At 63.9% G+C, this 99,670-nt stretch carries 94 protein-coding genes and 2 pseudogenes; 53 read left to right on the top strand and 43 right to left on the bottom strand.

All coding sequences use genetic code 11. From position 1 onward, the window contains the following. The coding region (locus tag J8I34_RS19030; protein ID WP_209778496.1) for an IS4 family transposase at window positions 1-977 on the bottom strand (977 nt) is incomplete at its 3' end. Between J8I34_RS19030 and J8I34_RS19025 the strand changes: the two genes are divergently transcribed. Together J8I34_RS19025 and J8I34_RS19020 are read left to right on the top strand one after the other, a co-directional pair. Beyond that, window positions 976-1,125, top strand: coding sequence for a hypothetical protein (locus tag J8I34_RS19025; RefSeq protein ID WP_209778495.1), 150 nt, complete (start codon window positions 976-978; stop codon window positions 1,123-1,125). The two genes, J8I34_RS19030 and J8I34_RS19025, sit on opposite strands and share 2 nt — an antisense overlap. A 334-nt stretch (window positions 1,126-1,459) precedes the next feature. Beyond that, a complete protein-coding gene (locus tag J8I34_RS19020) occupies window positions 1,460-1,774 on the top strand; it encodes an H-NS histone family protein (protein WP_029049817.1) in 315 nt (104 codons plus the stop codon). Window positions 1,775-1,880: 106 nt separating this feature from the next. On the opposite strand, the gene J8I34_RS19015 is transcribed toward J8I34_RS19020, so the two are convergent. The 6 genes from J8I34_RS19015 to J8I34_RS18990 form a co-directional block, all read right to left on the bottom strand. Beyond that, window positions 1,881-2,378, bottom strand: coding sequence for a hypothetical protein (locus J8I34_RS19015; protein ID WP_051320692.1), 498 nt, complete (start codon window positions 2,376-2,378; stop codon window positions 1,881-1,883). Window positions 2,379-3,284: 906 nt separating this feature from the next. After that, window positions 3,285-4,391 (bottom strand): hypothetical protein, encoded by a 1,107-nt coding sequence (locus J8I34_RS19010; protein ID WP_232232395.1) that lies wholly within the window; start codon window positions 4,389-4,391, stop codon window positions 3,285-3,287. Between the two features lie 329 nt (window positions 4,392-4,720). After that, window positions 4,721-5,143, bottom strand: a complete 423-nt coding sequence (locus tag J8I34_RS19005) for a DoxX family protein (RefSeq protein WP_029047215.1) — start codon at window positions 5,141-5,143, stop codon at window positions 4,721-4,723. Between the two features lie 129 nt (window positions 5,144-5,272). Then, complete coding sequence (locus J8I34_RS19000) at window positions 5,273-6,751, bottom strand: DASS family sodium-coupled anion symporter (RefSeq protein WP_029047214.1); 1,479 nt, start codon at window positions 6,749-6,751, stop codon at window positions 5,273-5,275. Window positions 6,752-6,801: 50 nt separating this feature from the next. Then, window positions 6,802-7,749 (bottom strand): lactate/malate family dehydrogenase, encoded by a 948-nt coding sequence (locus tag J8I34_RS18995; protein WP_209775066.1) that lies wholly within the window; start codon window positions 7,747-7,749, stop codon window positions 6,802-6,804. A 25-nt stretch (window positions 7,750-7,774) separates the two neighbouring features. Continuing rightward, window positions 7,775-8,050, bottom strand: coding sequence for a hypothetical protein (locus J8I34_RS18990; protein ID WP_209806695.1), 276 nt, complete (start codon window positions 8,048-8,050; stop codon window positions 7,775-7,777). A 267-nt stretch (window positions 8,051-8,317) separates the two neighbouring features. On the opposite strand from J8I34_RS18990, the gene J8I34_RS18985 reads away from it, so the two are divergent. Next, window positions 8,318-8,782 carry a universal stress protein gene (locus J8I34_RS18985; protein ID WP_209806694.1) on the top strand — a complete coding sequence of 155 codons (465 nt, stop codon included), beginning with the start codon at window positions 8,318-8,320 and terminating at the stop codon, window positions 8,780-8,782. Between the two features lie 120 nt (window positions 8,783-8,902). Here the strand turns inward: J8I34_RS18985 and J8I34_RS18980 are convergent, their stop codons facing one another. After that, window positions 8,903-11,614, bottom strand: a complete 2,712-nt coding sequence (locus J8I34_RS18980; RefSeq protein WP_209806693.1) for a cation-translocating P-type ATPase — start codon at window positions 11,612-11,614, stop codon at window positions 8,903-8,905. Between the two features lie 230 nt (window positions 11,615-11,844). Between J8I34_RS18980 and J8I34_RS18975 the strand changes: the two genes are divergently transcribed. The 4 genes from J8I34_RS18975 (at window position 11,845) to J8I34_RS18960 (ending at window position 17,095) form a co-directional block, all read left to right on the top strand. Beyond that, entirely contained in the window at window positions 11,845-13,203 is a 1,359-nt protein-coding gene (locus tag J8I34_RS18975) for an MBL fold metallo-hydrolase RNA specificity domain-containing protein (RefSeq protein ID WP_209806692.1), read from the top strand. A 62-nt stretch (window positions 13,204-13,265) separates the two neighbouring features. Continuing rightward, complete coding sequence (locus tag J8I34_RS18970) at window positions 13,266-14,108, top strand: universal stress protein (RefSeq protein ID WP_209806691.1); 843 nt, start codon at window positions 13,266-13,268, stop codon at window positions 14,106-14,108. 384 nt (window positions 14,109-14,492) lie between these two features. Next, a complete protein-coding gene (locus tag J8I34_RS18965; protein WP_084402442.1) occupies window positions 14,493-16,160 on the top strand; it encodes a PAS domain-containing sensor histidine kinase in 1,668 nt (555 codons plus the stop codon). 287 nt (window positions 16,161-16,447) lie between these two features. Continuing rightward, window positions 16,448-17,095 (top strand): response regulator, encoded by a 648-nt coding sequence (locus J8I34_RS18960; protein ID WP_029047208.1) that lies wholly within the window; start codon window positions 16,448-16,450, stop codon window positions 17,093-17,095. 32 nt (window positions 17,096-17,127) lie between these two features. Here J8I34_RS18960 and J8I34_RS18955 read toward each other — a convergent pair whose 3' ends face one another. Further along, on the bottom strand, window positions 17,128-17,526 hold the full coding sequence (locus tag J8I34_RS18955) for a response regulator (protein ID WP_029047207.1): 399 nt from the start codon (window positions 17,524-17,526) through the stop codon (window positions 17,128-17,130). A gap of 309 nt (window positions 17,527-17,835) precedes the next feature. Between J8I34_RS18955 and J8I34_RS18950 the strand changes: the two genes are divergently transcribed. Together J8I34_RS18950 and J8I34_RS18945 are read left to right on the top strand one after the other, a co-directional pair. Then, a complete protein-coding gene (locus J8I34_RS18950) occupies window positions 17,836-18,399 on the top strand; it encodes a hypothetical protein (RefSeq protein WP_209806690.1) in 564 nt (187 codons plus the stop codon). After that, window positions 18,383-18,604 (top strand): DUF2188 domain-containing protein, encoded by a 222-nt coding sequence (locus tag J8I34_RS18945; RefSeq protein ID WP_209806689.1) that lies wholly within the window; start codon window positions 18,383-18,385, stop codon window positions 18,602-18,604. The genes J8I34_RS18950 and J8I34_RS18945 overlap by 17 nt, the downstream gene beginning before the upstream one ends. Here the strand turns inward: J8I34_RS18945 and J8I34_RS18940 are convergent. The 6 genes from J8I34_RS18940 to J8I34_RS18915 all read right to left on the bottom strand — a co-directional run bounded on the left by J8I34_RS18940 (window position 18,599) and on the right by J8I34_RS18915 (window position 24,582). Continuing rightward, entirely contained in the window at window positions 18,599-19,309 is a 711-nt protein-coding gene (locus J8I34_RS18940) for a carboxypeptidase-like regulatory domain-containing protein (RefSeq protein WP_051320475.1), read from the bottom strand. The genes J8I34_RS18945 and J8I34_RS18940 overlap by 6 nt on opposite strands. Window positions 19,310-19,445: 136 nt before the next feature. After that, on the bottom strand, window positions 19,446-22,145 hold the full coding sequence (locus J8I34_RS18935; RefSeq protein WP_029047205.1) for a bifunctional acetate--CoA ligase family protein/GNAT family N-acetyltransferase: 2,700 nt from the start codon (window positions 22,143-22,145) through the stop codon (window positions 19,446-19,448). A gap of 56 nt (window positions 22,146-22,201) precedes the next feature. Continuing rightward, the gene (locus J8I34_RS18930; RefSeq protein WP_209806688.1) at window positions 22,202-22,855 is read right to left on the bottom strand and encodes a BON domain-containing protein; all 654 of its coding nucleotides are present in this window, start codon (window positions 22,853-22,855) and stop codon (window positions 22,202-22,204) included. Between the two features lie 93 nt (window positions 22,856-22,948). Further along, the gene (locus J8I34_RS18925) at window positions 22,949-23,596 is read right to left on the bottom strand and encodes a BON domain-containing protein (RefSeq protein WP_029047203.1); all 648 of its coding nucleotides are present in this window, start codon (window positions 23,594-23,596) and stop codon (window positions 22,949-22,951) included. Between the two features lie 66 nt (window positions 23,597-23,662). Further along, window positions 23,663-24,133, bottom strand: coding sequence for a CBS domain-containing protein (locus J8I34_RS18920; protein WP_209775050.1), 471 nt, complete (start codon window positions 24,131-24,133; stop codon window positions 23,663-23,665). A gap of 26 nt (window positions 24,134-24,159) precedes the next feature. After that, on the bottom strand, window positions 24,160-24,582 hold the full coding sequence (locus J8I34_RS18915; RefSeq protein ID WP_029047201.1) for an Hsp20/alpha crystallin family protein: 423 nt from the start codon (window positions 24,580-24,582) through the stop codon (window positions 24,160-24,162). Window positions 24,583-24,950: 368 nt separating this feature from the next. Here J8I34_RS18915 and fnr point away from each other — a divergent pair, with 368 nt between their 5' ends. The 6 genes from fnr (at window position 24,951) to J8I34_RS18885 (ending at window position 29,808) form a co-directional block, all read left to right on the top strand. Beyond that, window positions 24,951-25,742, top strand: coding sequence for a fumarate/nitrate reduction transcriptional regulator Fnr (fnr, locus tag J8I34_RS18910; RefSeq protein ID WP_029047200.1), 792 nt, complete (start codon window positions 24,951-24,953; stop codon window positions 25,740-25,742). 378 nt (window positions 25,743-26,120) lie between these two features. Further along, window positions 26,121-26,582, top strand: a complete 462-nt coding sequence (locus J8I34_RS18905; RefSeq protein ID WP_029047199.1) for a pyridoxamine 5'-phosphate oxidase family protein — start codon at window positions 26,121-26,123, stop codon at window positions 26,580-26,582. A 182-nt stretch (window positions 26,583-26,764) separates the two neighbouring features. After that, window positions 26,765-27,667 (top strand): TPM domain-containing protein, encoded by a 903-nt coding sequence (locus J8I34_RS18900; RefSeq protein WP_051320474.1) that lies wholly within the window; start codon window positions 26,765-26,767, stop codon window positions 27,665-27,667. Window positions 27,668-27,751: 84 nt separating this feature from the next. Beyond that, window positions 27,752-28,588 carry a universal stress protein gene (locus J8I34_RS18895; RefSeq protein ID WP_029047197.1) on the top strand — a complete coding sequence of 279 codons (837 nt, stop codon included), beginning with the start codon at window positions 27,752-27,754 and terminating at the stop codon, window positions 28,586-28,588. A gap of 210 nt (window positions 28,589-28,798) precedes the next feature. Further along, entirely contained in the window at window positions 28,799-29,266 is a 468-nt protein-coding gene (locus J8I34_RS18890; protein WP_029047196.1) for a universal stress protein, read from the top strand. 62 nt (window positions 29,267-29,328) lie between these two features. After that, on the top strand, window positions 29,329-29,808 hold the full coding sequence (locus J8I34_RS18885) for a carboxypeptidase-like regulatory domain-containing protein (protein WP_029047195.1): 480 nt from the start codon (window positions 29,329-29,331) through the stop codon (window positions 29,806-29,808). Between the two features lie 129 nt (window positions 29,809-29,937). Here J8I34_RS18885 and J8I34_RS18880 read toward each other — a convergent pair whose 3' ends face one another. After that, entirely contained in the window at window positions 29,938-30,477 is a 540-nt protein-coding gene (locus tag J8I34_RS18880; RefSeq protein WP_209775042.1) for a flavodoxin family protein, read from the bottom strand. Between the two features lie 170 nt (window positions 30,478-30,647). Here J8I34_RS18880 and J8I34_RS18875 point away from each other — a divergent pair, with 170 nt between their 5' ends. The 3 genes from J8I34_RS18875 (at window position 30,648) to J8I34_RS18865 (ending at window position 32,744) form a co-directional block, all read left to right on the top strand. Next, complete coding sequence (locus tag J8I34_RS18875) at window positions 30,648-31,100, top strand: universal stress protein (RefSeq protein WP_209806687.1); 453 nt, start codon at window positions 30,648-30,650, stop codon at window positions 31,098-31,100. A 46-nt stretch (window positions 31,101-31,146) separates the two neighbouring features. Beyond that, window positions 31,147-31,425, top strand: coding sequence for a DUF1488 family protein (locus J8I34_RS18870; RefSeq protein WP_029047192.1), 279 nt, complete (start codon window positions 31,147-31,149; stop codon window positions 31,423-31,425). Window positions 31,426-31,904: 479 nt separating this feature from the next. Beyond that, on the top strand, window positions 31,905-32,744 hold the full coding sequence (locus tag J8I34_RS18865) for a universal stress protein (RefSeq protein ID WP_029047191.1): 840 nt from the start codon (window positions 31,905-31,907) through the stop codon (window positions 32,742-32,744). 459 nt (window positions 32,745-33,203) lie between these two features. Here J8I34_RS18865 and J8I34_RS18860 read toward each other — a convergent pair whose 3' ends face one another. Genes J8I34_RS18860 through J8I34_RS18850 form a run of 3 tightly spaced genes read right to left on the bottom strand, consistent with a single transcriptional unit; the run spans window position 33,204 to window position 36,119 of the window. Further along, a complete protein-coding gene (locus J8I34_RS18860) occupies window positions 33,204-34,979 on the bottom strand; it encodes a PHA/PHB synthase family protein (RefSeq protein WP_029047189.1) in 1,776 nt (591 codons plus the stop codon). Then, a complete protein-coding gene (phbB, locus tag J8I34_RS18855; RefSeq protein WP_209806686.1) occupies window positions 34,976-35,722 on the bottom strand; it encodes an acetoacetyl-CoA reductase in 747 nt (248 codons plus the stop codon). Before phbB ends, J8I34_RS18860 begins: the two co-directional genes overlap by 4 nt. A gap of 4 nt (window positions 35,723-35,726) precedes the next feature. After that, a complete protein-coding gene (locus J8I34_RS18850; protein WP_232232393.1) occupies window positions 35,727-36,119 on the bottom strand; it encodes a hypothetical protein in 393 nt (130 codons plus the stop codon). Between the two features lie 439 nt (window positions 36,120-36,558). Between J8I34_RS18850 and J8I34_RS18845 the strand changes: the two genes are divergently transcribed. The 3 genes from J8I34_RS18845 to J8I34_RS18835 are packed head-to-tail and all read left to right on the top strand — an operon-like array spanning window position 36,559 to window position 38,502. Beyond that, a complete protein-coding gene (locus J8I34_RS18845) occupies window positions 36,559-37,164 on the top strand; it encodes a nitroreductase family protein (RefSeq protein ID WP_209806685.1) in 606 nt (201 codons plus the stop codon). Between the two features lie 31 nt (window positions 37,165-37,195). Then, window positions 37,196-37,822: a phosphoribosyltransferase gene (locus tag J8I34_RS18840; RefSeq protein WP_209806684.1), complete on the top strand. Its 627-nt coding sequence runs from the start codon at window positions 37,196-37,198 to the stop codon at window positions 37,820-37,822. A 23-nt stretch (window positions 37,823-37,845) separates the two neighbouring features. After that, on the top strand, window positions 37,846-38,502 hold the full coding sequence (locus tag J8I34_RS18835; protein WP_209775032.1) for a BON domain-containing protein: 657 nt from the start codon (window positions 37,846-37,848) through the stop codon (window positions 38,500-38,502). A gap of 16 nt (window positions 38,503-38,518) precedes the next feature. Here the strand turns inward: J8I34_RS18835 and J8I34_RS18830 are convergent, their stop codons facing one another. The 4 genes from J8I34_RS18830 to ftsH form a co-directional block, all read right to left on the bottom strand. Then, a complete protein-coding gene (locus tag J8I34_RS18830) occupies window positions 38,519-39,889 on the bottom strand; it encodes a nicotinate phosphoribosyltransferase (protein WP_209806683.1) in 1,371 nt (456 codons plus the stop codon). A gap of 27 nt (window positions 39,890-39,916) precedes the next feature. Continuing rightward, window positions 39,917-41,554, bottom strand: a complete 1,638-nt coding sequence (gene groL, locus J8I34_RS18825; protein ID WP_029047182.1) for a chaperonin GroEL — start codon at window positions 41,552-41,554, stop codon at window positions 39,917-39,919. 119 nt (window positions 41,555-41,673) lie between these two features. Beyond that, window positions 41,674-42,987 carry an erythromycin esterase family protein gene (locus J8I34_RS18820; protein ID WP_051320473.1) on the bottom strand — a complete coding sequence of 438 codons (1,314 nt, stop codon included), beginning with the start codon at window positions 42,985-42,987 and terminating at the stop codon, window positions 41,674-41,676. An 18-nt stretch (window positions 42,988-43,005) separates the two neighbouring features. Beyond that, window positions 43,006-44,892: an ATP-dependent zinc metalloprotease FtsH gene (gene ftsH, locus J8I34_RS18815; RefSeq protein ID WP_051320472.1), complete on the bottom strand. Its 1,887-nt coding sequence runs from the start codon at window positions 44,890-44,892 to the stop codon at window positions 43,006-43,008. 621 nt (window positions 44,893-45,513) lie between these two features. Here ftsH and J8I34_RS18810 point away from each other — a divergent pair. The 5 genes from J8I34_RS18810 to J8I34_RS18790 all read left to right on the top strand — a co-directional run bounded on the left by J8I34_RS18810 (window position 45,514) and on the right by J8I34_RS18790 (window position 48,574). Next, the gene (locus tag J8I34_RS18810) at window positions 45,514-46,092 is read left to right on the top strand and encodes a BCAM0308 family protein (RefSeq protein WP_245176008.1); all 579 of its coding nucleotides are present in this window, start codon (window positions 45,514-45,516) and stop codon (window positions 46,090-46,092) included. Window positions 46,093-46,141: 49 nt separating this feature from the next. Continuing rightward, on the top strand, window positions 46,142-46,828 hold the full coding sequence (locus J8I34_RS18805; protein WP_209775024.1) for a dienelactone hydrolase family protein: 687 nt from the start codon (window positions 46,142-46,144) through the stop codon (window positions 46,826-46,828). A 99-nt stretch (window positions 46,829-46,927) separates the two neighbouring features. Continuing rightward, window positions 46,928-47,260 carry an ElaB/YgaM/YqjD family protein gene (locus J8I34_RS18800; RefSeq protein ID WP_209775022.1) on the top strand — a complete coding sequence of 111 codons (333 nt, stop codon included), beginning with the start codon at window positions 46,928-46,930 and terminating at the stop codon, window positions 47,258-47,260. A 43-nt stretch (window positions 47,261-47,303) separates the two neighbouring features. After that, entirely contained in the window at window positions 47,304-48,215 is a 912-nt protein-coding gene (locus J8I34_RS18795; RefSeq protein WP_209806682.1) for a ribose-phosphate pyrophosphokinase, read from the top strand. After that, the gene (locus tag J8I34_RS18790) at window positions 48,212-48,574 is read left to right on the top strand and encodes a TraR/DksA family transcriptional regulator (protein ID WP_029047178.1); all 363 of its coding nucleotides are present in this window, start codon (window positions 48,212-48,214) and stop codon (window positions 48,572-48,574) included. The genes J8I34_RS18795 and J8I34_RS18790 overlap by 4 nt, the downstream gene beginning before the upstream one ends. 60 nt (window positions 48,575-48,634) lie before the next feature. Here the strand turns inward: J8I34_RS18790 and J8I34_RS18785 are convergent, their stop codons facing one another. The 3 genes from J8I34_RS18785 to J8I34_RS18775 all read right to left on the bottom strand — a co-directional run bounded on the left by J8I34_RS18785 (window position 48,635) and on the right by J8I34_RS18775 (window position 53,558). Next, entirely contained in the window at window positions 48,635-50,188 is a 1,554-nt protein-coding gene (locus J8I34_RS18785; protein ID WP_209806681.1) for a bifunctional aminoglycoside phosphotransferase/ATP-binding protein, read from the bottom strand. A 95-nt stretch (window positions 50,189-50,283) separates the two neighbouring features. Beyond that, window positions 50,284-50,769 (bottom strand): lecithin retinol acyltransferase family protein, encoded by a 486-nt coding sequence (locus tag J8I34_RS18780; protein ID WP_029047176.1) that lies wholly within the window; start codon window positions 50,767-50,769, stop codon window positions 50,284-50,286. A 488-nt stretch (window positions 50,770-51,257) separates the two neighbouring features. Next, window positions 51,258-53,558 (bottom strand): heavy metal translocating P-type ATPase, encoded by a 2,301-nt coding sequence (locus tag J8I34_RS18775; RefSeq protein ID WP_209806697.1) that lies wholly within the window; start codon window positions 53,556-53,558, stop codon window positions 51,258-51,260. Between the two features lie 493 nt (window positions 53,559-54,051). Between J8I34_RS18775 and J8I34_RS18770 the strand changes: the two genes are divergently transcribed. Genes J8I34_RS18770 through J8I34_RS18755 form a run of 4 tightly spaced genes read left to right on the top strand, consistent with a single transcriptional unit; the run spans window position 54,052 to window position 58,808 of the window. Beyond that, window positions 54,052-54,492 (top strand): universal stress protein, encoded by a 441-nt coding sequence (locus J8I34_RS18770; protein ID WP_029047174.1) that lies wholly within the window; start codon window positions 54,052-54,054, stop codon window positions 54,490-54,492. 6 nt (window positions 54,493-54,498) lie between these two features. Next, the gene (locus J8I34_RS18765) at window positions 54,499-55,251 is read left to right on the top strand and encodes an ABC transporter ATP-binding protein (protein ID WP_245176007.1); all 753 of its coding nucleotides are present in this window, start codon (window positions 54,499-54,501) and stop codon (window positions 55,249-55,251) included. Further along, the gene (locus J8I34_RS18760) at window positions 55,245-57,611 is read left to right on the top strand and encodes an ABC transporter permease (protein ID WP_209806680.1); all 2,367 of its coding nucleotides are present in this window, start codon (window positions 55,245-55,247) and stop codon (window positions 57,609-57,611) included. The genes J8I34_RS18765 and J8I34_RS18760 overlap by 7 nt, the downstream gene beginning before the upstream one ends. A gap of 6 nt (window positions 57,612-57,617) precedes the next feature. Further along, window positions 57,618-58,808: an efflux RND transporter periplasmic adaptor subunit gene (locus J8I34_RS18755; protein WP_029047171.1), complete on the top strand. Its 1,191-nt coding sequence runs from the start codon at window positions 57,618-57,620 to the stop codon at window positions 58,806-58,808. On the opposite strand, the gene J8I34_RS34785 is transcribed toward J8I34_RS18755, so the two are convergent. Further along, entirely contained in the window at window positions 58,802-59,923 is a 1,122-nt protein-coding gene (locus J8I34_RS34785) for a M24 family metallopeptidase (RefSeq protein ID WP_245176006.1), read from the bottom strand. The two genes, J8I34_RS18755 and J8I34_RS34785, sit on opposite strands and share 7 nt — an antisense overlap. Window positions 59,924-60,139: 216 nt before the next feature. Then, window positions 60,140-60,718 carry a hypothetical protein gene (locus J8I34_RS18745; protein WP_209806679.1) on the bottom strand — a complete coding sequence of 193 codons (579 nt, stop codon included), beginning with the start codon at window positions 60,716-60,718 and terminating at the stop codon, window positions 60,140-60,142. A gap of 188 nt (window positions 60,719-60,906) precedes the next feature. On the opposite strand from J8I34_RS18745, the gene J8I34_RS34780 reads away from it, so the two are divergent. Beyond that, window positions 60,907-61,686 carry an MBL fold metallo-hydrolase gene (locus tag J8I34_RS34780; RefSeq protein ID WP_245176005.1) on the top strand — a complete coding sequence of 260 codons (780 nt, stop codon included), beginning with the start codon at window positions 60,907-60,909 and terminating at the stop codon, window positions 61,684-61,686. 189 nt (window positions 61,687-61,875) lie between these two features. Here J8I34_RS34780 and J8I34_RS18730 read toward each other — a convergent pair whose 3' ends face one another. After that, on the bottom strand, window positions 61,876-64,635 hold the full coding sequence (locus J8I34_RS18730; RefSeq protein WP_209806678.1) for a UPF0182 family membrane protein: 2,760 nt from the start codon (window positions 64,633-64,635) through the stop codon (window positions 61,876-61,878). Window positions 64,636-64,874: 239 nt separating this feature from the next. Here J8I34_RS18730 and J8I34_RS34775 point away from each other — a divergent pair. Next, window positions 64,875-65,028 (top strand): annotated as a pseudogene (locus tag J8I34_RS34775) (Tol-Pal system beta propeller repeat protein TolB); the annotation flags it as partial. Between the two features lie 135 nt (window positions 65,029-65,163). On the opposite strand, the gene J8I34_RS18725 reads toward J8I34_RS34775, so the two are convergent. Together J8I34_RS18725 and J8I34_RS18720 are read right to left on the bottom strand one after the other, a co-directional pair. Beyond that, the gene (locus J8I34_RS18725) at window positions 65,164-66,840 is read right to left on the bottom strand and encodes a bifunctional protein tyrosine phosphatase family protein/NAD(P)/FAD-dependent oxidoreductase (protein WP_209806677.1); all 1,677 of its coding nucleotides are present in this window, start codon (window positions 66,838-66,840) and stop codon (window positions 65,164-65,166) included. 29 nt (window positions 66,841-66,869) lie between these two features. Beyond that, complete coding sequence (locus J8I34_RS18720; RefSeq protein WP_245176004.1) at window positions 66,870-67,736, bottom strand: MBL fold metallo-hydrolase; 867 nt, start codon at window positions 67,734-67,736, stop codon at window positions 66,870-66,872. Between the two features lie 253 nt (window positions 67,737-67,989). Here J8I34_RS18720 and fisR point away from each other — a divergent pair, with 253 nt between their 5' ends. The 9 genes from fisR to J8I34_RS18675 all read left to right on the top strand — a co-directional run bounded on the left by fisR (window position 67,990) and on the right by J8I34_RS18675 (window position 75,487). Then, window positions 67,990-69,297 (top strand): sigma 54-dependent transcription regulator FisR, encoded by a 1,308-nt coding sequence (gene fisR / locus J8I34_RS18715; RefSeq protein ID WP_209806676.1) that lies wholly within the window; start codon window positions 67,990-67,992, stop codon window positions 69,295-69,297. 192 nt (window positions 69,298-69,489) lie between these two features. Further along, a complete protein-coding gene (gene cydP, locus J8I34_RS18710) occupies window positions 69,490-69,684 on the top strand; it encodes a cytochrome oxidase putative small subunit CydP (protein WP_209806675.1) in 195 nt (64 codons plus the stop codon). Beyond that, the gene (locus J8I34_RS18705) at window positions 69,681-71,249 is read left to right on the top strand and encodes a cytochrome ubiquinol oxidase subunit I (protein ID WP_209806674.1); all 1,569 of its coding nucleotides are present in this window, start codon (window positions 69,681-69,683) and stop codon (window positions 71,247-71,249) included. The genes cydP and J8I34_RS18705 overlap by 4 nt, the downstream gene beginning before the upstream one ends. Window positions 71,250-71,259: 10 nt before the next feature. Next, window positions 71,260-72,396, top strand: a complete 1,137-nt coding sequence (gene cydB, locus J8I34_RS18700; protein WP_209806673.1) for a cytochrome d ubiquinol oxidase subunit II — start codon at window positions 71,260-71,262, stop codon at window positions 72,394-72,396. Between the two features lie 18 nt (window positions 72,397-72,414). After that, window positions 72,415-72,531 (top strand): cytochrome bd-I oxidase subunit CydX, encoded by a 117-nt coding sequence (gene cydX, locus J8I34_RS18695; RefSeq protein WP_029047162.1) that lies wholly within the window; start codon window positions 72,415-72,417, stop codon window positions 72,529-72,531. Further along, window positions 72,528-72,806: a cyd operon YbgE family protein gene (locus J8I34_RS18690; protein WP_051320468.1), complete on the top strand. Its 279-nt coding sequence runs from the start codon at window positions 72,528-72,530 to the stop codon at window positions 72,804-72,806. Before cydX ends, J8I34_RS18690 begins: the two co-directional genes overlap by 4 nt. A 26-nt stretch (window positions 72,807-72,832) precedes the next feature. Further along, on the top strand, window positions 72,833-73,654 hold the full coding sequence (locus tag J8I34_RS18685) for a sulfite exporter TauE/SafE family protein (protein WP_029047160.1): 822 nt from the start codon (window positions 72,833-72,835) through the stop codon (window positions 73,652-73,654). A gap of 361 nt (window positions 73,655-74,015) precedes the next feature. Next, window positions 74,016-74,876, top strand: coding sequence for a sulfurtransferase (locus J8I34_RS18680; RefSeq protein ID WP_209806672.1), 861 nt, complete (start codon window positions 74,016-74,018; stop codon window positions 74,874-74,876). Window positions 74,877-74,959: 83 nt separating this feature from the next. Further along, complete coding sequence (locus J8I34_RS18675; RefSeq protein ID WP_209774986.1) at window positions 74,960-75,487, top strand: hypothetical protein; 528 nt, start codon at window positions 74,960-74,962, stop codon at window positions 75,485-75,487. A gap of 567 nt (window positions 75,488-76,054) precedes the next feature. On the opposite strand, the gene J8I34_RS18670 is transcribed toward J8I34_RS18675, so the two are convergent. From J8I34_RS18670 to J8I34_RS18650, 5 genes are all read right to left on the bottom strand, one after another. Further along, window positions 76,055-76,402, bottom strand: a complete 348-nt coding sequence (locus J8I34_RS18670) for a carboxymuconolactone decarboxylase family protein (protein ID WP_029047157.1) — start codon at window positions 76,400-76,402, stop codon at window positions 76,055-76,057. Between the two features lie 98 nt (window positions 76,403-76,500). Then, window positions 76,501-76,698 (bottom strand): YgaP family membrane protein, encoded by a 198-nt coding sequence (locus J8I34_RS18665; protein WP_209806671.1) that lies wholly within the window; start codon window positions 76,696-76,698, stop codon window positions 76,501-76,503. Between the two features lie 227 nt (window positions 76,699-76,925). Further along, entirely contained in the window at window positions 76,926-77,357 is a 432-nt protein-coding gene (locus J8I34_RS18660) for a DUF6691 family protein (protein WP_029047155.1), read from the bottom strand. Between the two features lies 1 nt (window position 77,358). Then, window positions 77,359-77,793 carry a YeeE/YedE family protein gene (locus tag J8I34_RS18655; RefSeq protein ID WP_209774981.1) on the bottom strand — a complete coding sequence of 145 codons (435 nt, stop codon included), beginning with the start codon at window positions 77,791-77,793 and terminating at the stop codon, window positions 77,359-77,361. Beyond that, the gene (locus tag J8I34_RS18650; protein ID WP_209806670.1) at window positions 77,787-78,125 is read right to left on the bottom strand and encodes an ArsR/SmtB family transcription factor; all 339 of its coding nucleotides are present in this window, start codon (window positions 78,123-78,125) and stop codon (window positions 77,787-77,789) included. Before J8I34_RS18650 ends, J8I34_RS18655 begins: the two co-directional genes overlap by 7 nt. Before the next feature lie 83 nt (window positions 78,126-78,208). Here J8I34_RS18650 and J8I34_RS18645 point away from each other — a divergent pair, with 83 nt between their 5' ends. After that, a complete protein-coding gene (locus J8I34_RS18645) occupies window positions 78,209-79,069 on the top strand; it encodes an MBL fold metallo-hydrolase (RefSeq protein ID WP_209806669.1) in 861 nt (286 codons plus the stop codon). Window positions 79,070-79,270: 201 nt separating this feature from the next. Here J8I34_RS18645 and J8I34_RS18640 read toward each other — a convergent pair whose 3' ends face one another. Further along, window positions 79,271-79,450: a DUF3606 domain-containing protein gene (locus tag J8I34_RS18640; protein ID WP_209806668.1), complete on the bottom strand. Its 180-nt coding sequence runs from the start codon at window positions 79,448-79,450 to the stop codon at window positions 79,271-79,273. 418 nt (window positions 79,451-79,868) lie between these two features. Between J8I34_RS18640 and J8I34_RS18635 the strand changes: the two genes are divergently transcribed. From J8I34_RS18635 to J8I34_RS18610, 6 genes are all read left to right on the top strand, one after another. Then, window positions 79,869-81,050, top strand: a complete 1,182-nt coding sequence (locus tag J8I34_RS18635) for a methionine adenosyltransferase (protein ID WP_209774976.1) — start codon at window positions 79,869-79,871, stop codon at window positions 81,048-81,050. Between the two features lie 342 nt (window positions 81,051-81,392). Continuing rightward, window positions 81,393-83,726 (top strand): heavy metal translocating P-type ATPase, encoded by a 2,334-nt coding sequence (locus J8I34_RS18630; RefSeq protein WP_245176003.1) that lies wholly within the window; start codon window positions 81,393-81,395, stop codon window positions 83,724-83,726. Beyond that, window positions 83,723-83,944 carry a hypothetical protein gene (locus J8I34_RS18625; RefSeq protein ID WP_029047148.1) on the top strand — a complete coding sequence of 74 codons (222 nt, stop codon included), beginning with the start codon at window positions 83,723-83,725 and terminating at the stop codon, window positions 83,942-83,944. The genes J8I34_RS18630 and J8I34_RS18625 overlap by 4 nt, the downstream gene beginning before the upstream one ends. Window positions 83,945-84,301: 357 nt before the next feature. Then, window positions 84,302-84,562, top strand: a complete 261-nt coding sequence (locus J8I34_RS18620) for a DUF2933 domain-containing protein (RefSeq protein WP_029047147.1) — start codon at window positions 84,302-84,304, stop codon at window positions 84,560-84,562. Then, the gene (locus tag J8I34_RS18615) at window positions 84,562-85,227 is read left to right on the top strand and encodes a methyltransferase family protein (RefSeq protein ID WP_029047146.1); all 666 of its coding nucleotides are present in this window, start codon (window positions 84,562-84,564) and stop codon (window positions 85,225-85,227) included. Before J8I34_RS18620 ends, J8I34_RS18615 begins: the two co-directional genes overlap by 1 nt. Window positions 85,228-85,261: 34 nt before the next feature. Continuing rightward, entirely contained in the window at window positions 85,262-85,528 is a 267-nt protein-coding gene (locus tag J8I34_RS18610; RefSeq protein WP_029047145.1) for a DUF5676 family membrane protein, read from the top strand. A 113-nt stretch (window positions 85,529-85,641) separates the two neighbouring features. Here J8I34_RS18610 and J8I34_RS18605 read toward each other — a convergent pair whose 3' ends face one another. After that, entirely contained in the window at window positions 85,642-86,091 is a 450-nt protein-coding gene (locus J8I34_RS18605; protein WP_209806666.1) for a hypothetical protein, read from the bottom strand. Window positions 86,092-86,246: 155 nt separating this feature from the next. On the opposite strand from J8I34_RS18605, the gene J8I34_RS18600 reads away from it, so the two are divergent. Both J8I34_RS18600 and J8I34_RS18595 read left to right on the top strand, forming a co-directional pair. Further along, the gene (locus tag J8I34_RS18600; protein WP_209806665.1) at window positions 86,247-87,464 is read left to right on the top strand and encodes a M48 family metalloprotease; all 1,218 of its coding nucleotides are present in this window, start codon (window positions 86,247-86,249) and stop codon (window positions 87,462-87,464) included. Next, the gene (locus J8I34_RS18595) at window positions 87,461-92,989 is read left to right on the top strand and encodes an AAA domain-containing protein (RefSeq protein WP_209806664.1); all 5,529 of its coding nucleotides are present in this window, start codon (window positions 87,461-87,463) and stop codon (window positions 92,987-92,989) included. The genes J8I34_RS18600 and J8I34_RS18595 overlap by 4 nt, the downstream gene beginning before the upstream one ends. Before the next feature lie 1,064 nt (window positions 92,990-94,053). Here J8I34_RS18595 and J8I34_RS18590 read toward each other — a convergent pair. Both J8I34_RS18590 and J8I34_RS18585 read right to left on the bottom strand, forming a co-directional pair. After that, complete coding sequence (locus tag J8I34_RS18590; RefSeq protein ID WP_209806663.1) at window positions 94,054-94,620, bottom strand: hypothetical protein; 567 nt, start codon at window positions 94,618-94,620, stop codon at window positions 94,054-94,056. Between the two features lie 266 nt (window positions 94,621-94,886). Next, window positions 94,887-95,438, bottom strand: a complete 552-nt coding sequence (locus tag J8I34_RS18585) for a LysR substrate-binding domain-containing protein (protein ID WP_245176002.1) — start codon at window positions 95,436-95,438, stop codon at window positions 94,887-94,889. Between J8I34_RS18585 and J8I34_RS18580 the strand changes: the two genes are divergently transcribed. Continuing rightward, on the top strand, window positions 95,431-96,249 hold the full coding sequence (locus J8I34_RS18580; RefSeq protein WP_209774967.1) for a TauD/TfdA family dioxygenase: 819 nt from the start codon (window positions 95,431-95,433) through the stop codon (window positions 96,247-96,249). The genes J8I34_RS18585 and J8I34_RS18580 overlap by 8 nt on opposite strands. Here J8I34_RS18580 and gstA read toward each other — a convergent pair. The 3 genes and pseudogenes from gstA to J8I34_RS18570 all read right to left on the bottom strand — a co-directional run bounded on the left by gstA (window position 96,146) and on the right by J8I34_RS18570 (window position 97,475). Further along, window positions 96,146-96,754, bottom strand: coding sequence for a glutathione transferase GstA (gene gstA / locus J8I34_RS18575; protein WP_029047139.1), 609 nt, complete (start codon window positions 96,752-96,754; stop codon window positions 96,146-96,148). The genes J8I34_RS18580 and gstA overlap by 104 nt on opposite strands. Before the next feature lie 226 nt (window positions 96,755-96,980). Continuing rightward, window positions 96,981-97,214 (bottom strand): annotated as a pseudogene (locus J8I34_RS34770) (methyltransferase); the annotation flags it as partial. Window positions 97,215-97,301: 87 nt separating this feature from the next. Continuing rightward, entirely contained in the window at window positions 97,302-97,475 is a 174-nt protein-coding gene (locus tag J8I34_RS18570) for a hypothetical protein (RefSeq protein ID WP_156914371.1), read from the bottom strand. Window positions 97,476-97,923: 448 nt separating this feature from the next. Between J8I34_RS18570 and J8I34_RS18565 the strand changes: the two genes are divergently transcribed. Together J8I34_RS18565 and J8I34_RS34765 are read left to right on the top strand one after the other, a co-directional pair. Beyond that, window positions 97,924-99,033 carry a sensor domain-containing diguanylate cyclase gene (locus tag J8I34_RS18565; protein WP_371748099.1) on the top strand — a complete coding sequence of 370 codons (1,110 nt, stop codon included), beginning with the start codon at window positions 97,924-97,926 and terminating at the stop codon, window positions 99,031-99,033. After that, complete coding sequence (locus J8I34_RS34765; protein ID WP_245176001.1) at window positions 99,024-99,305, top strand: EAL domain-containing protein; 282 nt, start codon at window positions 99,024-99,026, stop codon at window positions 99,303-99,305. The genes J8I34_RS18565 and J8I34_RS34765 overlap by 10 nt, the downstream gene beginning before the upstream one ends. Window positions 99,306-99,670 lie beyond the last annotated feature (365 nt).

Below are 99,670 nucleotides of genomic sequence, written 5' to 3'. Positions count from 1 at the left end.
CTGAGGATTTTGGCGCCGAAGTCCTGCCTAGCGGCCAACTGTGAGAGGCCGGACAGATGTTCGAGTGCCATGCGGTGCTTGAGGCGTTTGAACGCCTCCTCGAGGCGCCAGCGTTGATGGTAAAGATCGCGGAAGGTGGCCGCCGGATGGCGCTGCATGTCGAGCAGATTGGTGATGAGCACGCGCACCTTGCCGGCTGGCGAGATCTGCCGGATCAGCCGAACGGTCTGCGGGGTAGCCGCACACTCATAGTCGCGCGCGTCAATGCGGGCAGGAGCCGGGAGCCTGACGATGGCCTCATCACGGCCAGAGCGCACAAAGTGCCGTATGGCAGCAAAGCCGCTGCCGTCTGCGCGCATGCAGAAAGGAATGTTTCGTTGGTTGAGCACGGCCACCAGCCAGCGGGCTGGGTAGCCGCGGTCGAGGAGAAGCAGGTCGTCGGACTGCAGGCGGTCCAGATGCTCGAACAGGATCTGGCGTTCGTTCTCGTGCACGCTGTGCAATGAGGCGGTGAGCATGATCTCGGCCTCGGGCAGGTACAGGCCGAAGGCGAGTTGATCGCGGGTGGCGGCTCGAGGGAGATGACTGTGGCGGATGGCGAAATGCAGGTGTGAGGCGTCCGCGGCGACCAGCCGAAAGCCATGCCAGCGCGGCAAATGGTTTGACACCTGCCGAAGCAGCCAGTCATTGAGCTGAGCAAAGACATCGCCGCAGAGTTTGCTGCGAGCCTGGGCGAAGGCTTGTTCACTGACGCAACGGCGCAAGATGTTCTGGCGCGTGAGCGCGGCGAAGAATTGATCGAGTTCGGCTTGTACGCCCATGCGCAAGTTGCCGAGCATGAAGGCGATCAGTGTCGGCAGAGTGAGCTTGCGCTGACGGGTGAAAGCGGCGGGACGTTCGGGATGGCGAGCAAGATCGTGAAAGACCTTGGTGTGCAGATATTCGGTAAGCGCAGCGAACAAATCGGACAGGGGCATGAGAGCCAAGCGAAGATTGAGAAGCGATCCTCTATTGGCCGCCGCCCTGCTTGCGCTAAACAGCCAGCGCAAGCAGGGCGGCGGCCGCTCGAACCTCGTCACCTGTCAAGCGTTCACGGGGAAAATTGCGATTTTATTGGCGGCTTAACTTGGGTGGATTGAGGCTTCGCCCCCCACCCTTGGATACGCAGCAGCCTGGTCGCGGAAAGTTCACTACTTGAAGAAGAAGATTCTCGCTACATCGCGCCTGCGCAGTCCGGCGTACCCATTTCTGCGTGCCATCACTTAGCGGTAAGTGTCTGGTCCCATGGGGCGACGACGCTATCGCCATGACGACTCCCCTCGGGAACTCACGCCAGACGCTTTGCCGTCTTCCATTCCAAGACAAAAAAAACCTGGCGGGAAAGTGAGAGGATTAAAGTCTTGCCGGTCGACTTTAATCTGCGTATAAGTCAAGAGTGGCTAAATAAACTGGAGGAGCGATGGCAACGTATCAGGATCTGCTGGCCCAGAAGCAGGCGCTGGAAGCGCAAATCGAACAAGCTCGTGCCACTGAGGTCGCGGGCGTGCTCGAGCAGATTCGGGCGCTGATGCAACAGTACGGCCTGTCGCCCGAAGATATTGCGCCGCGGCGTCGCCGCGGCCGCCCCGCCGACGCAGCCACCGGGCCAGCGGAAAAGACTGCGTTGCCGCCGAAGTACCATGACCCTAAAACCGGCAAGTCCTGGTCCGGGCGTGGCCGCGCGCCGGCGTGGCTGGGCAAGCGCCCCGCGCGGTTTCTGATTCCGCAGGAATAACTGGCGCTCCGGCGCCACCCTGACTAGCGCAGCCGATCCATGTTTGGTTGTGGGCAGCGGCATGATTTCCCAGCGCCACCGCGAGTCGGCCGGGTCTGGCTTCGTGCTACCCGCGCCGCTCCGGAGAGGGCGGCGCGGTCTCTCCATCTTGGCGTGCCCCCTCTTGTAAGGAAGCGATTCGCCGACTGATGACGGCAGCCTGCTTTAGATGCCGCGCGAGTCCGTCGCGAGCCTGATTGAAGCCTGTAGTTTGTTCGCTCTCTGGAAACGCGAAAGTCATGCTGCGAGCGGCGCGCCCGACGGTGATAATTCGCTTTTTGACGGTGTGCTGGTAGGCCATGGCCATGAGGTATCGGCCTGGTGGCATCTTCATGTAAAGAAGCGGACCTTCGGTCTCGAGCCGCAAGAGTCGCTCGCTCTTCTCGTTGAGCACAACGACTTTGACGTCTGAAAGCGATGCGCCAGTCACCTCCTCCTGAAAGCGAATTCTCACGTTAAAGCTTGGCGCCAGTTCCCGCATGCGGGCGACTTCGTCCGTCCCGATTCCGCCCGAAACATAAACAATTCCGGCCGACTCCCGGATGTCCGGAAGGTCCGGAAGCATCAGTTCCTGCGAACTCAACGAACTCAGAGTCGCTACAGAGAATGTCAGTACGATCGCCCTACTGAACCAGCTAGCAGGCATGCTTGTTCCCCTTCGTTGACAATCCTTCGTTAAACCTCTCGCTGGAATGCCCCGGCGCAGCGTTTGCGGCGCGATGAAGCCGTCGTGAAAGCCTGCAGTCAGTGCAGTGCAGTGCATGCTTAGAAAAAAATGTCGAAAGTCGGTGGCAGTTGCCGCAGCCTCAGCGTTCAATCGATGTGGCTGGGCAACTGCGGCAGAACATGCTCGGCCTCTACTGCATGGGCGACCCTCGTCTCGCTGCGCACTCAGTCTGACTCTTCCCTAGTGAATCGAAGACGTTGCATAGTTGGAAGCATCGCCGGCACCGCAGGAAGATCAATCTTCCAGGCTCGCAACAGCCTGTCAAAGTTCGGTTGTACCGGCACGTGACGCGAATGAAGCGAAGAATTGCCGCTGGATTTAATCGTATTTCCTGTCACCGTGTAACGAGCCTCCGTTCTTCTCCCGCCTACGGCTGACGGGCTAAGGCAGATTAATCCCTCCTTAAGCAAACTTTTTCTTGCTCTCGCAAACTCGTCGCCACTTAGCAAGCCCATGCCCACGACTTGCGCACGACCTATTTCCCGACCGGATTGTAGGGCGATGAGTAGCGTATTCGCACATTCTATCGTCGATCTCTTAGTTCTCATGTCGCACCTTAAGTAGCTTAAGTTGATTTGCCACCCGAAAATCAAGGGGGAGGGCCGGCACGTATTTTGTCTCGCGCTAGAAAATACTAGTATCTGGATCTCAAACAGATTTGCTGCGGATCAAACGGCGCAAACATGTAAGCCCGTGCGAGTGTGATGGCCCTCTATTGCGAATCGTCGCTCAGGTAGGCGAAGTCTAGAATAATAATCCGAATAAGTACTTCAGTAGTTCTTCCAGGGGCATCATGGTCAGTGCGAGCGGGACTATCGGAATGAGTATGGCCACCGAGAGTTGCACGATGGCATCCCGAGTGATGGGCGCGAGGCGCATGCCGCGCACCACTTCATAGCTATTGCCCAGATCGGCGAGCGACTGAATGTCGCCACTTCCTACCAGGGGCTCGTCCGCAGGTGCGCCACCGCGCAGCCATTTAACGTCGAACGCGCGCACATACCGTTCGGCCAAAGTTCCATATTCGCTCAGCCCTTTGCGCTTGGCTTGGGCAAGTTGGGGCGCGAATACCAGTAACGGGCCAAACACCACCGCAAGCAGGAAGGCAGCCATCACGCCGATTTCCGCCTTGAACTCCGGCAATGCGGCGCCCAGGAAGAAGATGCGATTGGCGAGATTGGCGGCGACCATCACGCCATGCGCGGCAAGAAGCAGTGCGAAAGCATAGACCGTATTGGCCAGGAAACCGAGACCGCCGACGCGATCCGGGTGCGTCGGTATGAGGCTGAGCCTGATCCGTGACACCTGCCACAGAAACCGCATCCAGATGAATAGCCTGAAATACCAGCGGATTAACAGGAACTGGAAAAGCGGTAGGCTCACGTAGCCGTACCAGATGCCAGCCAGCGAGAGTCTTGAATGCCCGGCCGCGGGCGTCGCATACCATGTGGCCGCCTGTAGCGCGGTGTAATGCCGCCAAACGACCAGTACGCCGACGCTATATACGAAAACCACCAGCAGAGCTTCCGCAACTACGGAGTTGCGCAGCCGGTATGCGGCGCCCACGGCAGCGTCAAATTGCGCCATGGCGGCTTCCGGAATCAGATTCCTCTCCAGGAAGGCATTCACGATGCCGCGCAGGCGCTGATGCACGACCAGTTCCGCGGCGATCAGCATAGGCACCGCCACAAGAAAGCGGAGGTGGCCCTCTATGTCCATCATGAACGACACCGTCCCGCCTTTGCTCAACAAGGTCCCTTCGAACGCGGAAAGCAACAGAAGTGGCAACCACGCGAACAGAGAGATGAACACAATGCGCTGGCGCACCAGAAGCAGTGCATCGTCGGACAAGTGTGCCCGACGCAGGAGTTGATAGAGGGGCCCTCCGAGAACCAGCGAAAAATCCTGCCGATTTCGCAGAATATCGTCGCCGGAAGCCGAGGTGGGCTGACGTCGATTAAATCCGAGGCTCCGAGTGCGACTCACGTTCGTTTCACCGGTTATAGCGACTCAGCCTCAGGAAACTGCGCGGTGGTGCAGCCCCATCCTGTGCACGCTGAGGCACAAGGGTCTGGTAACTCGCCGGCACGGGCGAGCATAGCTTTCTTCTAATCAATCTAGGAGTGCATGGATGGCGTAACTTGATCAAGAGCAAATTGGTGGAATCGAGGCCATGGCGGCTACGGGGCTCCTGCTTGCATACGTGACGATTCGACGGCGAATACAATCAACATGCTGCCCAGGATTGAGACATTCTTCAGAATATGGTTAAGCTGGTTTAGGGTGTCTGCTGGATCCGCGCGCCAGAATCCGTGGAAGATGATGGTGGTGGGTATCAGGAACAGTGCAAGAAGCAGCGCGCCCAACCTCGCGTTCCAGCCCGAGATCAGGGTAAGTCCGCCACCAATTTCTATTACGATGGTCAGCACCAGCAGCACGACCGGGCTCGGTAGTTCAGCGCTGGCAATCCACGCGGAATAGGCGCTGAAGCTGCCAATCTTCAATAATCCCGAGAACAAAAAAAGAGAGCCAAGAAGGGCACGACCGACAGAATACGTTCTAGAAACGATCGTGGGCTCGAGCGGTATAGTGGTCATGGCCATGGCATTTCTCCGAGATAAAACTGCGCCCGTGGGTGTTGCTTATCTATCAGCAGTGTGACTGAACAGATCGGCAGGCAAGGACCCGGTTTCCAATGGTGGCGCCGGCTCCGTTTCCTTGCCAGGGCCGTCTCATACATGCCCAAGGAACTTCCACCAAAGCGGGCCGATGACCAGCCAGACAAACATGTAGATAAGGCTCATCAAGAAGCCAGCCTTCCACCATTGCCCCTGGGTGACGTAACCGGCGCCGAACATGACCGGACCGGAGCCGATCCCATATTGGGTCAGACAACCGTTGACATTACTCAGGACGCCGAGGGCGACCGCGGCGGTGAACGGCGGGATATCGGCAGCGACCATTAGCGCCATCGAGAGCGGGAAGAGGGCGCTGATATGTGCCGTGGCGCTGGCGAAGAAGTAGTGAACATAGCAGTAGATGGCCGCCACCAGCATGTAGACGGCCAGCCTGTGGAAGCCCTCGAGGTGTGCCCCGAACTCCTTGCCGAACCAGGAAACCATGCCGTACTCATTGAGCTTGGAGGCCAGCATGATCAGCAGGCCGATCCAGATCATGGTGTCCCAGGCGGACTTCTCGTTAAGGGCATCGTCCCAGGTCAGTACGCCGGTGATGAACAACAACGAGACCCCGAGAGCCGCCGCCAGCGTTGCACTGATGGCCAGGTCCTCACCGAAAATCCAGAGCACCAGCAAGCCAAGGAAAATGCCTCCCATGATGATCTCCTTAGCGGAAATAGGGCCCAGGGCGACGAGTTCCCTTTGGGCCAGCGCCGTCGCATCGGGTGTCTGGCGGATCTGCGGCTGGACAATCCACAACATGGCGATGGGAATGATCGCCAGGCATACCAAACCGGGGACCGAGGCGGCCACCGCCCAGTCGAGCCAGCTGATCGAGACGCCCTGGTCTGCGGCCAGCTTGACTGAAAGGGGATTACCGGCCATCGCCGTGATGAACATGCCAGCGGTGATGATATTCGCGTGGAAGGCGCAGAGGATCAGATAGCTTCCCACCTTGCCGCGGGTTTCCGGGTCGTTGGCATGGCTGCCGAGGACTTCCGCGATTGCCTTGGTAATCGGCAGCATCACCCCGCCGGCGCGGGCCGTGATGCTTGGCATGGCGGGCGAGATCATGAGTTCGGTCATGGCCAGGCCGTAGCCCAGCCCCACGGTTCGCTTGCCGAGCAGCCGCATGAACAGCAGTGCAATGCGACGCCCCAGCCCGGTCTTGATCACACCCCTGGAAATGAAGAAGGCGAGCATCACCAGCCAGACCAGGTCCGTGCCGGTAGATCTGGTGACATCGGCGAAGGACACCACGCCAACCAGCACGCCCACCGTGGCGCCGATGATGGCGACCGCCGCCATGGGCAGCGGGGCGGTCATGATGCCGGCGATGGTGGCAACGAATACCGCAAACATGTGCCACGCCTTCAACGCGAGGCCAGCTGGCGCCGGCACGAACCAGAGCACGAGGCCGATGCCCACCGGAACCAGAAACTTCCAGAGATTCCTGAGATGGCCGGCCGGTGCCGCTGGTCTTGTGGCCGGGGAGCTTGCAGGCGGGGGAGCCTTGACGGGTGCTACATCCATGATCAACCTCCTGGCGGCGATGTCCTGAGTCCGCAGCGTGCGCAATGTCCTTACCGGTCCATTAGCACGCTGTCAGTTGCCCCCTTGACGATCCGCGCGCTGCGCTGCAGGCCTTCGCGCTCGGCGGGATCGAGTTCCGGATAGGCCAGTAGCTGCGCGCCGTTGCCGTTGATCAGCATCGGCAGTGACAGGCAAACCTCGGGCACCCCTTCGACTTCGGCATGCACGATGCCGACCGTGAGGATGAGGTCGGTGTTGTGGACGATGGCCTGGCAGATCCGCCCGACCGCACTGGCGATCCCATAATGGGTAGCGCCCTTGCCTTCCTTAATGAGCTTGGCCGCCTCGTGTACGGAGCGCAGGATCAGGTCGCGGCTGGCAGGCCCGAGTTCTTTGCCGGTCCTGGCCAGGAACGTTTCGAGGGGCATGCCGGAGACTGTCGCGCTGGACCAGTCGATCAACGCGGATTCGCCATGTTCGCCGAGAACGTAGGCATGAATCCCAGGTGCCGCGACGCCCAGCCGCTCGGAGAGAAGCGACCGCAGTCGCCCGGTGTCGAGGGAAGTACCGGTGCTGATGACACGCTCCCGCGCGCAGTTCAGCCGGTCAAAGACGACACCGGCCAGTACATCACAAGGGTTGGCCGCGATGACGTAAATTGCATCCGGGGCTAATGGTGCAATGCGAGCCACGATCTCCGAGGCGATGCCAGCATTCGTTCTGGCCAAGTCCAGGCGGGTCTGCCCGGGCTTCACGCCGACGCCTGCAGTGATCACGATAATGTCCGCGTCGCGCGCGTTTTCGTAATCACCGGCGTAGAAGCGATTGTGGCCCCAGAATGCCGCAGCGTGCGCCAGGTCCAGCGCCTGGCCTTCGGCCCGTACTTGCTCAACATCGATGATGACGATCTCTGCGCTTGGGATGGTCACGGCCGCAAACAGGGCCGCGGAGCCGCCGACAAGGCCTGCGCCGACAATGACAATCTTCGGTTGCCGCATGGCAAGCCTCCTTTCGACCCTGTCTTCAGGTGCGCTTGAATGTATTGAAGCGCGCGGGGATCTCCCCCTCTTGTTCCATATCAAACAATATTTCTAGCTGTTCCGCGACGAGTCGAGAGAGCCTCTTTTCGCAGGCCTTTGCAATAAAGTGACGCACTGCGGGATGATCGATGTCGTCGTGGGCCAGTAGGTAAAGCGAATCGGAAGTACTGAGCGAGGGCCGCGGCGCCCGGCGAGTTCCGGTTTTCCGGAAGCAGGAGACGTGCGATCCTGAGCCACCGTGGCGGAAGTGGCGTGTCATTCTTTCCTGGTAAGGGGAAACATTGCCGACTTGACGAACATAATATGGAAAATGCCCACAGACAAAGTGCGAGGAGGGCCAGGTCACCCTTCTGGTTGAGACAAGAAAGCTGGCCAAAGGGGATCTGCTCGGCGCAACCCTATTAAGCCTTGCCTTCCAGATTTCAGCTTGATAGCAATCAACTACGCATTCAAACGGCCACGTAGGATTGAATGACGGCCCCGGCCAATCAGAGATCGGGGTGTAGGCGGAAGGAGGGCAGTTGCTATGACCACAGTCGTGCTTCCCAGCGACGGATCAGCCTATAGCATTGCAGCGGCTCGAGCGCTAATGTCGACGGGGGTCTTCGAACGCCCGCTGAATATACACCTTGTCCACGTTCTTCCTGAGATCACTGGCCGCCCGCGAGCCTATCTCACAAGAGAGCAGATGATGCAATGGGCAAGCGAAGCGGCTCATGATGCGTTCATCGCGATCGCCCCGCTGCTACAGGCCGATCGTTGCTACGTGACAGAGCATCATTGCATCGGAGAGCCAGCGAATGAAATCGTGAACCTGTCGCAAAGCTGCCACGCCGATGTCATTGTGATGGGAACACATGGACGGGGCGCGTTCCTGTCGGCCGTCATGGGATCCATTGCGGCGAAAGTGCTTGCTCAGGCACCGATACCGGTTGTGCTCGTACCCCTGCGCAACCTCGAAGGCGGCGGGCAGCCGTCCGGCATTGCCTGAAGTTGGCGTGGAGGATGATTCCTGGCAATTGCAAACATGACCGTCAACTCGATCCTGCCGACATTGAAGCGCTTGTCGAGCGCCAGCTGGTCCGTCTGGATAGCCTGGAATTCGCTGCAATCAGCGTAAACGCCTCCGGCTCCACCATTTGTCCAGCTCCACCGCCAACGTCAACGTCAGCGCGAGAGACAACAGGACGGCCCACGTCATAGCCGAAACAGGTGCGAGGCGAAGCGTGTCGTTTAGCCCGGGGGTGTACATGGCCGCGATATGTATGGACTGGGCGGTCAGGACGCTGACCACAAGCATCGGATTGGCGAAGACACTTTGACGGAACACGGAGTGGCGCTCGGAACGGCTGTTGAAGGTTTGCAGGTTCTCGAACAACACGAATAGCAGCAGCAATTGGTTGCGTGCCTCGTCGACGTGGAAACCGTTTTCGAGCAGCCAGAAGAAAATTGCGAATCCGCCTACGCCCATGGCAAGACTCGAGTAGCAGATGCGGCGGATCATAACGCGGTCAAAGATCGATTCCTGGGGCTTGCGCGCCGGATACGACAGTTCATCGCCTTCCGCCTGTTCGGTAGCTAGCGCCACGTCCTGGATGCCATTGGTCACGAGGTTGAGCCACAGCAACTGAACCGGCAGCAATGGCATCGGCATGCCCAGGGGAATCGCCAGCAGAAACAGGATCATTTCGGCCGCGCCTGTGGAAACCACCATGAAGATGACTTTGCGAATGTTCGCGTACGCCACTCTGCCTTCACGGATGCCGTTGACGATAGACGCAAAGTTGTCATCGGTGAGGACAATGTCTGCGCTTTCCTTCGCCACTTCAGTTCCCTTTCGGCCCATGGCCACACCGACGTGCGCGTGCTTGAGCGCAGGAGCGTCGTTGACACCATCGCCCGTGACCGCCACGAAATGGCCGGTTCTTGCCAGCGACAGAACAATGGATAGCTTCTGGTCCGGAGTGACGCGGGCATAGACGCGCGCACGCCGGGTCAGCTGGTCGAGTCCATGCGCCCCTTCGCTCTCAGCGTGGCGCACTTGCTCACCTGTCACGACCTGATCTGCGGTAAAACGCAGCCCCGCCTGTGCGGCAATGGCGCTTGCCGTCAGCGGATCGTCGCCAGTCACCATCGCCACGTCGATGCCGGCGCGGAAGCATCGCCGGATAGCCTCCGGGACCTCCGGACGAACCGGGTCCTTCATGCCGGCCATCCCTAGAAAGGTCAGGTTGACCAGATGCCCGTGTCCATAGGACTCATCCGGCTCTGCATCAATAGTGCCTTCTGCGAACGCCAGCACGCGTAGTCCTTGCGCGGCCAGCGCTTTCTGTTCCCGAAGCAGTGCCTCGCGTCGGATCGGCACGACGTGGCCGCGAACATCCGCGTGGTCGCACATGGCGATCAGCGTCTCGGGCGCGCCCTTGACGAACACCCGGATCGCCTCTCCGTGCCGGTGGAACGAAGCCGCGTACCGTCGGTCTGGCTCGTAAGGTATGCGGGCAACCAAGGGGTATCGCTGTCGAATCTCATCGGCTACCGTGCCGCCCTTGTGCGCCGCCGCCAGCAGCGCCACGTCCACGCTGTCCCCCGTGCCGGTCCACCCGTCGCGTTCCCTGGATAGCTGCGCCTCGTTCGGCAGCGCGGCGGCCCTTAGGAGGGCCGCTACCCGCGTTCTCGCTTCCTGGTCGGTGGTGCCGGCGGCGCGGATCGTGCCGTGGTCCAAGTCGTGCCCGACGTCGCAGGACAAGGCCGTGCCGTCCGGAAGCCGGATATCTGTGACGACAAGCTCGTTCATGGTCAGCGTACCGGTCTTGTCGGTGGCGATCATTGTGCAAGAGCCAAGCGACTCCACCGCTGGCATCTTGCGCACGATCACGTTGGCCTTCGCCATTCGCCGAATACTGATCGCCAGCGCCACCGAGATGGCGACAGGCAACCCTTCGGGAATCGCGCTCACCGCCAGTCCGACTGACATCATGAACAGTTCGCGCAATGCCATTCCGCGCAATACTCCCACCGCAACCAGCAGCGCCACAGCCACGCCTACAGCCACCGCGATTAGTCGAGAAAACCGCTGGAGCCGGAGCATCAACGGCGGCTGCGACATGGATTCGCGTCCGAGTTCCCGGGCAATCCTGCCGACTTGAGTGGCCGCGCCGGTTGCCACCGCGATGCCATGGCCCCTGCCGCGGATCACCACCGTGCCGGCGAACGCCAAACACCGCTGCGCACCTCCGAAAGATCCTTGTTCGGCACATGCCAACACTTTGCGTACAGGCTGCGATTCGCCGGTCAAGAGGGATTCATCGCATTGCAGGTCAATGGCGCAGACCACTTCCAGGTCGGCGGGCACTCGGGCACCTGCTTCCAGCACCACGAGGTCACCCGGAACCAGCGTGGTTGCGTCGATCTCCTGTTGCACGCCGTCCCGGATCACCGTGGCACGGGGCTGTTCCATCTTGCGCAGCGCCACTGTCGCTTTGTCGGCCGTGTGTTCCTGGGCGGTGCCAATGACACCGTTTATCAATAGGACTGCCCCGATGAAAAGTGCGTCCTTTATGTCACCCAATACGAGCGACACGACTGTCGCGGCCAGCAAGATGTAAATAAGCGGGCTAAGGAACTGGCGCAGAAATACCGCTATGACCGACCTGGGGGCCGCCCGCGGCAGCACATTACGGCCGAACTCGGACAGCCGGACAAGAGCCTGAGCAGTGGTCAGCCCGGACGGCATGTGAGCCGAGTGGGTGCCATCCCGGGAACCTTCTTCTTCGTTGGTTTGGGGATGGTCCGCGTGCAGCGCGCTGGAGCGATCTTGCATGAGGTCTCCCAAGTTGCTCGGCGCGGAACCACGCGTGCGCAAGTCTGTGGGCCGTGCACGTACGCCTGCGCGGTGGGCGGTGCCGACACTGTTCAAGCGTAGGTACTCGCGGGTCCTGCACGGTTGATCCGGATCAACCGCCACCCCGGCCCGCCTCCTAGACTGGTCGTATCGGCCAGCGGCAGCCGCGCAGGCGCCACGGCTTCGTGCAAGCGTCAAAGGACACCCGCATGCAACTGCAATTCCTCGGCGCGACCGATACGGTCACCGGCTCCAAGTACCTGCTCGATACCGGCCGTTACCAGGTCATGGTCGACTGCGGCCTGTTCCAGGGCTACAAGACCTTGCGCCTGCGCAACTGGGAGCCCCTGCCGCTCAATCCGGCCAAGCTCGACGCCGTGGTGCTGACCCATGCCCACATCGACCACAGCGGGTATTTGCCGCTGCTGGTGCGCAACGGCTTCCGCGGTAGCGTTTACTGCACTATGGGCACCGCGCAGCTGTGCGGCATCCTGTTGCCTGACAGCGCCCACTTGGCCGAAGAAGATGCCGCTTACGCCAATCGCAAGGGTTTTTCGCGCCACCACCCCGCATTGCCCCTGTACACGCCGACCGACGCTATGCGCGCACTGCGACAGTTCCAGCCTGTGCAGTTTGGCAAGCGGTTCCAGGTAGTGCCCGGCGTAGAGGCCGAGTTCGCCCGCGCTGGCCATATCATCGGGGCAGCTATCGTCACCTTGTTCGTCGAGGGCAAGCGCATCGTCTTCTCGGGCGACCTCGGGCGGCAGCAGGACGTCGTGATGCGCGCGCCGGAGATGATTAGTCAGGCGGATTACCTGCTGGTGGAGTCGACCTATGGCGACCGGCGGCATCCGGACAGCGATCCGCTCGACGTGCTCGGAGAAATCGTCAGCCGGACAATTGGCCGCGGGGGCAGCTTGATCATCCCCGCTTTCGCGGTGGGGCGCACGCAGAGCCTGCTGTACTGCCTGCACCGCCTGCTTGAACTCAAGCGAATCCCCGACGTGCCGGTGTATCTCAACAGCCCGATGGCCATCGACGCGACCACGATCTTCTCGCTGCATCCGGAAGAGCTACGCATCAGCCGCGAAGAATGCGCCGCGGCCTGCAATCTCGCCACCCCGGTCCAGAGCATGGAGCAGTCGATCTGGCTGAACCACGACCGAAGTCCCAAGATCATTCTGGCCGGCAGCGGTATGGCAACCGGCGGTCGCGTGGTCCACCATCTAGCCGCCTACGGGCCGAACCCTCGCAACACCATCCTGCTTTCCGGCTTCCAGGCGGCTGGTACGCGAGGCGCAGCCCTGGCCGCAGGCCGGCGCGACATCCGCGTCCATGGCAAGGACATCGCGGTGCATGCGTCGGTGGAGCAGGTGGAGAACCTGTCCGCACATGCCGATGCCGCGGAACTCATGACCTGGCTTGGCGGCTTTCAGCAGGCGCCGCGGCGCACGTTTGTCGTGCACGGCGAGCCCCAGGCAAGCGATGCGCTACGCCAGCACATCGAGCGCGACCTGCGCTGGGCGGTCACGATGCCGGAGTATCGGCAGTCATATCCGCTCGATTGATCCAGCGCTGGCTGCTGCTGTATGGATTCTTCGCAACTTTTGGCCAATTCCCGGAACATGTCATGGACTTCAAGACCATCCTCGTCGACCTCAGCGATGATTCTGCCCGGTCGGCACGCATTGAAACGGCTGCACGGATTGCCGAAAAGTTTGGTGGCAACGTGACGGGACTGACAGCGACCGGAACTTACCTCGAACCGTTTCGCGGGGCAGGCGAAGAAGCCGGGAAGTACGCCGCGCTTGCCGCGAGTCACTTGCATCAGCTGGTTGCCCGTCACAAGGAAGCACTCGACACGCTGACCGGGCAGGTGTCGCCGGCCATTCCAACCCGGCACATCGTTGTCGACGGTGAGTCCGGCTGGGCACTTGCCGACGAGGGACGTTTCGCCGATATCATCCTGCCCGGCCCGCCATCGGCGGATGCGGATGTGCCGGCGTTGCTGGCGGGGGTTGCCGAGTATGCGATGCTCAATGCCGGTCGGCCCATTTTGCTGGTCCCGGGCGTAGCCGGCCCGGGCTTCGGTGGCCGAGTCGCGATCGCGTGGAACGGCAGCCGGGAAGCCGCGCGGGCGGTAGCAGACGCACTGCCATGGCTTGCGCTTGCCAGCGCTGTGTCCGTCCTGATTGTCAGCACGGACAAGTATGGCGCTGCCATTGAGGGTGAGGCCTACCGTGAAAGCGCGCAGCGGTTGATAGCATGGCTGGCCAGCCATGGCATCCACGCCAATCTTCTTGTCGGGGATGGCGACCCCGACCAGGTTTTGCTGCAACTTGCGGGCAGGATGCAGGCCGACCTGTTGATCGCCGGTGGCTATGGCCGTTCCCGACTGAGGGAGCTAATGCTGGGTGGAACCACGCGTGCACTGCTGCGCCAGTCAGAGTTTCCGGTGTTCATGTCGCACTGAGGGGGACCGCTGCCGCGCGGGCAACGGTCAGTGCGCTTGTGGACGCGGCGGGAGATGCCGTTTGGCTAACATTCTGCCAGCTAGTCCAAGGGATGGGTTGCCAACATAACCCAACGGCTTCCCAAGCCAATTTCTGTGTTTTGGCTTGCGGGTCGGCGTCGTCGCTCTATATTCAATTCAGAAGTGATCAAGAAGCCCGGAATCGGGCGGGACTATGCGCGTTGCGTGACTAACCCATTCGCCCCCAAAGATAACGCTCCGTTCTCAGCGTTCGAGAGTCCGCGCTCTTATGCTATCGACATAGCGATCGGCAGTGGCGTAGTCGCCCTTTTTGTAGCGCTGGCTTTCGGCTTGCAGGCTGGCGTCGAAGGGCACCGGGAGCTTATGGCGCTTTTGGTGCCGCTATTAGGAGCAGGCATCGGACTTGTTGCCGGTCTCTATTGGATCAGGCTGAGACGGCTCAGGCGCGCCTCGGGAGGCAGTCACCAGCGATTGGAGGAAAGCGAAGCGCGTCTGGCGGGTATTATTCGCTCGTCCATGGAAGCGATCATCACTGTGGACAGCGAGCAGCGCGTCGTGCTGTTCAATCCGATGGCCGAAACCTTGTTTGGGTGGCCAGCAGCGGAGGCGATTGGCCGCCCACTGGCTGATTTCATTCCTGAGCGCTTCCGCGCCACCCACGCTGAACATGTGCGCCGCTTTGGTGTTACCGGTGTATCGGAGCGCCAGATGGGAAGTCAACGCCTGGCACTGTACGCTCTGTGTCGAGACGGCAGCGAGTTCCCGATCGAAGCATCCATCTCGCAAACCGTTCACGGCGGCGCCAAACTGTACACCGTGATGCTGCGCGACATTACCGAACGTGTCCGCGCGGAGGAAACCATGCAGCGCAGTCTCCAACGCGTGAAGGAAAGCGAGGCGCGCCTGGCAGGCATCATCCGTTCCTCCATGGAGGCGATCATCACCGTGGACACCGACCAGCGGGTCGTGCTCTTCAATCCGATGGCCGAGACTTTGTTTGGCTGGCCCGCGGAGCAGGCGATCGGCCGCCCACTGGGCGACTTCATTCCTGAGCGGTTCCGCGCCGCCCATGCGGAGCACATACGCCGCTTTGGGGTCACCGGCGTATCGGAGCGGCAGATGGGGCGTCAACGCCTGGCGCTTTACGCTTTGCGGCGGAACGGCAGCGAGTTTGCGATCGAAGCCTCGATCTCGCAAACGGTCGACGGTGGCGGCAAGCTATATACGGTGATGTTGCGCGACATTACCGACCGCGTCGGTGCCGAGGAGGCCCTGCACCGCTCGCGCGAGGAGCTGCAGCAGCTTTCCGACAGCATCCTTGCTACGCGCGAGGAGGAGAAGCGTCGCATCGCGCGTGAGCTTCATGACGACCTGGGCCAGCGCCTGAGCGCATTGAAGATGGACTTAGCCATGCTGGGCACGGATGTGGGGGAGGGGAGGCCCATCGATGGCCTGCTAGACGAAATTGCAGGGATGAACGCGGTCATCGACGATACGGTAGCCTCTGTCCGCCGTATCGCCAGCGATCTGCGGCCCGCCCTGCTCGACGAGTTGGGCATGCTGCCCGCCATCGAGTGGTTGGCGAGCGATTTTTCCAACCGCTACGGGCTCGCAATAACGGTGTACGGAGCGGACGTCGATGTCCCGGAGCACACTGCGATCGCACTGTTTCGCATCGTGCAGGAGGCACTAAGCAATGTCGTCCGCCACGCTAACGCGAGCAGCGTTCAGATCCACGTGGGGTGTGACGACGGCCGCGTTGCATTGCGAATACAGGACAATGGTGCCGGCTGGGACATGAAGCCACACGCCAACGAGCCGCGCAAGTCACTGGGACTGTTGGGCATCCGGGAACGGTCTCGGTTGCTCGGAGGCACCGTATCGGTCGAAAGCGCCCCCGGCAACGGATTTTGTTTAATGGTGGATGTCCCGCAACGGAAGGCCGGCTTGGAGGACACTGGTCATCGGCCGCCAAGGCAGCGAGGTTCAAGCGCAAGAGCTCCCACGCTGGAAATAGATCCGCCTGGATAACGTCATGGCAACACACAGTAAACTTACTTTCCAGCCTGCGACAGGGGATTCCATGATGACCTCCTCGAGGCACGGCTTGCCGAGAAATTCCCGCCGCCGGCGCAGACATTGGCTGCGCTAGTTGTAGGGCCGAGCGTTGGCACCGCTCCGAAAGAGTAATGCAGAAGGCTGCGCCTTTATGGTCGATAGGGCCGGGTGTAATCGCGTGGATCAGCTTCCAATCGATTCCAGCGTGCGTCACGTGATTGCTTCCTTCCCGCTAACAGACCCTGACAGGGAGACTATGCATGACACGCGTGATGATTGCGGACGACCACGCCGTGGTGCGGGATGGCTTAAGGCATATCCTGGAACGTGCGGGGTTGTTCGAGGTGGTGGCCGAAGCGGCTGATGGCTCGCAAGTACCAAGAATGGTGAGGGAATGCAGCCCTCAGGTCTTGCTCCTTGATCTGTCCATGCCTGGCAGGAGCGGGCTGGAACTGATTCGCCTGTTGCGCGGCGAAGCCCCGACCTTGCGAATCCTGGTGTTGACGATGCATGCGGAAGAGCAATATATCGTCCGTGCGTTTCAGGCCGGAGCGGCAGGCTATCTCACCAAGGAAAGCGCGGCCACGGAGCTGGTGTCCGCCATCGGACAGGTAGCCCGGGGCGGTACCTATGTGAGCCAGGCGATCGCAGCGAAGCTCGCAAGTGGCCTGAAGGACCAGAGCGATGACTTGCCACACCTGCGTTTGTCCGATCGCGAGCTCGAAGTGTACCGGCGGCTCGTGCTGGGCGAGCCGATCACGACGATCGCCACGGCACTGTGTGTCAGCGCCAAGACCGTTAGCACTTACAAGATGCGCCTCATGGAGAAGATGCAAATGCCCAATGAGGCGATGCTCCTGAGGTATGCCATACGCAATCATTTGTTCGACGACGACGCTGACCTGTAGCAGGCGAAGGTAGTCCCGAACTCGCCCTTCCTTTATGGCGCCCGCGCGGTCCTCAACCCGCTCAGCGCCACGCGCAGCGCGTCTAATTCCAGCGTCCTGTCAAAACAGTAGCTCGCGCCTGCCCGAATGCAAGCGCGCCGTAGCGGCAGGCTGAGGGCGTCGCCCAGCACGATCACGATTGCGTCAGGCAAGGCCGACCTGAGTATCCTGATCTCCTGGATCGCGCCTCCACTTGCGGTGCGCAAGCCGATCATGACAACCTCGGGCCGATGATGCATCAGTCTAGTCAGCTCCGTAAGGGCGCTAGCGCCAGAACCTGCGACTTCTATTCGAGGTAAGCGTGCAAGTATGCCAAGTTGTCTGCTGCGGATCGCATTTGCACGCTCGAGCAGGTACACAGTGACGATCTTGGCTTGGCTATTGTCTGGCATGTACCCAGTATGGTCACCCCCTTCACTGTGGAAAATAGGCGATGGCTGAGAGTGGCGTCAGGGCGGCAGAAAGGCCGCGTCAGCAATCCCTGACAGCTCGTCGACAAGGTCCGCTGATCCGGCAGTTTTATGCCATCTTTGGAGCGCCATTGAATCCGCAAGCAGGTGGCAGCACCATCGCCAGGCGTGGTTGCGGATGTGGCCTTGCCTTGATGCAGCCCAAGATCGCGCCGGCAAGCGCAACTACTCTGAATGACATCACCGGCGCAGCCGACATCTGTCGGCGGCCGGCATGCCAAGGAGACTCCCATGCGCGCGATTGCGCTTGCCGCCTGCCTGCTCTGCTCGGGCCTGTTCGCCGTTATTCCTGCCGGCGTTGCTTCACCTACGCCGCCGGTAATGCCGTCAACGCCCGCAGTCCACCACATGAATGGCATCGACTACGTTTCCGGCGGGATCGGCGTGGACCAGGTGGCGGCCATGCAAAGCATGGCCGGGCGCTTTAACGTTCATATGCACTTTGTGAACGAGGCGGACGGCAGTAGCTTGTCGGACGTCACGGTAACGCTGTTCGACGCCCACCGCGAAATCGTCCTGCTGGTGCTGAGCGAGGGGCCGCTGCTCTACCTGCGGCTGCCGCCAGGCGACTATCGTGTGCTGGTTCGCTCCGGCGGGGCGATCGAATCCCGCAGCCTGCGCGTGCGCCAGGACGGTCGTGGACCGTCGCTGCTGCTGCGCCTGCCAGGCGACGGCCCCGTTGCACCGGCACCGGCCGCAGTCAGCGCGCCACATAGCGGGCATGGTCGTCCCTGGGCTACAGTGGTGGGGGCCGCCACTGAGAGAAGCGGAGTCTGCAATGCCATGGAATCCTGACCGTTATCCTGCTGCGATGAAGCGGCTGGCGCCCGCGGTGCGCCTGAAGGCAATCGAAATTGCCAACGCCATGCTCGCCAGCGGCCATGACGAAGGCATGGCGATCCGTGTTGCCATTGCCGGTGCGCGGCGGTGGGCGCGATCGCATCCGGATCAGCCAGCGAGCGCGCCGCCCGCGCGGCCGGATCGCGACCAATGGCTATGAGGCAGATGCCCAGTGCAGCGTGCGGGACACGCCGCCTTTGCCCGGTACTACCAGTGTCAGCTCCCGCGCCTTGCCGTCGGCGGTGGCTACGACGCGATAGCGGCCTGGCGGCAACTGGACGAACAGGAACGGGCCATCGGACACGGCCGCGAAGCGCTGCCTGCCGCGGCTGTCAAAAATCTGCGTGTCAACGCCGGCCAGGTACTGGCCGCCGCCTCCAGTGAAGGTGAGCCGCAGGGTGTAGTCGCCGCCAGCCTTGCGCAGATAAGCCGCCTCGTCCTGGCCCACGCCACCGGTCAGGTAGCGCACGTCCCCTGCGACTCTCGGCGCAGGCATCCCTTCCGCCGTGGCGGGCGAGGCGGCACGCGGGCTGCACTCCATGCCAAAGCGATCGTCTATCTCCCTGCGCGTGTGGCCACGCTGGTCGTGGCGCAGCGTAATGCCGCGCTCGCTGGCGCGCGTCGCAATCAGATCGAAGGTGCGCTGCATGATGGTCTGGCGCTCCTGCGCGGACGCGGCGCTACGCAGCCTTGCGCAAATGTCGGCGCGCTCCGCCTCGGTAAGTAAATCGACGGCGCGGACTGTCTCGCGGGGCCGCGGTGCGGCCGGCGATGGATCGGGCTGGGCCAGCGCCGGCGCGGTGCCGGCACACAGCAGGGCCACCAGCAGCAGGGTCCGGCAGACGAAGACACGTTGTCGGTTCATGGTGGGATAGCTCCGCAGGGTTGATGAAAGAAAGCAGAGCGTCGCCGCTTGCCGCAGGAGGCGCTTGCAGGCAACGAGTAGGCTACTCGCTTCTTACCAGCGTAGGCCGACCGCTGCGCGCGCTCATTGCGATGCCTCAACCAGGCGCGCGAACGTCGGCGTTCTCTTTGTCCAGCGCAAGGTGCAGGCTGACACCGTCGACGCTGGCCGCGGCGATCCTGAAGCCATAGGCGCGCGCCAGCGCCAGCATCGGCTGGTTGTGCGGCATGGTGCAGCCCACCAACGCGCCGATGCCCTTTGCGCGCGCGTAGCGGATCATTTTCTCGAGCAGCAGCTTTCCCAGTCCTTGTCCCTTCTGGTCCGAGCGCACGGCGATGCCGAACTCGGCCTGGACATTGTCTGGATCGGCAACGGCCCTGATTTCCCCGAGGATGGAGGTGTGGCCACACGCATCGGTAGTGGCCGCGATGAACGCCATCTCACGCGCGTAGTCGATCTGCGTGAGTCTTGCCAGCTGACTGTGTACCGGCTCGCGGAACGTGCAGAAGTAGCGAGCATGGATATCTTCCGGCGTCAGCTGGCGAAAGTATGCCTGGTAGGCCACTTCGTCGGCAGGACGCACGGGCCGGAGCACGATGGTGCGGCCGTCCCGCTCGACGCGTTCCTCCAGCGCCTCGGGATAGGGCTGGATGGCCAGCCGCGGACGCGTGCCCAATGCCGGCGCCTTGACGGCGATGCGGGCATCGAGCGCGATGATGCCTGCCGCGCTCGCCAGCAGGGGATTGATGTCCAGTTCCCAAATCTCGTCAATATCGCAGACCAGGCGTGAGACCTGCACCAAGATCTGGAGCAAGCCGTCCCCGTCGACGCCCGGGTGTCCGTGCCAGCCTTCCAGCAGGCGTCCGATGCGGGTGCGCGACACCAGGTCTCGCGCGAGCAGTGCGTCGAGCGGCGGCAGCGCAACCGCATGGTCGCCGATGCGTTCGGCGTTGACGCCGCCATGGCCGAACAACAAGACGGGGCCGAACACGGGATCGGTGGAGGCGCCCACAATCAGCTCAAAGCCATCGCCGTGCCCGACCATCGGCTGGACGGTAAAGCCTTGCACCCGCGCCTCCGGGGCTTGCTGCCAGATGCGCTCGAGCATGGCGCTGCCGGCGCTGCGCACCGCGGCGGCGTCGGCGAGGTCCAGTGCCACGCCGCCCGCGGCGGACTTGTGCGTGATGTCCGCAGACAAGATCTTGAGCGCGACCGGATAGCCGATCCGTGTGGCCTGGTCGACAGCCTCATCAACGCTGGCCGCGGTTCGGGTTGCGACCACGGGGACGCCATAGGCGGCCAGCGCGGCCTTGGCCTCCGGCTCGGTCAGCCACTCTCTGCCCGCGCGCAGGGCATTGCCGATGATCGTGCGCACCTGGGCCTTGTCCGCCGGCGTGTACGCGCCGTCTGCGGGCGGCGTGCGCATCAGCAATTGCTGGTTCCTGTGGTATTCGCAGGCCTGCAGGAAGCCGCGCACTGCCCCCTCCGGGGTATCAAAGGTCGGCACGCCGGCTTGTTGGCACAAGCGGCGTGCCTGCTGCACGGCATCCGCCCCGAGCCATGCGGTCAGCAGCGGCTTGCCGCCCGACGGCGCGCTGACGAAGGCGGCCGCGATCTCCGCGGCCGGCACGATGGCCGTAGGCGCATGGATCATCAACACGGCGTCAACCTCGGGCGCCTCGCAGAGGATGGCGTGGGCCTGCAGGTAGCGCTCGATGGGCGCGTCGCCGATGATGTCGATCGGATTCGCGCGCGGCCAGCTGACGGGCAGCACGGCGTCCAGCCGTGCCAGAGTCTGGTCTGACAGGCGCGCCAGGATCCCGCCGGCATCCGCCAGCGCGTCGGTCGCCATTACGCCGGCGCCGCCGCCATTGGTCAGGATGGCGAGGCGCTCGCCACGCAGCCCCCGCATGCGGGCAAGCACCTCTACGGCGTCGAACAGGCCCTCGGTGCTGTCCACGCGCAGCATGCCGGCACGCCGGATGGCGGCGTCGTAGACGTCGTCGGCACCGGCCATGGCGCCGGTATGGGACGCGGCGGCGCGTGCCGCCTGCGCCGAGCGCCCCCCCTTGACCACCACGACCGGCTTGTTGCGGGCGGCAGCGCGCGCCGCGGACATGAACTTGGCGCCATGGCAGATCGCCTCCACGTAGAGCAGTATGGCCTGCGTCTCGGCATCGCCAGCAAGGTAGTCAAGCACGTCGGCCGCGTCCACATCGGCACTGTTGCCGAGCGAGATGAAGTGCGAAAAGCCGATCTGGCGCGAACGCGACCAGTCCAGCACAGCGGTGGCCAACGCGCCGGATTGGGTGGCGAATGCTAGCTTGCCTGGCCGGGCTGTGCCGGGTGCGAAGCTGGCATTGAGGCCGATCCCCGAAGCGATCAGCCCGACACAGTTCGGCCCGAGAATCCTGAGCAGATGAGGTCGCGCCGCGTCCAGCATGGCTTGCCGCAGCGCGCCTCCGGCGCTGTCCTCAGGCCCCTCGAAGCCAGCGCTCAGGACGATGGCCGCACGCGTACCGGCGGCGCCGAGTTGAGCGATGAGCTCCGGGATCGTGGGTGCGGGCGTGCATAATACCGCCAGATCCGGCGGTGCCGGCAACGCTCGGACGGATGCGTAACAGCGTTGGCCTGCCAGCGTTGCATACTTGGGATTGACCAGATACAGCTGGCCAGCGAAAGCGCCCGTTGAAAGATTGTCCAGCACCGTCGCCCCTAGGCTACGCGGCCGCAGCGTCGCGCCGATGAGCGCGATCGAGCGCGGACGGAACAGGGCATCAAGATTGCGGACAGTCATGGCTGGCTCTCATGGCAACTGCAGAGCCCGCAGGCCCCCCGTGCCCGGTGTGCAGGTCAGAGATTCACCTGGATGATGTTCGATACCTCGGTGACCCCCGGCGCCGCCCAGGCTGCTTCGGATGCGGCCTCGCGCTCGGCCCAGCTGCGCAGGCTTCCGCGCAGCGTCACAACACCGTCCTTGACGTCGACGGCGACATGGGTCGCATCGTCCGCCGCCTGGCGCTCGATGGCCTTCGCAATGCGCTCCTTCACATCGTTGGCAGCGATCGCGGGCTGGACCGCGATGGCGTTGGCTACACTGACCACGCCGTACAGGCCGGCCACTGCGCGCTCGGCGGCCAGGCGCTGGTAGTTCCAGTCGACCGTTCCGGTCAGCGTGGCACAGCCGTCCTCGACCATCACCTGGATGCGATCCGCGGGCAGCACCGAGGTCCACGCCAGGATGTTGCTAGCGGCGCGTGCGATGTCGGCGTCCGTGCGCTGCGCGTCATTGGGAAGACGCACGTCGATTTCGACGGCCAGCGCTTTCGCGCCGGGCACGCGCCGGACGGCTTCCTCGGCGGCGTACTTGGCGGCATGGCTGGCGAGATGGCCAGTCAGCGTCACCACGCTGTCCTTGACCTGGACGCCGACCTCGGCGGCATCGACGGCCGGATCCCAGGCCAGTTCCTCGAGCACGTGCTGCTTGAGCTGGATATCGCCTTTCATGTCGGTTGCCTCCTGTTTACCCGGTAGCCATCGTGCGATGGCCCGCGAGCCGCCTGCTCGGAGCATGCCCGGAGCCGGCGCGCGTCTTTGGCGTCATGGCCGCAGTTCCAGCTGATCGATGACCGCCGAGATGCCCGGCGCCGACCATGCGGCACCGATGGCGGCGCGACGGTCGGCCAGGGAATCCACGTGGCCCCTCAGCGTGGCAGTGCCGTTCTCGACCTCGATACTGATATGGTGGGCCTCGCGCAAGGCATGGCGGCGCAGCGCCTCTTCAATGCGTTTTTCCACGTCGGGAGGTGCTGTCTTCTCATTCATCCGGATGCTGTTGACGACACCAACCACGCCGCGCAACAGGCTTACGGTGCGTTCGGCCAGCTTCTTCTGGTAGCCCCAGTCCACGTTGCCGGATAGCGTTACCCAGCCATGCTCGACGCGAACCTTGATGACGTCCGCGGGCACATGCACGTGCCATTGCAGCGCCTCGCGCGCCGCCTCTGCAATGGCTTCGTCGAGGAAGGCTCCGGGCGGGTGCACGTCGAGCTTGACGACGACCGCGCGCACGCCGGAGACGCGTTCGGCGGCGCGTTCAGCGGCGAGCTTTTCCGCATAACTGGACAGGTGCCCGTTCAGCGTGACGATCCCTTCATGGACCTCCACGCCGATGGATGCTGCGTCGATCGCCGGGTCCCAATCGAGTTCGTCGGCGACGTCCCTCTGGATCTGATGATCTGTTTTCATGCTTTATCTCTGTTCGGACCCGGCGCCAGGGAGCGCCGGGTGTGGAGTCGATAGGCGGATGAGTGGTCAGGTGTGCAACCCGGTCGGCGCGCTGCCGGAACGCTCTCGCTCTCGCTCCTGCTCCTTGCGCACCAGCGAAAACAGCATGCCCCAGTCGGTCGCGAGGGCGGCGAACAGGTCATCGAGCGCAATCACCCCCGTCACGGCCTCGCCATCCAGTACCGCCAGGCGCCTTACGCCATGCGTCAGCATTAGTTGCAATGCATCGGCGACGACGGCATCCCGCGGGATCGCCACCAGGCCACGCGTCATCACCTCGACCACGTCGGTCTGGCAGGGGTCCGCCCCGGTGGCCGTCGCATTAATGACGATGTCCCGGTCCGTGACCATGCCCACCGCGCGCGTCCCGGCCGGTGAGTTCTCTGTCACGATCAACGCACCGACGTGGCGGTCCCGCATTTGCACCGCGGCTTCCTGCAGGGTGCAGGATAGTGGCACGTGCACGGCCTTCGCTGAACAGATATCCTTGACTTGCATCCCGGCCTCCTTTTTGACGCACTCGCTTAACGTACGGTAATACGTTGCTGGGTCGAGCTTTCCTTCTTGGGCAGCACCAGGCGCAGCACGCCGTCCTGGAAGCTGGCATCGATCTTTTCCGTGTCGATGTTGCCGTCCAGCGTAAAGGCGCGCTGCATCGAGCCGCTGTAGCGCTCCTGGCGGATCACGCGGTCGCCTTCCTTCACTTCGGAAGCCTTCTCGAGCTTGGCCGAGATCATCACGGTGCCACGGTCTACGCTGACGTTAATGTCTTCCTTCTTCACGCCCGGCAGGTCGGCGGTAATGGTGAAGCTGGTGTCGGATTCGGCCACGTCTACCTTGAACGCCAGCTCGCTGTCTGGCGCAATCCGCCAGTTGCGCAGCATGCTTTGCAGCATGTCGCCCAGCGGTTCGATCGAGAACGGGTCATAGCGCTTGAGGTTGCTCATCTTGGTCTCCTGGGATGACGGCGCGCGGTGCGCACCGGATGCTTCTTACTTTGGCAAGCCGGAGCGGCTGCGGCTTGTTTTGCATCAAAGGCTTGCACATTGCCACGGCGGCGTGCGCAGGTACCGGCAATGCTTCACATCTGCCCGCCCGGAATGCCTCGCGATTCGGCATGCCCCCTGTCAGGGAACCCTGACAAGGGACGCTGCATTTCTGACACGCAACTCAGCGCAGGCTTCTGGTTGTCCGGGCGCGGGCAGCCAATACTTCGAGCAAACAGATGGCGGCGCGCACGACGATGCGGTCGGCAAAACGAGACGGGCGAGGCGAGGGTCGGGATCAGGAAAGGGCCGGCAGGCTGGAGATAACCATGTTTGACTCGCGTACTGAATCTGATGGTGTTTATGATGTACAAAGCGTATCCGTCACGTTCGCCAGGGGGGAGGATCCGACGCCTGCGGGCCAGGTGTCGTGCGATTCCCGGGCCCGTTGCACGAGCTGCATGATGCGGAACATCTGCATGGCCGCCAGCCTGGAGGCCGGCGAAATGGCTCGCCTGGACACCGTCGTGCAGGGCTGGCGCTCGGTCAAGCAGGGCGAACGGCTGTACCGGGCCGGCGATCCGTTCCGAAGCCTCTATGCGATACGCGCCGGCTCGTTCAAGACCGTGGTGTCTCCGGAGCGGGGCAAGGAAACTATCTCCGGCTTCTACATGGCCGGAGACTCCATCGGCATGGACGGCGTCTGCCAGGAATCCCATAACTGCGATGCGATTGCCCTGGAGGATAGCGTGGTCTGCGTGATCCCGTTCCACCTGCTCGAGGCGCTTTGTCGCGAGATCAAGCCTCTGCAACGACAGTTGCACAAGATGTTCAGTGCCGAGATCGTCAGGGAATCGCGGCAGATGACGCTGTTGAGCAACATGTCCGCCGAGCAGCGTGTGGCGGCATTCCTGTTGAACGTCTCGGCACGCTACCGGGAGCGCGGCTATTCGGCCACGTCCTTTGTACTGCGGATGACGCGTGAGGACATCGGCAGCTTTCTCGGCGTGACGCTGGAAACAGTGAGCCGGACATTGTCCAAATTCCAGCAGGAAGGCCTGCTCACGGTGCAGGGCAAGTCCATCGAGCTGATCAACCTGGACGCCCTGGATGCGCGCTAGCGGCGTCATACCCGGTAAGGCATGGCGTGAACGCATGTAGATGACATGCTCCTGCCACGTATCGATCTCGAGCGGCCGGAACACCAGCGTGCCGCTTCGCGGGACGCGGCGGCGGCCATGACGTCTCCGAGCCGGCCGGGAATGCCGAGCTGATTGCCCGTGGACAGCGGTGGAGTGATCCAGGTCATGGGGACGGCAATCGGCCGGACATGGGTGACTTAGGGCTTCGTTGACTGCCGTCAACCTGAATGCCCTGGCGACCGCTACTTTGGAATGAGGCGTGTAGCCAAAGGCAAGATGGCTGGCGGTCACTCCGCGGCCATGCCGGCCGCGCCTGGTGTTTAGCTTTGTCCGTACGGACGTAACAGTGAGCCAAATATGGACGATGAGATCAGACAGAAGATCCTGAGTTTGTTGAGCCAGCACAGGATCATGACGCTTGCCACGCTGAGGCCGGATGGCTGGCCTCAGGCTACGACTGTCGGTTATGTGAACGAGGGACTCACGCTCTACTTCCTCTGTGGTCCGAGCAGCCAAAAAGCCGGGAATCTGGCATCGGACGACCGTGTCTCGCTGACAATTGACCACGATACGTCAGATCTCATGGCGATTACTGGCCTGTCCATGGCGGCGCACGCGCAACTGGTGGTCGATCCAGTTGTCGCGCACAGGATCTTGCAGTTGTTCCCATCAAAGTATCCGGAGTATCCGGAGCAAATGGCCTTGCCGGTGCCGATGCCCACCGTGGACGACGTCCGGATATTCAGGGTGACTCCGATGGTCATTTCCGTGCTTGACTATTCCAAGGGCTTTGGACATACGGATCTTGTCACCTGTTGAGCCGTGGGTCTTTTTGACGGAAAGCGAGAGTCCGTCCTGCAAACCGGGAAGCGTGTGGAAGAGCCAGTTCTGCAGCAGCGCCTGCGTCCGGGGAAGCCTATGTCAGGCTCATGCAGTTCGCTCAGACGGCTGCAAGAGGAACGAGGTGTCATGTGCGCAACATAAGGGCAGCTGTTGTCGTCATGCTCGCCATTAATCGGTGCCGCGGCTACCTGCGCCCCGGCGGGTATCAGGTAAATCTGCTCTCGATCGCGCGGGGGCTGCTTCTGGCGCTGACCGCCTTCGTGTCTCTTGGCGCCCTTGCAGAAGTCGCCATTCCGTCATTGACGGCGCGGGTGACTGACCTGACAGGTACGCTTACGCGCGAACAGCAGGCGTCCCTGGATCAGACGCTGCAGGATTTTGAGGCCAGGAAGGGAACTCAGGTTGCGATTCTCATGGTTCCCACGACCCGGCCGGAAACCATCGAACAGTATTCGCTTCGCGTGGTCGAGCAATGGAAGCTCGGGCGCAAGCGCGTCGATGACGGCGCGCTGCTCATCATCGCCAGGGATGACCGCACCCTTCGCATTGAGGTGGGCTATGGCCTCGAAGGCGTCCTGACGGACGCCACGAGCAAGCGGATCATCAGTGAAGACATTGTGCCCCGATTCAAGCAGGGCGATTTTTATGGCGGTGTCTCTGCGGGCATTGATCGCATGCTTGGGGTCATCGAAGGGGAGCCGCTGCCACCGCCGAAAGAAACGACAGGGGGAAGGGACGACCCCGTCCGGCAACTGATGCCAATCCTCCTTGTGCTCACTCTGGTTCTGGGTGGGGTACTGCGCTCCATGCTGGGGCGCCTCCCGGGTTCAGTCGCGACGGGTGGAGCCGTTGGGGTGGTCGCGTGGATACTCTCCGGAACCATCTTTGCCGGCATGGTTGCGGGTGCAATCGCGCTTTTGTTCACGTTGATGGGTGGCTCGCACATGGGCTTGCTAACTATTGGCGGCCGCTCCGGAAGAGGTCGCGGTCGCTCGGGCCCTGGCGGATTCGGCGGCGGGGGTGGCGGCTTTGGCGGTGGTGGTGCGTCCGGCAAGTGGTGATGGTAGTGCCGCTGGTGTCATGCGAGATCGGCACGCCATCCGGGTCGCCGGACGCTTTTCGAAATTCCTACGCAGGAGAGCATCATGGCCTTCAAGACCGTACTGGTCCAACTTGGGCGCGACATCGGCTGCGCAACGCGTGTTGGCGTTGCAGCGAACCTCGCCAAATGCAGCGGCGGTCATGTAGTGGGATTGACAGCAACCGGCCTGCCATTCGAGCGCATCCCGGACATCAGCAGCGATGCGCGGCGCTATCCGGATGTCGCCGGGCGTAGCGCGGCGGCACAGGCGGAGGAAGCGGGAACCGCGTTCCGGCGCATCATGGAGCAGGCAGCTCCCGGGGTTGGACACACCCATTTGTTGGTTGAGGAAGATCCGGGATGGGCGTTGGCGCAGGAAGGCCGCGTATCGGACATCGTCGTGCTTGCACCACCGCCCGACCCGTATTCGGTAGGCAGCCTTGCAGCCGAGACCGCCGAATATGTTTTGCTGAATGCCGGGCGGCCCGTGTTGCTGGTGCCGGATGCATACCAGGAGCTGGGGTTGGAACATATCGTGATCGCGTGGGATGGCTGGCGAGAGGCTGCTCGCGCGGTGGCGGACGCTATGCCGCTGTTGCTGCGCGCAGAGCGGATCACTATCGTGGCGGTATGGAACCGGGACGAGCGGCCCAGTCCGAAGTCGGAGCCGGTTGCGGGCCTGCGGCAATACCTCGAACGGCATGGCATCGCCGCGGGCGTGTACAACGAACCGACGAGCGAGGCGGTGGGTCGGGTGCTGCTCGAGGCTGCACGCAGCCTGAACGCGGACCTGCTGGTGGCCGGCGGATACGGACATTCTCGTATGCGCGAAGTGATGCTGGGAGGCACAACGCGGACGCTGATGCACCATGCCGAGATGCCGCTGCTGCTGTCGCATTGAATATCGGCGAAGTGCTCTATGCCACAAGCTCGCAGCGATTGTGCTGCACATAGACGCGTGGCTTGCGTGTTTCGTTGACCCGGTCTGGATTCGCAACCCACCGGCCTGGCGACTTAGGGTATGACTTTAGGACTCCGTTGACGGGCATCAACCCGAATGTCCTCGCGGCCGCTAATTTGGAAGGAACCCATAGCCGACGCCGAGGCCGCCATGTACCGCCGCATTCTCCTAGCCATCGATGGCAGCCGCTCTTCGCTAAATGCCCTGGAGCAGGCCGTGTCCATGGCGCTGGCCACCCACGCCGAGGTCAGTGCCATGTTCGTCGTCGACGACAGCGACCTGCTCTTCGAGATCAGGCCGGGATACCGGCCCTGGCTGATGGCCGAGATTATTGCCTATGGCAAGCAAGTGCTGGCGCGCGCTGGCGAGCGCCTGAGTGCCGCCGGCGTGCGCTGGAGCAGCAGGTTGACCGAGACCCCAGGCACACCCGCGAAAGTTGCCGAGGCGATCGTCGCGGAAGCGGACCACTGGAGCGCAGACATTATCGTCATGGGCACACACGGCCATCGCGGCGCACGGCGCATGGTGCTGGGTTCGGTCTCGGAGCACGTCGTCAACAAGACGGTTCGCCCCGTGCTGCTCGTTCGACAGCCAGGCTGCGATAGCGAGGGAGCCTGACCGTTCGGTTCCAGCCGGCAATTACCTCGCGAGATTCCGGTAGTCCTATAGGAGCGACGCAAATGAAGATTCTTAGGAGGCTTGCGCTTGGACTGTCGTCGCTGGCGATATCCGCTGCAACGATCGGTTGCGCCACTCGCGCCGCGCCCGCTGACGTGCAGATCATGGAGCAGCATGGCGTCTCCTACGTATCGGGCGGAGAAGAGGAAGCAGGCATGCGGAGGATGCTGGCCATTGCCGCGCGTTTCAATGTGCGGCTGACGATGGTGGACGCCGGGCGTGGCAACCCGTTGAGCGGCGCCACGGTGGTCGTAGCCAGCCAGGGGGGCCACGCCGTGCTGCACACTACCGCAAGCGGGCCGCTGTTTTACATGCAACTCAAGCCAGGTGCCTATCGGCTCGCGGTGGGCTACCAAGGGCGGGACCAGATGCGTGACATCGTCGTCGCAGGCGAGCCGCTCGACATGACGTTCCGGCTGCCGGTCAATACGCTCGAGGACGACTGGCTGCTCTGCGGCGCATCCCCCTGTGCGCGTCGTTGAGCCTGCCGCCCCGGAGGACCGTGCCCCCCGCGCGCACCACACCACTGCACACTTCGCTAGTTCGTGGCCGCTGATGGACAACCTCGCGGACGAGGAACGACGGAGCCGTCAGGGAAGAGGAAGAAGCGTTCAGGTCTCGTTCGGGGACAGCCAGGCGGGCCGCTCGACGTGGGCAGGTCTGGAATCCGCGATGCGCGACGCCTGGACGAAGTCATCGATCTCGGCGGTGGCATCCCCACTCAGCACATTGCGTTCGAGCAGTACGAGTGCCGGCGCGGGTGTCTTGCCCGTGAGCCTGGCTATTTCCGCCTCTGCCTGGAAGCCACCGCGAGCTGCCATCACACAGATTGTCGAAACGCGCGCGGCCAGCGGTGGCCTGGCGATGCTGGCACTGAGGAAGCTGCGCATCGGCGCCGCCAGCCTGCCCATCCATACTGGTGCCAGGATCACAACGTGCTCGCAGCGATCGAGAGCCGGGCCCTCGTACCGGTACTCCACCTGGCGGTGAAAGAGGTTATCGATCACGCAACGGAGGTCGCCAAGGGCCCCGGCGCGGCTTTTCACGTCGGCGACCTCGGCGAGTGGCCATCCCGATCGCGCGGCAACGGCCTCTGCGACCTGGCGTACGGTGCCGGTGCGTGAGTAGTAAACGATTGCGGCTTGGATCATCGCAAGCTCCAGTCAGGTTGGCAGCGTGGATGTGCTGCCTCTGCAGCGTAGGTGCTACGTCGCGCCTGCAGTTGATGCGCATCAACCAGGAAATGCTGGGCCGCCCTACGCTGAATTCACCCAGTCAAAATCTGAGCCACCCCAGGCCTCGCATCGGCGGAGAAGACCCTATGTACAAGCGCATCCTCGTCGCCATGGACGGCGGCGCCGCTTCGGAACTTGCCCTGGAGCAGGCAATGATCATCGGGCGCGCCGCTAATGCGGAAGTAGAGGTGGTCCATGTGGTCGATGACCGTAGCCCGTTCCTGGATGTTAGTAACCTGGATCCGGTGAGATTGCTTGAGGATCTCACGACGGCGGGGGAAGGCGTCCTCGCCGCTGCCGCCAGCAGGCTCGCAGCGTCGGGCATTCGCCACGTAACCCGGATGCTGGGAAAGCCGACGGCCGATGGCGACGTTGCTACTGCGATCGCGACCGAAGCCAATGGCTGGGGCGCCGATCTGGTTGTGATGGGAACGCATGGCCGACGGGGCGTACGGCGACTTGTCATGGGCAGCGTCGCCCGCAGCGTGATTACCTTGGCCGTCGCGCCCGTCCTGCTTGTGCGCGCCGAAGAGACGTAGGCAGGCGAACAGACACTTTGGAGGACGTTGTTACGCGAGGAGAGCTATGCACAAGATCGACTTTTCGGGCGAAATCCCGGACTACTGCCCGACCGGACCAAGCCTGCAGTGTGCCGCGAAGGTGGACGACGCGCCGGCAACCTATGAGATCACCGCCGAGGCGCTTGAGGATCATTTCGGCGCACGCTCGTACCGTAGTGAAGACTTGCTGCCGGCGTTCATGCGCAACCGCCAGGACATCGAACGCGTCGCGGGAGCGCTGTTCGAGATGACAGGTGCGCGGCACATCGTGCTGCACAGCGGCCACTTTCGCTTCGCGGTGTGAGACGTACGTCGTGGCCGTCGAAATCCCCCCGGGGCGGTGTGCCCGACAAGGAGGGCCCCATGAAGAATCGCTTTCATTCCTGCAGGCGGGCAAGACGGCCAGGATGGTACAGGCTTGCCGCATGCGCGTTGGTGCCGTTATTCGCAGCGTGCACTGCCGTACCGGATCTGCTGCGGCCGCCTAAGCCACGCACGGCCGCGCTGGCAGGCAACCTGGAGCAACCTGTGCCTGGTGTTCCGGGCCACGGCCTCTCGTGCTCGGCTGACCGCACGGCCTGATCGCAACGCTTGCCACCGGGGCGCATTTGGACGAGGCTCCGACGCTCGCTCTATGGAAATCATAGTGGCGCGAACCAGGGCACCACCAGTACCGATCGTGGCACGGCCAGGAAGCCGGCTTGATGCACGACAGAGCCGGGGCGGGGTGCCGATATAGATTTAACCAAAGCCCGTTTGGAGGCTGCCTGATGGAGATAATCCATGGACTACGCAACGATTCTGGTTCATCTGGATGCTGGCCGTCGCGTGTACGACCGGCTGCAACTCGCCACCCAGCTGGCGCTGGGGTTCAAATCGACGATGATCGGCCTGCTTGCCGTCGGCAAGCCGGACCCTACGGCCGTGCGCTACCTGGTGGATGGTGACCGCTATCTCGCCTCTTACAACGAATGGCAGCATCAGGTCGGGGAGCGAGCCCGCCATGCGCTGATGGGCGCGACTGATGAGGTCGACGTCGTGACGGAATGGCAGGCACCGGACTGGGCTACGGCCGCGACCGTGCAGGCAGAGGCACATCGGGCAGACCTTGTCATCCTCGGACAGCACGATCCCACTGATGAGGCGGCCTACGCCGAGCCCGGCTTCGTTGAGTCCATTGTGCTGCAATGCGGGCGCCCCGTGCTGGTGGTTCCCTATGCGGGCCGGTTTCCGAGCGTTGGCAAGAACATCATGGTGGCGTGGAACGGCAGCCGCGAGTCGGCGAGGGCCATCCGCGATGCGCTCCCGCTGCTGCAGCGCGCAGGCACCGCAGCCGTGGTTTCGTGGACTCCGGATGGCGTCCTGAAGGGACCATGGGTTTCGCCGCCTCAATATGCCGTGGACTGGCTGGCTCGGCATGGCGTGGCAGCGCAGCTGAGCACCTTTGCAGCGGGAGACGGCGATGACGTGGGCCAGCTGTTGCTCTCACACGCCGCGGACAGAAACACTGACCTGATCGTCATGGGAGGCTACGGGCATAGCCGGATGCATGAGCTGGTCCTTGGCGGTGTTACCCGAACGCTGCTCGAGTCGATGACAGTGCCGGTAATGATGTCGCATTAATCACCGCGGTGAATCGGAGATGTGAGGGGACGTGCGATGCTGCAGTTGCCCGGGATACCGAGGCAAGTCGGCCGATGGCCATCAGTCCAGGTAGCGTGTCGCTCGATGAGATGCGATGAAAGATGACAGCCTGACACTCCGCCAGTTTGCGGAGGGCTTTTGGAACGAATTCCTTAGGCGTCGGCCGGCATTTCCTGTCTCCGATGGCATGTTTCCGTTCGAGCCGGCTACCCGTAAGCGGTACATCGAGGTCCACGGTCGAACCTACGCTGTCTGGCGAGCTCGCGCGATCAGGGCTGGCTTCTCTGCCGGGGATTTTTTCCGCACGAGCGTTTGTGTACGGGCGGCGATGTACTGAAATCGCCAGGCCGCGAGGGTAGGTGTGCCGCTCCCGTATCCAGCGCTACCAATGATGCCTGGCTGCAATGTGCCAGGCACAGCGCTGTGAACAACCCCCTGCTAGGGTTCCAGCACGTAGGTGCCGGGTGCGTCCGCGAGACCTTGGGCCGGCGCCTGCCGCGTGCAGCGCCCGGTAGAGTGGGCTGCCAGCCAGTCATGCCACGCCGGCCACCAGGAACCGTCGCGGTACTCCGCCATGCTGAGGAATTGCTCCGGGCTCAGGTAGGGCGCGTCGGCCCGTCGTGTATGCACATGATAGCGTCGGCCCGGGTGGCCCGGCTCGGACACGATGCCCGCGTTGTGGCCGCCAGAAGTCAGCAAGAAGGTCAGTTCGGCCTGGGTCAGCAAGTGCAGCTTGTACACGGAGCGCCAGGGCGAGACGTGGTCGTGTTCGGTGCCAACCACAAAGAGCGGGAGGTCGAGGTCCGAAAGGGCGACTGGCTGTCCGCCGACGCACAGCTTGCCGGTGGCCAGCTCGTTGCCCAGGAACAGCTTGTGCAGGCATTCCGAATGCAGGCGGTAAGGCAGCCGTGTGGTGTCGCGGTTCCAAGAGACCAGGTCGTTGGCGCGCAAACGTTGGCCGAGCAAATATTCGCTCATCCCCCGCGACCAGATCAGGTCGTGGGTATTGAGCATCTGAAAGGCAGACTTCATCTGCGGCCCGTCGAGATACCCTTGACTCCACATGAGGGCGTCGAGCGTGGCAAGAGAACTCTTGTCGATGAACAGCCCCAGTTCCCCCGGATCATGGAAATCGGTTTCCGCCGCAAACAGCGTCATGCTGGCCAGCGGCCCGCCGCCCGCGTCGCGCGCCAGCATGGCGGCGCCCGTGGCAAGCAGCGTGCCGCCCAGGCAATACCCGGCGGCGTGGATGTGAGCGCGGTCGCAGCGCGCGTGCACGGTCTCGATCGCTGCCAGCAGCCCGGTTTCCAGGTAGGTGTTCAGCCCGAAGTCGCGGGCCGAGGCGTCCGGGTTCTTCCACGAGATCATGAACACGGTATGGCCGCACTCCACAAGATAGCGCACCAGCGAATCCTCGGGCTTCAGGTCGAGGATGTAATATCGCATGATCCAGGACGGTATGATCAGCACCGGCTCGCGCCAGACCGTATCGGTGCCGGGTGCGGGCGCATACTCGATCAGTTCGATCAACGCGTTGCGGAACACCACCTTGCCGGGCGTCAGTGCCACGTCGCGCCCGGGCAAGTACTCCAGAGCGGGCCTCCCGGCGGGCAGGCCAGGCAACTCCGACAGCAACTCGCTGGCGTCCTGCAGCCAATGACGGGCTCCTTGCAGGAAGTTGGCGCCGAAAGTGCCCGCGGCGGTCCTGGCGACCGTCGGGTTCATCCACCAGACGTTGCCCGGTGAAAACAAGTCAAGCCATTGCCGGGCACAGAAGGCGACGATGTGCTGGTGATGTCGCGACAGACCGTCGATATCCTGCGTCAGCGACTCCCAGAAGGCTTCGTCGCGCATGAACGCATCGCGCCAGCAACGATAAGGCCAGTCCTGCCAGCCGGTATCGGCAAAGCGCTGGTCGCTGACATCGACTGACGGCGGCTCGGCCACGGTCGGCAACAGCCGTGGCGAATCCTCGATGCTGTGTTCCAGCCACACCTGCCAGGCCTGCATCATCTTTGCCGGGGCGATACCGAGCTGCAGTGCCCAGTCGAGCCCGGCCAGGCTCGCAGAGATCACCGACAGGCCGCCGGTGGCGCGGGCCAGGCTGGCGCGGGTTTGCTTGTCCAGCCAGACTTGTGCCGGCATGGCGGGCGGCGGCGCGCATTCTGGTATGGCCGCAAGGCTGGGCGGCTGCGCCCGGTCATCGATTCTCATTGCAGGTGCTGCCCGCCGTTGATGGCAAAGTTGGCGCCGGTGACGAATGCGCCGTCGTCGCCGCACAGGTAGGAGATCAGTGCCGCGACCTCCGCCGGCTTGCCAAGCCGGCCGACCGGGATGGTCGGCAATACGTCCCGCTCGAGAATTTCGGTGGGCATGTCCGTCACCATGTGCGTATCCAGGTAGCCAGGCGATACCGTGTTGACGGTGACGCCTTTGCGGGCGAGTTCCAGCGCCAGCGCCTTGGTGAAGCCATGTACCCCCGCCTTGGCGGCGGCATAGTTGGTCTGGCCAAAAGCGCCTCGCGAGGCATTGACCGAAGAGATATTGACGATCCGGCCCCAACCCCGCGCCACCATCGGCTCAACCAGCGGGCGCGTCATATGGAAGAGCGAGTCGAGGTCCGTGCGCAGCACGAAGTCCCAGTCGGCCTTCTCCATCTTCCGCAGGGTCCGGTCGCGCGTGACCCCGGCATTGTTGATCAGGATGTCGACGTCGCCGACCTCGCTGCGCACGTGCGACACGCAGCGCTGACAGGACTCGAAGTCTGTCACGTCGACCGGGAATGCTGTGAATTCGCGGCCGGCGTTGCGTTGCGCACCCAGCCAGTGGGCGACGTGGTCATTGTGTTCCGAGTGTGTGACTACGACGCGCACGCCGTCGGCCAGCAGCCGCACGGCAATCGCTTCGCCGAGGCCGCCCATGCCTCCCGTCACCAGGGCGATGCGTTGTCCGGCCATCTCGTCAGCTCCGTGCCGCGGCAGCCGGGCGCGCCCGGGCCGGGGCCTTTGCGCCTGGGGTTGGAACGGCCATCAGGCGGCCGACGTTGTCGAACATCTCGCGCGCCGATTCCGCAAAGGGCGCGTAGACGCCTCCCTCCACCATGACTTTTCGCTGGTAGTCCTGCCAGGCTTCGGTCGACTCGCGCAGGTGCTCCATGAAGGCGGAGGCCATCTCGATGTAAAGGCTGCCAAAGTCGCGTGCATGTGCGGCGCTGCGCTCAAACTGCGCGGCCAGAATTTGAGCGGGCAGGCCATGGAAGGCGTTCCAGTCGGATGCATCGTTGACGCGCACGAGGGCCTGCCGGGCGCCCTTGATGTCCTCATCCAGGGTCTTGAGGCGGAGCCTGAGCAGCATCTGGTGCGATTCTTGCCAACGCAGCCATATGCGCACGGCGGACTGCTCGGCGCAGCGCGCAAGTTCGAAGGCGGGATCGCTATGGTCTGGCATGGTGGAACTCCTATAGCAAGCGGATGACCTGCCCGGGGCGCGCAGGCCTGGATAAGTCTAGGAGGGCGATCCTGGCGGGAATTGACATATCGCAAGGAGCGCGCAATGCGTCGGAGCGCGCAGGTATCGCCAGGCCGTGGCCTGCGTTTGTCAGAGCACAAGGGTCGCATGGCCGGCGGCCGTACCCCACGCCTGACATGGCCGATCAGGAACCCGACACTGAAGATGTCCTCCTACGTGCCGCGCGCAAACAGGCGTTCCTTTGATCCATCCCAAATGGCAGGGCCCGCTCGCCGCCTACGGTAATTCCAGGGGGCCGTGCCGGCCCCGTCATCTGGAGCACGACGTGACACATCCCATCGTCTTATCCGAAGCCGGCGTGGAATACCTGAAGCTGCCGGCACCGCAAACCGACGGCGGCATGCCGCTGCTGACCGCGCTGCAGCAGCGCCGCTCTACGCGACATTTCGCCCCGCGGAGCCTGGATGACGCACTGCTGTCGTCCCTGTTGTGGGCCGCTTTCGGCGTCAATCGCCCGGGCACCGGCCTGCGCACCGCGCCCTCGACCCGCAACTGGCAGGAAATCGACTTGTACGTGGCGCTGCGCGACGGCCTGTACGTGCTCGAACCGGCGGACTGGCGCCTTCGGCTGGTCATCGGCGAAGACCTGCGCGCGGCCACCGGCCTGCAGGACTATGTTGCCGAGGCGCCATTGAACCTCGTCTACGTCAGCCGGCTCTCCAGGCTCGACGAGACCGACAAGCCGCTGCGCCAGTTCTATACCGCGCTGGATACGGGGTATATCAGCCAGAACGTCTACCTCTTCTGCGCCGCGTCTGGCCTGGCCACCGTGGCGCGCGGCCTGCTGGACCGCCGCGCCCTGGCCGCGGCCATGCGGCTGGAGCCCGACCAGCGCGTGATCCTGGCCCAGAGTGTGGGCTATCCGGCGTAAGCCACCCCCAGGCAGCCACAGGAGAAGGACCATGCCATTCATTGACAGGGCCGACGCCGCCAAACAGCTGGCCCGTGTGCTCGATGGCCACGTTGGAGAACGGCCATTGGTGCTGGCCGTACCCCGGGGCGCGGTGCCGATGGGCGCCATCATTGCCGATACGCTAGGTGGAGACTTTGACGTCGTGCTGGTGCGCAAGCTCGGCGCGCCAGGCAACCCCGAGTACGCCATCGGCGCCGTGAGCGAGAGCGGTTGGACCTATCTCACACCCTATGCTGCTGCGGCAGGCGCCGACAGCGGCTACATCGAGCGCGAGCGCGCAGCCCAGCTTGAAGTGCTGCGGCAGCGCCGGACTGCCTACACACCCGGGCGGGAGCCGATCCCCGCCACCGGACGCGAGGTTATCGTCGTGGACGACGGCCTGGCCACCGGTGCCTCGATGATCGCCGCGCTGCACGCCATCCGCGAGCAGAAGCCCGCGCGACTCATCTGCGCGGTGCCGGTCGCGCCGCCGCGGACGCTGGAGCTGTTGCAGCCCTATGCTGACGAAGTGGTGTGCCTGGAGTCTCCGGCCGGCTTCCGGGCAGTGGGGCAGTTCTACCGGGACTTCTCGCAGGTCGAGGATGCGGAGGTCGTGGCATGCCTGAAGGAGCGGTAAAGACAACACGCGAGGAGGGGTTCATGAAAGGCGACAGGCAGCTGCAGCAAGACGTGACCGCGGCGCTGATCTGGAATCCGGCGGTCCATGGCAACGAGATCGGGGTCCAGGTTCAGGACGGCGTCGTCACGCTGACCGGGCACCTTGGCACTTTTGCCGAGAAGTACGCGGCGGAAGCGGCCGTCAGGCGCATTCCCGGCGTGCGAGCGCTGGCCGTGGAATTGGACGTTCACCTGCCCGACGATGCGCGCCGCACCGATGCCGACATTGCCCGGGCCGCAGCCAACGTACTGTCCTGGAATGCGATGGTGCCGGCCGACCGTATCCGGATCCTGGTCGAACACGGTGTGGTGACGCTGAGCGGCGATGTCGACTGGTACTACCAGCGCACCACCGCCGAGCACGCCGTGGCCGGACTGTTCGGCGTGGTCGGCGTTACCAATGCGCTAGCCATCCGGCCTCGTGCCGACAAGCAGGACGTCGCGGCACGGATCCAGGCGGCCATCGCACGCCAGGCCGCCAGCGACGCCGACCAGGTAACCGTGACGGTGAGGGACGGCGCGGTGACGCTGACCGGCATCCTGCGCACGCTGGCGGAACGCGAGGCGGCATTCGAAGCGGCCTGGTCTGCGCCAGGCGTCAGCGCGGTCGTCAACCAGATCGAAGTCAAGCCCGGCTAAGCTCTGCAACGATGCACTATCGAGGCCTGGCTGCCTTGCCGGCCTCAACGGTCAGCGCATCGGCAGCGCGCGCCAGGTCCTGCAGGGCAGTGCTGACGATGACCGGATAGGGTGCCGACTGCTCCAAGGCACGCAGGCGGGCGGGCAGCGCGGCCAGTTGCTGTGCGGCATAGCCCCGGCTGGTCAGCAGCGGCACGTCTGGCGCCACACGCCGGCCATCCGCCATGCACGGCTGCATCAGCGGCAGCCCGTCGCAGGCATCCCCTTCGATCGTCAGCGTATCGCCGAGCATGGTGCCGTCGGCGCCGTAACGACGGTAGCACTGCTTGCGGCCAGGCCAGGTGGCCTTGCCTTCCGAGCGCTTGCGCCGCGGCAGGCCCGCGTACTCGGTCAGCTTGTACGCGCAATCGAGATACGGGGCATCGGCCGAGGTGTTCATGCGCGTACCGACGCCGAAACCGTCAATGGGCGCGCCTGCTGCTACCAGGTCGCGGACGCGAAACTCGTCCAGGTTGCCGCTGGCAAAGATGCCGATCGACTGCAGGCCGGCGCCGTCAAGGATGGCGCGTACCTGGCGCGCATGCTCGCCGAGGTCGCCGCTGTCGATGCGCACCGCCTTGACGGCGATCCCGCTGGCGCGCAGCGTTGAAGCCAGTGCCGCCACCTTGTGCGCGGCGGCCTCGGTATCGTAAGTGTCGATCAGCAGCGTGGCGTTGTCCGGCTGCGAGCGCGCGAACGACGCGAAGGCCTCGGCCTCGTCCAGGTGCGCCTGCACATAGGAATGGGCCATGGTGCCATACGACGGGATGGCGAAGCGCACACCGGCCAGCAGCGTCGCGGTGCCCGTGAATCCCGCCAGATAGCTGGCCCGTGCCGAAAGCAGGCCGGCTTCGGCGCCGTGCGCGCGGCGCAGGCCGAAATCGACCAGCATGCGCCCCGGCCCCGCCAGCACCACGCGCGCCGCCTTGCTGGCCACGATGGTCTCGTAGTGCAGCAGGTTCATGACCCGGCTTTCGACTAGCTGGGCCTGCTGGATCGGCGCGGTGATGCGCAGGATGGGCTCGTCCGGGAAGAACACCGTGCCCTCCGGCATGGCCTGGACTTCCCCGCTGAAGCGGAAGTGCGCGAGCGATTGCAGGAACGCCGGGCTGAAATGCCCGGTCGACGCCAGCTGGTCAACGTCGTCCGCGCTGAAGCGCAGCCGCTCCAGGTAGGCGAGCACCTGTTCCAGTCCCGCGGCCAGCAGGAAGTTACGGCCCGGCGGCAATTTGCGCACGAAGAACTCGAAGCTGGCGATATCGCTCATGCCGCTGTCGAAGTACGCCTGCATCATGGTGAACTCGTACAGATCGGTCAGCAATGGACTTTCGCTATCGATGGTAGTCATGGCGGATCACGCAGGCGGTGGAGTTACTCAGTAATCTTCGCCGAACATCGAAGACCCCAGGCTCGTGCCGGCATCGCCCTGGCTGGTCGGGCTGCGCTGGATCGCGATCATGCAGTCCGTCGTCAGTAGCAGGGAGGCGACCGACACGGCGTTCTGCAGGGCCGTACGTACCACCTTGACGGGGTCGATCACTCCCAGTTCGATCATGTCGCCATAGCGCTCGGTGCCGGCGTCGTAGCCGAGCGTGCCCGCGCCGGCGCACACCTGGTGCACCACCGCGTCGGCGTCCGCGCCGGCGTTGGCGGCGATCTGCCGCATCGGTGCGGCCAGTGCCGCGTGGACGATGTGGGCGCCGGCGGCCTGCTCGGCATTCGGCGCCTGCCAGGCTTCGAGGGCGGCGCGGGCGCGCAGCAGCGCCACGCCGCCGCCGGCGACGATGCCCTCGTCCACCGCCGCGCGGGTAGCGTGCAATGCATCCTGGAAGCGGTTCTTGCGCTCGTGCAGCGCGCTCTCCGTGGCCGCGCCCACCTTGATCACCGCCACGCCGCCGGCCAGCCGGGCCAGGCGCCGTTGCAGGGCCTCACGCTCATAGTCCGAGCGCGCCTCGTCCAGGCGCAGGCGCAGGGCGGCAATGCGCTCGGCTACGCGCGGGCGTTCCTCACCGGAGCCGATCAGGGTGGTGGTATCCTTGCTGACCTCCACGCGGCGGACTTCGCCAAGCTGTTCCAGCGTCACGTGCTCGAGCGAGATGCCGGCCTGCGGCGAGACCACGGTGGCGCCGGTCAGCGCAGCGAGGTCGCCCAGCTGCTCGGTACGCGAGTCGCCGAAACCGGGCGACTTGACCGCGCAGCTCTTCAGCGCGCCACGCAGATTGTTCACCACCAGCGTGGCGAGGGCCTCGCCCTCCACGTCGTTGGCGATGACCAGCAAGGGCCGGCTGGCGCGGCTCACGGCCTCCAGCACGGGGAGAAGCTGCGCGATCGCGGCAATATTCGCGTCGCACAGCAGCACCAATGGCGATTCCAGCACGACGGCTCGGCTCTCGTTGGTCGCGAACAGGGGCGATAGATAGCCACGATCGATCAGCGCGCCGTCGGCGATGTCGAGTGCGTCGTCGAGCTTGGAGCCATCCTCCACGCTGACGGCACCATCCTTGCCAACCCGCTCGACCGCCTGCGCCACCAGCGCGCCGACGGTCTGGTCGCCGCTGGCCGAGATCGTGGCGATCTGGCGCATTTCGTCGGTGTTGCCGCAGGGACGGGCACTTTCCAGCAAGGCGCCGGCGACCAGCTTTCCGGCGGCCTCGATGCCGCGCTTGAGTTGCATGGGATCGTGGCCGGCTTCGACGTACTTCACGCCCTCGGCCACGATCGCGTGGGCAAGTGTAGTCGCGGTCGTGGTGCCGTCACCGGCGATCTCGCTGGTGCGCACCGCAGCCTCGCAGAGCAGGCGGGCGCCCATGTCGGCGAACGGATTGGCCAGCGTCACCGACTTCGCTACGACCACGCCGGAATTGGCGACCAGCGGCACCATGTCGGGCCGCTCCACGATCACGTTGCGCCCGCCTGGGCCCAGCGTCACCTTGACCGCGTGGGCCAGCTGCTCCACGCCGCTCAGCATCATCCGGCGCGCGCCCTGGTGAAAGATAAGTGTTCTGGCAGGCATGACGATCTCCACGTTGACACGGGTGGGTCTGGCTCGCTTTACGATAGTTGGCGTGCCGGTCCACACGTTGATGCACCGCAAACGCCAGGGTCGCGCATACTGCCCGTGACAGGCGCGCTTCAGTCCAGCCAGTCGCTGTCCAGCGCGGGCACGGGATGCCCCGGCTGCAGCGGTTCCAGCGCGGTGGTCTCGTCCAGGTGGAAGAGGGCGTCGAACTGGCCGGCGATCGAGGCATCGAAGTAGTGGCTGGCGCGCTCCGTGCGCGGCAGGTAGAGCACGCCGATGGCGCGCTCCAGCATCACCTCGAAGAGCGGGTGGCTGGCCTGGGGCCCGAGCGGCAGGAAAAAGCGGTCAAGCCCGGTGCTGTGGAACAGTGCCTCCCAACTGTCTTGCAGCGCCGGCACCACGGCCTTGTGTTCAGGGTCGCCGTCCCATTCGGAGGCGGCGCAGACGTGGCCGGTGTAGGTGGTAAAGCCGACCAGCAGCGCTTGCACACCGGCCTGCTGGCGCACCAGTTGCCCGAGATTCCACTCGCCGCGCAGCTGCGATTCCGTGGCGCGCGCATCGCCGAGGTGGGAATTGTGGGCCCAGACCACAATGCGTCCGCTGCCGCCGCGGCGCAGCCGGTAGGCGGCCAGCGAAGACAGCGTCTGTGCCATGTGCGCGTCGCGCAGGTTCCAGGTGCTGACACGGCGGCCGAACATCTCGCGGTAGTAGGCTTCGGCATTGACGACCACCGTTGCGTTGCGCTCGGCAAAGTAGTGCGAATCCATGGCCGCCAGGCCGTTGCGGGAGATGTAGGCGGCCTCGTCGGTGCGCAGCTGCAGCAGCTGGCGGATGGCGCCGTCGCGCGCTGGCGCGCGCAGCCCGGACGCGGCCTGGTAGCCGTAGGCGGTTGGATCACGTACATGGTCGAGCGCGGCATAGTGCTGCCGGGCAGCCTCGGCCTGCAGCGGGTCGGCGTGCTCCAGATAGCGGATCACGGCCTCGGCCGAGCGATACAGGCTGTAGAGGTCGAGCCCATAGACACCGACCCTCCGCTCCGGCGGCAGGCCGGCATTGTGTCCGCGCAGCCATTCGATGAACGCCAGGAACTCCCGGTTGCGCCACATCCAGGACGGGAAGCGCTCGAAATCGCTCAGGGCCTCCCCGGCGCTGTCGTCGCCCTCGCCCTGCACATAGCGGTTGACACGCCAGGCGTCGGGCCAGTCGCCTTCGATGGCGACGGCATCGAAGCCCTGGCCACGGATCAGCGCCTGCGTGATCTGCGCCCGCATCCGGTAGAACTCGGCCGTGCCGTGCGTGGCTTCGCCAAGCAGAACAAAGTCCTTGCCGCGGGCCATGTCGAGCAGTGGCTCGTAGTCGGAGGCATTGCCCTGCAGGCGCTGTGCAGCCGCTCGGACTGCAAGGAAAGGGGTAAGCGGAGATGCCATGGGGTACTCCTCGGATGGCTACTGCATGACGGGTTCGTCGTGCGGCGCTGTCGCGCCCGCCTGCATCAGGGCGTCGAGCGCGGCCCGGTCGACCACTTCTTTCTCAAGCAGCAGGTGCGCCAGCCGGTCGAGGCGCGCGCGCTGCTCGAGCAAGGTCTGCCGAGCCCGCTCGGCGGACTGGTCGAGGGTGAGCCGGATCTCTTCGTCGATGGCCTGCGCGGTGCGCTCGCTGTACTCGCGTTCCGGCCGCGACAGGGCGGCCGCGGAGGGCAGCAGGGGGCTGCGTGCGCGCTCGTAGCACGGCAGACCGAGCGATTCGCTCATGCCGAACTGGGTGATCATCTGCCGCGCCATGTCGGTGGCGCGTTCCAGGTCGTTCTGCGCGCCGGTGGAGACGTCGCCGAAGACGATCTGTTCCGCAGCGCGCCCGCCCAGCAACACATCCAGCCGGTCCAGCAACTCGCTGCGGCGGAGCAGGTAGCGGTCTTCGGTCGGGGTCTGCTGCGTATAGCCGAGCGCCGCAACGCCGCGCGGAATGATGGAGATGCGCGAGACCCGGTCCGCATGGCGGCGGCATTCGGCGACCAGTGCATGTCCCGCCTCGTGGTAGGCAATGGTCTGCTTTTCCAGCGGGATCATGATCCGGTTGCGCCTTTCCAGCCCGCCAACGATGCGGTCGAGGGCCAGGTTGAAATCTGCGTTGTCGACCGCCGGCTTTTCGTGGCGGGCGGCCAGCAGGGCGGCCTCGTTGACCAGGTTGGCAAGATCGGCGCCGGCAAAGCCCGGCGTGCGCGCGGCCAGTTCACGGAGATTGACTTCCGGAGCCAGTTTGACATGACGCACATGCACGCCAAGGATCTGCTCGCGACCTTTCAGGTCGGGGCGGTCCAGCACGATATGGCGATCAAAGCGACCCGGCCGCAGCAGTGCAGCGTCGAGGATTTCCGGCCGGTTTGTGGCGGCCATGATGATCACGCCCTTGTTGGTGTCGAAGCCGTCCATCTGCACCAGCAGCTGGTTGAGCGTCTGCTCACGTTCGTCCTGGCCACCGGCCACGTTGAAGGTACGGGTCTTGCCCAGCGCGTCGAGCTCGTCAATGAAGATGATGCACGGCGCCTTCTGCTCGGCCTGCGCGAACAGGTCGCGCACGCGTGCCGCGCCCACGCCGACGAACATTTCGACAAACTCGGCGCCGCTCATGCTGAAGAACGGCACCGCGGCCTCGCCGGCAACCGCGCGCGCCAGCAGGGTCTTGCCGGTGCCCGGGGCGCCCAGCAGCAGCACCCCCTTGGGGATCTTGCCGCCCAAGCGCCGGTACCGCTCGGGATTCTTCAGAAAGTCCACCACCTCCATCAACTCGACCTTGGCCTCGTCGATGCCGGCCACGTCGGCAAAGGTCACCCCGGTCTCCTGCTGCAGATAGACCCGGGCCTTGCTCTTGCCGATCTCCATCAGCCCTCCCGCGGCATTCCCGATGCGCCGGAACAGCATGCTCCAGATCGCGAAGAAAGCGAGTGCCGGCACGAACCAGGACAGTAGCGTGCCCAGCCATCTGGCATCGGCCTGCCCGGCATAGCGCACATGGGCCGCGTCCAAATCGGCGAGCAGTCCGGAATCGCTGATGCGGGCCGTGGTGAAGGCCCGCTCGGGGCTACCGCCGCGCTGTAGCGCGGCCGCCTGGTCGGCTGGCAGGAGGGTCTCGACCCCGGCGGTCGCCATCGTGCCGCTGATCGCCGTCTCGCCGACAGTGGCGCTGCGCACCTTGCCGGCCTTGAGCAGGGCCTTGAAGTCGCTGTAGGCAAGGGTAGTGACGGTTTCTGTGGCGACGTAGAACTGGAGTGCCAGCGTCGTCAGGACCGCCGCGAGCAGGTACCAGAGTGAGAAGTTCAGTTTGCTACGTTCCATGGCCGTCGTCAGGTGGCAGTGGGCAGTCGGCGCCCGGGAACTCGCTGCGCCACGGTGGCGCCGGTGGCGAATGGTCTGCCCGGCCGGCGAAACGGGTGGTGTGCGACGGCGGCGATGCGCCCGCGGGTGGAAAAGATACACGGCCGACTTGCGCAAGAAGCGCTTCACTTCAGCTGCGTGGAGGTGTCCCACGCCATTGTTCGGGTCGATGTGAGGGTTGTGCTTCATTCCAAGATAGCGGCGCGTCGGGGCTGGTCTTTGATCAGTATCAATGGGCACCATCACAACGATGGCGGCCTTGCAGAAGCCCCAGGAGCCCAGAACCCCGCTGCGGGCGGCGAGCGGCCGTCCTTGATGTGCCATCAACTCGGATGCCCATCGCGTGCGCGACTTCCAGAATCTCTGCCCAGGGCTGGCCAAGGCGCGGCGGGGCTGGCTCCAGGCCCCCCGATGTGCGCAACGCCCGCCCGTTGCCTGAACTGCGCAGTTTGCTGCGGCGGACCATGTAGCCGGCACTCTGCGCGGATGTCTGACCATTGTTTGATCCAGCCCAAGCTTGTAGCCGCACAGGCGCATAGCTTTAACAGTGTGGGCGCGTCCTCCCCCTGGGATGGAGCGCCAATGATGCAGGGACGCCACTCGCGCTGCAGCGGGCCGGCGACCGGCGTGCATGTCCATGACCAACGAGGTATCAAGATGAAAGTCCGCGCGCAGTCAATCAAGGTCCGGCCGGTCCGCTGGCACCCGTTCCCCGTCGAGCATATGCCTGACCGCTACAAGCAGCCGGCGGCGGCCCCGGCGCTGGCGAGTTGCCCGATCTGCCATGCTGTGTTTATGCGCGGACGCTGGCAATGGCGCTCGATACCACCGGGCGCCGCCACATTGGTCTGCTCGGCCTGCCAGCGCATTTCCGACAAGATGCCCGCCGGGAGGGTGAGGCTGGACGGCGCATTCGAGGCGACGCATCGGGCCGAGATGCTGGCGCTGGTACGGCACCGCGAAGGCCAACTCCGGGCACAGCATCCGATGGAGCGCGTGATGGCAATCGATTCCGGAGAGCAAGGCACGGAGGTCACCACGACCGGGCTGCACCTGGCGCGGGACATCGGTAATGCCATCCACCATGCCTACCGGGGAACGCTCACGATCGATTACGGTAACGCCGAGACCGAACTGGACGTGCGCTGGCACAGAGAGTGACGGCGGCGCGCCATCGTCAAGAGCGGGAAGAGAGAGAAGGGGACGTCTCATGCAGCACATCACCACGGAACAGGTGCGAATCCACATCGGCGATATCGCGCTGCCCGGCGACCTTGCCCTGCCCGAGGCTGCATCCGGCCTGGTCTTGTTTGCACATGGAAGCGGCAGTTCGCGCCACAGTGTGCGCAACCGCGAAGTCGCATCGATGCTGAACCGGATGGGCCTGGGCACGCTGCTGTTTGACCTCCTGACGACGGACGAGGACGTCGGCATGTCGAGGCGGTTCGACATTGCCCTGCTTAGTGAGCGGCTCAAGGCCGCCACGGTATCTGTCGCGCATCTGGTGCGCGAGCGCCACCTGCGGCTCGGGTACTTCGGCGCCAGCACGGGAGCTGCCGCGGCCGTCCGTGCCGCCGTGGAGTCGCCGCCGCACATGCGGATCGACGCGGTCGTATCGCGCGGCGGCCGTGTCGACCTGGCCGGCCATGAGTCACTGTGCCATTTGCAGGCGCCGACGCTGATGATTGTGGGGGAAGCGGATCCAGCGGTGCTGAATCTCAACGCGCGCGCCATCGCCTGGATGCCATGCGAAAGGCGGCTGGAGGTGATTCCCGGCGCCACTCACCTGTTCGAGGAGCCGGGCGCGCTGGACCAGGTCGGCAAGCTGGCCGGCAAATGGTTCTGCACGCATTTTGAAGGGCCAGCGCATCCCGCGCCACATGACCCCGCCGGCTAACCGCCCGCCCGGCTGCGGCCGGTGGTAGTTTGTAGTTCAAACGATTTTTAAGGTGCCGTGCGGACGCATGGCGAAGACTCAGTGAAAAAGGAGAATGACATGAACGATATTCGCGCCGAGCTGATGCTACACAAGGATGCACTGGCCCGTGATGCCAACACGCTGCTGGCGGATGTACAGGCCTTATTGCGCGATGTGGCCGACGAAGCCGGTCTGGAAAGCACCCAGGCACGCGCACAACTGGGCGCACGCCTGCACGCGCTCCAAGAGCGCCTGGCCATGCAACGCCAGGCGGCCCGGATGCGGGTCTCGCAATGGGTCGACACCACGGATCGCTACGTCCACGCGCATCCCTGGGAGAGCATCGGCTCCGTCGCCGCGGTCGCAGCCGTGGCCGGCGCGCTTGTCGCACTGGCCGTCGCCCGCCGCTAGCGCGGGCACGGCATGCCCGATGCGAGCCTGCAAGGAAGCCTGCATGGATCCGATCGTGTTCGCCATGCCCGGCAACGAACGGCAGGCAGCCGCCATCGCCGCCTGCCTGTCCGGCCGTCCGGGCGAGGCGGAGGTCCGGCGCTTTCCCGACGGAGAGTCCTACGTCAGGCTGCTGCAGCCAGTGGCCGGTTGCGAAGCCATGGTGGTGTGCACGCTGGATCGTCCGGACGCCAAGCTGGTGCCGCTGCTCTGGCTCGCCGCCGCTGCCAGGGAGGGCGGTGCCGTGCGGGTCGGACTGGTCGCGCCATACCTGGCGTACATGCGCCAGGACAAAGTCTTCCAGACAGGGGAGATCGTGTCGGCGCGCCATTTTGCGGCGCTGTTGGGGGCTGGCTTCGACTGGCTGGTCACGGTGGACCCGCACCTTCACCGAATCGCCAGCCTGGGCGAGATCTTCACCAAGCCGGCGATTGCCGTGCATGCCGCCCCGGCGATCGCGTCATGGATCGGCCAGGCAGTGCGCGCGCCGTTGCTCGTCGGCCCCGACGAGGAGAGCCAGCAGTGGGTAGACGACATCGCCAGCCGCTGTGGCGCGGATAGCATTGTCCTGGCCAAGCAGCGCTTCGGCGACCACGAGGTCAGCATCGACGCGAGCTGCCTGCCCGCGGCCGCTGGCCGGACGCCGATACTGGTCGACGACATGGTCTCCACCGCGCGCACCATGCTGGCGGCGGCGCGGCTGCTGCGCGAACATGGCTACCCGACGCCGGTCTGCGTGGGTATCCATGCGCTGTTCGCGGAGGCAGCTTACGCCGAGTTGCGAGCGGCGGCGGCCGACATTATCACGTGCGACACCGTTGCCCACCCATCCAACCGAATTCCCGTGGCGGAGCAGCTGGCAGCCGGTATCCGGCTGGCACTGCAGATGCCTGCGGGTTCAGGAGAATCATCATGAGCAGCCTAACCGCGCAGGAAGCCGCCTCGCTGGCGGCGCAGCTTGAAGCGGAGGAAGCGCGCATCCATGCCGCTGTTGGTTCGGCCGATACGCCGATGACACCATTGGCACAGCGTGAAGCGCGGGACGAGGCCGACCTCGCGGACGAAGAAACCACGCAGCGGCAGGAAGACGCGATGCTGGACCACTACCGCATGCAACTAGCCGACATCGCCGCCGCGCGGGCACGGATGCAGCGCGGCCAGTACGGCAACTGCATCGATTGCCAGCAGCCGATCCCGTTTTCGCGCCTGCAGGCGTACCCGACCGCGAAGCGCTGCGCCGCGTGCCAGCGCCGGCACGAGCATCTTTATGTGTGACCCGTCAAGCAGGTCGATGGGGCGTTGCCGGGTGTGATAGCAAGCGAGGCTGGCGCTGCTTCAGATGGCGGCCGTGGCCCTGGGGTCAGCGCGGCCGGGCGTAGCGCGGCCCGTGAAGCTGCCTGGCGACGCGATGAAGGCACGCTCGGCCTCGGTCAGCGGCTCCTGGACACGCATCTGCCACGCCAGCACGCCGTCGTCGGCATCCGACAGGTCCCGGCCCGCCCTGGCACGGGCGGCGATGCGGGCGCGCAGCGTCTCGGGGCTGGCTTCGCAGGTGACGATGGCGAAGGGGACGCCAAGGCGGCGGGCCTGGGCCGCAAAGCGTTCGCGCTCGGCGCGGACCAGGAAGGTGGCGTCGGCAATCATCGGGAAGCCGGCGCGGCAACCGAGCCGGCAGACGGCGAGTAGGCGTCGGTAGGTCCGCGCCGTTTCGCTGGCGGCATACCAGCCACCCGCAGGCATCACACCGCGGTGCATGCCCTTGCGTACCGCGTCGGAGCGCACACGTACCATCGCCCCGGCCTCGCTAATCTGTGCAGCCACCGTGGACTTGCCGCTGCCGGACAGGCCATGCATCAGCACCATCGCACCGCGACGGTGACCGAGGCACCGCCAGGCCAGCGCCAGCAGCCTGCCTGCCTCGGCCTGCGCCGGCGCCATGGGCGCGCCCGCGGCGTGTTGCTGGCAAGCGTGCTCCAGCAGCACGCGCGCGCGCACCAGGGCCCGCATGGCGAGATAGAAGGGCAGTACGGCCAGCGCGCTGTAGTCTCCCGATTGTTCCAGGTAGCCGTTGAGCAGCCGGAAGGCCAGCGCCGGTCGGCCATGGTGCAGCAGGTCCATGACGGGGAAGGCCAGGTCGCTGATGGTATCGGTCCAACGCAGCGCGGCGTCGAACTCCAGGCAGTCGAAAGGCGTCGGCACGCCGTCCAGCAGCACGATGTTGCCCAGGTGCAGGTCGCCATGGCATTCGCGTACATGGCCGTTGCGCAGACGTGCCCGGAACGCGCCCGCGAGCCGCGCGGCCTCGCTGCGCGCCCGCATGCCCACGCGGCTGACCAGGTGCGAGGCCTGCGCCAGCCGCCCGATGCCGCCCAGGCACTCCGCCAGGGTCGCATCGAGGCGGGCCGGCGTGCCAAAGCCATCGGAGTGGACCGCGGGCGGCTGCGCCTGGTGAAAGGCCGCAAGGCTGCGCGCCAGCGCATCGATATGGCCCGGTTCCAGCCGGCCCGCCGCGACCCGTGCGCTGAGCAAGTCTTGTTGGTCAAAGCGCCGCATCCGGACCGCATGCTCGATCGGCATGCCGCTTCCGCCGATGCGCACCGTGCCGGGCGTGCTGCCCGTCACGATTGGCACCACATCCAGGTACAGGGCGGGTGCGAACCGGCGGTTCAGGCGCAACTCGGTCTTACAGTCGTCGAGGCGTGCCTGCGCGGTGGAGAAGTCGACAAAGTCGAACCGCACCGGCTTGCGCACCTTGTAGGCAAAGTCCCCGGCCAGGAAGACACGGGAGATATGCGTCTCAATGACCTGTACTGCCGGCGCCGAGTGTGGGTAGGCGTCAGGCTGCTGCAAGGCGGCCGTCAACGCCGCGTCGTCCCATTGACTCTCCATGTCCCTTGGCGCCTGCTCGCTTTCGCTGTTATGTTTGCTTCCTCAAATTGTGCCTCGGCAGGCAGTCTCCGCGTGCCAGTCGGCCCCGCGGCGCCCTAGGCCGTCACGCGCGCGGCCAGATCCTGGCCCAGGATGCCCGCCGCACTAAAGAGCACGCCCATGATAGCCAGCAGCGCGCGCCATGGGTGGCTCAGCAGCGTCTCCACTTGCTCGCTGCGGCTCTCGCCAGACAGGCACCACGTGCAGAAGTGCTCGCAGTTGTTGGTAAGTAGGCGGTAATCGTCCTCTCCAAGCCGCGCCGTCGCGCGCCGTACGATCTCCGCCTCGAGGTACCTGGCCTGCGTGGCCGGCTCGACGCGAAAGCCATGGCCGTCGGCAAAGCCGGCGAGGGAAGTCTTTTCGACCGGGCCGCAACGCAGGAAGCCTTTGAACCCGACATAGTGCACCACCTCGTCGTTTCCGACATAAATACCGTGGTGGACATAGCCACGGCGGTCCGTCTTCAGATGCGCGCCAAGAGGAATGTCCGCGGTGATTGCCGCAAGGCGCTGTGCGTGTCCGATGTGGTGATCGTCGCTCATCGCTTTCCCCTTGTTGCCGTTATTGCGCTGGTCGCTCCTGCCTCGGGTGGCCCCGGTTTCGCTTCTTGCTCCCGCCGGTGTCTTGCTGCCGATGCCGATAGTCGTATGCCCCCGTGTACGCTTGCAGTATCGTTGCCGGCCGGTTATGCCGAAATCAGCCGGATCCGAAAAACGTGTCGGCTTGGTGCCATGCGGCTTGTACGCGCATCGCGACGGCGCTTGTCCGTCGTGCGCACCGGGCTGTCAGCGGAATCTGACAGGGGCGCGGCGGTATAACCCAATATTTCCCGGCCGATGTTGAGAGAAGGAGCATTCCCTACACCCTCACCCGGTCTCGCCCAACCTTGGTTCAGCCGGGGTATCGCGCGCTGGGTAGGTTTTGCGAGGTGCGGTCGCCGGAGCGCCATCCTCAATGAACCTGTTTATCGCCTGGCAATCGGTTACCGGGAATCAGCGAGGTGGCTTATGCGCGGCACGCCGTCGTGCGCTCACTCCATTGGCGCGTCTTGGCGCAGCGCATGGAACAGCTCCTCTTCCTGCGCGCAGTGCAGCCGCAACACCGCGTCGAGCCCGTAGAGCAGCCGCTGGTACTCCCTGATGCGGCTTGCGTCCGGCCCGTCCGGCGGCGAATTGTTGGCCATCTGCTGCAGCAGCCGGATTACGCGGAAGAGCTCGCGGTGCATCGCGCTCATCGCCGCCAGCGGATCGTCGCCCCCGACCAGCCGCGCGAGTTGCGGATAGAGCTGTGCGTCATCGCGCTGTTCGTGGGGCAAAAGCGTCCCGCTGAGGGATGCGCACAAGCCGCGCAGTTCCATGCCCGCGGCCTGGCCAGGCATGGTCGGTAACCTGTCCGCGAGGCTCCTGATCTGGTCCATCAGCGGTGCCAGCGCGGCGTGTTCCTGGTTCAGGCGCTCAGCGTCGGCCGTGGACAGGCGTTCTTCGAATACCGACGGGTCGGCGCGCAGGGCGCGCAGCGCATTGGCGATGACCAGCACATCGATCACCTCCTGCAATGCCGCGCCGGCCAGCGGCGGCAGGTAGCCGAACGCGGCAACCGCCATCGCCACGAACGACAGGCCCATGCCGGCCATGGCGCTTTGCACGGCCAGCCGGCGCGACCGGCTGGCAATGTGCACAGCGTCCACTAGCCGGTCAAGCCGGTCCACCAGCAGCACGACATCCGCAGCTTCCGACGATGCCGCGGCGCCGCGTGCGCCCATGGCCACACCGACGTCCGCGGCGGCCAGCGCCGGCGCATCGTTGACACCGTCGCCCACCATCAGCACGATGCCGTCGTGGCGCGCCGCCTCGATCTCGGCAAGCTTCTGCGTAGGGGTGAGGTTGGCATGGACCTCGGCTACGCCGAGCATCGCACCGATCGTCTCGGCGACGTCGGGCCGATCTCCCGTTAGCATGGCCAGCCGCCGTATGCCCGCCTTGCGCAGCAAGCGCAACGCGCGCGGAGTGTCCATGCGAATCAGGTCCACGAACTGCAGTGCCCCGACCAACACGCCGTCGACCGTGACCAGCGAGACCGAGGCGCCCTCGTAGGCCGCGCGTTGCAGCATGGCCTGGCACCAGGGCGGCCCGGCATCGCCACCGCCGGCAAAGGCGGGCGATCCCACCGCCACCACGTGCTCGCCGACCCGCCCGGCAACACCAGCACCGGCGGTCTCGGTCACGCCCGTCGGGAGATCCAGGGCGAGGCCTCGCTCGCGCGCCGCAGTCGTAATGGCCTCGGCGACGACATGGCCGGAGGCCTGCGCCAGCGATGCGGCGACGCGCAGCACATCTGGCGCAGGCCACCCGGGTGCGCTTTCGATAGCCGCCAGGCGAGCCCTGCCGCCCGTCAGCGTCCCGGTCTTATCGAAGAAGAGGATGCTCGCCTGCGACAGCCTCTCAAGCGCGCCGCCGCCCTTGACCAGCACGCCGCGCCCCGCGCAACGCGAAACCCCCGACACGATCGCCACGGGCACGGCCAAGATCAGCGGACAGGGAGTGGCGACCACCAGCACCGCCAGCGCCCGCGCGAGCTCACCGCTGGCAAGCCAGGCAAGCCCGGCGACGAGCAGAGCGACAGGCACCAGCCACAGTGCATAACGGTCGGCCAGCCGCGCCGCGGGCGGGCGCTCCGCGCGAGCGGTACGCACCAGCCTGGCGATGCCGGCGAAAGTGCTGTCCGCCGCGGTGGTTGCTGCCACCATCTCGAACGGGGTGCCTGCGTTTAGCACACTGCTGCGCACGGTCTCGCCGGCGAGGCGCGGCCGTGGCAGCGACTCGCCAGTCAGGGCAGATTCGTCCAGCGTCGCCTGGCCCAGCAGTGCGCCGTCGACGGGCACCACCTCGCCATGTCGGACCAACAGCCGATCCCCCGGACTGACTACATCGAGGGAAACCGCGCGCCATTCGCCATCCTCGAAGCGGTTGGCGGACTGCGGGGCGCGACTGAGCAGGGCGGACATCTCCCGCTCGGAGCGGGCCTGCGCATAGTTCTCAATCGCCCTCCCACTCTCGATCATCAGGGCCAGCACGGCAGAAGCGAGGAATTCGCCAAGCGCCAGCGCCAGCCCAATCGCCAGCAGCGCCAGGACATCGACTCCCGCTTCCTTACGGCGCAGCGACTGCACGATGGCGACGATCAGCGCGCCGGAGACGACCAGCGCGCCAAGCGCCCAGGCGAGCCTTGCGGCCGCCGCTGCGCCGAAGGCAAAGAGCAGCAAGCCACCTCCCAGCGTGCCGGCCGCGACTGGCAGCAAGCCGAGGTCGAACTTGCGAAACCCGATGTGCATGGCGAACCGACCCCCCGCGTAACTGCGCGCCCTCTGCGGGCCGACTCCTGCAGATGCCTTCAGATGACGGCCGATCCTGCCGCGCGCCGAATCAGGCACTGTTCCCGCTAATGGTGATGTTAGCGCACCAGGCACAGGGCCGATAACAGGTTTGGCCGGCGGCAGGCACGGAGACCCAGGCGGGAGTGGGACCGCGGTTGCTATGGTCCATGCCGCGCGACGTACGCTTCCCCGACGCGATTGACCCGGCGCTCAAGGCCCAGGCCACGTCCCGCGGTGTAAAGCGAGGCTTACCTAACGTACGGAAAGCCGCGCCTTGGGTCAGAATCTTTGATAGCCGCTGCAAATGCTGATGTGTATCAAGGCCCGGCTGCGCAACACATCTACGTTGGAAGAGCATACCAAGGGGACAGGCGCCACGTGGGAGAGGCCGAATAGGGATCATCCCCCCAACGTCTAATATGAAGCGACAGCCATCTACAGGGAGGGCGCAATGCAGAATGTTGTCCTGGCAACCGACGGATCGGTCTACAGCGATGCGGCTGCGCAATTCGTGGCGGGCCGGAAACTGTTCAGGGAAGACGTGTGCGTACATGTCGTGCACTGCATGCCCGACGTGTCCGGCGAGGTCAAGTCTTATATCAACAAGCAAGACATCGAGGCCTGGCATGCCGACGAAAACGCCAGGGTCATGAAATCCGTGATCGACATCCTCCAGGCGGCAGGGGTGCAAACAGTCTGGCACGGATTGGTCGGCTTTGCCCCCGAGCGCATCGTCGCATACGCCCAGTCGGTCAGAGCCCAGGCCATTATTATGGGCACGCACGGACGCGGCGCGTTTCTCGACGCCATCATGGGCTCGGTCGCGAGCCGCGTGATCGCACATGCGCCGTGCCCGGTGGTCCTGGTCAAGCCGAACGCCACGCCAGCGTAAGCGCAGATGAACGCCGTCTTCCCGACAGCCAGTGGAAGCGGCGCCGCGAACGGCCGCGAGCCGCTGTTCCGGCTGCGGAACGTCGGCAAGACCTACGACATGGGCGAGATCCAGGTGCGCGCGCTTGCTGGCATCGATCTTGACCTGTTCGGTGGCGAATTCGTGGTGCTGCTGGGTGCATCGGGGAGCGGGAAGTCGACGCTGCTGAACATCCTCGGCGGCCTGGACCGGCCCAGCAGCGGAACAGTGGTGTACCGCGATCACGACCTTACCGAGGCAGATGACGCCGCTCTGACCCGCTACCGGCGCGAGCATGTTGGCTTTGTCTTCCAGTTCTACAACCTGATCCCCAGTCTCACCGCGCTGGAAAACGTCGCGCTGGTCACGGAGATCGCCCTGCACCCGTTGGAGCCGCTGCGTGCGCTCGGCATCGTGGGCCTGGCGCAGCGCAAGGACCACTTTCCGGCGCAACTCTCCGGCGGCGAGCAACAGCGCGTGGCTATCGCGCGCGCTGTGGCCAAGCGCCCGGACATCCTGCTATGCGACGAGCCAACCGGCGCGCTCGACTACAGCACGGGAAAGCTGGTGCTTGAGGTGCTGGAACAGGTGAACCGCGAGCTGGGCGCTATTACCGTGGTCATCACGCACAATGCAGCGATCTCGGCGATGGCCGACCGGGTTGTTTATATCAGCAGCGGAAGCATCACCCGCATCGAGCTCCATGCCACGCGCGCCAGCCCCTCGGAGCTGTCATGGTAAGCGCCCGAACGAAAATGCTGGGGCGCGACCTATGGCGGCTGCGCGGGCAGGTGATCGCCGCCGCGCTGGTGGTTGCCTGCGGCATCGCCGTCCTGGTCGGGATGCAAGGCGCCTGGCAGTCACTGGCGATCGCGCAGGAGCGCTACTACGCCAGCCACCGATTTGCTGATGTGTTCGCCAATGTCAAACGTGCGCCGGGAGGTGTCGCCGACCAGATTCGTGCCCTGCCAGGCGTCAGGGGTGTCGAGACGCGGATCGTGCGGGACGTGACCGGCGATGTGCCAGGCTTCAGCGAGCCCGCCACCCTGCGCCTGGTTTCCTTGCCGGCCACCGGCGTGCCAGTGGCAAACGCGCTCTTCCTGTTGTACGGAAACTTTCCGAGCCCTGCCCGGGAGGGCGAGGTCGTGGCCAGCGCCGCATTTGCCGCCGCGAACGATCTGGAGGTGGGCTCCCGCGTCACAGCCGTCCTTAACGGGCGCGAACGGCAGTTGGAAGTGGTCGGCATCGGAATGTCCCCCGAATATGTCTATGAAGTCGGCCAGGGCATGGTGTTCCCGGATAACCGTCGCTTCGGCGTGCTGTGGATGGGTCGGGACGCGATTGCATCAGCGTTCGGCATGGAGGGCGCGTTCAACGATGTGGCGCTCACGCTCGACGCAGGCGTGGATGCGCGCCAGGTCATCGGCCCGCTCGACCGCCTGCTGGGGCGCTACGGCAGCCTCGGGGCCTACGGCAGGGAGGACCAGTTGTCCCATCGGTTCCTGACCGACGAGCTCGCCGAGATCGGCATCACCGCCACCTACGTGCCGGCGATGTTTCTCGCGGTGTCCTCCTTCCTGCTGTACGCGCTGCTGAGCCGACTCGTAACCGTCCAGCGCGCCGAGATCGGCTTGCTTAAGGCGTTCGGTTATGCAGGTCGCACTGTCGCCCTTCAGTACTTGCGGTTCGGGCTTGTCACCGTCGGGGTCGGCATCGCAGCCGGGATACCGGGAGGCTTCTACTTGGCGCAGCTGATGGTGGCCCTGTATCGCCAGTACTTCCACTTTCCGCAACTGCAGGCCGAGCTCAGCCCGCGCGCGCTGGTGCTGGCCGTGCTGGCAAGCACAGCGGCGGCGACGGTTGGGGCCGGCGCCTCGGTGTGGCGCGCGACCAGGTTGCCGCTCGCCGAAGCCATGCGACCAGAGCTGCCCGCGGGATTCCGCGCGGGCCTGCTTGATCGCATCGGGCTGCTGCGCGCGATGCCGATCCCGTTGCGCCTCATCCTCCGCAACCTTGCCCGGCGGCCGGGCAAGGCCGCGCTTTCGATGATGGGGATCGCCCTGGCCGTCGGGTTGATGGTGGTCGGCAGGTTCGGACTGGACGGCGTGAACCAGATTCTCGCGTTGCAGTTCGGCCGGGCACAGCACGACGACGTGACGCTGATCTTCAACGACGCACAACCTGCCGCCGCCGTCTTCGACGTGGTGCAGCTGCCCGGCATCCTGCGAGCTGAAGGCTTTCGGGTTGCCCCTGTCTGGCTACGCCACGGCCACCGCGCGAAGCGGGTGGAACTCACGGGCCTTGACGCCGATTCGAACCTGCGCGAGGTGGTCGGCCATACCATGGGGCGCCAGCAGGTCAGCGAGGATGGAGTGGTCATCTCCGCCAGGCTGGCAGCGGCCTTGCACCTGCAGGTCGGCGACCGGGTCGAGGTGGCGTTGCTCGAGGGACGGCGCAACGTTCTTACGCTGCCGGTGACAGCGACCGTTGACGACCTGCTAGGACTTGGCGCCTATGTGGAGCGTCAGGCATTGTCGCGGTATCTCGGCGAAAGCCCCGCCATCAGTGGCGTTCATCTGCGCATCGACGTGCGGATGGCGGAGCCGTTGTACAGGAGACTGAAGCGCCTGCCCGCGATCAGCTCAGTCATCGTGCGCAGTGCGCTGCTGGAAAGTATCGGCAATACGCTGGATCGTACCTTTGTTATTTCGAGCCTGGTCCTGGCAGGCTTTGCCTCGGTCATCGTCGCCGGCGTGGTTTACAACAATATCCGCATTGCGCTCTCCGAGCGCGGCAACGAGCTGGCGAGCCTGCGAGTCCTGGGTTTCTCGCTGGGCGAAGTCGCAACCATCCTGATTGGCGAACAGGCGCTGCTGACGGCTGCGGCGTTGCCGTTCGGCATCGCCGTAGGCTATGGCCTCTGCGCAATGCTGGTGCCGGTGTTCGACCGGGATGCCTTCCGGATTCCGCTTGCGCTGGAGCGGGCCACACTCGTCTTCGCCATGGTGCCCGCAGCGTGCGCGGCGCTTCTCGCGGGCTTGCTTGTCTTGCGGCGCCTCCAGCACCTTGACCTGGTCGCGGTGCTGAAAACGCGGGAGTAGCACGCCATGCGCCTGTCGGGCGGTACGGCCGCCATCGTTCTCGCCGCCATCGGGCTAATCGCCGGATCCGCCTACCTGCTGACGCCTGCGCCCTTGGTGGTTGACACGGTGCAGGCCATGCGCGGCTCGCTCGAGGTCACGACCAGCGAAGAGGGCGAGACTCGCAGCAAGGAGCGCTTTGTGGTGACGGCGCCGGTCAGCGGCAGGCTGATGCGCATCGGACTGCGCGAAGGCGACTTGGTCGAAGCCGGGCAGGTTCTCGCCGAACTGGCACCGTTGCCGCTGAGTGCACGGGAGCAGGAGGAGGTACGGGCGAGGGTGGCCGCCGCGCGGGCGATGCATCGGGAGGCGCTGGAACGGGTCCGGCACGCTGCCGAGGACTATGCGCAAGCCCAGCGCGAGCGGCAGCGGATCGACCGCCTGGTACGCGAGCGCTTCCTGTCGCCGCAAGCGGGGGAGCAGGCCGCCAATGTTGGCGTGACGGCGGGCAATGAACTGGCAGCGGCACAGGCACGGGCCAGCGCCGCGAAGGAGGAGGTGCGGGTGGCCGAGGCCGGAATGCTGGCATTGCGAGAGCTCAGCCGCGGGTCCTCGTCCATGGTTGCAGTGACGGCTCCAATCGCAGGGGTGGTGCTGGAACTGCCGGAGCGCAGTGAACGGATCGTGAGCGCAGGCTCGCCGCTGCTGACGCTCGGCGATCCGCACGACCTGGAGATCGTGGCGGAACTGCTGTCTACCGAAGCGGTGAAGGTGCAAGCGGGGATGCCGGTGCATATCGACGGCTGGGGCGGCGAGGCGCTGGTCCGCGGGATCGTGCGGCGGGTCGAGCCGCATGCCTTCACCAAGATCTCGGTCCTCGGCATCGAGGAAAAACGGACCAATGTGATTATTGACGTGATCGAACCGCCTGCGCAGCTGGGGGATGGCTTTCGGGTAATCGTCAGGATCCGCCTATGGCGCGGAGAGAATGCGCTCAAGATCCCGGTCAGTTCCATCTTCCGGTGTGACACGGCGTCATGGTGCGTGTTCTCGGTCGTGAATGGCCGCGCCGCACGGCGCGAAGTGCGGATCGGTCACAGGAATTCCGAGGAGGCCGAATTGCTTGACCCGCTACCCGAGGGCCTCCAGTTGATCCGCTATCCATCGAACAATCTGGCGGAAGGTAAGCGTGTGATCGAACGCAACAAGTCTCATTGAGTGAGCTTCGGATAGCCTGTCAAAACAACCGGACCTTCTTCGCTTACCCAAATCGTATCCTCGACCCGTACACCGTAGTCGTCGCGATAGATGCCGCAGTTTCCGACACCGAGGACCATACCAGCCATCACGTGATCGACTTTTTGCTCACCATGGACCACTGCGTGACCGCCCGGGATGGGAGCCTCTTCATGTTCGATCCCAATACCATGGAACATCGGGCGTAGGAATTTGCTCCCATAACCTTCGTGTTCAAGCGAGGCTGCCATCGCACGGTCTATGCCCATCAGATCCATTCCCGGGACTGCCGCGGCAATTCCGCGCTCCTGCGCCAGGACATAGGCTCTCAATGCGTTCGCCGCGTCAATAGCTATAGGCTCCACAAGGAACGTCCGGCATAAATCGGCGGTGTATCCGTCCACAAGTGGAGCAACGTGAATCTGAACGACTTCACCGGGCGCGATGGGTTTCAGGGATGCAGGACCGTGAGCCATCGCCGATCTCCAGCCTGAGGCGACATACGTGACCGAGGCCCATCCCTCAGCGCCAGCCTTTCGCATGGCGAATTCCGCTTCGCCGGCGATCTCGATTTCCGGTACCCCCGGCCGCAACGCACGCGAAACCGCATCCATCGCCGAGTCTGCTACTTTGGCGGCTGCCCTTATCCGTGCAATTTCGGTCGCGTCCTTCAGCATGCGGAGCTGCGAAACAATAGGTGCAGCGGATACGACATGGGCTTTCGGTAGAATATGGGCAACGAAAACCTCGTATAAGGCGGCGTCAAAGAAATTCTTCTCGATGGCTATCGTGGCCTGGGTCAGGTCAAGTTCTTTTAAAACTTCGCTGAAGCCATGGAACATCTCGACTTCGCTCTTGAAAGAGCGAAGCTCAGTTGCGACGGAAGTGCGACGAATGCTGGTGAGATCACAAGCTGGTACGGCAACAACGCAATGCAAAGTGCGAGTTAACAGCGCCAGGGCGCAAGGTCGACCGTCGCCAGTGAGATACGCAAGATTCGCAGGCTTCATCAGCAGCAGCGCGTCTACGCCTTGCTGCTCCATCAAAGCCGCCGCGCGCTGCCAACGGGCCGCATAATCGAATACCGGCTTGTCCATGATCTGGTTCTCACTTCGGGCATACTGGCAAGTACCAGCGCCCACGACGCTACGCCACAAGTTCGACACGCGCTTGCTCCATTCAAGGGAGCAACCGCGCAGGGATAACCGCACCCTCGAAGAAGGCCTAGTCGAACCCGGACGGTAAGCGGTTGGCAGGCATCCGGCCTCACGGAAATGTTGCGCCCGAGGGCCAAACCTTACGGTCAGACTCCATCATCCGCCAGGCGTCATCCTTCCACCCATTCCTCTCCCCGGGCCCATACCCGGGCCCATACCCGGGCCCACACCCGGGCCCATACCCGGGCCCATACCCGGCCCCATACCTGGACCCTGGTCGTTGGCCATCGTCTGCATCATTTCCTGCATGAAGGCCATATGACTACCCGCCATATCTCGGCACATGTGCATTTGATTTGAAGGGACGTTTCCCTTGGCGACTCCTTTGCCAGGAGCCATACGACCAGGGCCGCCCATTTTCATCATGTCATCTTGCATGATGGCCATTGCATCCTGCATCACCTTGTGGCGCTCTACCAAGAGGGCTTGGCGCTCGTCTGGCGTTTTGGCCCGAGAAAGCCGCTCTCTGATGGCGCGCAGGTGGGCAACCTGGGCGTCCAGCCTTGGATTGCTGGCAACGCCAGTGGTTGCGACCAGAGGCATATCTTCAGATTTTTCAGGATGGTGCTGTTCATGCTCCGTCCCGGTAGCTGGCGACGCCGCGAAAGCCGCTGGCGCCCAAGCGAGCGCGGTGGCGACGGTGACAAGGGTAGAGAGCCGCTGAATGCTGGACATGGGAATCCTCCTGGGAAAACCTGGTAATTCTTTGTCTAAGGTATGCGGCAGTCAGGGACGAGGGTTGATTGGGATCAACGAAGCGATGGTATGTCGGATGTTGGGGGCGTCGGGCATCCAGCAGCCAAGCCTGGCGCCGGACGCCGAGGTTGTCATCGTGGCGGGTGGGTACTGATGCGCTCCAATTTATGCAACCGACCATTCAGCCGTTCTTCGACCCGGCCACCTGGACCGTGACCTACGCGATCTATCAACAGGGGCGCTCCGAGTGCACCATAATCGACTCGGTGCTGGACTATGACCCAAAGCCAGGTCGGACATCGACGGCAAGCGCGGATAAGGTCATCGCATTCATACGTGAGCATGGGCTGCGCGTAGAGCATAAGGCAGGCATCGTCGAAGTCGTTAAGATCGTGACATGGCGCGAGAGGAGGATAATCATGGCACACCGCAAGCCCTTTCTTACAATAGCCTTTCTAACCACCCTCGCGTTCGCCGGTGCGGTCAGGGCCGCGGATGTCCAGCGTCAGGCAGAAGTCGCCAGACTGGGGGCTGACGTCATGCCATTCACCCTTAAGGGAACAGCGCACATCTTCACCAAAACGAAAGACGGCGGTATTCAGCGCGTTATCGTCAACGTTCCCTCGGATACGGAACAAGTTGCGCTCGTGCGAGAGCATTTACGCACTATCCAGCGGCAGTTCTCGCAGGGCGATTTCTCTGGCCCCACACATATCCATGGCCCAGCTATGCCTGGGCTGTCCGAGCTCAAGGCAGCCAAGCCAGGGCAAATCGAAATAGAGTACAAAGAAGTTCCTGCAGGAGCGGAACTGACCTACCGTTCGGAAGACAAGACACTCGTAGCTGCCCTGCACAATTGGTTCGACGCACAGCTTTCCGATCACGGCGCCGATGCCATGGTGGGCGATCAGCGACACCCCAATCATGGCGCTCTCATGAAGCAATAGGCGGCATGCCCCCCGCTCCTGTGTGCACGATAATCCACCAGGTGCCCCCATTCGATCAACGCATGTTCCTCATGCACGTTGCGGAAGGCAGATTGGTTCGTTGTAGGGGCGACTCCCGAATGACCGGGTCATGCCAGTGCGAACGGCGCTTGATGGGCCGCGAAGAAACTTCGGCCTGCCAGAAGAAAGTCACCTTCGACCCTCGGGGCTGCCGGCACCAAGCTCTTCGAGCAGCGGTTTGAGTGCATCGAGTTCCGAGCCGAAGCCGCTCCAGTCTCCTGCCTTCAGGCGCTCGATGGCGCGGCCATAGTGTGCGAGAGCGTCCCGGGCCCGCGCGTCCGCCGAACCCCCGGCAGGTGACGCCACGGGGCCGGCCTCCTTGAAGAGCGCAGCGATGGTTTCGTCCAACGTATTCTCCATCACCACACGGTCACCATAGGCACCGATTACCCGTTTCAGTTCGGGTAACTGGCCGGACGACGCGCGCAGGTAGAGCGGAGACAAATACAGGATAGAGTTCCCGATCGGCACCACCAGGAGGTGGCCGCGGATGACGCGGGAACCCATTTGGTTCCACAGCGAGATCTGTTGCGAGATCTCGGTATTCTGCTGGATGCGCGCCTCGATCTGGAAGGGACCGTAGACCAGTTTCTCCTTGGGGAAGGCATAGACGACAAGCTTGCCATACTCAGGAGGATCACAACGTGCCGCCAGCCAGGCAATCATATTGTCGCGTTGACTGGGCACCATCGGCAGCATCAGGATGAACTCGGCGTGAGGTTCGCCGGGGAGCCGCATGATCATGTAGTACGGCGCCATGAGCGACATTGGCGCGCCGGGGGTGTTCCCGCTCTCGATGCCGGCCAACGCGCGCGGGAACTGCCAAAGATCCTCGCGGTTGTAGAAGACTTCGGGCGCGTCCATATGGTAGGCGCCGTAGAGCTTTGCCTGGATCCGGAACAGGTCCTCGGGATAGCGGATATGCTGCTGCAGGTCCGGCGGCATGGCTGCCAGAGGCTTGAACAAACCGGGGAAGATGCGCTGGTACGTTCGCAGGATCGGGTCGGCTGGATCACTGGCATAGAGATCGACGGTGCCGTCATACGCATCGATCACCACCTTGACCGCATTGCGGATGTAGTTGGAATCGGCGCCGAAGCCTGGCTGGGCGTAGGGGAACCAGCGGCTGGTGGTATAGGCATCCTGCATCCAGTAAAGTCGCCCGCCGCTCGCGACGATATATGGATCCTGGTCCAGGCTCAGAAATGGGGCGATTGTGTGTACCCGGTCCTGGACGTTGCGGTGGATCAGGATCCGGCTCTTGTCCGTGACGTATCCGGTAAGCAGGATGTTGGGATCGCCCAACTGCCAGGCGAAGAGGGTGCGCTGCGCAATGCCGCCGATGGCAATGCCGTCGTGCCCCTTGTAGACCGTGTAGGTATTGTTTTTTCCAGTCGGGTAGTCGAACTCCGGCACACTGCCATTCACGACGACGTACTCGTGACGCCCTTCACCGAAGTAGATGCGCGGTTCCTGGATGACCGGGCCGCCACTGGCGACCGGTGGAATATCGCGCAGATAGAGGGAAGGCAGGCCTTCCGTCGATTTCTCGTTGACCGGCGACATCACGATGCCGCTGCCGTGGGTGAACAGCAGGTGCTGGTTCACCCAGGTTCTGGCATTCGCCGGAAGCTTCGCTTGCTCCAGCTCACGGGCAGACAGCATCACCTGTCGGTAGCCGTTATCAAGCCGGTAGCGGTCGATGTCCAGCGAGAGGAATTTGTAGTAGGTCCTGATCTCCTGCAACTGTGCATAGGTATCCAGCAACGGCCCCACATCCCACAGGCGGACATTATCGATGGTGGCGCGATTGGACTGGATCGAGGCGAGATTCAGCCCCTGCTCGACCGGGAACGGCTTGATCGTGACCTGGTCAAGGCCGTAGGCCCTCCGGGTCAGTGCGATATTGTGGGCGATATAAGGGGCTTCCAGTTCCAGCTCGCTTGGCTTGACATAGAAGCGCTGGAACAGCGCCGGGTAGATCAGGGCAAGCAGAAATGAGCCGCCAAACACCAGGAGGGCCGCGACGGCGGCGACTCGATAGTCGCGCAGGCGTACATTGGCCAACGATCCGAAGGCTGCGGCAATGGCAAGGCCTATAAGCAGCCACAGGACCGGCAGCTCGACGTGTATGTCGGTATAGCTGGCGCCAATCACGACGCCGTTATCGCCGTAAAGCAGCAGATAGCGATCGAGCCAGTAGGACCAGGCCTTCAGCACGAAGAACAGGCAAAGGAGTACAGAGCCATGAACCGCAGCGGCGGGAGAGAGCCGCGGGGCCGGCGGCGCGAGCGCGATGTCGCCGCGCACCCCATAGATCACACCTGAAATGGCCGTGCTGCAGAGCAGCAGTAGTTGCAGCCAGTTCTTCAGCGCAATATAGACGGGCAACGAGAAGAGATAGAAGCCGATGTCCTTGCCGAAGATCGGGTCCCGCTCGCCGAAGGGCACTTGATGCAGGAAGCGAAGCGCCATGTCCCACTGCTGGATTCCGCTCCCGGCGATGACCAGTCCGAGGATCACAGCGGCGCCGGCAATGCTGGCACCCCAGGGAATGCGCGCCATGAGGTCGCCGGGCTCGCCAATGAATTGCGGCCTTCCGGAAGGAAAGCCGTGCGATGCCAGGACGCGAGGGCTGCCCGCATACTGATGCGCCAGCCACCCTGCCAACCATATGGTGCTCGCCGAGATCGCAAACACGGCAATAAACACCAGCACCTGAGCGGAAAGGACGACCCGGAAAACGCTGGCGTAGCCGATCGAGGAAAACCACAGCCATTCGACCAGAATGTCTGCCAGGAGCCCGAAGATGATCAGGCCGACGAGGGCTACTACAGCCGCGATTGCATAGCGTCCAAGGCGCATGCCGGATCTCTCTGCCGACCGCATCGCTCCCCCTGGCTGCTATGTTGGGCCACCTGTTGACTACCCATCATCATGTCCGACCGGACAGGTGTGTGATGATGTCTCATCAGCAATTCTAGACCGGAGAGAAGACTGGCGCCGGGCACCAGCCAGTTAGGACAGTCGCGGCGACCAGCGAGGCTCCATGGCCACCATGCAAGCTCTGACGGCGCTGTCGTCGCCAGCGAGGCGTGCCCCAGCACATCGGCGGCTTCCTGACGAGGGCTCCAAGCTTCGCGGCCAACGGCAAGAGCATTCTCTACGCCACACCCGCGGACGAGCGCGCAGTGCTGGCGGCGGATCCCACTGACGGGCGTACCCGGCAGGTTCTGATCCCTCAAGTTCGGCGATGTTCGCTTGACGCCCTGGGGAGCCTTTCATGCAGTTACAGAAGTCTTGCCGGCACGGTCGGGGGGCGAGGGCGTTGGGATCGGATCGGACATGCCATTTCAGGAAGCAGCGCCGGGAGGTTACAGCAGCCTTGTACAACAGATTCGGGTAGCTCCGTCTGTGTCATCCCTGCAACTCGGGTGTCGCGAGCCATTCGCGCCCCTTCAGCATGCCCTGCCAGTAGAGCGGCGGCAGAATCCGCTCCTTGAGCCACCACGCCAGCCGCGAAGGCCGCGTGCCATCGATGAACCAGACCGGAAAGCTGGGGGCGACCTTGCCGCCGTAGGTGAACTCGGCCAGGACGATCTTGCCGCGTTCCACTGTCAGGGGGCAGGAGCCGTAACCGTCGTAGCGGGCTTCTCCCGTGGCCTCGCCGCGGGTGGCCAGCACGTTGTGCGCGACGACCGGCGCCTGCTTGCGCGCCGCGGCGGCCGTCTTGGCATTGGGCATGTTGCCGGCATCGCCCAACCCGAAGACATTGTCAAAGCGCTTGTGGCGCAGCGTTGCGGGATCGACTTCGACCCAGCCGGCGGCATCGGCCAGCGGGCTGACGCGGATGAAATCGGGGGCCTTCTGGGGCGGCACGGCATGGAGCATGTCGAACTCGCGCTCGACCAGTTCCGGCTCGCCGCCAGCGGCGGCCCGTCGGAACGTCGCCCGGCGCGCGGCGCCGTCCACTTTCACCAGCGTCTCGCCGAAGTTCAGGGCAATAGCATAGCGGTCGACGTACTGCATCAGCGCCGGCACGTAGTCCGCCACGCCGAACAGCACGTTGCCCGCATTGCAGAAGTCGATGTCGACGCGATCGAGCATGCCGGCGCGGCGCCAGGCATCGGCAGACAGGTACATGGCCTTCTGCGGCGCTCCCGCGCACTTGATCGGCATGGGCGGCTGCGTGAAGAGCGCCTTGCCGCCGCCCTTGCGGGTCAGCTCGCGCACGAGGTTCCAGGTGTACGGTGCGAGGTCGTAGCGGTAGTTGGAGGTCACGCCGTTGCGGCCCAGCGTTTCGGGCAGCCCTTCGATTGCGTCCCAATCCAGCTTGAGCCCCGGGCACACCACCAGTTGTTCGTACTTCACCACGCGGCACCCGTCGAGAATGACCGCATCGCGCTCGGGCTCGAAGGCTGCCACGGCCGCCTTGATCCACGCCACGCCGCGCGGCAGCACCGAAGCCATGGTGCGCGCGGTATGGGCCGGCTCGAAAACGCCGCCGCCCACCAGCGTCCAGCCGGGCTGGTAGTAGTGGATGTCGGCCGGGTCGACGATGGCGATGTCCAGTCCCGGCTTGCGTGCCAGCAAGCTCGACGCCACGGCGATTCCCGCGGCGCCCCCGCCAATGATGACGACCGCGTGGCTGGCATCGGCAACATCCACGGGTGTACGGCCGCCGTTGGCGATGCGCCGGACGACGCCCTTGAGGTCGTAGCCGGCGGCCGCCGCCCGCTCGATGATGTCCGGCAGCGGCCTGCGCGCGGACTGCGACAGCGCCCACAGCGTGGCCGAGCGCATGCCGGTGCGGCAGTAGGCCAGTACCGGCTTCGGCAGGCTGTCAAGCAGCTGGCCGAACGCCTGCGCCTGTTCGTCGCTGACCTTGCCCGATTCCACCGGCAGGTAATGTACCTGCAGGCCGAGTGCGAAAGCCTTGCGCTCGATTTCCTGGAAGCCTGGCTGGTCAGGGCCTTCGCCATCCGGGCGGTTGCAGATCAGCGAGCGAAAGCCGATGGCGGCCAGGGTGTGCACATCGTCGGGAACAATTTGCTGGCTGACCGAAAGATCGTTGGTGAGGGCGCGGGGTTGCATGGTCTGTCTGTTCCTTTGGGGCGGGTGGCTCAGAGCGCGTTGAGGGGAATTTTCAGGTAGCGCATGCCGTTGTCCTCGGGCGGCGGCAGTTCACCCGCACGCATGTTCACCTGGACCGAAGGCAGGATCAGCGTCGGCATCGACAGCGTGGCGTCGCGCGCCTGGCGCATGGCGACGAATTCCTCTTCGCTGATGCCGTTGCGCACATGGATGTTGCGCTCGCGCTCGTCCGCGACCGTGGTCATGTATTGCAGCTCCCGGCCGCCTGGCTGGTAGTCGTGGCACATGTACAGGCGGGTGTCCTGTGGCAGGCTCAGCACCTTGTTGATGGAGCGGTAGAGGGTGCGCGCGTCGCCGCCTGGGAAGTCGCAACGGGCGGTGCCGTAATCCGGCATGAACAAGGTGTCGCCGACGAACGCGGCGGTATCGTTGCCGTCGCTGACCACATAGGTCATGCAGGCCGGCGTGTGCCCCGGCGTGTGCATGGCGCGTGCCTGCAGTCCCCCAATGCTGAAGGTGTCGCCATCCAGAAGCAGACGGTCGAACTGATGCCCGTCGCGCGCGAAGTCGGCGCCACTGTTGAACAACTTGCCGAATACCTGCTGCACGGTGGTGATATGGCTGCCGATGGCGGTCTGGCCGCCGAGCCTGCGCTTGAGGTAGGGCGCGGCCGACAGGTGGTCCGCATGCACATGGGTCTCCAGGATCCACTGCACGGTCGCGCCGAGCGACTGTACGCGCTCGACCAAGCGATCCGCGCTGGTCGTGTGCGTGCGTCCGGATTTCGGATCGTAGTCGAGCACGCTGTCGATCAATGCGCATTGCCGGCTCGCGCGGTCCAGTACGAGGTAGCTGAGCGTCGAGGTGTCGGGATCGAAGAAGGCTTCAATCTCCATGTGCGATGGGCTTGGCTTGGTCGGTGTCATGAGTGGTCAATTCGAGTTCAGTAGAGGATTGCTGCTCACTATTCAAAACTCGTGCCAAGGCTGATTTGATTTATAAGTTATTGATTTTTTTATCATTCCTGCTCGCATCGGGAAGCTACGCCTGCCGTCTGGCGAAGCGTGGCGCTGCCACTTGGCAGTGATGGCGGGATTTGGCAGAATGGCGCGGCCCCCCGATGCCGCCCCGCCCAAGCCCCCACGCCCCATGGATCGCCAAGCCACGCTCCAGGCTCTCCTTTCCTACCTGGAACAGGAAAGCCAGCCGATGATCATCCTCGATACGGACTACCGCATCCTGGCCGCCAACACTGCCTACCGCCGGCAGTTCGGTGCCGTCGAGCGCCCCTACCTCGGTCAGTACTGCTACCGGATTTCGCATGGCTATGACGTACCATGCGACCAGGCCGGCGAGCATTGCCCGATGCGCAAGGCGTTCGAGACGCGGGGCCCGGACCGCGTCCTGCACATCCACCACACGCCGCGCGGTCCGGAGCATGTGAACGTCGAACTGCGCCCGATCCTTGACGAGGACCAGCAGGTCGTTGCCTATGTCGAGCGGCTGAGCACGGTGCGCAGCGCATCGGCCCGTCCGAGTGCGGAGGGGCTGGTCGGCCGCTCAGCGGCGTTCAACGCCGCACTGGAGGCGGTGCAGCGCGTGGCGCCTTCTTCGCTGCCGGTCCTGCTGCTCGGCGAATCCGGCACCGGCAAGGAAATGTTCGCGCGTGCGGTGCACGAGGCCAGCAGCCGCGCCAGCGGGCCGTTCGTCGTGGTGGACTGTTCGGGCCTTACCGAGTCCCTGTTCGAGAGCGAGCTCTTCGGTTACGAGAAGGGCGCATTCACGGGGGCGATCACGCGCAAGCCGGGCCTGGTCGAAACCGCCGATGGCGGCACGCTGTTCCTCGACGAGATGGGCGATGTGCCACTGTCGATGCAAGTCAAGCTGCTGCGGCTGATCGAATCCGGCACCTATCGCCGCGTGGGGAGCGTGGAAACGCGGCGGGCAGACTTCCGGCTGGTCGCGGCCACGCACAAGCCGCTGGAGCAGATGGTCAGCCAGGGGCTGTTCCGGCAGGACCTGTATTTCCGCATTGCCGCCTTCCCGATCCACCTGCCGGCGCTGCGCGAGCGGCCCGACGACATTCCGCTGCTGGCGGAGTCGATCCTGCAGCGCGGGGGCGGGGTCAGGGACCAGCTCCACCTGAGTGCGGAGGCGCTGGCTCGGATGCGCGCATATCACTGGCCGGGCAATATCCGCGAACTGCGCAATGTGCTCGATCGCGCCCGCCTGTACGCCGATGACGGCGTCATCCGTGCCAAGGATCTCCCGCCAGGACTGGGGGAAGCGGGCATGGCCCCGGTCGCACACCGCATGGCAGGCGACCGGGAGACTGACGACGAGGCGCTGCGCGCGCAGGTCCGCCAGTTCCGGGGCACACGTCGCGAACTTGCCCGCGCCCTTGGCATGAGCGAGCGCACGCTCTACCGCCGGCTACGGGATCTGGGCATCGGCTGATCCGCCCGAGGCGGTCGCACGGCCGTTTTCCTGCCAGATCACTGCCATTCAGTGCCACCGATGGCAGCGGTGACACCTGCCTGACAGTCGAGGCAGTCGAACGCCTGCGTCCGCTGGACGGGGCAAGCCATTGTTTTGTCAGCCTTTTTTATCAACGCATCGGGTTGGCACGGAACTTGTTCATGTGTCGTCATGAACGCTTCCGATCAAAACCTGCTGCGTCACCTGGGCTGGGTCCTGGCAATCAAGCTGTTACTGCTGTTGGGGCTCTGGCTGGCCTTCATCGCCGGACAGCGCGTACCGGTCGACGCCGCCTCTGCCTCCGCGCACCTGCGCGCCGCACCCACGGTGTCCGGCAACCTTCGCCTGCAAGGAGCCCGTCCGTGATCCCGGAACAACTGGTGGACCTTTCCCGGCTGCAGTTCGCCGCCACCGCTCTCTATCACTTCTTATTTGTCCCGCTTACCCTGGGCATGGTCTGGCTGCTGGTCATCATGGAGACGGTCTATGTCATGACTGGCAATGTGGTCTGGAAGGACATGACCCGCTTCTGGGGCAAGCTGTTCGGCATCAACTTCGCGCTGGGCGTGACTACCGGCATCACGCTCGAATTCCAGTTCGGCACGAACTGGGCGTACTACTCGCACTACGTGGGCGACATCTTTGGCGCGCCGCTGGCCATCGAAGGGCTGATGGCATTCTTTCTCGAGTCCACGTTCATCGGCCTGTTCTTCTTCGGCTGGGACCGCCTTTCGCGCGTGCAGCACCTGGTCGTGACCGCCCTGATGGCGCTTGGCACCAACTTGTCGGCGCTGTGGATCCTGATCGCCAATGGGTGGATGCAGAACCCGGTCGGCGCCGAGTTCAACTGGCAGACAATGCGCATGGAGATGACCGACTTCTGGGCCATCGTCTTTAATCCCGATGCGCAGGCCAAGTTCGTGCATACGGTCTCGGCCGGCTATGTCACCGGGGCGATGTTCGTTCTGTCGGTGTCGGCCTGGTACCTGCTGCGCGGGCGCGACGTGGAGTTCGCCAAGCGCAGCTTCCGCGTGGCGGCGGCCTTCGGGCTCGCCAGTGTCTGCTCGGTCATCGTGCTCGGCGACGAAAGCGGCTACACGGTCGGCGAGGCGCAGCAGACCAAGATGGCGGCGATCGAGGCAATGTGGGAGACGGAGCCCGCGCCGGCAGCGTTCAACCTCGTGGCCGGCATCAACGAGAGCGCGCAGCGCAACGACTGGGCGGTGCGGATTCCCTGGGTCATGGGCCTGATCGGCACCCGGTCGGTCTCCCGGGAGATTCCAGGCATCCACGAGATCCAGGCGCGCAACCGCGAGCGGATCCTCAATGGCGTCCAGGCGGTCACCGCGCTCGAGACGCTGCGCAGCCATCGTGACGATGCGCACGCGCTGGCGACACTGAAGCAGCACCAGGCCGACCTTGGCTTCGGCCTCCTGCTCAAGCGCTATACGACGGACGTGCGCCAGGCCACGCCGGACATGATCGATCGCGCGGTGCGCGACACCATTCCGCGCGTCACACCGATGTTCTGGGCGTTCCGTGCCATGGTCGGCCTGGGTTTCGCGATGCTGGCACTGTTTGCCCTGTCGTTCTGGACCACGCTGAAGGGACGATTCCGCTCGCGCCCCTGGCTGCTGCGCTGGGCAATCTGGATGCTGCCCGCGCCATGGCTGGCCTGCGAGCTGGGCTGGTTCGTCGCCGAGTACGGCCGCCAGCCGTGGACTATCTACGGCGTCCTGCCCACGCATCTCAGCGTTTCCACGTTGAGCGTCACCAGTCTGTATGGGTCACTGGCCGGTTTCGTCGGCTTCTACACCGTCCTGCTGATCGTCGAGGTCTACCTGATGGTCAAGTTCGCGCGGCAGGGGCCCGGCAGCCTCGGTACCGGACGCTACCAGAACGAGCCAGTCCACGCCCACGCCCACGCATAAGGAGATTCGCATGTTTGACTACACGACCCTGAAGCTGGTCTGGTGGCTTCTGGTGGGGGTGCTGCTTGTCGGCTTTGCCATCATGGACGGGCACGACATGGGCGTCGGCACGCTGTTGCCCTTCATCGGCCGCAGCGACGAAGAGCGACGCGTCGTCATCAACACGGTCGGCCCGCACTGGGATGGCAACCAGGTATGGTTCATCACCGGTGGCGGAGCCATCTTCGCGGCCTGGCCGCTGGTCTATGCCACTGCGTTCAGCGGCTTCTACTGGGCCATGCTCGCCGTGCTCTGGGCCTTGTTCTTCCGCCCGGTCGGCTTCGACTACCGGAGCAAGATCCACGACCCGCGCTGGCGCCGCACCTGGGACTGGGGCCTGTTCATCGGAGGGGCCGTGCCGCCGCTGATCTTCGGCGTGGCGTTTGGGAACCTGCTGCAGGGCGTGCCATACCATTTCGACGCCTACATGGTGTCGACCTACACGGGCAGTTTCTGGGCACTGCTCAATCCCTTTGCCGTGCTTGCCGGCGTGGTCAGCAGCGCCATGATCACCATGCATGGCGCCGCGTATCTTGCGCACCGCACGCAGGGGCCGCTGCAGCAGCGCGCGGTCCGCGCCACCGGTTGGGCAGCGCTGGCCATGAGCGTGGCCTTCGTTGCCGCGGGACTGTGGGTCGGCAAGCTGGACGGGTACAGGATCGCCTCGGCGATCGAACCGGCCGCCGTCGCGGATCCGACTGCCAAGGCGGTGGTGCGCGAGGCCGGCGCCTGGCTGGCCAACTACGCACGCGTGCCCGCGCTGTGGATGCTGCCCGTGCTCGCCGTGGCGGGCGCGCTGGCCGGAGTCTGGCTTCAGCGGCTGGGGCGCACCCTTGCCGCATTCGTTGCGACGAGCCTGAGCATGACAGGCGTGATCGGCACGGCGGGCGCGAGCATGTTTCCGTTCGTCATGCCATCGAGCAGCATGCCGGCCCACAGCCTGACGGTCTGGGACAGCGTTTCCAGCCAGCTGACGCTGACGATCATGCTGTGCGCGACCGTCGTGTTTATGCCCCTCGTGATCGGCTACACATCATGGGCTTACCGCGTCATGCGCGGCAAGGTGACGGTCGAATACGTCAAGGCCAACGAGCACAGCGCTTACTGATATCAAAGGAGTCTGCGAATGTGGTACTTCAGCTGGGTTCTTGGCGTGGGGTTTGCCGTCCTGCTTGCCGTGATGAACGCCATGTGGGGCGAAAACGAGGAGGCGCGCCGCGCCAGCCGGGAGGAAGACATATGAGTCGGCCGGCGAAGCTGCAACAGCCCGGCATGCACTGGCCGGCCTTGATGGCGGGGGTCGTCGTCATGCTTGTCGTCAGTGTTGATCCCCGCTTTCTGATCGCGGCCAATCCTGGCCGCACGCATCTTGCCGCGGCCTTGCTGTGCTGGGCGATGAGCGCGGCACTGGTTCGCGGTGTCGGCTTTGTTCCGGTGCATGCCGTGGCACGTCGGCTGCTCTCAGGCTGGGCGAGCGCGATGGCGCTGGCCGCTTGCCTCGCGGTGCGATTCGCGTAGCCGCCGGATCTTGAGTGAATGACCAGATGGAAAACATTGTTGCCACCAGCGCGGCACTGGGTGCCGTTGTCGGCCTCATTCTCGCGCTCACGGGCGCGGGCGGCGCCATTCTTGCCGTACCGCTGTTGCTTTTTGTCCTGCACCTGAGCGTGGCGGAGGCGGCACCGGTCGCCTTGCTCGCGGTAGGCCTGTCGGCGGCCGTCGGCGCAATGCTTGGCCTGCGTGCCGGCGTCGTACGCTACCGCGCCGCGCTGCTGATGGCGGTGTCGGGCACGTTGTTCTCGCCCGTTGGCCTGTGGTTTGCTCATCGCTTGCCCAACGGCCCGCTGACGCTGCTCTTTGCCGCTGTGCTGGCGTTCGTGGCATGGCGGATGTTCAGGCAGGCAGCCGGGAGCAGGGCGCTACAGGCAGCCGAAGCCGCCCAATCCGCGCAGCCTTGCCGGCTCGACAACCAGACGGGACGCTTTGTCTGGACTGCCTTGTGCACGCGTGCCCTCGCGCTGTCGGGCGCAGGCGCCGGCTTTCTTTCGGGGCTGCTCGGCGTTGGTGGCGGCTTTGTCATCGTTCCCGCCTTGAAGAAGGCCACCAATGCGCCGCTGCATACCATTGTCGCGACATCTCTGGCGGTCATCACGCTGGTGTCGGCTTCGGGCGTCATCACGACTGCCATTGCCGGACGCATGGACTGGCAGGTCGGCGTGCCGTTCGCCGCCGGTGCCATGCTGGCGATGCTGGGTGGCCGACTGCTCGCGAGCCGGCTGAGCGGCGCAAGGCTGCAGCAAGGTTTTGCCGTGGTCGCAGGCCTGATCGCTATCGGCATGGTGGCGAAGGTGGCGATGGCAGGCTGATGCGAACAAACAAGCTGCGTGGGCAGGCAAGCCGAATGATGCGCGCTGCGCTTGCGTTCCGCCGTGTATTCGAAGGGCAATCAGGGCTGATCCGCGAGGGCGCAGAACAGCACAATTCAAATTGTAGGTGCTCAGGTACGGCGACGACCGGCAAGGGCACTAACGGCATTCTCCTTAGGGTTTCTTTGATGGTCATCAAGGTGGCCTCCCCCTTCTCACCTAGATTCCACTCACGGATGTTCAGCCTATCGGCTCCTGCATTGGCATTCGTGTAGGGGCCCTCAGCTGAAAGCGCCTTACCCAACTAAGCATGGTCGTGTTTGCAAACGAATGTGCGAGGCAACTGTATGAGGGGCTTGTCATGTACTCGAGAGTTCTCATTACACCTGAGGAATTGGCGGCCATCATGAAGGCCGAGCCCGTGGTCCTGGTCGATACGAGGGATGCGGCAAGCTACACGGAAGCCCACTTGCCCGGGGCGGTCAATATCCACGAGATATTTACTTACCTGGCAAGCACCACGCCGCAGGGCTTGGCCGCCTTGCGCGAAACATTCACTGAGGCGTTTGCAAAGGCTGGCCTGTCCGGGAAGGAAACTGCCGTCATTTATGAGCAGTCCATGACATCAGGGTTCGGGCAGTCCTGTCGGGGTTACGTCCTGCTTCGCTATCTTGGCTATCCTCGGGACAGAATCAAGGTGCTCCACGGTGGCTACAGCGCATGGCGAGCGGCGGCGTTACCAAGCGCAACGGAAGTGCCTACGCCGGTACCTGTCACATTCCCTTCCGGAACGGCTGGAAGCAGCATCCTCGTCGACGTGACCGAGATGAAGAAAGCGGTCGCAGACCCGCACACAGTAAAACTCGACGTACGAGATGTCGATGAGTGGATTGGGGAGAGTTCATCTCCTTATGGCAAGGACTTCTGTCCACGAAAGGGCCGCATTCCCGGATCAGTCTGGCTCGAGTGGTATCGCATGATGAAACCGACGCAGGCTGGGCAAATGTTCAAATCACCAGCGGAAATTCTTGCTGAGTGCGCCACTGTCGGAATTCGCCGTGACACACCCGTTGTGGTCTTCTGCTTCAAAGGAGCGCGTGCTTCCAATACCTTTGTCGCGCTGGAGGAGGCTGGCATCGAAGACGTGCGGCTTTATCTTGGCTCCTGGAACGAGTGGTCCAGGGACCCATCCTTGCCCATTGAAGAGGGCCTGCCCTACTAGGGCGGTCACCCAGAATCCCAGCGCTAAGCTCCGCAGCTCGCTGTGCATGTCTTCTTTCAGTAATTCATAGGAGGAGAGTAACGATGAAAAAGGAAATTCTCATTACCGTTCTGTCGGCGTTCGCACTTTCTACCGACCCAGCGGTAGCGCAGCAAGCAAAGCCTGCGAGCAAGGGCAGTCAAACCACACAAGAGAAAGTTAACATTTCCGAGTTCGACAAGCAGGCGGCACAGGTCCAGGAGAACATCAAGAAGCTGCAAGAAGAAATGGACAAGATTCGGCAGACCCAGGATCCAAAGGAACGGCAGAAGCTGCTTGAAGCCCACGGGGTGACTATGCAGAGCACGATGGGCATGATGCGTGGGCTAGGGGGACCGGGAATGATGGGGGGCCCGGGTAGGCGGGGTATGGGTGGCCCGGGAATGCACGGTGGGGGCATGATGGGCGGGCCTATGATGGGGTGGCAAAACATGGGGGGCTACTACTCAAAGCTCACGCCTGAGCAACTGAGAGAGCGGCAGTACATGTCAGACCAATATATGGACCTCCACCACATGATGATGGAACAGATGATGCTGAACCATCAAATGTGGAGGCAGATGCCACGGTAGCCTCCTCAGGATTGGCAACCAAGGACAAAGCAGCGTCCTGGCAGGTACGGTCGTTCTGGCCCTCCCTTCTTGGCGGTGTTGCGCTAGGGATGGTGTTGCTCTTGGCTTTCCTGCTGACTGGCCACGGACTCGGTGCATCCGGGTTCATGGTCCGTCTGGCAGCGTGGCTGGGAGGGAAGTTCGCGCCCGGTGTCACGCGAGGCAACGAATACCTTGGTCCTCTTCTTGAATCCGGTCACTCGCTCTCGAACTGGATTACCTAACTCGATACGTGGAAAGTGCTTGGTGCAGGACTAGGGGCATGCTGCGCGAGCTGGAGCGCTGGTCGGTTTCGCATTCGTCTTGATGGAAGTCGGCCGTATGGAGGGGGCATCGGGGAGTTTCAGCCATCTTTGGCGGCGCGCTTTCGGGATCTGGTGCCCGCGTCGCCTCTGTTCACTGTTCACTGCCATCGTCGTCGCTGCCATTGGGTTACAAGTGCTCACGCTCGATGGGATCCTTGAGCAGAGCAGGGTATGTTCGCTGGCCCCCCCCAGCGCATCAAGCTCGGAAAGCGCCCTAGCTGCGTTAGGAAGAGAATTCGTCAAAGGCCGCGAGCGCGTGTGTGGCATACATCATCGAAGGCCCGCCGCCCATATACACGGCGGTTCCGAGCACCTCCTCCAATTCAGCCCTAGTGGTGCCCAGCTTGACGAGCGCCTGGATATGAAACCCGATGCAGTCATCGCAGCGGCAGGCAACCGCGATACCCAGCGCAATCAGCTCGCGTGTCTTCTTGCTCAACGCTCCCTCTTTGGTGCCAGCCGCTGCCAGTTGGCTGAATGCTGTCATTAACTCGGGCTGGGTCTCGCGCAGGCGGCGCATTTGCGCCGACACATCTTTGATCACGGTCTTGAATTCTGGCATACCACTCATGAAAACCCCTTCTTCTGGGAATTGCGCAGGGCGCGTGACAGGTGTTCGAGGTGGCTGTGCAGCCCCGAGGCTGCCAGGCCGGTCGAATTGAAGTTACTTCACGTCAGACCTCGATGCGCGCATGTCTTCACGCCCAGAATGCTGTAGGCAGGGCAGACACGCACGATACCTGTCAGCAGTGGGAGAATGCCAATCCAGCCCCAGGCACCAACGCGGCCTGTCGCGGCCAGGCTAATCAAGACCAGTCCAATCACAATGCGGAGGACTCGGTCAATGGTTCCAACATTTGCTTGCATGGCGGGCTCCTTGGTAAGGAAGAAATTGTGCGAACCGAGCGCAGTTGGGGTTGGCCATCCAACACTCCCCTCGGCGTACTCTTACACTCTGACGTCTATCTGGATGTTCGGTCATGATTCAGCGCAATTCCAGGATGAGGCCAACTTCAGCGCCGAGCAGCGCGCTGCTGGCAATGATATTTTCCATCGGTTCAACGTTTCCCAGCGGTAGTGCATTCAGCTGCTGCTTAGGCGCGCTGCAGGCTCGATTTCGCCCGCTCGAGGACTTCGAAGGCGAGCATGCCTGCCATCATGGCGGCGACAAAGCCAACTGCCTTGGGATAGCCAGCACCCAGGGCCACCAGCGCGGGACCCGGGCAGAAGCCGGCCAGCCCCCAGCCGATGCCGAACGCGGCGCTACCCAGTACCAGCCGAAGCGTCACGGTCGTGCTGGCCGGTAGTTGCACAGGCAGCCCCAGGAATGAGCGCTTGCGCCGTCTCGCAACAATGAACGCAAGGGTGCCGACAGCGATGGCGCCGACCATCACAAACGCCAGCGACGGGTCCCAAGTTCCAGCCAGGTCGAGAAATCCCAGTACCTTGGCCGGATTGGCCATGCCGGAGACCATCAGGCCAACGCCGAAGAGCAGGCCTGCAAGCAGTGCAGTAATGGCGGTCATATCAGCCTCCAATCACGTGCCGTTGCACGAAGACGGTCAGGAATCCCGCCGCCATGAAGGTCAGGGTGGCGACCAGCGAGCGGACGGAGCCGCGCGAGATGCCACACACACCGTGGCCGCTAGTGCAGCCGCTGGCGTAGCGGGTGCCAAGGCCGACCAGAAAGCCCGCGACCAGGATTTGGCCCCAGCTCGCCTGGATATCTGCCACGGCGGGCTGGCCGAGCAGGCTCGCAATGACAGGAGCGCCGACCAGACCGATGAGGAAGGTCACTCGCCAGGCCATGTCGGCGCGTGGGAGGCTGAGCAAGCCGCCGAGGATGCCGCTGATGCCGGCAATCCGCCCGTTGAACAGCACCAGGACGGCTGCCGCCGCGCCGATGATGAGTCCGCCAGCTAGTGACAGGCCAGGCGTAAAGTTAGCGAGGTCAATCAGCATGTTTCGTCCCCTGACGTGTCAGCACAGAACTGTTGATAAAGCACGGTCATGACCGCGAGCGCCTGTGCGCTTGCCACCGAATAGAAGATGCTCTTGCCGTCGCGGCGCGTCGCCACCAGGTCGTTTTCGCGCAGCACGGCGAGTTGCTGGGACAGCGTCGGCTGCCGGATGCCGAGTTGCGCCTCCAGTTCGCCGACAGACAATTCGCCCTGTGACAGCTGGCACATCAGCAGCAGGCGGTCCGGATTGGCGAGCACCTTCAGCAGGGCGCAGGCGTTTGTTGCGGCAGCTTGCATGGTGGCGAGGTCGATAGTTGGGTGCGGCTGGTTCATAGGTCGTCTACACTTCGTACATCAATAGTATATTGAAAAATAGAATGTGTGCGAATAGAATGTTTGCATCCAAGGGGCCAAGCATGCAACCGACCATTCAACCGTTCTTCGACCCGGCCACCTGGACCGTGACCTACGCGATCTATCAAGAGGGGCGCTCCGAGTGCACCATAATCGACTCGGTGCTGGACTATGACCCAAAGTCAGGTCGGACATCGACGGCAAGCGCGGATAAGGTCATCGCATTCATACGTGAGCATGGGCTGCGGGTCGAATGGATTCTTGAGACACATGCGCACGCCGACCACCTTTCTGCGGCGCCTTACCTCAAGCGTCAACTGGGTGGCTGCATTGCCATCGGCCAGAACATCCGTCGTGTGCAGGGCGTGTTCAAGGAGCTTTTCAATCTGGAGCCGGGGTTCCGCCTCGATGGTTCACAGTTTGACCACCTGTTTGAGGACGGCGAGACTTTCGCCATCGGTGGGCTGACCGGCAAGGCGATTCACGTGCCAGGGCACACCCCTGCTGACATGGCATACCAGATTGGGGATGCAGTCTTTGTCGGCGACACGCTGTTCATGCCGGACGTCGGCACTGCCCGCTGCGACTTCCCCGGAGGCGACGCACACGAGTTGTATCGCTCCATCCGCAAGCTGCTGGACCTGCCGGATGAGACGCGATTGTTCATGTGTCACGACTATCCGCCCGAATGGCGCGAGCCTACGTGGGAGACGACGGTGCGTGAGCAGCGGAAATGCAACATCCACGTGCACGACGGTGTGAGCGAGGAGCAGTTCGTGGGCATGCGGAAGGCGCGTGATGCAACGCTGGCGATGCCGACGCTGATATTACCGTCTGTACAGGTCAACATCCGGGCCGGTGAGTTGCCTCCGCCTGAGGCGAATGGAGTTCGCTACCTGAAGATTCCGCTCAACGCCTTATAAGGTCGCCTGCCACGCGATTGGGGACACCACAGTGGCGGCACGCCACTTATCGGAATTCCGATTTCTCTGGCCGCGGTCCGGGCTAACGAGCAACTTGAGCAATGCGCCGGCATTTGCCGCAGCAGCGGCTAACGTGAGTCGCCATCGTTCCCGAACTGCTGGGTCGGATGGAAATGGGATTCAGCCAGGCCGTGTGTCTGGCTATTTCGCTTCCAACTGGTCGCGCACCGCCGCGATGTGGTCTCCGGCCGTACTCACGGCGTCTTCCAGATCCCGCTCACTGCAGCCCAGTTCGCGACACCAGTACTGCACTTCAAGGGGATCTCCCAAGTTGACGCGGCCAGGATCCAAAGGCCTGAACTGACTTGTTGCATTAATCATGCTTTTCTCCTGTCTGTGCTGCCACGCAACCCGGCCCACAGTTTGGGCCAGTGCGTAGGTTATCGTTGCATGCCCGTTCAAACGCTTGTGAGGGTTGTGCTTCACCAAGATAGTGGCTGGCCGGCGCGGGTCATTGATCCACGTCAACAGGTTCTTTCCTGTAAGCCCCGATGTAAAAATGACCCACCCCGCCGAAGTAAGGCTGCCCCACCTGGTGGAGGAGGCCTGCGGCCAGGCCAACCCGTCTCGGTCATTCAGAGTATGTGTTGTTAATGGTAGACCGGGCACACATACCTGGCTCAAATCCAACGCTTGCGCTGCAGGCTCAACAGAAGGTTAGCATTCGAAAAAGGCAAACTTAGGGCCATGGGCCGGCAGCATAGAATGGCCATATGGCGCTTCCGTGCTGGGGGGAGTGATGTCGACCGCCGGGACCATTGCGATTTCCGTTTCTACTGCCCCAGGGTGGATAGGACCGACCGAGATGTGCGAGCACAAGGGCGTCGGACACCCGGATAGCCTTTGCGATGGTGCGGTTGAGGCTGCGGCCCATGCCCTGTGTCGGGCGTACCTGGACGCCTACGGAGTCATCCAGCATTTCAACCTGGACAAGGCCTTACTCATCGGCGGCATCAGTGCACCAAAATTCGGCGGCGGCCAGCTCTTGCGGCCAATGCGCCTGTTGGTGTCGGGACCCGTCACCGAATTGTCATCCGCCAAGGCGGAGGTCATCGTCGAGTCGGCCATCCGCGAGTACTTCAGGGACCACCTGGGCACAATCGGTTGCGAAATCGAGATTGAGCCCATCCTTCGACCGTCGGCCCCAAACCTCCGGCGTGTGACTGGTACCCAAACCATTCCGCTATCCAATGACACGTCTTTTGGCGTGGGTTACGCACCTCTTTCAAACCTCGAAATGGCCGTGCTTTCATCCGCCCAACTATTACGCTCAAGTGAATTCAAGGCCGCTTTCAACGTGGCAGGACACGATTTCAAGATCATGGGCAGTCGGCTCGATGCGAGCCGCCACCTTACTATCGCGTTGGCGTTTGTTGACCGATACGTAAGCGGGGTCAAAGAGTACTTCGCACTGAAGGAGCGGATAGCGTCGTATCTTGCCGAGCGCATTCAACCGGCGTGCGAGATTGCCATCAATACTCTGGACGACCTGGGTGCCCATGACGAGAGTGGCGTCTATCTGACCGTCACTGGCCTGAGCGCGGAGCACGGCGATGACGGACAGGTCGGTCGGGGAAACCGGGTCAATGGCTTGATTACACCGTATCGCCCCATGTCACTGGAGGCCACCGCAGGGAAGAACCCGGCGGCACATGTTGGCAAGCTCTACAATGTGCTCGCCCACCAATTGGCTGCGCGCATTCTGACGGACGTAGCCGATTTGGATATGGTTGTTGTCCGCCTTCTCTCCGGCATTGGAAGGCCAATCGACCAGCCGCAGCTGGTTGCCATCAATGTTGTTGCAGAAGACAGGCTCACGACCGTGGAACATGACCACATCCGTGAAATCGCCCGGCAGCAGCTGGCAGACCTTCCCACGTTAGTCAAGGAACTGGCGACCGGAACGTTGCCTGTCTTCTGAGCCCGGCAGGCCCGGCGACTGCTGAGCATATCTTCCGAACGCGCGGCGCCGGTGTCCCGCACCATCTCCTGAGTTTTCGTGCGCTGTCGCGCACCCGGGTCGCCACGCGACGGCGTCGCTGCATTCGCGTTCCTTGATTGGCATCAAGAACCAGTTCTCTTGGGTGTCGATACTGAAAATGTAAGTCCTGCCTTGCTCCATCGCCCCCAGGAGGATGAGATGCCGACCAAGTCTATGACTCCCGTAGGGGACGACTACGGTACTGGCGATGCGCAGGCACCTCAAGTCGCCGTCCAAGATGCGAGCACAGGTCACGTGCCAGTACGGGACCCGGTATGTGGCATGGCAATTTCTCCCGGGGATGCTGCTGCCAGTGCAGATGTCAACCAAAGGCGCTATTGGTTCTGCTCAAAACATTGCGAGCAGATGTTCCTCGCCAACCCTGCGCAATATATTCCCCGGCCATCAGGCGAGCTTCCCCTGGCAGATGCTAGCGCTGCGCCGCCCGCCATGACTACTCACGCGCCGCCCCGCGGTGGCTCCAGGCAACTCGCCAAGGATCCCATCTGCGGCATGATGGTCGACAAGTCTACGGCCCTGTCGACAGAGCGCGGCAACCGCAAGTACTACTTCTGCAGCGAGAGTTGCCTGCGGACCTTCGAGTCGCCGGAGAGCGAGTTGAAGGCCATGAAGACGCGCGTGACGATAGCGCTCACCGGCGTCCTCGCGTTGGCAGTGCTACGGGCCGGCGCCTTCCTGGCGTTGGCGGCCGGTGCGACGCTGCTGACGTGGGCACCGATTCCGGCGCTGCCATGGTTCACGTGGGGGATCTGGCTGTTCTTGCTGGTAACGCCTGTGCAGTTCGTTGGCGGCTGGAGCTTCTACAAGGGCGCGTGGAACGCCATCCGGACGCGCAACATCAACATGGACTTCCTCATCGCCCTGGGAACATCCGTGGCGTATTTCTACAGCGTGGTGGTCCTGTTCTTTCCGTCGTGGCTACCCGTAGAAGTGGAAGAGCGGGACGTCTACTTCGAGGTATCCGCGGTGATTATCGCCTTCGTGTTGCTGGGTAAGTACATGGAGGAAATCATCAAGAAGAAGTCCTCTGCCGCCGTTCGCCGACTGCTTGACCTGCGTCCCGCGGTAGCCCACGTCATCCGCGACGGGAAGGAAACCGAGATTCCGGCGGAAAGCATCATGGTCGGCGAGGCGGTCGTAGTGCGCCCGGGCGAGAAGATTCCCACGGATGGCAAGATCGTCGAGGGGGAGACCAGTGTCGACGAGTCGATGCTGACTGGCGAGTCGATGCCCGTTGAGAAGAAGCCCGGTACCGCCGTCATTGGCGGGACCCTGAACCGCAGCGGTGCTTTCACCTTCCAGGCGACCAAGATCGGCGCTGACACCGCGCTCGCCCAAGTTATCAGGATGGTCGAGGATGCCCAAGCCAGCACCGCGCAGATTCAGCGCCTCGCTGATCAGGTCACTGGCTACTTTGTGCCGGCGGTTGTCTCGGTTGCCATGTTGGCCTTGGTTGGGTGGACCGTGGCGGGGCATTTCCCCCATGGGCTGCTTGCGTTTGTCGCGGTTCTGATTATTTCTTGTCCATGTGCCCTGGGTGTCGCGACACCTGCGGCACTGATGGTTGGCGTCGGCAAGGGGGCAGACAATGGCATCCTGATACGCGGTGGCGAAGTGCTGGAGCGCGCCGAGAAACTGACGGCGGTTGTCTTTGACAAGACGGGCACGATTACGCGCGGAGAGCCTACTGTCACCGATGTCATCTCATTGTCGAATCAGGAGGAATCAACTCTCTTGACCCTTGCGGCCGCGGTGGAAAGTAGGTCTGAGCACCCTCTGGGCGAAGCCATCGTGCGTGCCGCCCAGCATCGCGGTGTGGCCATTCCCATGGCAACCGGCATTACTGCGCTGTCTGGCATGGGCATTCACGGACAGGTTGAAGGCCAGCAGGTGTGGCTGGGAAACCGGCGTCTGTTTGCACGCCAGGGGATTCCGATTGGTGATGTCGAACCTGTTCTCCGCCGGCTCGAGGCCGACGGGAAGACCGCGATGCTGGTTGGCGCCGCCACCAGCCTGCTTGGCGTGGTGGCCGTCGCGGACACGGTCAAGCCGGAGGCGGCTGAGGCTGTGGCCGCCTTGAAGTCGCGCAACATCCAAGTGGTTCTTCTCAGCGGTGACAATCGCCGCACGGCCGAAGCCATTGGCCGGCAGGTTGGCATCGACCGCGTGATTGCCGAGGTCATGCCGGAAGACAAGGTCCAAACCATCCATGACCTCCAAAAACAGGGCGATGTCGTGGCGATGGTGGGCGATGGCGTAAACGACGCACCAGCACTTGCGGCGGCCGACATCGGTATCGCTATCGGCTCTGGCTCTGACGTTGCCAAGGAGACGGGCAGCATCATCCTCATCCGCAATGATGTTCGTGACGTAGTGGCGTCTATCCAGCTCTCCCGCGCCACGATGCGCAAAATCAAGCAAAACCTCTTCTGGGCGTTCATTTACAACACTATAGGCATTCCAATCGCGGCGCTCGGGCTGTTGAACCCCATACTTGCAGCGGCGGCCATGGCGCTGTCCTCATTGAGCGTCGTGGCCAACTCCGCGTTGCTTAAGCGTGTGCGGCTTGGCCAAGCCCGTACGGAGGCAACATGAGGCGCACTGTCGCATGGATTTGCGCGGCACTGGCGACGCTGCTAGCCGTCGCCGTCGTGTACTGGTTTGGCATTTCACCACTCACGATACTGCTCGCTATCCTTCTGCTCTCCTGCCCAATCGTCGTCATGTGGATGAGCTGGCAGCTTTCGCGTCAGTGCGAACGCGACATTCAGCAGGCGGTGGACCGTGAGCGCAAGGTTCGCGGCAATCCTTGAAGCGGAGGACCTCCACATGACCTGGCTCTCGCAGATTCTGGCGTGGATTTTTCTTGGGATGGGTGTCGCAGCTCTGATAGCGTGGCGACGATTCATGAGCCATCGAACAAATCAAGACGGTGGGCTGCCCTTACACAACGCGGGTGTAGAGCGCCACTGCTCGATACCCCGTCGCCGGCAACAAGGTAAATACGGCGCACGCGATCATGTAAAACATCGAGGGGCACATCCTCCTCTTCGAATCTGAGGCGTCTGGCACAGTCTTTCGGCAAGAACCAGAAGGACATGTGCACCGACATCATCGCCGCCGCCGGTGCTGCTGAGCGACATCCGAGGGCCTTCTCATTGGAGGACGGCATGAATCATGACCACCGCAATCATGAGTCCCGGGACGATACCGAGCGAAAGATTTCCCGCTCCAAGGTAGTCACAATTGGGTTCGTTCTGGTCATTGGCTACTTTCTCTGGACGGAGCACCGGGCGCACGTCATTCAGTTCTTGCCGTTCCTGCTCCTGGCTGCATGCCCACTGATGCATCTCTTCATGCACCACGGCCATGTCCAGGGACATGGACAGCGTGACGGCTCGAAGGGCTCGGACACGAGGGGAGAACGATGATGGAATCCAATGCGCAAAGCGGCTACGGTCTCTGGTCACTGGTGATCATTAACTCTGCGGTCTTCCTAATCTTCGCCTTCAGTTTCACTAGGCCGAAGACATCGCGGGACTGGCGTTCCTTCGGTGCCTTTTCGGCGTTCATTGTGGCGCTCTTCACCGAAATGTATGGCATTCCCCTGACCATCTATTTCCTGTTGCCATGGCTGTCGGCGAAGTTCCCGGGTACCGATTTCCTTTCCCACGATGCAGGCCATCTCCCGGAGATGATTCTCGGCTGGCAGGGGAATCCGCACCTGGGGCCGTTTCACATCGCTAGTGACATCCTGATTTTCGGCGGGTTCTTGATGCTGTCGGCTGCCTGGCGGGTCCTGTACAAGGCCCAACAGGAGCAGCGCTTGGCCACATCGGGGCTCTATGCACGCATGAGGCATCCGCAGTATGTTGCATTCATCCTGATCATGTTCGGATTCCTGCTGCAATGGCCGACGATACTCACGCTGGTGATGTTCCCCATCCTGGTCTGGATGTACGTACGACTTGCCCATGCCGAAGAGCAGGACGCACTGGCTGCATTTGGTCAGGAGTATGAGGATTATCGCAGAAAGACTCCCGGCTTCATCCCGCACTTCGGCGAAGGTGACGTTCCTCGAGCCAAGCCTCATTGAGGTCATGCGGAAACCGTTGGAGATGGAGGCTACTATGAAGCCCTTTAGAACCGGCGTGACACTGTCAGCCACGATCTTGCTGTTCTATACCTTGTGCACCGTAGTTTGGCTGGTATTCCCCGAGCCTTTCATGGATTTCGTGAATGCGCTTTTTCACGGACTTGAATTCCGACGACTGCGAACTGGTGAGCCCCTGTCCTGGTGGTCTATCGTCTATCCAGGCTTTCTGTTCGCGATCTGGTTCTTTGCCGCCGGGAGCTTCTTTGCCTGGCTCTATAACACGCTTGCGAGCAACCGGTAAGCCTCGAGCGCCGAGATCTATTGGCGGTCATGCAAACCTCGAAGTGACGCCGTGGCTGGCGGCCGCGGCGGACGCTTTCGCCAGCGCCGCCGGGCGCCCGTGCATCCTCTCGCTCAGTCGTTGTGGCGATGTTTGTTCTGACCCTTGTGCTTGCCGCGATTGCCGCGATTGCCGCTATCGTGGTTATCGGCATGGTTGTTGCGGGATACATTGCCGCCCAGCGCCGACCCCGCTGCACCGCCGGCCGCGGCACCTACGATGCCGCCGGTCCGGCCGCCCAGGGCATTGCCGGCCGCCGCGCCTGCGCCGCCGCCGAGCGCGCCACCCACGATGGCGCCAGTGCGTTCCTTTTTGTTGGCAGTCACTGCGCCGCCCGCACCGCCACCCACCGCACCACCAATCACGGCGCCCGTGCTGCCGCCTAGTGCGCCACCGAGGGCCGCACCCGCGGCGCCACCAAGGCCGCCTCCCGCAGCGTTCTTCAGGTCATCGGCCAGCGCTGGGGCAATGGCAGCGCTCAGCAGCAGGGTCAGGCACAGCGTACGAAGTGGTTGTCGAGTCATGTTCTTTCTCAGGTAGGAGATGTTCGGCGATCGGCCAGTGCGGGAGTTTACACGGCGCGGCATGCGGACCGGCTCGCGCTGGAAGTTGCTACGGAGGCTCCCCTGGCGATCGCCACCTTGTAGAATCGGCTACCACCAACCCTGGAACGTCCCGCATGGACTCTCAAGCCCCGGATCGCGGCGCGCTGCTGCCGCTGGCCTATCACGCAACGGTGGTCGACTATCTGCGTCGCCACGAGCCTGAGGTCTGGCGCTGGGCCAGCGCTCGCGCTACCGGCGCTGACCACCGCGACGCGTTGCGCTCGATGCTGCTGCGGGACACCTACCGGATCGAGGCTGACGCCCACGCCGACGTTCACGCGGCGCTGGCGCAAGCGATGTCGCGGCTCGGCATCGAAGCGCGCGCAACGCTCTACCAGTCACCGGGCCAGGACATGAACGCGTCGCTGGTCTATGTGCCCGGGGAGGTCCACATCGTCCTGCAGGGTCCGCTGCTGGAGCGGCTCGCGCCGCCGGAACTGCTGGCGGTGTTCGGCCACGAGCTGGCCCACTACCTGCTGTGGTCGCGCGACGACAACCAGTTCCTGGTGGCTGACCGCATCCTGAACGACGCACTGGCCGCGCCAGGCGCGAGTGCCAGCCATCGCGAGACCTGGCGGCGCTACGCGTTGCACACCGAACTGTTTGCCGACCGTGGCGGCGCCGTGGCGGCCGGTGCGGTGGCGCCGGCGGTGTCGACGCTGGTCAAGGTGCAGACCGGCATGGGCAGCGTGGACGCGGCCGCCTACCTGCGCCAGGCGGTCGAGATCGAATCCAGCGAGCCGGGCGCGAGCGCCGCCCACAGCCACCCCGAGACCTTTATCCGCGCCCGCGCGCTGGCGCTGTGGTGGGAGGGCGCGGACGATCTTGATCCGTGGATCGAATCCCGCCTGCACGGCCCGTTGGCGCTGGAAAAGCTGGACCTCCCCGGGCAGGTCCGGCTGCAGGCGCTCACGCGCGGATTCCTGGCTCACTTTCTCGCCGGCACGCCGCTGGCGAGCGAGGCGGTGCTTGCGCAGGTGCGCATGATGTTCCCGGACTGGCGTGACGATGAACCGGCGATCGGTCCCGAAAAGTTGGGGCAGGGCGTGATCGACGACAGCGTTCGCGGCTATCTGAATGCATTGATGATGGACATGGCACTCGCGGACCCCGACCAGCAGGACGCGGCCCTGCTGCGCGCCGGCCAGATGGCTCAGGGGCTCGGCAGCGTCGAAGCGCTGCAAGGTAACCTGCGCCGCGACGCCGGCTTCGGCAAGCGCGAACTGGACCGCTACCAGCGCCAACTCGATCGCCAGTTCGATCACCAACGGGCCAGGGAGGGCCGGGCATGAATGACAGCACGACCCACGGCACGAACACCATCGCCGGTATGAACGATAGCGGCGAGCCGCGCACGCTGCGGTCACTGATCGATGCGCAGGCGGGCGCGGCGCTGCCTGTCGACGACGTCCTGGTGCTGGTGCTGCCCCTGTTCGCGCAGGTCGCCGCGTTGCATGCGCAGGGCAGGGTGGCGGCACTCGATCCCGACAGCATACTGGTGAGCGAGGACGGCGCGCTGCGCCTGCGGCGGCCAGATGGCGAACTCCCCGTCATGGACCTCGGCGCGGTGCATCGCGTGCAGCCGCATCCGGCCTCGGGCCTGAATATCGTCGGCGCGCTGCAGCTCGGCCACGCCGACGACGGGCAGCGCGACCAGGCCGACCTGGCCTTGCAGCTTGATGCCACCGCGCCGATCGAGCGGCCGGTCTACCTGCGCGGGCCGGCGAGCTGGGAAGGGCTTCTGGGCCACCATGACGAGATCGGCGATGTCTTCCTGCTCGGCATGGTGCTGGCGAGCCTCGCCTGCGGCCTGGACTTCGCCGATGAGCACGATCTGCGCAGCTTCGTGGCGCACCGCCGCAACCTGTTCCTGCTGCACGAGCGCTTGCACCCGATCGTCGCCGCGGTGATCGTCGAGATGACCGGGATCAACCGCCACGATCGCGCCACCGATGTCGCCGCGCTCGCGACGCGGCTGCGCACATGGCGCGAGCAGCCGGCAGCCCTGGACGTGGAACGGGCGCTGGCTGGCACGACTGGCGCCACGCCGCGGCGTGCCGCCGTGCTCACGCACCTGCGTGACCGCCTGTTCGACCTGTCGCGGCGCAACCGCCTGCTGCACTTCCGTCCGACCGCGGCCAGTGTCAACCTGACGGTGGCCAGCGTGCCGCTGATGCTGCAGATCGAAAGCGTGCGGCCCGAGCATATCTGCACCTGGGGCGGCCCGTTCGCAGCCGATCTGGTGGCGGGCAAACCGGTGTCGCTGCAGCGCTGGCTGCGCTTCGACGACCAGCCATACCTGCCGGCATCGCTCGACCGCCTGATCGCCGAGACGCGCCGCGATCGCGCCGAATATGGCTTCAGCAACCTGCGCCTGGTGGTGGCGTTTCTGCGCTGGCACAACCTGAAGGAGGCGCCAGACGAGCGAATCGTGACGCCGCTACTGTGGCTGCCGGTGGAACTGGTCAGGCGCAAGGGCGTGCGCGACCAGTACGTGATCCAGTGCGCGGGCGGCGAAGCCGAGTTCAACCCGGTGCTGCGCCATTACCTGAGCCAGCTCTATGACATCCGGCTCGAGGAGACCGTGGATCTCGGCAAGATCTCGCTCGAGGAGATCCATGCCGGCATCCTCGCGCAGATTCGCCGTTCCGAGCCTTCGGTGGAGCTGCGCCTCGTCGACAAGGCCGCCGTACGGCTGGTGCGGCAGAAGGCGCTGCAGCGCATGCAGCAGTTCCAGCGCCGCAGGCCAGGCACGGCCGCTGCGCGCACGGGCGGCTGGCTGCCGCCGTACAGCTATGCGCAGGACGACTACCGCCCGCTGGGCCGCGCGCTGTTCGAGCATTGGGTACGGCCGAGCGAGTTGCCGCAGCGTTTCGAGGCCGGCGCGCCCCCGGGTGCCGGCCCGCGCCAGCCGCAGATGAGCGGCGCAGCCGCGGCGCAAAGCGAAGAGCGCCAGGGCTTCGTGCTTGAAGAGTCCGAGGGCCACCGTTATGCCTGGGATCTGGACCTGACGCAGGTGACGCTCGCGAACTTCAACTATCGCAAGATGTCGCTGGTGCGCGACTACGCGCAGCTGCTCGACGAGCCCGGCGCGAATCCGGCGTTCGACCGCGTGTTCTCGATCGAGCCGCGCGACGTGGAGACGGAAGCGCCCGCGCCGCTCGCGCCGGCCGAGCAGTGGAACGTGGTGGCGGCCGATGCGACGCAGAACGCTGCGGTCGGCCTTGCGCGCGGCCAACGCAGCTTCATCATCCAGGGCCCGCCGGGCACGGGCAAGTCGCAGACCATCACGAACCTGATCGCCGACTACGCGGGGCGTGGCAAGCGCGTGCTGTTCGTCTGCGAGAAGCGGGCCGCGCTCGACGTGGTGTTCCATCGGCTCAAGCAAAGCGGGCTGGATTCGCTGTGCTGCCTGATCCACGACTCGCAGACCGACAAGAAGGCCTTCATTGCCGACCTGCGCGTCTGCTACGAGCAGTGGATCGCGCAGCCGCACGACGGCGATGCACTGGCGGCACGCCGCAAGCAGGTAGCGGAGGCCCTGGCCGCTCACCAGCATCGTATCGACGCCTTCGAATCGGCAATGGCCGCGGCGCCTGAGCCACTCGGCGACAGCGTGCGTGCACTGTTGCGCCGCGTGGTAGCGCTCCCTGCCGTGCCAGAAGCGGGGCCCGCGATGCGCGAGCGCCTGCCGGCGCTGGCCGCATGGGACCGCCAGCGCGATCTTGCACACCGCGTGCACCGCGCGATGCGCGAGCGCTTCGGTCTCGACAGCCTGGCCGCGCATCCGTTCGCGCGCCTGTCTGCGCAACTGGTGGCCGACGAGCGCGCGTATGGCCGCGCCGAGCGACTGTGCCAGGACGCCGAGGCACTGTTCGATGCGCTTGACCCGCTGCTGGACAGCACGGCGAGCCTTACCGGCCCGGACACCAGCCTGGAACAGGCATGCGCCATTGCCGTCGACAGCCAATGGCTGCTCGACACGGGCCTTGCCGCACACCTGGACCTGCTCGATCCGGCCTCGCCGGCACAAGCGGCACTGCGCGATGTCCGCGCGGACCTGGACGCACGCACGCAGGCACTTGCGGACGCGCGCGCCGTCACGTCGAACTGGCACGACAAGCTGAGCCCTGGCGATACCGAGTCAGCGCTGGCGCTCGCGCGGCGGCTGGAGCCGTCGATCGCGCGCTGGCTGCAGCCCGCATGGTGGCGGCTGCGCGGCGAACTGAAGCGCCGCTATGACTTTGGCAAGCACGCTATCCATCCCGGCTACGGCAAGGTGCTGGAAGCGCTGGCCGCCGAACACGCCGCGTGTGCGGCGCTGGCGGCAGCCGATGCCGACAGCCGCCGCCGCTACGGCGTGAGCGAGATGCAGGCCTTCCTGCGCGCACTCAACGAACTCGAGCAGCGCCTGCAGTCGGGCGCGGGCCCGCGCGAACTGGTCGCGCATCTGCGCCAGGCCGTCGATCCGGTCGCGGCGGCGCGCGCCGAGGCCGGTGCGCGCGAGCCGCTGGAGAAGCTCGCGCAGCGCGTGCGCGACGGGCTGGCGCTGGCCGGCGATGCGCGCCTCGGCGACATCGCCGAACTGCTGCGCGACCTGCGCGAAGCGCTCGACGAGCTGCCGGACCTGTTGCCGCTGTTGCGCGCCGTGCATGCAGGCGACTCCGCCTGCGCCGCCACGCTGCAGTGGCTCGACCATGCGCCGGCGCAGCTGGAGGCGCTGGTCGCCGACGAGGCGCTGCGCCGTCTCGCGCGCGAGAACCCGGTGCTGGCGCGCTGCGGCGGCGCGGCGCTGGCGCAGGCCGCGCGCGCCGTGGCGCAGCGTCAACGCGAGTTGCTCGCGCTGAACGCCCAGGTGGTGCGCGCCACGCGCCACAAGCACTTCGCCGAGCATGTGCGTGTGTCCTCGCTGTCGGCGACGATGCTGGATGCCGACGGCAAGGCGTTCAAGAAACAATACGCCACGGGCCGGCGCGAACTGGAGCATGAGTTCGGCAAGAGCATGCGCCACCGCTCGATCCGCGATCTCTCCGACGACGAGACCGGCCTCGTCATCAACGACCTGAAGCCGATCTGGCTGATGAGCCCGTTGTCGGTATCCGACACGCTGCCGCTGTCGCCGGACCTGTTCGACGTGGTGATCTTCGACGAGGCCAGCCAGATTCCGACCGAGGAAGCCGTGCCCGCGCTCAGCCGCGCACGCCAGGTGGTAGTGGTCGGCGACGAGATGCAGCTGCCCCCGACAAGCTTCTTTACGGCCGGTGGCGCCGAGGGCGACGACGAGATCGTGGTGGAGGAGGAGGGCGAGCGCATCGCCATCAACCTCGATTCGGACAGCCTGCTGAACCAGGCCGCGCGCAACCTGCCAGCGACGCTGCTGGCGTGGCACTACCGCAGCCGTCACGAATCGCTGATCAGCTTCTCCAACGCCGCCTTCTACGACGGCCGCCTTGTCACCATTCCCGACCGTGTGCTGGAACAGGCCGAGGATGAGGCGGCTCGGCTTCGCTCGGACCAGCAGGATGCCGGCATCGCCGGCGCCGACGCGTTGCTGGCGCGGCCAGTCAGCTTCCACTGGCTGGCCGACGGCGTCTATGCGGACCGCCGCAATGTGCCCGAGGCCGTCTACATCGCCCGCACCGTGCGCGAGATGCTGTGCCGCGAGACCGGGCTGAGCCTGGGCATCGTGGCGTTTTCCGAGGCACAGCAAGGTGCCATCGAGGCTGCGCTGGAGGCCTTGGCCGCCGAAGACGCGGACTTCGCGATGCGCCTCGAGCGCGAGTACGTGCGCGAGGACGACGACCAGTTCAACGGGCTGTTCGTCAAGAACCTGGAGAACGTGCAGGGCGACGAGCGCGACGTGATCATCCTGAGCATCTGCTACGCGCCGGGGCCGGATGGCAAGATGCTGATGAACTTCGGCCCGATCAACCAGCGTGGGGGCGAGAAGCGCCTGAACGTGATCTTCAGCCGCGCGCGCCATCGGATGGCGGTGGTGTCGACGATCCAGGCCGAGGCGATCACCAACGTGCACAACGATGGCGCGGCCGCGCTGCGGGCGTTCCTGCAGTTCGCGCAGGCCAGCGCGCGCGGCCAGTTCGCGCGTGCCCAGGCGGTGCTTGGCACGCTGAACCCGGGCGCGCGCGACGTCTTCACGCGCGAGGCCACGCCGGACAGCATCCGCGACGCTCTGGCCGAGGCGCTGCGCGCACGCGGCCACCAGGTGCACGCCAACGTTGGCCGCTCGCAGTTCCGCTGCGACCTGGCCATTGCCGAGCCGTCGGGACAAGGCTACGCGTTGGCAATCCTGCTCGATTCGCCGTCGGACGCGGTGACGGATACCGCTGAACGCTATGTGTTCCGTCCCGGCATCCTGCGCAGCTTCGGCTGGCGGGTGCTGGACATCCCGGGCAAAGACTGGCTCGACGATCGGGACGCCGTGCTTGCCCGCATCGAAGCCATGCTGGCCAAAGGCGAAGATCGCGCACTTGACGTGGAGGTGGAGATGGCGGCCCCGTTGGCAAAGCCTGCCACCGTGCAGGGCGCAGCCGCAACGGATGAAACGGATGAACTTCAGGCGGTGGCAACCGCGTTGGATGTGCAAGAAGAGTTCACGCAGACGCTGCGCTTCGAGCAGGGTACGTCGCGCAAGTTCTGGCGGGCCAGCGTGCGGGGGGCGGAGCTTTGCGTCACCTATGGCCGCATCGGCAGCGCGGGGCAAACGAGCGTGAAGGCGTTCGACAGCGCCGAGCGGGCCAGGCGCGAGATGGACAAGCTCGTGGCGGAGAAACTGCGCAAGGGTTACGTGGACGCGTAGGTCGCGGGAGGCGGGAGGTCAGCAAAATGCTCCATCGTCATTGAGTCACCTCCCCAAATTCCATTCTCCCGTCCTTGCTTCCATCAAGCGCGCTTTCGGAACGAATACGCCAGGATCTCACTGGCCTGGCTTGCTACCTCGGTTCTCCGCCGTGCAGGAGTTAAACACGGCCCGCACAACGGACAGAGGGGCAGTCCCGAGAAGCGCGTCGGCCTCTGCCTGGCAGTCGCGCCTGGGGCCGACTGGCACGCCAGGCCGCTCGTCCGCGGCCGTCTTTCCGGGCTGGGTACCGGCGGTCTTCGAGGCGCAAGCGCCCAGCACGGTCAGGGCCACAAGTACTTGCACGGATCTGAGACGCATCTTGCAAGGCACTCCATGGCAAGCTTGGAATAGCCCACCGCGAGCGGGGCCTTCCGCTTAGTACTATACGCCGGCAACTACCGATGTGACGCCCGCGCTTACGCGCGGGCCGAAGCGAATGAGCTGAGGTGGGGCACCGATCAAAGTTGATGAGCAGGGACTCCACTCGACCAGGCATGAATTGCAAAGTGGTCGGCGGACTAAGCAAAGCGCTCCCGTCTTCGGGGGACTACCTTAATAATGAGTTCGCGACGTTATTCCGAACGAACATCGACATCAGGGACGCTCGGCAGGCTTGGAGTAGAAATGCCGGCGCTTTGCTGATGAATACCAGATCAACAGAAGAGGCTCCTTTACATGCACTACCATCCGACTGTAGATCCCGTGGCGCTTGCCGCTTCCCTTGCAGGAACGGCCCTGGTTGGATGGGCGCTTGCCGTTTTCGTACTGTAATAACCCAACGTGCAGCGGATCGCGTACCTTTCGAAAACGTCTGCCGGCCTCGTCCAGTGACGAGAATCAGTCGCATGGGTGGTGGCGGCTCGGACAAAGCTGGCCTTTCGGACAGATTCTCTGCCGGCCATGGTGATGTGCAACACTCACGGCAGCATCTTCTCCTCGCCGTTCGTCGAAGGCCACCGGTTTGCGCCAGCATACAAAAGCGGTGAGACGCCGCGATGCCGCCATCAACTGTCCCTGCAGGGTCAGCGTCGATTCCGCTCATCGCCGCCCGCGATTTGATTCTCCGCATTGCTACTGGTTTCTCTGCGCTCCTCTGCATACTCCTGGCAGCCCTCAACGAAGGCCTGGGAGTCGCCGGTGCATTGGTCCGGATCAGAGATATCGTTGTCAGCTGCCCAGTCGTAGCCCGCTTCATGCCCTGAGCAGTCCTGGGTGCAGCGGGCGCCTAAGAATCGTTCATTGCTGGCCTGGCCTTGCGCAGGGCGGGGGATCTGAGCCTCGAATCGGCGTTTCAACTCATCGACAGTAACGCCCTGGTCGGCCGCATTGGCGGGCAGAAACTGGTCCCGATATATTTCCCAGATAAGGACCTGTTCTTCTGGCGTGGCTTCATCAAAGCCAGCCTTGGCTTTGAATGCATTCCACGTGAGGAGGGTAGGAGAAGACGCCTCGGCGGATGACGCGGGGGCCTGAGATGCCGCAGACGCGGCCGACTCTGGTGCGTTCGAGCGTGCTCGATCAGCGGGCCGCCGGTCACACGCCGCGAGGCAAAGCAGGCTCGCGGCAATGAGCCCGCCCAGGAATGACATGATCAAGCAGCGAGAGAGGCACAAAGGCATTCGCCGAAAGTGAATCGTGGGAGTTCACCGAACAGGATACTTCCTCGATAGATGGGGAGTTGCTGCTAGCCAGTGCGCATCACGGCAGTTCAGGCGACAGTTCCGGAATCAAACGGCAAGTCATCCGGCGCAGCGGCGGGCGGGCAGCAGACAGGTCGCGGCGCCGACGCAGTTAAACCCTTATATCGCTCAGGAATCGCACGGATTCGGATTCCGCAGTATCGAAGCCCCCGATTTCAAACGCCCGTCTCCATACACCACTCCACCATGGCATCCCGAAAATCTTTCGCCAGTGGAGACAAATAGCCCGTGCCGCGCCAGCACACGGCCAGCTCATGCTGCCATGTCATGCCGGGTCCGTCGAGCATGGCCAGGCCGTGGCCGTCGGCCTGCTTGAGAAAGCGCGGCGGCAGCAGCCCCAGCAGATCGGAGTGTCGCAGGAGCTCGGCGAAGGCGGTGGGCGACGTCGTGCTTTCCACGGCCACGAGGGGCGGCGGGAGTCCGAGGGACTGGAATCGCTCGTCAAATGCCTGCCTCAGGTAAAGCGAGCTTGCCGGCAGCGCCCAGCGCTCGTGGCCCAGGTCCGCCAGCCGTTGCAGCTTGTCGCGGCGCGGATGATCGGCCCGTGTCACGATGTGCAGCGTGACCGGGCCGAGGGAGGTCCACGAAATGCCGGGCGGCACGTCGACGGGTGTGGCACCGCACACCAGGTCGACTTCTCCGCTTTGCAATGCGCCCAGGAGACGCGGACTCAGGTGGGTTTCTATTGAAAAAGCTCCGTTGTTCATTGAACCCCGCGGCGTGGCCCTGCACAATCGCACCCGGTTCCGGGAGTGGCTCGGTGCGGTGCGACCCGTTCTCGATGACCTTGTCGTCGCCCATGGCGGCATTGTGCTGCGCGGCTTCCCGATCGCTGACACGGCCGATTTCGCCGATTTCATCGAAGGATTCCCACCGTTCGAAGGTGGCTATGCGGGCGGCCGCGCGCCGCGCGCGACTGTCAGCGGTAGGGTCATGGAAGCCACGCGACTGTCGTCGGGAGTGCGACTCGCCCTACATTCGGAAATGGCCTATCGTCGGGACTACCCCGGTCGCGTGGCTTTCTTTTCGCGCAGGACGGCCCCGGTCGGCGGAGAGACGTTGATCGGAGATGTCCGGAATCTGGTTGACGAGATGGATCCCGCTCTAGTGCGACGGATCGAGGCGCTGGGCACCCGCACCGCGATCAATTTCGGACCCAAGGCGACAGACCAGAGCGCATCGTACGGCCATATGGACCAGCGCGGCTGGAACCACTCTTTTGAAACCGACGATCCCAAGAAGGTCGAGACCCTCTGCGCCGAGCGCGGACTGCAACCCATCTGGAACGACGACGGCAGCCTGACAGTGCTGAACGTGCTCGATCCCTTTGTCCGCCATCCGCGAACGGGCAAGAAGGGCGGCGCGTGCCGGCAAGGACGGCGACCAGGCTCCCAAAGGCCACGAAGCTGTTGGCTTAGCCTATGCCTTCATCCTTCATTGCTTGCTGCACCGCTGGACGCGCGGCAACCCTGGCCCGGTACGCGAGTAGCGGGGGCCAGCTGTCAAGCGGCAGTTTGAAATGGTCAGGCCATCTGAGGATGGTGAACAGGTAGGCATCCGCGATGCTGAACCGGCCCATCAGATAGTCCTTATCCGTGAGCTGTGGCGCAAGCCAGTCGAACCGCTGCGACAGGCGCGTCCACGTCGCATCTTTCTGTTCCTGCGGCGTGTCCGGTTTCCAAAATGGCCCAAAGCCCTTGTGCAACTCGGCCGAAATGAAATTCAGCCATTCCTGCACGCGGTAGCGCTCAAACGTATTGCACGCCGGGGCGAGGCCCTTTTCCGGCGCTTGGTCAGCAATGTACTGGACGACCACTGCCGCCTCAGTCAGCACATCGCCGTTGTCGAGCGCAAGCGTCGGCACATAGCCCTTGGCATTGAGGGTCTTGTAGTCAATGCCGCTCTCGGTTATGTGCGGCTGGGCGCGCAAGTCGACGCGCTCGGTGGAGAAGGGAAGGCCGGCCTCGATGAGGACGATATGAGGCGCCAATGAACATGCGCCGGGAGCGTAGTACAGCTTCATGATTTGTGTTTCCTAAGTAATAATGCTTTTGCGTTAGCCGTGGACACCGCGGCGGCTCTGGACTCAGATGCCTGAATTTGCGGAAACTTGCCGGCTGAATGTCGAATAGCCGGCCGGCGGCTTGGAGCGAGCGGATGTCGCCGCCTCATAATGCGTACGGAAGGTCCTATCGGCGTTACGTGTGGATTAGCAATGTACGTGCCGGATCCTGAGGCGGCAGCAAACCATCCTTCATCCAATCACAGCATTGGGCTCCGGTATAGTCAAAGCCGCCAGGCGTCTCGATCAGCATATTCAGACACATCAGAAGCCCGAACGCATTTTTCTTTCGCTCCTCGTCGATCACCGCGTCGTAGACGATAAGGCATCCCCCCAGGTGGCAATGCCGCATAGCATTTCCTCAAGAGTTCAAGCTTCTGGCTGAGGTCCAATCGTAGAGGATGTGTCCCATCACGAGCACGTGGGAGAACGCGTCACCCCAAGAGATACCGCTGATCAGACGCGGGGTCTTTTAATCCTTTGCCAGGCAACTGACCGGGCACCGCAGTCAGCGCACGCGCCCGGCTCTGTCTTCGCCGGCATGATTCGCGGTTTCCATGACAGCATGAATGACATCAATGCCGGCTGTAACTTGGTCGTAGAGCGGCACGCCACCAAAATAAAGGATGCCCAAAAACACGAGCACCCCAAAGACGGCAAAGAGCAAGTCGCGGTCGTGCACAGCCTTACCCCTTCACAGTTCAATTCAGCACTAACCTAAGTTTCATTTAAGAAACGTAGCGTGTGGAGGTGGAAGTGTTTGCGACGCAACGGAACCACTCCCCTTTCACGACGGACGGACGGCCGGAGAGCCTTGGTCAGCCAGGCGCGGCAGACAGCCCACCTTCCCCTCGGCTCTGACCCATGCCGCTCTCGCCGCGAAGGACATGCATGCCCCGTTTCAGCGGGGTGTTTGCGCTTCGGCAATTGGTCCCTGTCAACCCGCGCTTGCTATAGATTGTTAAGACATTGATAAGGACTGGCGCCGACAACGAGGCCCAGCCAATAAGTGCTTTTCTGAGCATCAGTCGTTGTCGCCCTGTAGCCGGGGCACGATCGACAGCCGGGGATACAATCTTGCGCCGACGCTTGCGCGCACGCTTGGACGCCTTGGGTCGCGGACCGTTACGGTGGGCACCGTGCTGTTTGGCGTGTTGACGACGGCTGTTGTCTATGCGTTCTGCGCCGACCTGCTGGAAAGGGACGTTCGTCTGCGTTTTGAGAACGATACCGGTGATGTCGTACAGCAGATCGATACGCGGATCCGACTCTATACCGACGTACTGGTGACCATGCAGGCGCTGTTCGGCGCCAGCGATCACGTTTCGCGAAGCGAATTTCGCGACTTCGTCAGCGGACTGAACCTGCCGCAGCGCTATCCCGGGTTTCAGACGCTGAACTACGCGCCGTATGTGCCGGCCGGTGAGATTGAGGCCTTTGTCGAAAAGCAGCGCGCCGACCCGGTCCTGCGCGAAGCAGGCGTGACGTTCAGCGTTCGCCCGCCGGGCAAGCGGCCCGGCCACTATGTCCTGACCTATGTCGAACCACTGGACATCAACCTTGCATCGATCGGTATCGACATGGGCGCCGAGCCACGCCGGCTGGCTGCGCTCGAACGCGCGCGTGACTCAGGGCAATCGGTAAGCAGTGGGCGCCTGATCTTCAGCGAGGCAAAGAATCCGCATGTCGGCATTGCACTGCAGACCCTGCATGTCATCTTCGCTGATCTGGATGAGTTCAAGGTCATTAACGACACCATTGGGCACAATGCCGGCGATACGGTGCTGCGCGTGATGGCGGACCGCTTGCGCGAAAACCTGAACGACGCAGAACTGATCACCCGGTTCGGTGGCGATGAATTCGTGGTGCTGCTGGACCCGAAAGGCGACTCGACGATCCTGGGTCGGACGATCAGCAGAATCCAGGCCGCGCTTACGCCGGGGTTCGTTGTCAAGCAGTCGGAGCTGCGGATGACGGCGAGCATCGGCATTAGCTCGTTCCCGGAGGATGGCAACGAATGGCAGACGCTGCTCAAGCATGCTGACCTGGCCATGTACGGGGCCAAGCAACTTGGCAAGAACGGCTACCAGTTCTACTGCCGCGATATGCGTACATCTCTGCGGCGGCGCATCGACATGGAATCGCACCTGCATCGCGCGCTGGAGCAGAACGAGTTTGTTCCGTCATCGATGCGCTGCGGCAAGCCGGCCTGCCAGGCAACCTGCTCGAGTTGGAGCTGACCGAAAGCATGGTCATGCGCGATGCCGAACAAGCTTCAAACTGGTTATCGCGCCTGAAGCGCACGGGCGTGCGGTTGGCAATCGACGATTTTGGCACCGGCTATTCGTCGCTGGCTTACCTGAGCCGCTTCCCGATCGATACGGTCAAGATCGACCGCAGCTTCGTCCGCAACGGGGGCCGCAACCGATGCGCGCGTGACTGCCAGTCCGGCGCGCATCATGCAGTGCACTCCAGGCAGACAATATCAGTCAATGCAAGAAGGGGGAGATGAATCATGCAGGACCGAATTGTTGAAGGTATGTGGCAAGCGATCGATCATCCGCAAGATGCTATGTGGTCAAGATCGCCAATTCGATGCCGGAACGCGACCTGGCCCCGCTTCGGCACATCCAGGCAGCTTGACGACCGAGGGGGACTGCTTAGAGCAATAATCGATGCAGCAGATCAGTGCCTAGCTGCACGAGTTGCCTCGCCATGTCAGCAATGCTCATATCCATCCCCAAAGCTCTTCCTGAGACGTAAGTGACAGCCGCCAGTGCAGCTAAGACCAGAAAACTCACCTTAACAGGCTGCTGAAATACCGGCAGTGGACGTCAGCGCGACGACTTGCTGAATCGTTAATCTGAGGACTCCTTA

Source organism: Cupriavidus phytohabitans, from assembly GCF_017815025.1.
GTDB lineage: Bacteria > Pseudomonadota > Gammaproteobacteria > Burkholderiales > Burkholderiaceae > Cupriavidus.
This window is presented reverse-complemented; position numbering and strand designations above follow the sequence as displayed.

Excerpts from the sequence above, each read along its gene's own strand:
- J8I34_RS19025 (WP_209778495.1), top strand. The coding sequence starts at position 976 with ATGAGAGCCAAGCGAAGATTGAGAAGCGATCCTCTATTGGCCGCCGCC.
- J8I34_RS19020 (WP_029049817.1), top strand. The coding sequence starts at position 1,460 with ATGGCAACGTATCAGGATCTGCTGGCCCAGAAGCAGGCGCTGGAAGCG.
- J8I34_RS19015 (WP_051320692.1), bottom strand. The coding sequence starts at position 2,378 with ATGCTTCCGGACCTTCCGGACATCCGGGAGTCGGCCGGAATTGTTTAT.
- J8I34_RS19005 (WP_029047215.1), bottom strand. The coding sequence starts at position 5,143 with ATGGCCATGACCACTATACCGCTCGAGCCCACGATCGTTTCTAGAACG.
- J8I34_RS19000 (WP_029047214.1), bottom strand. The coding sequence starts at position 6,751 with ATGGATGTAGCACCCGTCAAGGCTCCCCCGCCTGCAAGCTCCCCGGCC.
- J8I34_RS18995 (WP_209775066.1), bottom strand. The coding sequence starts at position 7,749 with ATGCGGCAACCGAAGATTGTCATTGTCGGCGCAGGCCTTGTCGGCGGC.
- J8I34_RS18990 (WP_209806695.1), bottom strand. The coding sequence starts at position 8,050 with ATGACACGCCACTTCCGCCACGGTGGCTCAGGATCGCACGTCTCCTGC.
- J8I34_RS18985 (WP_209806694.1), top strand. The coding sequence starts at position 8,318 with ATGACCACAGTCGTGCTTCCCAGCGACGGATCAGCCTATAGCATTGCA.
- J8I34_RS18980 (WP_209806693.1), bottom strand. The coding sequence starts at position 11,614 with ATGCAAGATCGCTCCAGCGCGCTGCACGCGGACCATCCCCAAACCAAC.
- J8I34_RS18975 (WP_209806692.1), top strand. The coding sequence starts at position 11,845 with ATGCAACTGCAATTCCTCGGCGCGACCGATACGGTCACCGGCTCCAAG.
- J8I34_RS18970 (WP_209806691.1), top strand. The coding sequence starts at position 13,266 with ATGGACTTCAAGACCATCCTCGTCGACCTCAGCGATGATTCTGCCCGG.
- J8I34_RS18965 (WP_084402442.1), top strand. The coding sequence starts at position 14,493 with ATGGCGCTTTTGGTGCCGCTATTAGGAGCAGGCATCGGACTTGTTGCC.
- J8I34_RS18960 (WP_029047208.1), top strand. The coding sequence starts at position 16,448 with ATGACACGCGTGATGATTGCGGACGACCACGCCGTGGTGCGGGATGGC.
- J8I34_RS18955 (WP_029047207.1), bottom strand. The coding sequence starts at position 17,526 with ATGCCAGACAATAGCCAAGCCAAGATCGTCACTGTGTACCTGCTCGAG.
- J8I34_RS18950 (WP_209806690.1), top strand. The coding sequence starts at position 17,836 with ATGCGCGCGATTGCGCTTGCCGCCTGCCTGCTCTGCTCGGGCCTGTTC.
- J8I34_RS18945 (WP_209806689.1), top strand. The coding sequence starts at position 18,383 with ATGCCATGGAATCCTGACCGTTATCCTGCTGCGATGAAGCGGCTGGCG.
- J8I34_RS18940 (WP_051320475.1), bottom strand. The coding sequence starts at position 19,309 with ATGAACCGACAACGTGTCTTCGTCTGCCGGACCCTGCTGCTGGTGGCC.
- J8I34_RS18935 (WP_029047205.1), bottom strand. The coding sequence starts at position 22,145 with ATGACTGTCCGCAATCTTGATGCCCTGTTCCGTCCGCGCTCGATCGCG.
- J8I34_RS18930 (WP_209806688.1), bottom strand. The coding sequence starts at position 22,855 with ATGAAAGGCGATATCCAGCTCAAGCAGCACGTGCTCGAGGAACTGGCC.
- J8I34_RS18925 (WP_029047203.1), bottom strand. The coding sequence starts at position 23,596 with ATGAAAACAGATCATCAGATCCAGAGGGACGTCGCCGACGAACTCGAT.
- J8I34_RS18920 (WP_209775050.1), bottom strand. The coding sequence starts at position 24,133 with ATGCAAGTCAAGGATATCTGTTCAGCGAAGGCCGTGCACGTGCCACTA.
- J8I34_RS18915 (WP_029047201.1), bottom strand. The coding sequence starts at position 24,582 with ATGAGCAACCTCAAGCGCTATGACCCGTTCTCGATCGAACCGCTGGGC.
- fnr (WP_029047200.1), top strand. The coding sequence starts at position 24,951 with ATGTTTGACTCGCGTACTGAATCTGATGGTGTTTATGATGTACAAAGC.
- J8I34_RS18905 (WP_029047199.1), top strand. The coding sequence starts at position 26,121 with ATGGACGATGAGATCAGACAGAAGATCCTGAGTTTGTTGAGCCAGCAC.
- J8I34_RS18900 (WP_051320474.1), top strand. The coding sequence starts at position 26,765 with ATGCTCGCCATTAATCGGTGCCGCGGCTACCTGCGCCCCGGCGGGTAT.
- J8I34_RS18895 (WP_029047197.1), top strand. The coding sequence starts at position 27,752 with ATGGCCTTCAAGACCGTACTGGTCCAACTTGGGCGCGACATCGGCTGC.
- J8I34_RS18890 (WP_029047196.1), top strand. The coding sequence starts at position 28,799 with ATGTACCGCCGCATTCTCCTAGCCATCGATGGCAGCCGCTCTTCGCTA.
- J8I34_RS18885 (WP_029047195.1), top strand. The coding sequence starts at position 29,329 with ATGAAGATTCTTAGGAGGCTTGCGCTTGGACTGTCGTCGCTGGCGATA.
- J8I34_RS18880 (WP_209775042.1), bottom strand. The coding sequence starts at position 30,477 with ATGATCCAAGCCGCAATCGTTTACTACTCACGCACCGGCACCGTACGC.
- J8I34_RS18875 (WP_209806687.1), top strand. The coding sequence starts at position 30,648 with ATGTACAAGCGCATCCTCGTCGCCATGGACGGCGGCGCCGCTTCGGAA.
- J8I34_RS18870 (WP_029047192.1), top strand. The coding sequence starts at position 31,147 with ATGCACAAGATCGACTTTTCGGGCGAAATCCCGGACTACTGCCCGACC.
- J8I34_RS18865 (WP_029047191.1), top strand. The coding sequence starts at position 31,905 with ATGGACTACGCAACGATTCTGGTTCATCTGGATGCTGGCCGTCGCGTG.
- J8I34_RS18860 (WP_029047189.1), bottom strand. The coding sequence starts at position 34,979 with ATGAGAATCGATGACCGGGCGCAGCCGCCCAGCCTTGCGGCCATACCA.
- phbB (WP_209806686.1), bottom strand. The coding sequence starts at position 35,722 with ATGGCCGGACAACGCATCGCCCTGGTGACGGGAGGCATGGGCGGCCTC.
- J8I34_RS18850 (WP_232232393.1), bottom strand. The coding sequence starts at position 36,119 with ATGCTGCTCAGGCTCCGCCTCAAGACCCTGGATGAGGACATCAAGGGC.
- J8I34_RS18840 (WP_209806684.1), top strand. The coding sequence starts at position 37,196 with ATGCCATTCATTGACAGGGCCGACGCCGCCAAACAGCTGGCCCGTGTG.
- J8I34_RS18835 (WP_209775032.1), top strand. The coding sequence starts at position 37,846 with ATGAAAGGCGACAGGCAGCTGCAGCAAGACGTGACCGCGGCGCTGATC.
- J8I34_RS18830 (WP_209806683.1), bottom strand. The coding sequence starts at position 39,889 with ATGACTACCATCGATAGCGAAAGTCCATTGCTGACCGATCTGTACGAG.
- groL (WP_029047182.1), bottom strand. The coding sequence starts at position 41,554 with ATGCCTGCCAGAACACTTATCTTTCACCAGGGCGCGCGCCGGATGATG.
- J8I34_RS18820 (WP_051320473.1), bottom strand. The coding sequence starts at position 42,987 with ATGGCATCTCCGCTTACCCCTTTCCTTGCAGTCCGAGCGGCTGCACAG.
- ftsH (WP_051320472.1), bottom strand. The coding sequence starts at position 44,892 with ATGGAACGTAGCAAACTGAACTTCTCACTCTGGTACCTGCTCGCGGCG.
- J8I34_RS18810 (WP_245176008.1), top strand. The coding sequence starts at position 45,514 with ATGATGCAGGGACGCCACTCGCGCTGCAGCGGGCCGGCGACCGGCGTG.
- J8I34_RS18805 (WP_209775024.1), top strand. The coding sequence starts at position 46,142 with ATGCAGCACATCACCACGGAACAGGTGCGAATCCACATCGGCGATATC.
- J8I34_RS18800 (WP_209775022.1), top strand. The coding sequence starts at position 46,928 with ATGAACGATATTCGCGCCGAGCTGATGCTACACAAGGATGCACTGGCC.
- J8I34_RS18795 (WP_209806682.1), top strand. The coding sequence starts at position 47,304 with ATGGATCCGATCGTGTTCGCCATGCCCGGCAACGAACGGCAGGCAGCC.
- J8I34_RS18790 (WP_029047178.1), top strand. The coding sequence starts at position 48,212 with ATGAGCAGCCTAACCGCGCAGGAAGCCGCCTCGCTGGCGGCGCAGCTT.
- J8I34_RS18785 (WP_209806681.1), bottom strand. The coding sequence starts at position 50,188 with ATGGAGAGTCAATGGGACGACGCGGCGTTGACGGCCGCCTTGCAGCAG.
- J8I34_RS18780 (WP_029047176.1), bottom strand. The coding sequence starts at position 50,769 with ATGAGCGACGATCACCACATCGGACACGCACAGCGCCTTGCGGCAATC.
- J8I34_RS18775 (WP_209806697.1), bottom strand. The coding sequence starts at position 53,558 with ATGCACATCGGGTTTCGCAAGTTCGACCTCGGCTTGCTGCCAGTCGCG.
- J8I34_RS18770 (WP_029047174.1), top strand. The coding sequence starts at position 54,052 with ATGCAGAATGTTGTCCTGGCAACCGACGGATCGGTCTACAGCGATGCG.
- J8I34_RS18765 (WP_245176007.1), top strand. The coding sequence starts at position 54,499 with ATGAACGCCGTCTTCCCGACAGCCAGTGGAAGCGGCGCCGCGAACGGC.
- J8I34_RS18760 (WP_209806680.1), top strand. The coding sequence starts at position 55,245 with ATGGTAAGCGCCCGAACGAAAATGCTGGGGCGCGACCTATGGCGGCTG.
- J8I34_RS18755 (WP_029047171.1), top strand. The coding sequence starts at position 57,618 with ATGCGCCTGTCGGGCGGTACGGCCGCCATCGTTCTCGCCGCCATCGGG.
- J8I34_RS34785 (WP_245176006.1), bottom strand. The coding sequence starts at position 59,923 with ATGGACAAGCCGGTATTCGATTATGCGGCCCGTTGGCAGCGCGCGGCG.
- J8I34_RS18745 (WP_209806679.1), bottom strand. The coding sequence starts at position 60,718 with ATGTCCAGCATTCAGCGGCTCTCTACCCTTGTCACCGTCGCCACCGCG.
- J8I34_RS34780 (WP_245176005.1), top strand. The coding sequence starts at position 60,907 with ATGCAACCGACCATTCAGCCGTTCTTCGACCCGGCCACCTGGACCGTG.
- J8I34_RS18730 (WP_209806678.1), bottom strand. The coding sequence starts at position 64,635 with ATGCGGTCGGCAGAGAGATCCGGCATGCGCCTTGGACGCTATGCAATC.
- J8I34_RS18725 (WP_209806677.1), bottom strand. The coding sequence starts at position 66,840 with ATGCAACCCCGCGCCCTCACCAACGATCTTTCGGTCAGCCAGCAAATT.
- J8I34_RS18720 (WP_245176004.1), bottom strand. The coding sequence starts at position 67,736 with ATGGAGATTGAAGCCTTCTTCGATCCCGACACCTCGACGCTCAGCTAC.
- fisR (WP_209806676.1), top strand. The coding sequence starts at position 67,990 with ATGGATCGCCAAGCCACGCTCCAGGCTCTCCTTTCCTACCTGGAACAG.
- cydP (WP_209806675.1), top strand. The coding sequence starts at position 69,490 with ATGAACGCTTCCGATCAAAACCTGCTGCGTCACCTGGGCTGGGTCCTG.
- cydB (WP_209806673.1), top strand. The coding sequence starts at position 71,260 with ATGTTTGACTACACGACCCTGAAGCTGGTCTGGTGGCTTCTGGTGGGG.
- cydX (WP_029047162.1), top strand. The coding sequence starts at position 72,415 with ATGTGGTACTTCAGCTGGGTTCTTGGCGTGGGGTTTGCCGTCCTGCTT.
- J8I34_RS18690 (WP_051320468.1), top strand. The coding sequence starts at position 72,528 with ATGAGTCGGCCGGCGAAGCTGCAACAGCCCGGCATGCACTGGCCGGCC.
- J8I34_RS18685 (WP_029047160.1), top strand. The coding sequence starts at position 72,833 with ATGGAAAACATTGTTGCCACCAGCGCGGCACTGGGTGCCGTTGTCGGC.
- J8I34_RS18680 (WP_209806672.1), top strand. The coding sequence starts at position 74,016 with ATGTACTCGAGAGTTCTCATTACACCTGAGGAATTGGCGGCCATCATG.
- J8I34_RS18675 (WP_209774986.1), top strand. The coding sequence starts at position 74,960 with ATGAAAAAGGAAATTCTCATTACCGTTCTGTCGGCGTTCGCACTTTCT.
- J8I34_RS18670 (WP_029047157.1), bottom strand. The coding sequence starts at position 76,402 with ATGAGTGGTATGCCAGAATTCAAGACCGTGATCAAAGATGTGTCGGCG.
- J8I34_RS18665 (WP_209806671.1), bottom strand. The coding sequence starts at position 76,698 with ATGCAAGCAAATGTTGGAACCATTGACCGAGTCCTCCGCATTGTGATT.
- J8I34_RS18660 (WP_029047155.1), bottom strand. The coding sequence starts at position 77,357 with ATGACCGCCATTACTGCACTGCTTGCAGGCCTGCTCTTCGGCGTTGGC.
- J8I34_RS18655 (WP_209774981.1), bottom strand. The coding sequence starts at position 77,793 with ATGCTGATTGACCTCGCTAACTTTACGCCTGGCCTGTCACTAGCTGGC.
- J8I34_RS18650 (WP_209806670.1), bottom strand. The coding sequence starts at position 78,125 with ATGAACCAGCCGCACCCAACTATCGACCTCGCCACCATGCAAGCTGCC.
- J8I34_RS18645 (WP_209806669.1), top strand. The coding sequence starts at position 78,209 with ATGCAACCGACCATTCAACCGTTCTTCGACCCGGCCACCTGGACCGTG.
- J8I34_RS18640 (WP_209806668.1), bottom strand. The coding sequence starts at position 79,450 with ATGATTAATGCAACAAGTCAGTTCAGGCCTTTGGATCCTGGCCGCGTC.
- J8I34_RS18635 (WP_209774976.1), top strand. The coding sequence starts at position 79,869 with ATGTCGACCGCCGGGACCATTGCGATTTCCGTTTCTACTGCCCCAGGG.
- J8I34_RS18630 (WP_245176003.1), top strand. The coding sequence starts at position 81,393 with ATGGCAATTTCTCCCGGGGATGCTGCTGCCAGTGCAGATGTCAACCAA.
- J8I34_RS18625 (WP_029047148.1), top strand. The coding sequence starts at position 83,723 with ATGAGGCGCACTGTCGCATGGATTTGCGCGGCACTGGCGACGCTGCTA.
- J8I34_RS18620 (WP_029047147.1), top strand. The coding sequence starts at position 84,302 with ATGAATCATGACCACCGCAATCATGAGTCCCGGGACGATACCGAGCGA.
- J8I34_RS18615 (WP_029047146.1), top strand. The coding sequence starts at position 84,562 with ATGGAATCCAATGCGCAAAGCGGCTACGGTCTCTGGTCACTGGTGATC.
- J8I34_RS18610 (WP_029047145.1), top strand. The coding sequence starts at position 85,262 with ATGAAGCCCTTTAGAACCGGCGTGACACTGTCAGCCACGATCTTGCTG.
- J8I34_RS18605 (WP_209806666.1), bottom strand. The coding sequence starts at position 86,091 with ATGACTCGACAACCACTTCGTACGCTGTGCCTGACCCTGCTGCTGAGC.
- J8I34_RS18600 (WP_209806665.1), top strand. The coding sequence starts at position 86,247 with ATGGACTCTCAAGCCCCGGATCGCGGCGCGCTGCTGCCGCTGGCCTAT.
- J8I34_RS18595 (WP_209806664.1), top strand. The coding sequence starts at position 87,461 with ATGAATGACAGCACGACCCACGGCACGAACACCATCGCCGGTATGAAC.
- J8I34_RS18590 (WP_209806663.1), bottom strand. The coding sequence starts at position 94,620 with ATGTCATTCCTGGGCGGGCTCATTGCCGCGAGCCTGCTTTGCCTCGCG.
- J8I34_RS18585 (WP_245176002.1), bottom strand. The coding sequence starts at position 95,438 with ATGAACAACGGAGCTTTTTCAATAGAAACCCACCTGAGTCCGCGTCTC.
- gstA (WP_029047139.1), bottom strand. The coding sequence starts at position 96,754 with ATGAAGCTGTACTACGCTCCCGGCGCATGTTCATTGGCGCCTCATATC.